The following is a 115,343-nucleotide window of genomic DNA, read 5'->3' on the forward strand; positions in this document are numbered from 1 at the left end:
GATGCACTTGTGAAAATGGCGAACAACGTAAAACTTGGAGCGGGTATGGAGCAAGGAACGGAAATGGGCCCACTCGTATCTAAGAAACAACAAGAGCGTGTGCTAAATTATATTGAGCAAGGAAAGAAAGAAGGTGCTACAGTTGCGGCTGGTGGCGAACGTGCGCTTGGAAAAGGTTATTTCGTTAAGCCGACTGTATTCACAGATGTTACAGACGATATGACAATCGTTAAGGAAGAAATATTTGGCCCAGTTGTTGTTGTACTTCCATTTGATTCGACAGAAGAAGTAATTGAACGAGCGAACAAATCATCTTACGGACTTGCTGCGGGTGTATGGACGCAAAATATCAAAACAGGTCATCAAGTGGCGAATAAATTAAAGGCAGGAACAGTGTGGATTAATGATTATAACTTAGAAAATGCAGCAGCACCGTTTGGTGGATATAAACAATCTGGTATTGGCCGCGAATTAGGTTCATATGCGCTTGATAATTATACAGAAGTGAAAAGTGTTTGGGTAAATATAAAGTAATAGGGAGTTTGACTAACAATAAATAAAGGGATGAAATAATGAAAGATGCGGACAACTAGAAAGTTTGATAATAGTTGTCCGTTTTCTTATATATAAAATTGCTTTTCAAAAGAATGATAAGGGGGATTTGGATGGAGAATTTAGTAGAATGGTTAGTAGGGCAAGTGTGGAGCATTGGTTTAGTTGTTTTTGCATTAGGGGCAGGCGTATATTTCACAATTGCAACACGCTTTTTGCAAATTCGTTATTTTAAAGAGATGATTAAACTATTATTTGAAGGAAAGAGTTCAGAGACGGGAATATCATCCTTTCAGGCATTTTGTTTGGCCTTATCAGGAAGAGTTGGAATTGGTAATATCGCAGGGGTAGCGACAGCAATCGCTTTCGGCGGACCTGGAGCTGTATTTTGGATGTGGGTAATGGCTTTGTTAGGGGCAGCGAGTGCATTTGTTGAATCAACATTATCTCAAGTATACAAAAGTAAAATAGGGAATGAATATCGCGGCGGTACACCATATTTCATTGAAAGAGGTTTGAAAATGAAATGGTTTGCAGTCATTGTAGCGGTAGTTGTAACACTTTCATATGGCGTATTATTACCAGGTATTCAATCTAGTAGTATCGCAGTTGGATTCGAAAACTCTAATGGTATTAGCAAATATATAACTGGTATATTATTAGTCATATTATTAGCTGCAATCATTTTTGGAGGCGTAAAGAGAATTGCTGGCGTTTCTCAAATGCTTGTCCCATTTATGGCAATTGGCTATGTAATTGTTACATGTATCGTATTAATTGCAAATGTAACGGAGATTCCAAGTATGTTTGCTTTAATTTTCTCAAGCGCATTTGGTGTAAATGAAATGTTTGGTGGAATTGTTGGTGCAGCTATTGCATGGGGCGTAAAACGCGCTGTATTTTCTAATGTTGCAGGTGTCGGAGAAGCGACGTATAGTTCGGCGGCTGCTGAAGTATCGCATCCTGCAAAACAAGGATTAGTTCAAGCGTTTTCCGTATATATCGATACAATTGTCGTATGTACAGCGACAGCTCTTATGATTTTAATAACAGGTATGTATAATGTTATACCTGAAGGGAAAACCGCTATTGTACAAAACATAAGAAATGTGGAAGCGGGTCCAATATATACACAACAAGCAGTTGAAACTGTGATGACAGGATTTGGTCCAATATTTATTTCAATTGCGATTTTCTTTTTTGCATTTACAACGTTACTCGCTTATTACTATATCGCTGAAACGACACTTACTTATTTAGATCGTCAATTGAAGTATGGCTGGTTAAAACCAGTTTTAAAACTTGGATTTTTAATTATGGTTTACATCGGTAGCGTTGAATCAGCGTCGCTTTTATGGAATCTTGGAGATTTAGGAATCGGTAGTATGGCATGGTTAAACTTAATCGCGATTCTACTATTAAGTAAAATCGCATTAAAAGTGTTAAAAGACTATGAAACGCAGAAAAAAGAAGGGAAAGATCCAGTATTTGATCCTAAAAATGTGGGGATTGAAGGATTAACATTTTGGGAAGAAAGAAGTAAAGAGATTGAAAGGAAAAGCTCTAAAGAAAAAGTAAAAGTGGATGATAGTTTGAAGTTGTAAAGTTACTTAATTAAAAAACTGAAAATTAAATCTTTTGTAGAGGGTGCTGTTACATTAATAATCGTTAGGTCTCAAAATTGCTAAATAATAAAGGAATCTCCTTAAAAAATATTTTAAGGAGATTTTTTATTAAGCTTATTGAAAAAGTTTTAATTGTTTCATATAGTCGATAGCTTTTGTTTTATTACTCTGTTTAGAAACATATTGTGACTCGCTTAAATCTCTATAATAATTGTTAAATAATTGTTCGGAAAGTGTACCGTTTGAAATAGCCTTTTTAACTGCGCAATGTGATTCGTTTGTATGTGTACAATTAGAAAACTTACATTGTCTTGATAATTTTATTATTTCTTCATATCCTAAATCTAAAGTTTCTTTAAAGTCTATTATTTCAAATTTCTTCTTAGTGATAAGTAATCCCTCCATAGTTAAATAGCTTTTTAGAATTGTGTATATAATTTTTTTCGTTCTTTAGCATGATTCACTTTAATATTCAATGCCTTCATAAATCGATTTCTCTACATCAGGAAGAACTGCGTATATGCTCTTACCGATTAAAGCTTCTAATTCTTTCTTAATTGTATAAAACCCTTTCCAATGTAAAGATGTATGGGACGTTGTACCATGACGTAAACCAACTGAAATTAATCTTCTTTCCAGCGTAGTAAAACCTTCCGCGTCAGCAAGAGCGTCACAAAGAGTAATTACTTTGTTGTATAAATCGTAGTTACAATGTTCATTCAATATTTCAACTAACTGGCTTCTCATATGGTCAGGAACGAGACTCCACTCCGCTGCGATATCTATATGTTCATTTTTGCATGGGAATGAGTGTGTAACACATATAACAGCGTTTCCTGTATACCCTAAATCATTCATATACATATAACCGTCGTAGGAATGAATGACCGATTTGGTAAAACCTTTGTATCTTCCGATATCATGCAAAAGGGCAGCATTATATGCTATATCAGCATCTAGATTATAGCCGTTTTTAATAAGTTCTATAATTATATTTTCAGTTGCATGAGCAACATGTATTGAATGTTCAAACCAAGGACCGGGGTTTTGTTCATATGCCCATTCGAGCAATTCTCTTGCGTATGTTCTATCTAATATATATTTCATATCGTTATCCTTTCCCTAAAAAATCATGTCTTAAAGAATTTCATCTTAGTATATCATTATTCCTGCTTTAAAAATTGGTATAATGTAACAAAAGGGGGGAAGTAATGCGAAATTTAGTAATTGAAGAAATTAAGCAAATAGAAAATGATACGGTAGAACTTTCGAAACTTTTGAAAACGGTTGTAGATGATGGGGCGTCAATTGGTTTTTTACCTCCACTGTTACAAAAAGACGCAACAAAGTATTGGCAAACAGTCATAGCGCCAGAAGTGATATTATATGTGGCTAAAATAAACAACGAAGTGGCAGGAAGTATTCAATTACAGTTAGTTACAAAGCCTAACGGAATTCATAGAGCCGAGATTTGCAAATTAATGACTCATCCAAACTTTAGACGTAACGGCATCGGACGATCGCTTATGAAGCAAGCTGAGGAACGAGCAAAGCAAGAAAACAGGTCTCTTTTAGTATTGGATACTAGAGAAGGAGACTCTTCCAATAGATTGTACAAATCATTAGACTACCAAGAAATTGGAACAATACCAGGGTATGCAATGTCTCCTAATGGAAAGTTAGATGCAACGGTTATTTATTATAAGATGATTTAGTATTTTTATTTAAAAAGAGGGATATTTTCAAACAGAAAATTTGTTATTAGGTCTAAGTATCGATTTGTAAAAAGATTGATAATCCCCACTATAATAGGGTGTTCTTTTCATTCATTAACTTCATATTGAATGCTCAATTTGAGGACTAATTTGTATAAGGTATTAACAGGTTTATAAGAGGTATTTTTTTAATAGGAATTTTGAAGTATTTTGGTGAATATTAAATGTTAATCTAAAAGGTGGAGGTTGCTGTAATGTTGAATTTGTTTCAATATAATTGGCAAGTTCGTGATGATTGGTTTACATGGTGCGAAGACATATCGGCCGAAGAACTAGTAAAGAAACGGGTCGGTGGGTTCGACAGTATACTACATACTCTATTTCACATTGTAGATGTGGAATATATGTGGATCTTAGGGTTGCGTGGTGAATCAGTGCCTGAGGAGCCATTATTTGAAGAGTATGCTAGCTTAAAAAAAGTGAAAAATCTTTCAGCTCAATACCACGGGAAAGTGAAGCCATTTGTGACCTCTTGGACAAATGAAATGGATTCTCGGAAACTTTCAAAAGCTGACTTCAATGAAGAGCCAATTAGCTCAAGAGACGCACAAATTAGGCGCCGAGTCATTGAATCTACACACGGAGAGTTAATACGTCATGTCATTGTCCACGAAATCCATCATATCGGCCAGTTATCTATATGGGCACGTGAAATCGGAAAGGAGCCAGTTTCCGCAAATCTGAGAGGGAGAGGGTTATTTGATAACTAGACTAACTTTGCTAATTTCGTAATTTATTTATAAACTTTATTTAATATACTAATTGAATTTGAGAAAGTTTTTAGAGGGTTCTTTTAGTAATACTCTTCCACTTATAATGAATGTAGAGAAGATGACTAGGCAACTATAGTTATTTTCGTTTCATTTTTGAGAAGGGGATGAAAGAATGAAAAAGACAAGTTTACAAAAGGTGAAGAAGGTTATATTAAGTGGCGGGATATTACTTACGGGATTATTAACATTTGGATTTTCAGAAAAGGCTTCAGCTCATGGATATGTAGAATCACCAGCGAGCCGATCTTATTTATGTAAGCAAGGGGTAAATGTAAATTGTGGACCGATTCAATATGAACCACAAAGTGTCGAAGGGATAGGTGGATTTCCGCAACTAGGACCTTCTGATGGACAAATTGCCGGGGCGGGGCATTTTCCTGCTTTAGATGTTCAAACTGTAGATAGGTGGAAGAAAGTTACGTTAAATGGTGGGACGAATACATTCAAGTGGAAACTAACGGCTCCTCATAGTACGAAAGAGTGGAAATATTATATTACGAAAAAAGGTTGGAATCCAAATAAACCTTTAACACGATCAGATTTAGATTTAGTGCCATTCTATGTTAAAAATGACGGTGGAGCTAGACCGGGGACAACAGTAACGCATGAAGCAAATGTACCAACGGATCGCAGTGGATACCATCTTATTTTAGCTGTTTGGGAAATTGCAGATACTGGAAATGCGTTTTATCAAGTTATAGATGTAAACCTTGTGAATAGTGGTTTAGCCTCAAATTTCGTATTTAACAATGTAGTACAAGTTCCTACACTATTTTAAATGAAACATACATTTCGATCATCTAATTCATTTTAGATGATCTTTTTTATGAAAATGATGAAAAATATAGAAGAAAGTGCAATTATTTATAAAAAATTCGGCTTTAAATATTGTCATATTTGCTTCTTTAAGATATCCTTTTCATGAAGAGGTGGAAAACATGGAAAAAGTACTAGTTTTCGGGCATAAAAACCCAGATACAGATGCAATTTGTTCTGCAATTGCTTATGCAGAATTGAAAAAAGAATTAGGAATGAATGCTGAGCCTATACGTTTAGGTGAAATCAGCGGTGAAACTCAATTTGCGTTAGATTATTTTAAAGTAGAAGGTCCGCGTTTTGTTGAGACAGTAGCAAGCGAAGTGGACAACGTTATTTTAGTTGACCATAACGAGCGTCAACAAAGTGCTAACGATATCGAATCAGTTCGTGTGTTAGAAGTTATTGACCATCACCGTATTGCTAACTTTGAAACAAGCGATCCTATATACTATCGTTGTGAGCCAGTTGGATGTACAGCTACAATCTTAAACAAAATGTACAAAGAAAATGGCGTTACAATTCGTAAAGAAGTTGCAGGTTTAATGTTATCTGCAATTATTTCAGATTCTTTACTATTCAAATCTCCAACTTGCACAGAACAAGACGTAGCAGCTGCTCGTGAATTAGCGGAAATCGCTGGTGTAGATGCTGATAGCTACGGCTTAGAAATGTTAAAAGCTGGTGCTGACTTAAGCGGAAAAACAATGGAGCAACTAATCTCTCTTGACGCTAAAGAATTCCAAATGGGTAATGCGAAAGTTGAAATCGCACAAGTAAACGCTGTTGATACAAACGACGTTCTAGTACACCAAGCGGAACTTGAAAAAGTAATCTCTGTAGTAGTAGAAGAAAAAGGTTTAGACCTATTCTTATTTGTTGTAACTGATATCTTAACTAACGATTCTGTCGGTCTTGCGATCGGTAAAGCAGCAAACGTTGTTGAGAAAGCATACAACGTATCACTAGAAAACAACACAGCTACTTTAAAAGGTGTTGTATCTCGTAAAAAACAAATCGTACCAGTATTAACAGAAGCATTCCAAGCTTAATCGTATTGCGTACAGATGAACAGAAAAGGACAAGTAGTCAGATTGGCTACTTGTCCTTTTTTATCTATAAAAAACAGAAAATTTAAACTTTAAAATTGGAGGATTGTTTATGTTTAATGATTTGGAGAGTAAATTACAGTCACTTTTAGAGCGAAATATTACGTCTGTTTCAGAGTTAGAGAGCTGGCTTTCGGAGGAACTGCGTTTAAACGCTGAAATAGAAGAGGAGTTAACGAATAATTTAATCGCTATGTATAGAGACACAAAAGATAGTAATATACGTGATGTACATATGTATAACCAAAATACAATTCAACCACTTTTAAAAAGGTACAATGCGAAATTTGACCAGAAATTTAGAGAATGTCAGTTTTCCGATTTATTAGATGAGCGGAAATATGGATTTATGAAAAAAGCAAGATTTGTGAAGAGTAAAATGTTTAATGAAAAGAACATTTCTCTCTTCATTAAAGAACAAGAGCTTATTACGAAGTATAGAGAAATAATGTCGAGCATATCTATTCATTGGGAAGGTGAGCAAAAGACGTATGCATACGTAAAAGCAAAGTTAGATAACCCAAATAGAGCTATTCGAGAAAAAGCTTGGTATGCTTTATGTGAAGCAAGAAGTGTAGTGAAACCAGAAGTGGATTGTATTATGAATGAACTTATACAGTTACGGAACCAGATAGCTTTAAATGCAGGGTTTAATAATTATAGTGAGTATGCTTTTAAACAAAAAAATAGAGATTACAGTATTGAAGACTGTTATAAGTTTCATGAGTCGATAGAAAGGTGTGTTGTACCAATTTGGAAACAGTTAGGTAGTCTTTTTAAAAAGAATCTTGATGTAAAAACGTATCGTCCTTGGGATCTTGCTCCTTGTAATTTGCAAAAAGCTTCATTTCAAAATGCCATTGATTTATTGGATGGGGTTGAAGAAATGTTACGGGTGACCGATTCATGTTTTCATAAGGAATTTACTCATATAAGGAAAGCGGGATTAATTGACGTACAAGAACGGAAAAATAAAGCACCAGGAGCTGCTTGTTTTACCTTACCTCATAGTAAAGACGTTTTTGTTTATTCTAATTTTAGTCCTTCATTTTATGCAATTAATGCACTAATACATGAAATGGGGCATGCATTGCATTTTGATAAACAATTTAACAATGAAAGTAGTATGCAGGAAAGATATCTTCGTGAAGAGGTGGCGGAACTTTATTCCCTTAGCCTGGAGTTACTGTTAATGAATAAGCTTAATATTTTTTATACGCAAGAGGATGATTATAAAGAAGTACAGCGAGTTCAATTATATCGTACTTTATCGTTATTAATATCGTCAGTTTCAGGAGATGTATTCCAGCACTGGCTTTATACAAGTCCAAACCATTCATCAGAAGAGCGTGATGAGAAATATGTTGAACTATGTAAAAGGTATCAACATTCATCAGTCGATATTGCAGGATTAGAGAATGAAATCGGTTCGAGTTGGTTAGAGACATTTCACTTTGTTCAGTTTCCTTTTTATAAAATTGAATATGCAATTGCGCAAATAGGAGCAATGCAATTGTTCCAAATTTATCGAGAGGATCCAGAACAAGCAATTGCTCTCTTTAAAGAGGGAGCGAGTTCAGATTGGAATTTACCTATACAGGAAATATATAGAAATACAGGTGTTGCGTTTGACTTTTCGGAAGAAAGGATACAAAGTTCTGCAAGGGCTATTTTAGATTTGATTAACGAATTAAAATAAGGATAGCGTTAGCTATCCTTATAATCGTTTATTCGTAAGATTTTTTCTTGTTTATATAAAATGTAATTATAGCAGTAATGAAGAAAATAGGTATCGCATACACTTGCCCAACAAATAACTTCCAGCCGACATAATTATAGCCTTCAGATGCTGGGATGATAACGGAAATAACGCAAACGATAAAATAGACTAATAGTGCAGGGATAATATTTTTCATTTTTATGAACCTCCTTTTTAATTTATACGTCTCGATATCACAATTTAGTTTTATTATTTTGAAAAAATGAAAAAATTTTATGGTATTATAATACTTGCAAAGAAAGTGATTCATAGTACATATATGGTAAAACATGTAATTTAAACTTTCGGAATTATTATATAGTATTTCGAGAGAAAAATGTACAAAATAACGAATTTTCCATACGGAAGTAAAGGGAGTAGAAATATATATGAAAAGACTATGTATAATTCCATGTGGAAAAAAGAAAATTTGGGATAAGTATTCAGATTACGGACCGATGGAAGCGAAAGATGTATATATTAGTCCGTTCGGAAAAGCGTGTCAGGCGTACGCAACTATGTTTTTCGAAAACTGGGTTATATTATCAGCGAAGCATGGATTTTTAAGACCAAATGATATTGTATTAGAAAATTATGATCTTGCATTTGATTCAAAAAGCGATGAGGTTATAAATATAGAGCAATTACAAAAACAGATGATAGATAAAAATTTACTACAGTTTGACGAAATCGTCTTACTAGCAGGGAAAAAGCATAAAAAAGTAGTGACAAAGTTATATCCAGAAGAAATGATTACATATCCGTTAGAAGGATGTAAAGGCATTGGATATATGTTACAGAGGTTGAAAGAGGCTGTGAAGGAAGGGGAGGAAATATAGGTATACTTTCAGTCATCTGGATCTTAAACTCTATTTATTTAGGGAGCTGAAACGTAAAATAGATTTTTTAGGCATCGCCAAAAAGGTGATGCTTTTTTGTTCGTGCCGCCATTCAAGTTAATGAAATTTAGAGAGTAGATAATCCGATTTATGACGCCCATCTTATTTTATATCGAAAATGAATTACTTCCACTTTTAGAAAATGCAGGATATATGGGTCTAATGGGTACAGTTAAGGTTTCAAGTAGGAATAGCAATAAGACAAGTTTTGAATATGATATTAAGAAAGGAGATGTTGATGAATAATGGCTAGATATAGTTTGCACGGAGGACACAATAGTAATGTTCAAGGTGCTAATTTCGGGAATCGGAAAGAACACATTTTGGATAGGCAAGTTAAAGATGCTGTGGCAGCTAAGTTAAGAGCTTTAGGGCACACGGTTTATGACGATACGGACGAGGTAGGGACAACTCAATCACAAAATTTAAATAATATCATTCGGAATAGTAATTCACATGCTGTGGATTTAGTTATTTCTTTTCATCTTAATGCAAGCGATGGAAATGGACAGGGTGTTGAGGTTCTGTATTATGATCAGAAAGACTTGGCGGCTAAAATCTCAGCTCAACTAGCAAAAGATATTGGATGGCGTGATCGAGGTGCGAAACAACGTACAGATTTAGCGGTATTAAATGGGACTAAAGCACCGGCTATTCTTATCGAATTAGGATTTATTGATAATGAATCCGATATGGCAAAATGGAATGTTGATAAAATCGCTAATTCTATTGTATTTGCTCTTACAGGACAAACTGGAGGAGGTGGTGCAGTGGATTTGCTCAAAGTGAAAACTGGTGGTGTAGGATTTAGTAATTTACAAGCTTTAGCTCAAGCGATGGTTGATGCAGGTATTGATGGACAAATTGTCGTTCAGAAAGACGGCATTGGTTACGCTATAACGAATGGCTTTCCGTCCGGAAATATCGATAAATTTACAGCTTGGCTAGATGCACGTAAGTGGTACTATGAGTATTTGAAATAAAACTAATGATTAGTGGGTTAAAAATAAAAGTTGTTTTATACTGTTTCAATGGTTCACGGTAATATAAAGTGAAAATATACTATATAACTACAAATGTGTAAAATAGTGCACCAAACCACCTATCAAAAAGGTGGTTTTAATTATATACTTTGGTTTTTTGAATAATCATATTTTAAATTCGGAATCATATTCTATTTTTCGATATATAAGTTGAATTTTAAATCATTATTAACTAATACAAAATCTCTACTGCCAATTAAAAAACTGATTTGATTGTTTAAGGGATAAGAGCAAAAAAACAAGCTGTGAATATAATAATAATAAAGGAGATGATGAATATTGGGTTACATTGTAGATGTTTCGAAATGGAATGGCAATATTAACTGGGATGTGGCAGCACTGCAATTAGATTTTGTAATTGCACGAGTGCAAGATGGTTCAAATTATGTAGATCCTTTATATAAAAATTATGTACAAGCAATGAAAGCAAAAAACATTCCGTTTGGTAATTATGCGTTCTGTCGTTTTGTTTCAGTAGAGGATGCACGGATAGAGGCGAGAGACTTTTGGGGCCGTGGTGATAAAAGTGCCACAGTTTGGGTAGCTGACGTAGAAGTAAAAACAATGAACGATATGAGAGTGGGTGCACAAGCCTTTATAGATGAATTACGTAGATTAGGAGCTAAGAAGGTTGGTTTATATATTGCTCACCATATGTATGTTCCATTTGGAATGGCAAATGTTAATTCTGATTTTGTATGGATTCCTCGTTATGGTGGTAACAAACCGGCGTATCCTTGTGATATGTGGCAATATACAGAAACAGGGAATGTAGCTGGTATCGGAACGTGTGATTTAAACGAGTTAATTGGAAATAAACCGTTATCTTGGTTTACAAATCAAACGGTTGAGCCAATAGAAAAACAAGAAGGGGTTGGAATTATAGTGAATAAATATAATAAAGTAGTTACTTATGAATTTGGTGTAAATTTAATTCCTGACATGATTCAAATGATGGATAAGCTTGGATATACTTCTAAAATAATATCTCGTGGAAATAATCAAGGACTTGTGTATTTCGAGACAGATTATCGTCAAGGGAACGAACTGGACAAAGCAACGGCTTGGTTAGATACGAAAGGAATTAAATATTTTTATACAAAAGAGTAGTTTGCTAAATAAAAATAAGAGCCGTCATGGGACGGTTTTTTATTGTTATGTAATCTTCTAACTCTACTTATAATACGTAGAAATAGACTAATAAACTAGTCTTTTATACTTTCAAACATAGAATATGATGAATTCTATTAAGGAGGGGGCGTATTTATGGGGAACACTTATCATTGTGGGCATTCCCGAGATTGTAATAAATTTTGGGGTAATTTAATGTTTGGGAGATGTAGATGTAAACGCAGAGATTTTCACGAATGTCGTTGCAAAGAAAAACCGGAATGTGAATGTGAAAAATGCCATTGTAGGCATGAACAGGAAGGGTATAGATAATAAAAAAGAGTACGTATCGCACTCTTTTTTTGGGGATTATATTCCATCTTGAACAGATTTTTTTACAATTACCCATGTGTCTTTCTTTTTAACCGTTATAGCTACATTAGTTCCATTAGATTCCTTATAAAAGATATATCCATTGTTTGAGTTTACATATGTTACTGGTTCACCTATGCAATCTCGTGAACAGGATTTGTTGACCAGTTCAATTAAGGATAGTTCGCTTGGATCGGTTTTACTTGCTTCTATAACGGTATCAAGGTTCGTTTTACGATAGCCTTGCAAGTTTATATGAAAAACCTGCTCTATTTCTCCTGTAATGCTAGTATTCATTACTTCTACTGAATTCTTTTTTTCTTGAAGAAAGCCGTTTTCATAAAGTAATTTTGTATATCCAATCCATGCTATTAACACTAGCATGAAAAACATACCCGTCATTTTAAGCATTCGAAGTCGTTTACTTATAATTGTTTCTGAGTATTTCATTCAGTCTAATCCTCCAATGTTTTTAATTTAAAATATGCTTGGATACATACTTTTAGAAGAGAATGAGAGTTAATGAATTTTCAATAAAAAAGAAAACATCCAGAGTTAGATGCTTTCTTTTTTTGTATTTTCCACTATCTGTTAGTTACTTGTTTCATAAGTGGTCGTATCTCTTTAACCGGTGGTTTCTTATCATAGGCATCAACGTAAGAAAAGTAGTAGTTTAAGTTTCTTAGAAGACCTTTTCCTATTTTTGCACTTAAGAAAGGAAATACTTGTCCAGTATAATCATCGAGAGATTTACAGTAATATTTTTCATCTAAATATATACTGTATTTACATGTTAGTTCTACTAAAGGATTACCTTCATCATCAAATACTTCTTTAGAATCAATAATATCTATTAGTGCAAATTTTTCATTTAGGTAAACTTTCTTTTTTTTCTCGTGTTTATTTGTGAGTATAAAAACGAGACCAATGGCGTTAATCAAACTATTTCCTCCTATAAAAAACGGATATTAATAAAATATATCGATATAAGCTAAATGTAAAGAGGAGAGGTGAAATATCATGGAGAGAAAGCTTAATAAGCCGATTTGTTTTTTGAAATCGGCTTATTTTTATCCCGCATTGACGAGAAGGAATAATCACAACTCGAAATTCAGCTTAAGTAGAGAAGTTAGGCGGGAGATCAACTGCTCGTAAAATCCTGATTGGTATGGGGATAGTAATCAGTGGAGATGTACAAAACCATCACTGGTTAACGTTTCAGTTTATTGAAATACTTGCGGGAATTGTTTTACGATTGCGTTTGTTATCATGTCGGCCATTTCTAATGCTTCTTTTTCAATTTTATCGTAAAGTTTTACTCCTGCTTCATAATCTTTATTTAGGAAGGCAAGTGCTTCTGCTTTCGTTAGTGCTAAATGTTCATAAAACATTTTTCTAAATTCTTCTTTATCTATATATGGGTTGATGCTGTTAAGAAATTCAGTAATTTCATCACCATTAGCGTACCATTTCTTCTCTATAGCGGCAGCTGCATTTTGATCACCAGCTTTTGCGGCTTTCACAAGATCGGCTGCAATTACTAAATGATCTTTAATTAATGCACTATATTTCTTTACTGCATCCTCGCCATAGAAGGGCTCAAGTGATAGTCCCATATGTGTTGCGTTTTGTAGAAGCCGTCCAACAGTAACGTTAACATCTGGTAAATTAAATACAATACTTATAATAGCCAATCTCGTCCAAGCGACGTGTTGTTCCCATAAAGAACGCATATACCCTTTTAAAAAATTCTCGTTTTTACTAATTCGGTAATTACGTATGGATAAATCATAGTTTACATAAGGGTTATGATAGGGGGAGTAATACGATTGCCAATAAGAATACATAAATAGTAACACTCCTTTGAACATGTATAACTCAAAGTATGATAAAGATTTATTTTTAGTTACGTGTCCTAGATTATTTTCAGGGAATTTGAAATGGAGAAATTCAATGAATGATGTTGTGGTATATATGAATAAAATGAATATAAAGTAAAAGAGGCTCTGCAAGGGAAGTTGCAGAGCCTCAAAAGGGTATTGCCGAGATGTCGGACTCGACTACGTAATATTATCATAAAATTCTTTTAAAAAAACCTGGTAAATGTGTCCAAATGAAAGTGGGACTTTAATAAAGTCAAAGGGACCTGCTTCCCGCGGCAGGCCCCATTAACTAGATAATGTCGATGAGCAAAAACTCATCTGGAGTACTTTTATAGTAACAAGTAAAATGCATTTTGTGTATTGAGAAAGAAGAATTGCATAATTATATGTGAACAATTTAAATCCCAAAAATTTATGATTATCATTAATTGTTAGGATTTAAATATGGTTATAAAATGGAGAAAAGAATTGGAAGTGAGATTGAAGTGCACAGAAGTATGTAATCATGAAAAAGACCTGCTAATATGAGCAGGTCAACTTAAGGGGTTTATCCAACAGATTATTATATATGAACAACTGAATTGTAGTAAGTCTATACGTTTCATATTGAGAAAACTTCTGTGAATGATATATTTTTTGCACATATATTAACGTCTAAAAAGTTGAGAAAGAAAATTAAAAAGCTTTTTATAAGAAAATAATGGCTGGTACTTATAGTATGATTCATATTTCCACGCATCATTATTAGAGAATTGGAGCTGTTTTGTTTTCGTTTCTGCCTTGATGGAACTCAAATTACGATGTTTCATATAGTAACCCCCTGAATTTATATGTATACGATTAGTAGTATTCAAGAAAGGGAAATAAAATGAATACTTAAATTGAAACCCTTTTTTTATGTGTACTGGATTTACGTTATAAATGTTGTAAAACATATAAAACCCTGATGCTAATTCATATTAAATAGGAGGAGAAACATAGAATAATGAAAAAACAATAAGCATTTATTCATCGCTTTCAAGTCGCATAAGTGATGATATAATAGAAGTAGATGAAAGATAAAGAAAAGCAGGTGAGTTTTTTTTGTTTACAAAAGCACAAGAACTTTTAGCGTCTTATTTCGGTTATTCGTCATTCCGGAGAGGGCAAGATGAGACAATTAAAAATGTATTAGAGGGGAAAGATACAGTTTGTATTATGCCTACGGGCGGAGGTAAGTCAATTTGTTATCAAATTCCCGCGTTAGTATTCGAAGGAACGACGTTAGTAATATCACCTTTGATTTCACTTATGAAAGATCAAGTAGATACACTATTACAAAACGGTATATCCGCTACGTATATTAACAGTTCTATTTCAATGACAGAAGCTAATCATAGAATTCAATTAGCGAAACAAGGACATTATAAGTTACTTTATGTCGCTCCTGAGCGTCTTGATTCAATGGAGTTTGTTGATCAACTGATAGATATGAAAATCCCTATGATTGCGATTGATGAAGCACACTGTATTTCGCAGTGGGGACATGATTTCCGCCCTAGTTATTTACATATAAACCGCATATTGGATTATCTTCCGGAAAAACCGCTCGTATTAGCATTAACGGCAACAGCAACACCGCAAGTACGTGATGATATTTGTAATACACTTGAAATTAATCAAGAAAATACAATTATGACAACGTTTGAACGTGAGAACTTATCGTTTTCTGTCATTAAAGGACAAGATCGAAATGCGTATTTGGCGGATTATATTCGTCAAAATCAAAAAGAGTCTGGGATTATATATGCAGCTACTAGAAAAGTAGTCGATCAATTATATGAAGATTTAATGAAGGCAGGAGTTTCTGTATCAAAATATCACGCTGGTATGAGTGATCATGATCGAAATGAGCAACAAGAACTCTTTTTACGAGATGAAGTAAGTGTAATGATAGCAACATCTGCATTCGGGATGGGTATAGATAAATCGAATATTCGTTACGTAATTCATTATCAGCTTCCAAAAAATATGGAAAGTTACTACCAAGAAGCAGGACGTGCTGGTCGTGACGGATTAGATAGTACATGTATATTGTTATATTCTTCTCAAGATGTACAAGTACAGCGTTTTTTAATTGATCAATCAACGGGAGAATCACGTTTTTCAAATGAACTTGAAAAATTGCAAAATATGACCGATTACTGTCATACAGAACAATGTTTACAATCATTCATTTTGCAATACTTTGGAGAAGAACCGAAAGAAGATTGTGGACGCTGTGGTAATTGTACAGACGACCGCGAGAGCATCGATGTGACAAGGGAATCACAAATGGTTTTATCATGCATGATTAGAACGAACCAAAGATTTGGAAAGCAAATGATTGCGCAAGTATTAACTGGTTCGAAAAATAAAAAAGTTATTGAATTTAACTTTCATACTTTACCAACGTATGGCCTGTTATCAAACCGTAGTGTAAAAGAGGTCAGTGAGTTTATTGAGTTTTTAATTTCAGACGAGTTAATTGCAGTTGAACATGGTACGTATCCGACATTAAAAGTAACAGAAAAAGGGAAAGAAGTATTACTTGGTAAAGAGAATGTTTTACGAAAAGAACGAGTAGAGACGAGACAAATTGTTCAAGACCATCCTTTATTTGAAGTACTTCGTGAAGTACGTAAAGAAATTGCACAAGGAGAAGGGGTACCTCCTTTCGTTATTTTCTCTGACCAAACATTAAAAGATATGTGTGTGAAAATGCCACAGAGTGATTCCGAACTGTTGACGGTAAAAGGTATTGGGGAACACAAACTTGTGAAGTATGGCTCGCACTTCTTACAAGCAGTTCAGCATTTTATTGAGGAAAATCCAAATTATGCTGAAACGATTAAGACAGAAGTTGTTTCAGAGCGTAAGAAGTCAGGAAAAGCTTCCGCAAATTCTCATCTAGAAACGTATGAAATGTATAAACAAGGCATTGATCTAGATGAAATTGCGAAAGAACGTGGCTTATCAAGACAAACAATCGAAAACCATTTAATTCGCTGCTATGAGGATGAAATGGAAGTAGATTGGCAAAGCTTTGTTCCAGCAGAGTATGAATCTCTTATTGAAACTGCCGTTCAAAATGCAGAGGGTGGTCTGAAATCTATTAAAGAACAGCTTCCGAATGAAGTGAGTTACTTTATGATCCGTTCTTATTTACAAATAAGAAAGTAGAGACATGTAAAGGGGATAAGGATTTATGTATCATGTTTTCGTGTATGGCACGTTAAGAATAGGACACACGAATGCTCATTATATGCAAGGTGCAATATGCATTGCAGATAGAGCTTGGACATATGGAAAATTATTTGATACGAACGAAGGATATCCAGCTATGATTTGTTCTTATGAAGAAAAGGTATATGGGGAAGTTTATAAAGTAAATGACGAGGTTTTACATAAGTTAGATGAACTTGAAGAATATACAGGTAATGCAGAGACTGATTTATATGATCGAATAACGCAAACGGTGTATGTTGGTAATAGGGAAATACATGCGTATGTATATATTGCTCAGGATAAAAAGATGTTAAAGAAAGTGATAGACTCTGGTGACTGGCTTATATATCAAAAAATATAATAAGGTAGTTATGAAAACTGGAAAGCAGATAATGACGAATTCATTATCTGCTTTTTATTGTATTTTTAGTAGGAAGTTGCAGCATAAAAACATTGAACGAGGAATTGTGAGAGTATTTTTAAATTCCGATTATTTAGATATTATGATATTATAAGTAATATATGGATAAAATTAGAATTTCACATATAAGCCTAAAGCAGAAAAACTATTATAGGGGGATAAATGATGAATGAATTAAATGTAAAAGAATTTTATAAAAAACAATTTGAATTACTAAGCTATGATATAAACAATGAAAATTGGTTACAGGAAGTTGCGAAGGAAGTAGAGGAACAAGTTGGATATCCATTTCAGACGATGTTAGAATTAGGGGCAGGAAATGGTGGATTTGCAAGGGCGATGTCTAAGTTGGATGTAAAAATGACTACTGTTGAGCTTGTACCGGAGTTAGTTATGTTTGCCAAAGAACATGCTATTAATGACATTGAGATGCATTGCGCCGATTTTTATAAAATTAGCTTTGAGGAAAAATTTGATGTTGTTAGTTATTTAGACGGATTTGGTGTAGGAACAGATGAGGAGCAATTGATTCTATTAAAAAGAATTAAAAATTGGATGAAGGATGATGGATGTGCACTCATTGATATTTATCAGCCATTATATTGGGAAAAAGCCAATGGACAAGAAATGCCGATAGGTTCTGCAATGCGAAAGTATGAATATGATACTGAAAATGCAAGAATGCTAGACCATTGGTGGGAAATAGACTCTTCAAATGATATCGTGACACAATCTTTACGCTGTTATACTGTAAATGAGATTAGTAATTTATGTGCAGAGGCTCGTTTAAGTATAGTTGGGATTTTCCCGGGAGGAGCATATGATTTTGAAGCCGGGAAATATAAAGAGCAAGCAACTTTAAATGAATGTTTATCATATCGAATAAAAGTAAAAAAGAGTAGGGATTAAATCCTTACTCTTTTTACTTTTATTGTGTGAATAATTGTCGTTTTTGTATATATCACTTTAATATATGTGTAGTCGTGTGATTTAGATGTTGCATATTCTTTTTAAATTAGAAAGGGAAAAAGTAAGTTTTTTCGGAAAATTTAAACTGAAACTATTGACTTTACGATTGAATTTTTAATACAATGGTACTTCGACTGAAAAATTAGAACGGACAGGAGGGAATCGTCGAAATGAGCAACATATTTGAAGGTGAGTTACAAAAAATGAAGGATACTTTACATACGATGGATGAGCAATTGGATAAGCTTGAAAAAATCCCAGTTTATTATGGAGAAGATTTTAAAGAGCAAATTCTTGAAAGTATGAGGGAATCAAATAGACAAAACTTACGTATTGGTGTGCAAGAGCCGTACTTTGGAAGGTTAGATTTTCAGGAAGATGGCAAGGAAGAAGTTATGCCGATTTATATCGGTAAAGTAGGGGTTTCGGATATGGATACGATGAAACCAATCATTATTGATTGGAGGGCGCCTGTCGCAAGTATGTTTTATTCATTTACCGGTGGAGAAGAATTAGCATTTTATCAATCGCCAGATGGATTAGTAGAGGGTGATGTGTATTTAAAGCGAAATATTTCCATTCGAAAAAGAGAACTTGAACGTGTTGTTGATACATATGTAAAAGGAAATGAAGATGTATCGCATGCCGATGATTTTCTTCTATATCGATTAGGTGAGAATAAAGATAATAAGTTAAAGGATATTGTTTCAACGATTCAATCGGAACAAAATGATATTATTCGAGCGGAAAGAAATTTACCATTACTGATTCAAGGGGTTGCAGGGAGCGGGAAGACAACAATTGCTTTACATCGCCTTGCTTTTTTAATTTATGAATACCGGGAACAACTAGAAGCAGAAAGAATGATCGTATTTGCGCCGAATAGCTTGTTTTTAGACTATATTTCGAGTGTGCTTCCGGAGCTAGGTGTAGGAAATATTAGTCAAACAACGTTTCAAAATTGGGCATTACGCATATTAGATGATTCGGTGAAACTGAAGCAGACAGAAGAGAAATTGAAAGAAGCATTTTCAATTAATCGTGATGAAAGTAAGGTAATGCTAGGTAAATTAAAGGGTACGTTGGAATTTAAGGCTTTTATTGAAGAGAGAATGATCCAATTTGAAAATGAGTTAGTTCCGACAAACGATTTTGAGGCGTGGGATAAAGCGATTATCCCAGTAGAAGACATTAAGAAATGGATGCAGGTTGAATATAAACATTATCCTTTACAGAAAAGAAGAGAACGTTTAGTAGGACGAATGAAGCGCTGGATTGAAATTGAACTAAAAAAATTCGGAGAAACAAACGAGAAAAAATTACTTAAAAAAGAAGCGACTAAGAGATTGAACGCATATATGAAGTTTTGGCCGAAAATGACTGCCCTTTCACTATATAGTTCGATATTAAAAAGTAAAGAAATACTCGAAGTATTACCTGAAGAACTTGTTCGAGAAACAGAAAAGAGTTGTCGTAAAAAAGAAATGTATGTAGAAGATTTACCAGCCTTAATTTACATACACCATTGCATAACGGGGATTGAAATTGGACAAAAATTTCATCATGTCGTTATCGATGAAGCGCAAGATTTTTCACCATTCCAAGTTTATGTATTAAAGGAAATTACACTAGGTAATTCTTTCACTATATTAGGTGATCTATCGCAAGCGATTTATGATTACCAAGGAATTGAAGATTGGAACGCTTTTAAGGAAGTATTCCAGGAAACAGGTTATTTTGAATTGACGAGAAGTTATCGTTCTACAAAAGAAATTATTGAATTCGCGAATGAAATAATTAAAAATGCAGAAATCCCAGTAGGACTCGCAACACCAGTCTTCCGTAGTGGAGAAGATGTGAAAGTGATTCATGCTGAAGATCAATTTACTGAAATTGTGAAGACGATAAAACATTTGCAGAATGCAGATGTGAAAACAATTGCGGTAATCGGAAGAACAGACGATGAATGCCGTGATATGTATGAGAAATTAACAAATGCAGGATTGACTGTAAACGTCATTGAAGCAAACCAAAGTAAATATGAAGGTGGTATATCAGTTGTACCTGTCTATTTAGCAAAAGGTTTAGAATTTGATGCGGTGCTTTTAATTGATGTGGATGAGGAACATTACAAAAACACAAAACACGATGCAAAGTTACTATATGTCGGATGTACGAGATCACTTCATGATTTATGGATTTTCCATAACGGAGAAGCGTCACCTTTAATTAAAGGATTAAAATAAGGTGAAATGATAATCAGTGGGGGCTTCATCCATCACTGATTATCAGCTCTCACTAATCGGGCTTTATTGCCCACAAATAGCGGGATGAAGATAAAAAGAGGGTTTTCTAGTAGTGTATGAAAATCCTCTTTTTTATATTGAAATGGTAGACGAATTAATGACTTGAGCTGTTGTTTAAATAATATACGATGCTCTTCTCTAATTTTTGGGTTTGTTCTTTTTCCCATATACGAACAGCATCTACTGGATTTTGTGTATGTTTTAACCAATCTAGAATTAAGTGTAGTTGTTCTTGCACTTGCAAAATGTTTTGCTCCTTTAAGTTTTTATTCTGAATTCTATCAATTAATTGAAGCATATAGGGAAGTCTTTCTATACATTCGCTTAAATCTCCGCAATAACCTGACGGGAATTCATGTGTACCAAACTCTAAAGTATCGATGTAATCAGAAACTAGGTATATCATGGCCTCTTGTTCTGTATCACCACCTAATTCAATTGCTTTTCGGAGAAATTTTTCTAAATCGTTATCTTTATTGCTAGAATCCATATAAATTCCTATCCATCTAAAAGGTCTTGAATCAAAGGGATTATTTTCTGTCCATCTATATAGAATGTCAATTAGAAAACTATTTAGTGGGAAAGTTAACACCTCATCTTTTTCGTTTGATACATCTAAAATAGTAAACAGAGAAATGGCAAACTCTTCTTGATCTTTTGATTCCCATTTCTTTGCATTTGAAATAAATGTCTCTAAATGTTTAAAAGCTAATTTTCGAAGTCCCGCTTCGAGCTGCTTACAGTAAGAAATAAAATCATGCCAATGCTCATTTGTATTCATATGTATAATAATGGTTTGTAATGCAGTGTGATGTTTACTCATTATAAGTCCCCAATCTATTAAGCATGTGTCGAAAATTTAGTATTATTATATCATTACATAAATTTAAAAAGGAGAGTAACTATGATTACAAAAGTAATTACAAAAAGGAATTGGGAAATCGCAAAAACAATTGGAGAAATTAATGAAGAGTCCCTTATTGAAGAGGGATTTATTCATTGTTCATTATTAGATCAAGCTTTAAAAGTTGCAGAAAAATATTTCAAGCATGAAGAAGATGTTTTATTACTTACAATTGATCCAGCCCTATTAAAAGTAGAAGTAAAATATGAACTTGCCTCAAACGGTGAAGAATATCCGCATGTTTACGGAGTAATTCATGTTGAGGCGGTTGTAGAAGTGATTTCATTTTCTAAAGAAAAAGGGTAATTTATATTACTTAAAGCAGTTTTACTTTAGTAATAGGCGATGGAGTTCGTTATAATCGCTATATATAGTGAATGGATCCTACTGTTAAACGATGTTTTTTGTTTATCAGTAGGATTTTGAATTTTTTCGGACAATCTAAAAAAGAGCACCTTTGAATAGTGCTCTTTAAGAGAAAAGTGAATTAGGGTTTTTTACTTCAAGATAATATATGAATGACTTATCATAATGTGACGATGAATCACAAAAGAGAGTTAGAGTGGGAAGAATTTAAGGTGGATTTTATTGGTCACGGGATCTAATCGATTGGTAATGTAGCGGTTCTAACAGGACTCAATATAGACTTTGAAGATGCAACGAAAAAAAGTGATTGTATGAAGCTGGACATTGAGGAGATATAAGGATAATACGATTATTTATTTTTTGAAAATATAGACTATAATATTGATAAATGGTATAATTTTCTTGTTATTGGGATTAAAATGAAAATATTTGAAAATAAAGGATAGGGTTGGTTTTAATGGGGGATTCTGATCACAAAGAAACGAAGGCAATATTAAAGTTATGGTTTATTTATATACCACTTGCATTTGGAGAATTTGTCTTTTCGAATATCAAAGATTATTTAAAAAAATAAAGGTTTTGCATTTGAAAAACAATTAACCTAATTAATTGTTTTTTTATATTTTTCTCTAACAAAACAAACAAAAATAGAGATATTTAACAAGATAAAGTTTATGAAGAAAATAACGGTGATTAGGTGCTGAAAACGGTGTGAAATCAACAGTACATAAAGAATAAAATGGGAGTCATTCAGTTATGGGAATTTGCCGTTTTAATAGCTTCCTATAGTGAGACGTAATGTTCACATCATATGTATACGATATGTGTAACTTAATATAGCATTACTGGAACTTTGAAATGAAGTTACGATATTTATAAATAAGAGGCATCTTTTTTATAAAAAAATTTTTTTCTATTGTTGGCTTATCAATAAAAAATGGGGATATTTTGAAGGGGGCAGTAATAAAACATAGAATACTTAATAAAGAACTTCAAAATTAGTGGTGAATGTTGTTACCTTTTAGAGTGTTATAGATATATAACTTAGCTAGAAAAGCACAAATCATATAGTTTGCGCTTTTTATTATCTATTTTTGTCACACTAATACTGTACGATACATAGTATAAATCACATACTGTATGACATATAGTAATGGAAATGAGGTGAGTGAATGGATACTTTATTAAATTCGTTAATTACTGAGTTAAGAAGAGGGACGTTAACATTAGCTGTTTTAAGTCAATTAAGAACGCCGCAGTACGGATATTCACTTGTCCAATTATTGGAGCAATCAGGGATTACAATTGATCAAAGTACTTTATATCCACTACTTCGCAGATTAGAAAAGCAGGAGCTAGTAACGAGTAGTTGGGATAAAACGGAGAGTAGACCTCGTAAGTATTATGTTTTAAGTGAATATGGATTAGAAATATTTTTGCAGTTAAAAAAGGAATGGATAAAGGATTCGAAAGAACTTTATAACTTATTAAAGGAGGAGGAAGAGAATGAATTTAATTGATCTCTATATCCAAGAGGTTGCGAAGAGATTACCTGAAAAAAATCGTGAAGATATTACACTTGAACTAAGGTCAACTATAGAGGATATGTTACCTGCTGATTATAATGTGGGAGACGTAAAGAGCGTTCTCGAAAAATTGGGGAGTCCGGTTTCATTGGCTAATGGTTATTTGGATAGACCGATGCATTTAATTGGACCACGTTATTTTGATGTATATACAACGTTGTTAAAAATGATTATACCAATCGCAGCTGTCATTACACTCATATCAATGGTTGCAGAAAATTTTATAGGCTATAGTGGTGATCAAGCGGTATTAAATGTTATTTTACAATCGATTGGTAAAGGTATTGGAGAAATTTTTGAAGTGGGCCTCCATGTATTTTTCTGGTTGACACTTGTGTTTGTTATTTTAGAAAGAACGGATAAAGACAAAGGTACGCAACCGTTGACGACAAGTTTTAAAAAATGGACTGCTGATGATTTGAAAAATATCTCGTATGTTCCAAAGAAAAAATCAATTTCAAGGTTTGAAGTTTTTGGAGGTTTAATGTGGACAGCAGTTTGGGCTACACTTTACTTTTATGCGAATCATCTGGTTGGCGTATATAATGGTACAGCAAATGGACTGAAGTTTGTCGCGCCAACTTTTAATCAAGATGTTTTACTGCAGTACTGGCCAATCGTTGTCATTATAATCGTTTTCGAAATAGGTATATCCCTTTATAAATTAGTGCAAGGACAATGGACGCAAAGATTGGCAATTGGAAATGCCATTCTTCAAATAGGCGGAACGATAGTATTCATTGTAATTGTAGTAAATCCACATTTATTTAACGAAGGGTTTATTACGTATATGGCAAATGTGTTTACTATTTCCCAAGAGGGATTTAAAACGTGGTTAGTTGGCGGTGGAATTGTAATTTACACATTATCTGCTGCAATAAATATATTTGATGGTTTTCGAAAAGCTAGTATTCGTATGTGGAAATGAATCAGAAATTTCGGTAAAATAAAGCTATTAAATAGATAGTGAAATAAGATAAACATTATGAAAGGAAGAAAATAATGATAAGGGAAGCAACTAAAAGAGATTTAGCATACATTTTAGATATTTATAACGATGCGATACGTTATACAACAGCTGTATATGCCTATAAACCTGTAACCCTTGAAAATAGAATAGATTGGTATGAACAAAAAAAGGCCGAAGGGTATCCAATTTTCGTATACGAATTAGAGAATAAAGTAGTAGGATTTGCGACATTCGGCCCATTTAGAGCGTGGCCTGCTTATAAATATTCAGTTGAACATTCTGTATATGTAGATAAGGCATATAGAAAAAATGGAATTGGATCTTCATTAATGAAAGAATTAATCACAATTGCGAGGGAAAGAGAGTATATGACCTTAATTGCTGGTATTGATGCAGAGAATGAGAAAAGTATTGCCTTGCATCAAAACTATGGATTTGCTCATGCAGGTACAATAAAAAAAGCTGGTTATAAGTTTAATAAATGGCTAGATTTAGCTTTTTATCAATTGGAGCTTAACGGGCCTGAAAATCCTATAGAAGAATAAATGTTTTTCGGTAGCAAGGATTAATTCATGCTACCTTTTTCTTATTTTAATAGCTGAAATGATCTGCTAAAAAGGTTTTTTATATTCGATATTGAATTATTAGAAAGTGATATAACGATGTGAAAAGAGGAATGGAAATGGAAACTGTCATTAATAAAATAAAAGAGATACAATCTAATTATGTGGGAATGGAAATTTATTCTACAAAAAACAATCGTATAGTTGCTTCATACAATAGTGAATTAAATATTCCGTTAGCATCAGCAGCAAAATTAGTCATTGGGTTTGTAGTAACGAAAATGGTGAAGGAAAATAAACATAATTGGAATGATATACTTCATCATATTACATTTAATCCAAATGAAGATAGCGCGCAACTATATCCGCATTTGCAAGGAAGAACCGCTTTGGTGCTTAGTAAAGCGGTAGAGGTGATGATAGCTTGTCACGACAGTTATTTGCACAGTCAGTTGTAATGCACTGTGGTGGATGGGATGCTGTGAAAATGTATGCAAAAACGTACTTTTCAAAAATTCATATACAAGAGAATGCTAGAGATGAGAAAAATGTTGGAGAATTAAATGAAGTTCTTGCACTTTTAATACAAATTTTTCAAGGTTATAAATCAGAACCAGAACTATGGGAACCAATTATTAGCGGCATGGTAAGACAGCAAGGAGAGTATGAAGAAATCCCATATCATCATTTAGCTCATATGACAGGTGGATTGCCTACAGCTACAATAAATATTGGTATAATAGGAATGTTTAACGAATTCCCGTTTCTTTATGTTATTGGGGGAAAAGATTTACCTAGTCGACGTGAAAATAATGAGGTAGATGAAGCTTTTGCAGTAGCTTTGGAATGCATATACAAAGAATATAGTGAAAGCGTGCTAGGGGTGAGCGATTGAAAAAAACTTAAAGACTTCAACAATCATTATTTTAATTATAACGATTATTGCTCTTGAAGTTGGAATCGCACTATATGATCACAATCTATCATTAGATACAATTTACTTTGCCGCGATCCTTATTTGTATTGTACTGCTTTTTGGCACACGTGTTTCTGAAGAGAAAGAAAGTACATCGAAACGAGGCCGAAGAAAAACAGCTCTTCTATTTTGGCCATCTATTATATTGTCTATCGCTTGTTTTGCAGTTATAAGTTACATAAGGATAGGCTATGTCTCTGTACCAGGGATAATTGGCTTTTCATGCTTTGTTACATATGGTGGATTCGTATGTATTAGTATTTTAAAGAGAAAAAATAAAATGTAGATTACTAAGCTGAAAGGAAGCAATGTATATGAAACATATAGAGAACGGTACACGTACTGAAGGAGAATATATTAAAAATAAAGTTATTCAATATAATATGTCCATCTTAACAGATGAGGCAAGACAACCGATGGAAGAAGTAAGCCTCGTAGTAAAAAATGAAGAAGGAAAAATTTTTGGTGGTGTAACAGGTACGATGTATTTTTATCACCTTCATATCGACTTTTTATGGGTTGATGAATCAGTTCGTCATGATGGTTATGGCAGTCAACTATTACATAAAATTGAAGGTATTGCAAAGGAAAAGGGGTGTAGATTAATATTGCTAGATTCATTTAGTTTCCAAGCACCAGAATTTTATAAAAAGCACGGTTACAGGGAGTATGGTGTCGTTGAAGATCACCCGAAAGGTCATAGTCAGCACTTTTTTGAAAAGAGATTATAAAGTGAAACTTTAATCAGTGGGGGTCTTACTGCCCGTTAAAGCGGGATAATAATACTATGTATACTGGTTGATAGGAGAAAGAATATGTACACGTATAAATTGCAACAAGAACAGCCAATCTGTGCAGAAAAAATAAAAAATCTTTATGGTTCTGTCGGTTGGTGGCCAGAAAGAAAAGAAGTCGATATTGAAAAAATGTTAAAGAATAGTATAGCCATTGGGGTATGGGAAGAAAATGAATTAATCGGATTTGCTAGAGTTGTTTCTGATGGTGTTTTTCGAGCATACATTGAAGATGTTGTCGTACATGAAAGTGTAAGGAATAAAGGAATTGGACAGAAGATGCTAACAATGTTACTTCGAGAAATATCTCATATTGATATTGTTAGTCTATTTTGCGGAGAGAAACTAATAAAGTTTTACGGTGAGCAGCAATTTCAAGCGACGAAGCAAATTGTGATGCATCGTAATCAAATCGGGAAAGAATAAGAGGTGCAAATTAAAATGAATACAACAAGAGCGTATTGTTTATCGAAAAGAAAAGTGACAGAAGATTCTCCAGATGGTTGGAGTGCAACATGTATGAGGCTTAATAATAAAATATTTGCGATAGTGAATCATGAAGAAGGTGAAAAAGCTGCCATTACATTGAAGTGTGATCCAGAAGTCGCATTAAGAATAAGAGACGATTATCCAGAAGTAATTATTCCAGGGTATCATATGAATAAAAAACATTGGAATACCGTGTATATACATAAGGGTATAGAACAGGAGCAAATTAATAAAATGATTGATTGGTCGTATGATTTAGTACTACAATCATTTTCAAAGAAAAAGCAGCAGGAGTTAATGGATTAATATGTATTAGGAGTGGGTGTAATGAAAAATTCGATTAAAGATACGTATGATAAATTAGCGAGTACATATAAAGAAAATCTAGATTTCGCAAATCCATATAATAGCTACTATGAAAGACCGGCGATGATGGAGATTATTCCAAAGGAACTAGAAGGAAAGAAGATATTAGATGCTGGATGTGCAGCTGGATGGTATACTTCTCAATTCGTAGGAAGAGGAGCAAACGTTACAGCAATTGACGTAAGTCCTGAAATGGTAAAAGCCGCAAAAGAAAATATAGGAGAAAAAGCAATGTTCCTTTGTCATGATCTGCAAGAAACATTGCCATTTGAAGATAATACGTACGATGTGATTGTAAGTTCGTTAACTCTTCATTACTTAGAAAATTGGAATCAAGTATTTCAAGAGTTTCGTCGCGTATTGAAGCCAGGTGGAGAACTTATATATTCTATTCATCATCCTTTTATGGATTTCACAAAGTTTACATGTGAAAGTTATTTTGAAACACAGTTATTAATAGATACTTGGGTTAAACCAAACATTACAATTGAAGTCGAATTTTTCAGAAGGTCACTACAAGACATAATAAATGAAACTACAAATTATTTTGTATTAGAAAAAGTAGTGGAACCGAAGGCCGTTGGGAAAATGAAAGAAGTAGATGAAAAATCATATTATTATCTAAATACGAATCCACATTTTCTTATCATTAAAGCAACTAATAAATAGCTAGTAAAATAATTTTATTTTACTAGCTATTTACAGTTTCACATTATATATTAGGAGATTTTAAAATGAATACGAAACGAAACAGATTATTATATGCACTGTTTACTATAGTTGTTATTATTTTAGGTCTTAGCTCAAGAAAATTTTCTTTTGCACTACCACATCTATTAAATGATTACTTAGGTGATGCTTTATGGGCATTAATGATTTTCACTGGATTTGGATTTGTGTTTCCTAAAATGACAACAAAGAAGTTGGCTTTTTTTAGTTTAATATTTTGCTATGGGATTGAAGTGAGCCAATTGTATCATGCAAATTGGATAGACAGCATTCGTGCAACGACTTTGGGCGGACTGGTGTTGGGATACGGGTTTTTGTGGAGTGATTTAGTGGCTTATACAATGGGTGTTGGAGTCGGAATGCTGTGTGAGTTTATATTACGGAAGAAATAATCGATTTTAAAAAGGAGACTGTTATGAAGAAAATAATATTAATCGGTTCTGGTGGTTCAGGAAAATCTACATTAGCAAAGCAATTAGGAACTAAACTAAACATTAAGGTGCATCATCTTGATGCACTATTTTGGAAACCGAATTGGGAAGGTGTTCCGAGAGAAGAACAAAGAACAGTTCAAAATAACTTAATTAAAGATGAGAAGTGGATTATTGATGGGAATTACGGCGGGACGATGGATATAAGACTAAATGCAGCTGACACAATTATCTTTCTTGATATTCATAGAACGATTTGCGTTTATCGTGCTTTTAAAAGAATTGTAAAATATCGAAATACAACGAGGCCGGATATGGGGGAAGGATGTGAAGAAAGGTTTGACTTGCAATTCTTCAAATGGATATGGGAGTATCCTAATAAGAAAAAACCTACCATTTTAAAAGGGTTAGATCAATTAAATGAAGATAAAAAGGTAATTATTTTGAAATCTCCAAATGAAGTGAAAAGATTTCTAAACGAAGTACGGTAAGTATACATATATACATGAAAAGTTAGGGTTGAAAAAGGAGAAATACGGAGGGATAGTGTTGAATAAATTCATTCGTTCGATTGATTCTTATATGGTGAAGATACCAGATGGAGAAGTAACATTAAGAGATGATCGTATAAAAAAAGAATGGCACGTTCATATTGAACCATTTCTTCTTGCAAAGTATGCTGTAACAATGGAACTATATGATGCTATTACAAATAGTACATTAAATATTATTGAAAATAATTATAAACCAGTTGTAAATATTTCATGGAATGATGCTATTGCGTTTTGTAATGTACTTTCAAAAAAAGCGGGATTAAAAGAATATTATTCTATTAGTGATGATGGTCAAATTGTGAGATGTAATTTAGATTCAAATGGCTACCGATTACCATATGAGGCAGAGTGGCAATATGCATGTAAAGCAGGTGCAACCGGATATACATATGGGAAACTTCATGATATAGCGTGGTATAATGAAAATTCAAATGGACAAATTCATGCCGTTGGCCAAAAAGAACCGAATGCATGGGGACTTTATGATATGCTAGGGAACGTTTGGGAATGGTGCTATGATTTGTATGATGAAAAAGTGTACGGATCATACCGCATTTTTCGTGGTGGTAGTTGGGCTGAAGCAGCGAGAGGTTGCGGCGCTACTTGTCGTCGTCGAAGCCATCCTACATTTCATATAGATGATCTCGGTTTTAGACTTGCTAGGTCAATTTAGTAGACACCATGATACGAACAACTAAGAAAAGAGTATGGAGAGAATCCGTACTTTTGCCAACATAGAAACGATTTAACGTAAGGAGTGTTTATAATGGCGCGTGTTTTATTTATTAACGCTGGATCAGAAGGACATATAAATCCAACTTTACAAGTTGTTGAAGAATTGATTTCTCGCGGTGAAGAGGTCGTTTATTTTTCAATAGAAGCTTTCAGGGAGCGGATTGAAAAGACAGGTGCTACTGTACGAACGATTGATGATCAAAAATTTATAAAAGCGTTTCTATCTGGAGGCAGAAATTATTTACAGGAAAGAATAAACGGCCTTCTACATACAGTGGATGTTGTAATACCAAGTGTTTTAGAACAAATTGAAGGGGAACACTTTGATTACATGATTCATGATTCCATGTTTGGCTGTGGGCATTTAATTGCTCAAATTCTAAATCTTCCAGCTATAAATTCATGCACATCTTTTGCGCAGGATGAAAAATCATTTGAGCAAATGTTAGGTCATCTGTCAAAAAATATCCCAGTAGAAATTCATGATAAAATACAGAATGATTTTCAAAACTTAACGAAGGGAATTGCTGAAAAATATGGTGTTGAAATAAAATCATCGTATGAAGTTTTCTGTAATCCTGCACCACTTACTATTGTGTATACAATTAAGGAGTTCCAGCCTTTTGGTGATACGTTTGATGAAACATATAAATTTGTAGGACCATCTATCTCTGCACAAGTAACAAACAGAGACTTTGATTTTACTTCAATTGAAGAAAAAAGCCCGATTTATATTTCATTAGGTACTGTTTTTAATGAAGCGCTTGATTTTTATAAACTTTGTATGAAGGCCTTTGAGAATAGTGAGCATACAATTGTTATGTCTATTGGTAATAAAACGAAAATAAGTGATCTAGGTGAAATTCCTAAAAACTTCATTGTGAAAAATTATGTGCCTCAAACCGAACTGCTTACTTATACGAAACTATTTATTACACACGGCGGGATGAACAGTACGCATGAAGGACTATATAACGGGGTTCCGCTCGTTGTAATACCGCAAAGTGCAGATCAGCCAGTAATCGCAAAACAAGTGGAGAGTCTTGGGGCAGGAGTAAAATTACAAATGCAAGGATTAACTGCGGATCAACTAAGTGAAAGTGTAGAAATAGTATTAAACAATCCGTCATTTAAAGAAGTCGCTTTGAATATGAAGGAGTCTTTCCGGAAATCAGGTGGATATAGGCAAGCAGCTGATGAAATCTTTAAGTTTGTTAGATTCAATATGAAACGAACTTGATAGCTGTGTGGAATTGGGTGTCAATATACTACAAAATAAAAAGCTTCCAAATAGGATGCTTTTTATTTTATGTTGTGATTCTTATTTTTAATATCTAGTATCGTTAATACCAAGGCACTGAGAGAGATTAGTGCAAGAATAAAACTTAACCAGTTAAATGTATTGTCCATAATAAATATTGAGGTAAAGATGATAGAAAAATATATAAACATTGAAATAAATAAGTATAAGTTTCGTTTTAAAGATTTTAAACTTTCTATTATTATCACCTCTGCTTTATTTAAGTGTTATGAAATTTATTGTACAAAAAAAAGAATCTGCACACTTGTAAATTCTTTTGGTGATGATTTTTTAAACTGCATTCTAATAATAAGATGTATTGAATTGCAAGAAATCAATTATTAAAGTAATGATAATCCTAATATCCATTCGTCAAAACGGGTAGATTCATGGATAGTAAGGGGGATTAAACGTATTGTCCTTTTTCAATCTGTTATTTTCGTTTATTAAAAATTCCACTTGCGTTTTGAAGTACGTTCGATTTCTTTTATTAGAGCAGGAAGGTCTTCAGTATACCGCTGTTCACTTACATCACTTCGCCCAGGTTCTTTTGGAATTACAATATAAATATTTTGGGAGAATATAATACAATGTGATGCATCTAATATCTTTACTGCTAATACCTTATTTCTCTTAAATGTCACCGTACTCTCACCAGAAGTTATATGTAAATAGTCTGTATCAATTCTAAGTGTAATGTTCCCAATGTTTTTTTGTTCTTTTTAATTATAAATTTATTGTGCAGTTTTGGAAGCCAAGTGTTAAATAGGAAATGAATCATAATCACAAAAAATATAAGGAATACAATGGTCAGTATATTAATAAGTATTATTTCAGATGAATTATATGTTTTTTTAGAGATTAAATAATCAACCGTCCATATAGTGATACACAAACATTGAGCCAACATTCCTAAATACCAATACCACTTTTTTAAAGCTTTATTAACTTCTATTCCATATGATTGTGTGGAAATAGAGTACATGATTTTCATGTTTAACCTCCTTTGACATCGCTATAAACGCCTGTGAAAGTATTTTCAAGAATGCTCAATCATTTTAAATATAGCATTTACTAATGAAAAACTAAACAGGATCATCCGCATTCAGTAAAAAGAAATTACATAGCAAAGTAATAGATAAATAAATTTAAATTTTATTTTAATATGTTATGACTTAGTTTTATGTGTTAGTAATGATTTCACTGTTTCTGCACCACTTCTGCACATTCTTAGATGATTTCTATGTCATGATATATCCATCAAGTAAAATATTTAACTTGATGGATATATTTTCACTACGGTGTATGCATAACTAACATATACATCGGTACATGCTTGTCTCTTGTTATTCTTTTACATCAAAGCCCACATTCCACTACAAAGTATAACAAGAAGGAGACATGAACATGAATAATCGATTTTTAAAACAACTACAAAATATGAAAATGAACAAGAAGAGTCTAGGGGCTGTAGCATTAACAGCTGGAATTATTGGTACGACACTTATTCCTCAAAATGCTTATGCACATGGTTTTGTTGAAAAGCCTGGTAGCCGTTCCGCTTTATGCAGTCCAACTTATGGTGCACTAAATGTAAACTGCGGAAGTGTTATGTATGAACCACAAAGTTTAGAAGCTCCAAAAGGGTTCCCGCAAAATGGCCCAGTTGATGGACAAATCGCTTCTGCAGGCGGAAAATTTGGTGGTACTTTGGATCAACAAACAGCAGATCGTTGGTTTAAAAATACAATCACTGGTGGGGAAAATACATTTACTTGGAAGTATACAGCGCCACATTTAACAAGTAAATGGCACTATTACATTACTAAAATAGGTTGGAATCCAAATAAGGAGCTAACAAGAGCAGATTTCGAGCCGATTGGAACTGTACAACATGATGGTTCTGCAGCTTCAAATAATGTAACTCATAAAATTAATGTACCTACTGATCGTAGTGGATATCATGTGATTTTAGCAGTATGGGATGTAGCGGATACTGCTAATGCATTCTATAATGTAATTGATGTTAATCTTATTAATGATGTGAAACCAGACACAGAAGCTCCAAGTATTCCAAATGGATTTCAGGCGCAAAAAGTAACAGCGAATAGTGTTGAACTAACATGGAACTCTTCTACGGATAATGTAGGGGTAAAAGAGTATCAAATCTTCCGTAACGGAGAGATGATTGACACAGTACCAGGAACTCATTTTATTGATAAGAAATTACAACCAAGTACAGAATACTCGTATACTGTAAAAGCAATTGATGCAGCTGGCAATGTTTCGAAAGAAAGTACAGCGCTTACAGTAAAAACAACAGTTGAGGCTCCTGATACAGAAGCACCGACACAACCAAAAGGATTACATAGCATGGGAACAACATCGTCAAGTGTGGATCTAATGTGGAGTCCATCTGACGATAATATTGGTGTAGACCATTACGATATTTATAGAGAAACAGAAGGATCAATGAAAAAAATTGCAACATCCAATACGACTTCTTATATGGATAAAAATTTACTCGCTAATACTACTTATAAATATGTAGTGAAAGCTGTTGATGTAGCTGGAAATGAATCTGTACAGAGTGACATTTTCACAATTACTACCAAAACTGAAAGCGCTTCATATGAAGCGTGGGATGCAAAGAAAGCATATAAAAAGGGAGACAGAGTTCTACACGAAGGAAAAGTATATGAAGCAGTCCAGAGTTATCAAGGAAATGGCGATCCAAACTGGATTTATGCATTATCATTATGGAAAACAGTGTAAGCTTTACCTAGGTATGAACTAAGAGATGATGGGCTTTGATGCAAAATGGAATCTTGAGAATTCACTTTTCTATTAATAAAAAAGGGTAGTATATGAATACATAAGATTCATATACTACCCTTTTTATTACGATAACACTTTTGTCATAAGTATATGTGGAATGCCATCTTCCATAAATATATCAGAAGAAGTTTCATAACCTAATTTTTTATAGAATCCTTCAGCTTGTGTTTGCCCGTGTAGTTTCACTTTTGTAGCTTGTTCGTTACGAGCAATTTCTTCTAATGTTTGAATGATGACTTTACCTAATCCATATTTACGATAGTCTTTTAAAATGCAAATGCGTTCTAATTTTCCAGTACCATCAATAAATCGTATACGCCCTGTACCTACAGGAAGCTCATTATAATAAACTAAAATATGTTTACATTGCTCTCCGATTTCATCGAACGAATCGAATTCATCTGCAAGAGGGACAGCTTGTTCTTTTACAAATACTTCTTTTCGAATGTGAAAGGCAGTTTCTAAATCTGTAAGTTCTGTTATGAGTTTGGATTGCAAAATGTTCAGTCCTTTCTAGTATGATGTGTTTTCATAGTATATCATAATAAAGCGCTATTAAGAGAAAAAGAACACACTAAAAAGCCAACTTTAAAAAGTCAGCTTTTATTATAATTCCTTTATTCCATTTTTAGTTCCGATAATTGCCTTACTCGTCATATTTATAAACAATCCTGTTTCAACTACACCAGTAATCATTTTTAATTGAATGTGTAAATGGGCAGGATTAGAAATATGATTAGGGAATATACAATCGATAATCATATTATTATTATCGGTTATAAAGGTTTCATTATTTTTTAAACGTAACGTTGTTTGACATCCTAAAGATTGAATTTTACTTTCGGTTTGTTTCCATGAAAAAGGGATGATTTCAACAGGTAATGGAAAAGCGCCTAAATGTGTAACGAGTTTTGATTCATCAGCAATAATTATGAGTTTTTTAGAAGAAGAGGCGACAATTTTCTCGCGAAGTAATGCACCGCCGCCACCTTTTATAAGTTGTAAATTAGAATCAATTTCATCAGCTCCATCGATTGTAAGATCGAGTGTATCGGTGTCATTTAAAGAAATTAACGGGATAGATAGTTGTTGTGCTAATGCTTCAGTTTCCTTAGATGTAGGTACAGCTTGAAATGATAAACCTTCTTGTACGCGTTCTCCTAACTTTTGTATCGTCCAATATACAGTAGAACCTGTACCAAGCCCAATCTTCATGCCATCTTTTACAAAGTTAGCAGCATATTCACCAGCGAGCTGTTTTAAATTCATCGCTTTACTCCGCCGGACGTGGCCCTGCATCAAGACCTGAATTTTCAACTGTAAGTACCGGACGAACGACTATATTTTTATGTACACGCATTTGACAAGATAATCGTAACTGATCTTCAATTCCTTTTTCCGCCATCGCATTTTTTTCATTTGCACTTGCTTCACAGAAATCACCTGCTATAATTTCTACTCTACAAGTTGTGCAACGTGCATTCCCACCGCAACGATGAAGAATGTTGACACCGCTATCTTCAATTGCTAATACTAACTTTGTTCCTTCTTTCACATCAAAAGTTCCCGCACCTTCAATTGTTAATTTTGGCAAATTTGTTCCTCCTCACGTAAAATTGTACATAACATATTTATGACCGCGAATTCTTGAACATAAACATTATTTTTTTATATGCCCGTAACTTTTTTAAATGTTGAATCGTTTATTAAGTAAGCGCTGAAAAGGAGTGGTTATTTTGTGCACAAAAGTAACTCATGTTTTAAAGAATCATATCGATATGAATCATTCAAATATAAACTTTTTAATTGAGCAATATGGAGAGTTAAAAAGGTACTGTACTTTTTTAACGAAAAACAAATGGGATGGGGAAGATCTCGCCCAAGAGACAATTTGTAAAGTGCTTCAAAAATATAGAAATAAAGATATTTGTATGACACTCGTCTATAAAATAGCTAGAAATCGTTGGTTAGATCAGATGAAGTCAAAGTCAGTTCATGAAAAACTAAGAGAACAAATCAATTTTGAAGAACCACATGAGACAATTGCAGATTTGCATGAAATAGTAGGGAAAGTATTATCATCATTAAATGTACAACAATCCGCAATTTTATTATTAAAAGATGTTTTTCAATATAGCATTGCTGACATTGCTAAAGTATGTTCTGTATCGGAAGGGGCAGTGAAAGCTTCTTTATTTCGGAGTAGAAATAGGCTGAAAACTGTAAGTGAAGAAGGGATTGAGATAGTCGAATTCACAGAGAATATTGAAGTTGTTGTAACATCTATTCGTGAGGAAAAACCGGAATTGTTAACCAAACTTCTTCCGGCAATAGATTTTACAAAGTTACCATCTAAACAGCCAGTCTTATTATTTAGTGCAAAAAAACCTTCTTCCTACAGTTGTATGTTTTTCGCCGCATAACAATTATTGGAGGGATTTAAAATGAATGCAATTCCATATGTTGTAGAACAAACGAAATTAGGAGAACGTTCCTATGATATATATTCAAGGTTATTAAAAGACCGCATTATTATGATCGGTTCAGAAATTAATGATCAAGTAGCGAGTAGTGTCGTAGCTCAATTATTATTTTTAGAAGCGGAAGATGCAGAGAAAGATATATTTTTATACATCAATAGCCCAGGCGGTTCAACGACAGCAGGTTTTGCAATATTAGATACGATGAATGTAATCAAACCAGATGTACAAACGCTATGTATGGGCTTTGCCGCATCATTCGGTGCATTGTTATTATTATCAGGAGCAAAAGGAAAACGGTTTGCGCTACCTAATAGTGAAATTATGATTCATCAACCGCTTGGTGGTGCACAAGGGCAGGCGACGGAAATTGAAATCACAGCAAAAAGAATACTAAAGTTAAAACATGATATTAATAAAATGATTGCAGAAAAGACAGGGCAACCGATTGAAAGGGTAGCGCATGATACTGAAAGAGATTATTTTATGACTGCAGCAGAAGCGAAGGAATATGGGATTGTAGATGATGTCGTTACAAAAAAATAGCAAAAAGAAGGCTAGAGCTTATAATACATTCTCTAGCCTTCTTTTTTAATCTTTCATCCATTCATCGACTAATGTTTGATTCTTTTCAATCCATTTTCGTGCAGCTTCTTCGGGATCTTTCGTTTTATTTAACATGACCATTAACGTTCCAAGTTGTTCATCGTTCATTTTCCATTTATCAAAGTATTTTACAATATCAGGATGATCTTTTTCGAAACCTTTACGAACAGAGTAATAAATGTCATCTTTTTCACCATATACTTTCTTAGGGTCTTTTAAATACTTTAAGTCAAATTCTGAAAAGCCCCAATGCGGATTCCAAAGCGTAACAGCGATTGGTTTCTTTTTCGTATATGCTTTTTTCAGCTCACTCATCATCGCAGCTTCTGAAGATTGGACAAGTTTTAGTTTTATATCATATTCTTTCATTGCTTTATTCGTTAAATTCATAAGACTACTACCGGGTTCGATACCGACAATTTTATTATCTAATTCATCTTTATGAGCATTTAGGTCTTCAATACTGTTAATGTTTTTCACATAAGAAGGGACAACTAAACCTAGTCCAGTCCCTTCATACCATTTTGATTTTAAAACAATGTCATCTTTATATCGATCATTTAGCGGTTTATCCGTAACGGGTAGCCATACTTCTAAATTAGCATCAACATCACCACGAGCGACTCCAGTCCAAATCGCAGCTTTTTCTAAATACATGAGCTCAACTGTGTAGCCTTTTTGTTCTAGTAATACTTTCCACATGTTCGCGGTTGCAATATTTTCTTTCCAACTTGTTACACCAAGTTTAATTTTTCCTTTCGAATTTGCATTTGTTGCATTACATGAAGTGAAAATCATAGTAATACATAATGTAAGGCATATAAGCCATATTTTCTTTCGCATCGAAAACCTCCTAAGTAACGTTTGCCTTATTAAATAAATGTATAAGTAAGCATTCTTATTATGAACGTAAACGAGAATTTTAAAGAAATCTTATGAATGTCATTTTTATGTAATATTTCTTTGTAAAATCGCAACACTATGTGAATAGATGGGTAGAAAAGGAGTAGTGACATGGATAATACAAAGGTGCGTGTTGAAAACGTAACAAAAGTATTCGGGAAACACCCGCAAAAAGCTCTTACCTTAATAAAAGAAGGAAAAAGTAAATCGGAAATTTTAAAAGAGACTGGAATGAATGTTGGCGTAAAAAAGGCAACGTTTGAAGTATATTCTGGCGAAATTTTTGTTATTATGGGTTTGTCTGGTAGCGGGAAATCTACATTAGTTCGTATGTTAAATCAATTGATTAAACCAACCGCAGGTCATATATACATAGATGGTGAAGACATCGCAACGATGGGAAAAGAAGAGTTACGGAGAGTAAGAAGAACAAAAATGAGCATGGTATTTCAGAAGTTCGCTCTATTTCCGCATCGTACGGTTATACAAAATGTTGCATATGGTTTAGAAATACAAGGAGTTCCAGTAGAAGAACGAGAGAAAAAAGCATTAGAATCGCTACAGTTAGTAGGACTCGATCATCATAAAGATAATTATCCAAGTCAACTTAGTGGTGGTATGCAGCAGCGCGTTGGAATCGCAAGGGCATTAACGAATAATCCAGATGTATTACTTATGGATGAGTCATTCAGTGCGTTAGATCCACTTATTCGAAAAGAAATGCAAGATGAATTGTTAGAGTTACAAGATAAAATGGAGAAAACGATTATCTTTATTACGCATGATTTAGATGAAGCACTTCGAATTGGAGATCGTATTGCATTAATGAAAGATGGAGAAATTGTCCAAATTGGAACGCCGGAAGAAATTATGATGAGCCCCGCTAATGAGTTTGTAGAAAAGTTTGTTGCGGATGTGAATTTAGGAAAAGTAATTACAGCGGAGTCTATTTTAAAACGACCAGAAACTTTATTAATCGATCGTGGACCTCGTGTAGCCCTTCAAATTATGAGGAATGCTGGTGTTTCTACTGTATATGTTGTAAACAAAAAGTATGAATTTTTAGGTATATTAACTGCGGATGATGCGAGTAAAGCAGTACAAAAACAGTGGCCGATTGCTGATTTATTACTTAATGATATTCCGCATGTATATTTAGATACTTTACTGGAAGAGACGTATGCAAAAATGGCAGAGATGAAATATCCGTTACCAGTAATCGATGAGAAGAAAAGGCTAAGAGGAATTATTAAACGTGAAAGTGTCATTCAAGCTCTTGCAGGAAACATTGAGGAAGAGGTGAAAGACGATGAATAGTATACCGCGTATTCCATTAGGGGAATGGGTCGACTCATTTGTGGCAAGTTTATATGAGCACTTTGAAGGGTTATTCCGAGGGTTCTCTTATATTATTGGCGGATTCGTTGATTTACTCACTAATTTTTTAACAATAATACCTGCCATATTGATGATTATTATCTTGTGTTTCCTCATTTGGTACACAACGAGGAAATTATCTTTAGTCATTTTTACGCTTATTGGATTATTATTTATTTTAAATATTAACTACTGGGCACAAACGATGCAAACATTAGCACTCGTACTTACGTCTGTTATTATTTCAATTATTGTCGGAATTCCAATTGGTATATTAGCATCTCAAAATGAACGCTTCTCAAAATTTTTAAAACCGACATTAGATTTTATGCAAACAATGCCGGCATTCGTATACCTTATTCCGGCGATTACATTTTTCGGAGTAGGTGTAGTACCTGGGATTATTGCATCAGTAATCTTTGCAATGCCACCGACAATTAGATTTACAGACTTAGGAATTAGACAAGTTCCAGAAGATTTAATTGAAGCAGCGAATGCATTTGGATCCACAGCATCACAAAAACTATTTAAAGTCCAATTACCACTCGCAACGGGAACAATCATGGCTGGAGTGAACCAAAGTATTATGCTTTCGTTATCAATGGTTGTAACAGCGTCACTTGTGGGAGCTCCAGGGCTTGGAGTTGATGTATACCGCTCTGTAACACAAGTTAATATCGGAATGGGATTTGAAGCTGGATTAGCTATCGTAGTAATCGCAATTATATTAGACCGAATTACACAAGGGTTCCATACGAAAAGAAAATAATAACCAAAAACACACTTTTATACTACAAAGTGTGTTTTTTATTGCATTCAGATTACATACGAACGATAACAGAACCTCCAGCCGGCGCACAAACTTGGTTTTGCTGTTGTTCCATGGATTTAATTAATTGATTATTTTCTTCAATTAATGAGATTAATTTAGCTAATTGACTTTCAAGACTTGCGATACGCTGCATCATATAGTGAGAATCATGATGCATTGTATTCCTTACAGGATGAGGGGAATAAACATATTGTTGATTTGAATTTGGATTCCAATGAGGATACATTTGAATCGCTCCTCCTTCAATAAATTACGAATCTTTCTTATAGTAAATGCCTATGTATATTTAATGGTGACTTGAAAATTTTTCATTATAAAAGGAGTATGTACAGAAAATGGAAAATATTATATATAAAGTTAAAGTGCATTTTTTGGAAATATTCAAGTGGGATAGTGAAAATATTAATAAATTCAATTGAATTTATGTTATTTAGAGAGAAATGATAGGAGGAGATGCAATTTTGGCTAAAAATAATAAAAGGAATGATGCCTTGGCAATAGGTGTCGGTATAGGGGTTGTAATCGGTGTATTTCAAGGGTACTTTACAAATAATTTAGTAATCGGAATTGTGATTGGGATTGTAATTGGGATTGCGTTTTTGAAGAAATAATGAGGTGTAAATTCATTTCAAAAATTGCTGTATAAAAAGATTGAATTTTCGGAATGTAAAACCTGTTTTTCCTTTATTTGTGATATTATATATAAAAAGGATGGTGATGGATATGTCAATAAACAATCAAGTAGAAAACAACTGCTTCATTTGCGAAAAACATAAGGGAAATATTAAAGTTCCAGGCGGTGCTATTTATGAAGATGATCTTATATATGTTGGACATGTCTATTGGGATGCAGAAGAAACATATCTTGGTTACGTAATGATTGATATAAAAAGGCATGTACCTGGCCTCGCTGAATTAACTGAAAATGAGGCGAAAGCATTCGGACTTATAACAAGTAGAGTAAGTAAAGCTCTAAAAGAAAGCGAAGGTGCAGAACATATTTACACTTTTGTTTCAGGGAATGGTGTACCACATATGCATATGCACATTATTCCGCGTTATCCGAATACACCAAAAGAGTTTTGGTCACCAACTGAAGTAGCGAACTGGACTGGTGCGCCATATGGTGATGAAGAGAAAATTAAAAAACTATGTGAAAGAATACGAAAGTATATGGTAAATAAGTATGCATACAACAAATAATACACAATATTCATGGGTTGGAAGTAGGGAAATGTGTTTAGACGAAATTTCGGTAAAGCAATATGGTGAAATCGTACTTGGTAAATATGGTGGCAATAAAAGTGCCGGAGCAAAAAAGAATGAAGACGGTGCTTTAGTTTGGTCGAATGGTGATTGGGAATTTGCGTTTATATTAGACGGACATAATAGTGCAGAAAGTGTGGATTTAGTAGTAAATACAATTAAAAAAGAATATGAGAATATAAAAGTGATTATGAAAGAGTCAATTGAAACTGTATTTCAATCTGTGGAAAATCATATACTTACGATTTTTCAATCCTCTTCATTTAAAGAAAAGTGCCAAAAGGTTAAAGGTGAAACAGCTTGCTTAATATGTGTAAGAAAAGAAAATTATATATGGTGGCTTTCCATAGGGGATTGCTTAATTTATGTATTTCATGAAGAGTTACATAAATTGGGACAATATACATTAAATCAACGTCATTTTTACGAATGGATTGGTAATGTGAATACATTTGAGTTACGCGTTCCATGCTATTCATCAGGAATTCGTGAATTACGTACTGGAAACAATCGAATTGTAATGGTTACAGACGGGGTATTAGAGTGCGGCGAACGTCGTTATGAAACGCCATTAAATCTGTATAACGATATGAATAGAAGTAATGTAGAACTTAAAGAAAATGTTCATAATGTTTTAGAACACGTTCATCAGCAATTAGGGCGAGATAGTGCGACGATTATTAGTTGGGACATAGAAAACAAAGAGAATGCTATATATCCGAGTGATCAGCCGGATAAAAGGTAAAGGAGGAGACATCACTGTTTTTAGTTAAAGTAATTCTATTAGTATTATGGATCATATTTGTAGTTATTTTGGAAAAAGTAGTGAGAAAAAAATTAAATATACCGAAACAAACTGACTGGAATAGTAAATATGTAAACAACTCTCATAAATGGGGTACTAGGGTTCTTATCATTACTTATATAATTGTTACAATGATATGTGCCACTTTAAATCCCATTTATATTAGTAATTTACCCATATTATTTTTAATAACTTTATACTGCTTTCAATCATATATGGAGTGGAAATATGATAAAGAATCGAGGGAATATGTCATTTCTTTAGGAACAGTTCCATTATTAATAATAACAGGAATTATGTTTAATCTCTTCTTTTATAGTTATTGGATTTAATCATATGTGGAATGAATGGGGAGACAAAATGAAAAATCCTAAATTACGTGCTGAAGTAATGATTGTAAACGACGGGCATTCGAAAGTACTAGTACAATGTGATGAGAACGAATCATTTTATCGTTTTCCAGGAGGCTCTATTGAATTTGGTGAAACGGCAAAAGAAGCGATAATACGAGAATTAATGGAAGAATATGATTTGAAGATTGATGTCCAAGAACTAGCCGTTGTAAATGAGCATATTTTCGAGTGGAACAACGAAAAAGGACATCATTGTACATTAATACATTGGGGAACGGTTGAAGAGATAATTACAAATGAAATAAGGCATAAAGAACATGAAGATATTATATTAATTTGGAAAAGTCTAGACGAATTACAGGAGAAACCAACATATCCTGAAGGAATTGTAAGTTATTTAGAAGAGAATAACCGAAATATAGTCCACTTTATGTCTAAAAATAAATAAAGTAATAGGAGGGATAACAATGGGAATCTCTACAATTTTAATTATTATTATTGGAGTTTGTATAGTGGGTTATTTTTTAGAACAGTTTTTAAGAAGAAAGTTAAATATGGAGAAGAGGGGACTCTTTGGATATAGGTATGTGAATAGTTTACACGTAAAATTGGAAATAGGACTAATTATTATGTATGTAATAGCTAGTTGTTATTATATGTTTAAATTTGAAAACTCTAAAATGGCTTATGCCATTTTCACTTATTTAGGGATAACAGTGATCTTAAGAGCATGGATGGAATGGAAGTATGATAGAAAATCGAAAGAATATATTCTCTCGATAATTGGATTGGTTACATATATATGTATGATTTCGATGTTATTTTACTTTGTTCCACCTGCTGTATAACACAATAATGTTTGATAGTATACATAATGAGATAACTAATGAATAAGAAACCATTTACTTATGCATAAATGGTTTCTTATTCTGTGTATGAAATTCAATCATTTATTTTAGCCAATATGGATGTAACAAAATTTGTTTTATCCTCTGCATATTGATGTTTATCATTGGGAGTAGCTTGTGAAAGTTGAGTCTTTAACTGTTCATACTGTATACGAGCAGTTTTATTGTCTATTAAGTAATCTCGAAATTGTAATTGTTCTATTAAATATTTATTCCCTTGTTCATACATATGAATTTGATGAGTTCGTGGCTCTCCTTTATTAAAATAGTACCTTTCAGGCAATACATCTTTTCTGTATTTATAATTTAATAGTTCCAACTTTTTGATACATTGTATGCCAACTGTATAATCTTCTAGTTCGATTGCAATATCAATAATAGGTTTTGCACTTAAATGTGGAATAGAAGTGCTTCCAATATGGTGAATTGCTAAAATATGTTCGCCAATTTGTTTCTCAATGAATTGTTTCTCTTTTACAAATTCAATTGCCCACTCTCCAGTCCACGGAACTAAAAATACTTTACCATAGGGTAAACCTAGCATTTGTTTAGCACCTCTTTCAAAATGGTTTTCAATAAAGGTAATTACATCTTCTTAAAGCTTCTCAAAACAAGATACTCCCACAATCTCCAAGGAAGAATCTTCTTCGCGAAAATCATAAATTTTACACCTTTTCCAATTGGATATCGTAATGTAGTACGCTTTGTTTCAGCAATTTCAACGATTTTATTGGCAACATCTATAGGATTACCAAATGTATCGTTACCGCTATTGATATGTTTTTGTATTTTATCCATATATTTGTTATAGGGAGAGGTAGTATCAACTTGGTTTTCAGCTAATTGTTTACCAACTTCCCATATGTTCGTGTTATAAGAACCTGGTTCAATTAAAGTAACATCTATTCCGAAAGGTTTTACTTCTAAGCGAAGGGATTCACTCCAGCCTTCTAATGCATATTTTGAAGATACATAAGGAGATAAACCAGGGAATCCAACTTGGCCGCTAATGCTGCTTATATTAATGATTTTTCCGCTTTTTTGTTCTCTCATATATGGTAAAACAAGCTGAGTGATTGATATTGCTCCAAAAAGGTTCGTTTCAAATTGTTTACGATATTCCTCTACTGAAATTTCTTCTACAAAACCTCCATTTGCATATCCTGCATTATTAATGAGAAGGTCTACTCTGTTTATTTCTTGTAAATATAATTGAAAGTTATGTATAGAGTTTTGATCGGTTACATCTAATTGTTGAATTTTTATGTTTTGCAGTAAGTTGAGTTTAGTAGCTTGAGATAGTAAGTTTCCTTGTTTTTCTAGGTTTCGCATTGTAGCAATGACTAAATAGTCTTTTTTCGCAAGTTCAAGCGTTGTTAATAGGCCGAATCCACTTGAGGATCCGGTAATAACCACGATTTTTTTATTCATTTTTTTCCCGCTTTCTTTTTCTTTTATCATAACGAGTTATAAAGGGAAAAGCTATTTATTGTATAAAGATATTTGTTATAATTGAAAAAGATTATCAATTAATTCGTTATTTGTATATAAAAGGAGTGTGGATTTCATGAGGGCTAATGGTTTTCATGATATTTTTCATAAATATTTTCATGGGTTACAAGTTGCAGAAGAGAGACATATGAATTTGCCAAAAATAATAGGTAAAGGTGAAGTACGAAGATGGAGCTCGTTTTCTGGAATGGAAATTGTGTTTTCAAACTTTCAATTCCATAATAATCATCACATCCAGTTTGCATCGGATGCAGCAATGGTGGAACTTAATTTTTGTTTACACGGATCAGGGGAAGTACAAGTTGGTCACTCTACAAATAAATTAATGGCTGGGAATAGCTATTTATATTTTATGAATGACTTTGAAGTTCTATTTGAATATGAAAAAGAAACTCCACTATATTCATTAGCAATTGGAATTCCTGTACAGTTGTTTAATCATTTTATGCTAAATTGTGCTATTGAAAAAAGTCATGATTTTCATACTATAATAGGAAATCTATCTTTTAAAAAGTTTCAAACCCCCATTGATGCCCTAACATCTAATCTTATTAAGAGAATGTTAGAGAATCCCCAAAAGGATCGTATTAATCAACTCGAAATAGAAAGTAAAGCGCTCGAATTGCTTTCTATATACTTTGGGAAAGTATTACTTAATGATCGTGACGCAAATAAAAGGAGTCAATTATCCAAAAAGGATTTGAATAAAATAAAACAAGCTGAAGAAATTTTACTTCAAAGAATGGAGTCACCTCCATCATTGTTAGAATTGGCTAAAATAGTAGGATTAAATGATTATAAATTAAAAATTGGTTTTAAAGAATTATTTGGCACGTCCACATTTGCATATTTAAGAGAACAGCGAATGGAAAGAGCAATGCTTTTATTACGTTCGGGTACTAGTAATGTGACCGAAACGGCAGTTGCTGTTGGATACAATAATATTAGTCATTTTTCAGAGTCATTTAAAAAGAAATATGGAATGAATCCTTCTGAAATTTTACGTATGTATTAAAAATCCGTTATACCGTAAACTCCTCCGCCATTGGGTAGTTGCTTTTTATCATAATCACTATAATTACAATCAACATCCAATTGGAAATAACTATTTATGGAGGAATTTAAATGAAAGCGCGGAATGAAAGTCATTTTTGGATATTTGTATTAATAGGGATGTTTCTTATTATAACAACAACGGGTTTCGCCCGTATGGCATATGGAATTATACTGCCATTTATGCAGGAAGGACTTCACTTGTCTACAGCTCAATCTGGCATATTAGGAACTATACTCTTTCTAGGATATTTATTAACGGTAGGAACATCTGGAATATTTACTATCCGTTTCGGCGCAAAATCAGTTTTATTAATAGGTAGTTGGCTAGTCGTTATAAGTGTAATGGGATTAGCATTTGTTTCTTCATTTTGGATAGTTGCTTTTTGTATGCTATGTGCTGGAGCTGGTAGTGCTCTTGTATATACACCACTCATGTCAATAACGGTAGGGTGGTTTCCAGACAAAAGGGGAACTGTAATGGGGCTGTTATTGAGCGGTGCAGGTATAGGTATGCTATTTAGTGGAATAATTGTTCCTTATGTAGTGCGCACATTTCCTGAGTATAGTTGGCGTGGTGCATGGTTTTTGTTTGGAGTTATTACATGTATCGTTGTATTCGCCGCTTCAGTTGTTTTGAAAAATCCTGAAGTTACTGAAGATGAGAAAAAAAGGAGTAATAAATCGTTTTTATGGAAAACGAAAGAACTATATATCATTGCATGGATGTATTTTACTGTTGGTGTTGTATATTTAATTCCAAATTTATATCAAACTAGTTTTATGATTGATAGTGGTATATCAGCATCAATTTCGGGAACTGTTTATGCGATTGCTGGCACCTTTTCAATCGTAGGAGCACCTGTCTGGGGATTTATTTCGGATCGGATTGGTATAAAGAAGAGTTTATGTAGTGCACTTTTATTAGCTGTTATAGGTGATATGGTTCCAATTATATTTGAAAATATAACTGGTTTTATCGTGTCAGCAATTATTTGGGGTTCTAGCCTCGGAGGAATCCTTTTGTTAATTCAAGTTGCTGCTTCAAAGCAAGTATCTCCGAAATATGTTTCAATGGCAATTAGTTTTATTTCTGTTTTCTATGCAGTTGGTCAAATGATTGGACCAGGACTTGCGGGCTGGGTTATTGAGCAAAGTGGTTATACAGCAGCTTATGGATTAGGTGCTTTCAGTTTCTTTATTTGCATATGTATGGGATTGCGTTTAAAAAGAGGAAATCTTACAAACTCAGCGTATTTAGAGAAGTGAGTCTTGTCATGAAATGAATCTTTTTAACAGGAGGGAAGAAAAATGGTCCATGTGAAAGACGTATTAGCAGATCAGTTATTAGCAAATGCGAATGATCCTAGTTGGTATATGCCATTTTCAGATGCAGTGAAGGATTTATCTGAGAGAGAAGCTTTCTGGAAACCGAATGAAGAGAGTAATAGTATAGCTGAAATTGTACAACATTTACTGTATTGGAATTCAACGTGGCAAACTAGGTACAAAGAATCAAATGTTAATGCGGTACCCGCTATTGGTGACAATAACAAAAGCTTTATGCTTTCAGATAATCAAACTTTCGAAGAGTTAAGAGAAAAATTATTAGAGAAATTGTTACAATGGCAAAATCTCATTAATGAAGACAAGGTTGAGAGTGATGTAGTTGGATTTCCTGTATCCGCGAAGTGGTGGGAAGTGCTAGGTAATGTAACTACTCATAATGCGTATCATATTGGTCAAATTATTTATATTCGGAAATTACAAAAAAGTTTTGATAGTGAATAAGGGAATGATCTCTAGTAAGGTGAACAAAAGTGGACAAAACGAGACAGCTGTCTCGTTTTGTCCACTTTTTTACTTTTAAAAAGAAGAGAAAGTCTATTAAATCAAGGGTTAGAATTTGGCACGCTACTTGCAATATAAAAGATGAACAAGAAAATAGGAGGGCTGGACATGTTAAAAACAACTGAAAGTAAAGGGAATGAAATTACGAAAGAACAAGCTCGTTGGATGTACGAAAAAATGTTGGAGATTCGTAAGTTTGAAGATAAGGTGCATGAATTGTTCGCGCAAGGCGTTCTGCCAGGTTTCGTTCATTTATACGCAGGTGAAGAAGCGGTAGCGGTTGGTGTATGTGCCCACTTAACGGATAGTGACAGTATTACAAGTACACATAGAGGTCATGGACATTGTATTGCAAAAGGTTGTGATTTAAATGGTATGATGGCTGAACTTTTCGGGAAAGCGACAGGATTATGTAAAGGTAAAGGCGGCTCAATGCATATTGCCGATTTAGATAAAGGAATGCTTGGTGCAAACGGCATTGTAGGTGGCGGTTTCCCACTTGCTTGCGGTTCGGCATTAACAGCTAAATATAAAGGAACGAAAGATGTAAGTGTTTGTTTCTTCGGTGACGGAGCAAATAATGAAGGAACATTTCATGAAGGCGTTAACTTAGCAGCGATTTGGAAGTTACCAGTTATTTTTATCGCAGAAAATAACGGTTACGGTGAAGCAACTAAATTTGAATATGCTTCAAGTTGTGATTCTATTGCTGATCGTGCAAAAGCTTATAATATTCCAGGTGTTCAAGTAGATGGAAAAGATCTACTTGCAGTATACAAAGCTGCTGCAGAAGCGGTGGAACGTGCGCGTAATGGTGATGGTCCAACAATTATTGAATGTATGACATATCGTAATTACGGTCATTTCGAAGGTGAAGCGCAAACATATAAAACATCAGAAGAAAAAGAAGAACATTTAAATGAAAAAGATGCAATTGTGAATTTCCGTAAGCATTTAATTCATGAAGGTTTATTAACGGAATCTGAACTTATTGATATGGAAAAAGCAGTAGATGATGCAGTACAAAGATCCATTGAATTTAGTGAAAATAGTCCATACCCAGACGATGAAGAATTATTAAAAGATGTATACGTTTCTTACAAATAAGAGGAGGGTGAAAAATTATGACTAGAACAGTAAGTATGTCAACTGCAATTAATGAAGCGATGAAAATCTCAATGCGTCGTGATGAAAATGTAATTTTAATAGGTGAAGATGTTGCAGGCGGTGCACAAGTTGATCATCTGCAAGATGATGAAGCTTGGGGTGGTGTTCTTGGTGTTACGAAAGGACTTGTACAAGAATTTGGCCGAAATCGTATATTGGATACACCAATTTCTGAAGCGGGTTATATGGGAGCTGCGATGGCAGCTGCAGCAACTGGGTTACGTCCGATAGCTGAATTAATGTTTAATGATTTTATCGGTAGTTGTCTTGATCAAGTATTAAACCAAGGTGCGAAATTCCGTTATATGTTTGGAGGTAAAGCAAAAGTACCCGTTACAGTACGTACGATGCATGGCGCTGGTTTTAGTGCAGCAGCTCAACATTCACAAAGTTTGTACGCATTATTTACGAGCATACCAGGTATTAAAGTTGTTGTTCCTTCCACACCGTATGATGCAAAAGGCTTATTATTAGCGGCAATTGAAGATGATGATCCAGTAATCTTCTTTGAGGATAAAACACTTTACAATATGAAAGGTGAAGTGCCAGAAGGATACTATACAATTCCATTAGGAAAAGCAGATATTAAACGGGAAGGTTCTGATGTAACAATTGTCGCAATCGGAAAGCAAGTTCATACAGCGCTTGTAGCTGCAAAGCAATTATCGAAAAAGGGGCTGGAAGTAGAAGTAATTGATCCACGATCTTTATCACCGCTTGATGAAGATACTATTTTATTATCTGTTGAAAAAACAAATCGTCTTATCGTCATTGACGAAGCAAACCCAAGATGTAGTATTGCGACGGATATTGCAGCAATTGTAGCGGATAAAGGGTTCGATTTATTAGATGCACCTATTAAACGAATTACAGCACCACATACACCAGTTCCGTTCTCACCACCACTTGAAAAACTATATTTACCAACGCCAGAGAAAGTAATTGAAACTGTATCAGAAATGATTGGAGACCAATCTTTATTACATGTGTAATGAAACGATGAGAAGGGAGAGAGAAACATGGCTGTAGAAGTTGTAATGCCGAAGTTAGGTATGGCGATGAAAGAAGGTATTATTACGAGCTGGAATATTAAAGCAGGCGATAATGTTGCAAAAGGAGAACTGATTGCTAGTATTAATTCGGAAAAAATTGAAACGGAAATTGAAGCACCAGCTGATGGTACTGTGCTTGATATAGCTGTAAGTGAAGATGAAGGAGTGCCACCTGGTACTGTAATTTGCTATATCGGTAAACCGAATGAAAAAGTAGAGATGCAGGAAAGCACATATGTTGTAGAAGAAAAAACATCTAATATAGAAGTACAAAATGTACAACATCAAGAACCATATGCGAAAGAAGTAGCGAAGCAAAGAGTCAAAATTTCACCTGTAGCGAAGAAAATTGCAACGTCGGAAAATCTGGATATCAAGGCATTAGTTGGTACAGGTCCTGGCGGAAGAATTACAAAGGCAGATGTATTAAAAGTACTTGAGGTAAGAGTAAACATTCTAGAAGTACCTAAACAAGAAGAAAGTACAGAGATTCCTGTTACTGGTATGCGTAAAGCAATCGCAAATCGTATGCACGCAAGTTTACAAAATAGCGCGCAATTAACGTTAACGATGAAAGTAGATGTTACAGATTTAGTTGCTTTACATAAAGAAATAGCGGAAGTTGTACAAAAACGATATAATAACAAACTAACAATTACTGATTTCGTTTCACGTGCTGTAGTATTAGCTCTTAGAGAGCATAAAGAGATGAACAGCGCTTTTATAAATGATGTAATCCATCAATTTGAGCATGTTCATTTAGGAATGGCAGTAGCATTAGAAAAAGGGTTAGTCGTTCCAGCTATTCGCTTTGCAAATAATTTATCTTTAGTAGAGTTATCTAAAGAGATTAAGAATGTGGCACAAAAGGCACGAGCAGGTAACTTAAGTAGTGATGATATGCAAGGAACGACATTTACAATTAGTAATTTAGGTAGCTTCGGTATCGAATATTTTACACCTGTATTAAATACACCTGAAACTGGCATTTTAGGTATTGGCGCAATTGAACATGTTCCTGTATATAAAGGGAAAAAATTGAAAAAAGGTAGTATGTTACCTTTAAGTTTAACATTCGATCATCGTGTACTAGACGGTGCACCAGCAGCTGCATTTTTACGCACAATTAAACGATATTTAGAAGAGCCTGTAACAATCCTTTTATAAAGAGAAGGTGAGAGAATGAGTAAATTAGTTGTTATTGGAGGCGGACCTGCTGGCTATGTAGCGGCAATTACCGCAGCTCAAAATGGGAAAGACGTCACTCTTATTGATGAAGCTGATCTTGGCGGAACTTGTTTAAATGTTGGATGCATGCCAACGAAATCATTGTTAGAAAGTGCTGAAGTACACGATATTGTGAAAAAAGCGAATGATTATGGAATTGCGCTTAACAAAGGAAGTATATCTATTGATTGGAAGCAAATACAGGCAAGGAAGTCACGAATCGTAACGCAGCTCGTACTAGGAATACGATATTTAATGAAGAAAAATAAAATTAAATTTATAAAAGGGAAAGCGAAATTTGAAACGGATCATCGTGTGCGAGTTACGCACGATGATAAGGAAGCTGTAGTAGATGGAGAACAGTTTATTATAGCGGCAGGTTCAGAACCAACTGAATTACCTTTTGCTCCATTTGACGGAAAGTGGATATTAAATAGTAGTCATGCGTTATCAATTAAAAATATACCCTCTTCATTATTAATCATTGGTGGGGGTGTTATAGGCTGTGAGTTTGCTAGCATTTATAGTAGGCTTGGAACGAAAGTAACAATTGTAGAAATGGCACCGCAATTACTACCTGGTGAAGATGAAGATATTGCAAGCATTTTGAAAGAGAAACTAGAAAATGATGGCGTAGAAATTTTTACAGGAGCAGCTTTAAAAGGATTAAATAATTATAAGAAGCAGGCTTCATTTGAATATGAAGGAAGTATCCAAGAAACCAATCCAGAATTTGTTCTCGTTTCTGTAGGTCGAAAACCACGTGTACAAGAGTTAGGATTAGAAAAAGCAGGAGTTCAATTTTCGAATAAAGGAATTACTGTGAATGAGCATATGCAAACGAATGTATCACATATTTACGCAGCGGGTGATGTGATTGGTGGAATCCAGCTTGCTCACGTTGCCTTCCATGAAGGAACGACAGCAGCATTACACGCAAGTGGAGAAGATGTGAAAGTAAATTATCACGCTGTGCCTCGTTGTATATACACAGCTCCAGAAATAGCTAGTGTCGGATTAAGTGAAAAGGGTGCAAGAGAACAATATGGTGATATTCTCATTGGAGAATTCCCATTTACAGCGAACGGAAAAGCTCTTATTTTAGGAGAACAAGCGGGTAAAGTAAAAGTCATTGTGGAACCTAAATACCAAGAAATTGTAGGGATTTCAATTATCGGTCCTCGTGCAACTGAACTTATTGGTCAAGGAACCGTAATGATTCATACAGAAGTTACCGCTGATATTATGAGAGATTATATTGCAGCGCATCCAACTTTATCTGAGGCGATTCATGAAGCGTTATTGCAAGCAGTAGGACATGCTGTACATGCTTAGATGGAAATATAATAAACCACTATTCTCTAAATAAATAAGAGAATAGTGGTTTGACTTTTAATAATATCTTATTATTTTTTAACTTCAATCGCTGAAGTAATATCGTTCCAATCAGCAGCTAAATTAGCAGTTTTACCGTACCAATCAGCATGTTTAAATACAACACCTTTTCCATATCCTTGTGTAGAAGTATGCTCCCAAAGTGTCGTTGAATAACTTGCAGAAGGTGATGCTGTACTTACAGAAGAAATTCTGTCGTTCCAGCTAGAAGGTAAGTTTTTAAAACCGCTGCTCCAGTAAATATATTCTCCACCTTTGTTTATATGTTCATAAAAATCAGTACTACCAGCACCGCTACCTAAAGGATTAATTTTATTTTTAAGTACTTTTTTATCCTTTTCAATATAAGCATCCAATGTTTTACGGCTAGTAAAACCATAAGCTAGCCAATCTCCATTTTCATTTTGCTCTGGTAATACCATAGTAATTTGGATGTCTTTCTTATCCTGATCACTTAATTTTGTAAGTGAATTAACATTCTGTTCATCCACTTTTAAATAATCAAAAGACTTAATTGTGTTACCTTTTTCTTCAGCACTTGCTACACCTAGTCCGCCAGTTAATGCAAAACCCGCTACTAATGTCCCTGCTACTAATTTCTTCAACATATAACCATCCCTTTTTGTTTAGATTTTTGTACAGGTGAATCTTGTACATGTAAAATGTATTCTAGTTTTTTAGTTTTGTAAATATTCTGAAGTTTTAGAAATAAAAGGCGGAATTTTTTCAGTTTTACATTTTTTCTTTAGAAAGAATGGTTATTGGAATGATATAATAAGTAGATATATTGTTTTTGTTGGATGTAAAGATGTTTTAGGAGAGGTGTCATTGAAATATTTTACAAGAGATTGGTATAAAGAAATGCAAGTTTCAGAATTTGTAAGTTTTATAGATTCTATAAAAGAATGGTCGGAAATGGATATAGAAAGTTTAAAGGAAGAAATTGAGGAAAGGAAAATAGATTTATTAAAATTCCTTCCTGAATCGATATACTCAATTATGCAAAATATCATAATTAATTCAGAATAACCGTCAGATGAATTAAAAAAACTATGCAAGAGTGGATAGAGGGTTATGAGAGAAGAGTGACTCATTTAGATCAATCATATATAGAACACTTTAATTTTATTAAGGAACAACTCCCATTAAACGTTATTCAGTTACATGAATTTTCACTGCATGACAGTAGGCTTAATATAGTAAAAAAGGAATCAGAAGATACTTTGTCTATAGTGTTGGATTGCAGTGGTACTTTTAGTGAATTTGATAAACTTCAAGTAACTTTTACAGGAGTAACAAAGTGTTCTATGCCGAAAAACTTTGAAGATGCTTGGTGGCTATATCATGAAATAGCTCTTGCTGAAGATGGTTTTGAACTGAGTGTTCTATTTGACTGTCCATTTAGAGAAGTGACGATTTGCGCATCAGATGTATTACTTGAGAAAAAATAATTTTGTATGGAGTATTACAAACGTTTGACATAACGAAAAATTAAAGTTATTATAGATATACGAAGTCTACAATAGGGGCTGTACTATGAAATATTCTAAAGCTACAAATTATGCTCTTCATACAATGCTTTTTCTGGCAAAAGCTACACCAAATAAGTTAGTTAGTGTTCATCAATTAGCAGAAATGCAAAATGTTTCACCAACGTACTTGTCTAAAATATTAACTAAGTTGACGAAGGAAGGGATGATACATTCATCATCTGGTCCAAAAGGTGGTTATTCGCTTGGTAATAAATGGGAAGATATTTCATTTTTAGATATTATACATGCAATTGAAGGCAAAACATCATTGTTTGACTGTTGTTTACATGATAAACCGGGATGTTTAATTAATGAAGCAATGCTTGCAGCAGAAAAGAAAATGGAAGAAGAGTTAAGAAATCAAAAAATCGTAGATCTTGCGAAAAAAATAAAAGTGGATTTTTAATCTGCTTTTATTTTTAAATTAATTGAGGATAAAAAGACTCTTTAATATCTTTAATTATAGTTAAATTAATTTATTCATGGAGGATATTTGCTTATGGAATATATAGACTGTGCAGTAATAGGTGCAGGACCGGCTGGACTTAATGCAAGTTTAATTTTAGGGAGAGCTCGTAAACAAATAGCGTTATTTGATAATAAAACGAATAGGAATCGTGTAACACAAAATTCTCACGGATTTATTACGCGGGACGGGGTTAAACCTGAAGAGTTCAAGGAAATAGGATTAAATGAATTGATGAAGTATCCATCAGTTCATTATTATGAAAAAACAGTTTTAATGATAACGAAACAATCCACCGGTTTATTTGAGGTTGTGACAAACGATCATACAACATATTTGGCAGAAAGAGTTTTATTAGCGACGGGTATACAGGAAGAATTCCCATCTATTCCTAATGTTCGAGAATACTATGGAAAAAGCTTATTTAGTTGTCCATATTGTGATGGGTGGGAATTAAAAGATCAACCTCTCATTATTATATCTGAAAACGAAGATTATACGTTGCATATGACAAAATTAGTTTATAACTGGTCTACCGATTTGGTAATCGCAACAAATGGTAATGAGCTAAGTCAAACTATTATGGATGAACTGTCTAATAAAAATATAACTGTCATTACAGAACCTATACGTGCACTACAAGGTGAAGGAGGATATTTAAATGAAGTAGAGTTTTATTCAGGTTTACGCATTGAAAGAGCTGGAGGATTTATAGTGCCTACTTTCTTTAGACCAAATCAATTTATAGAACAACTAGGTTGTGAGTTGCAAAGTAATGGAACTTTTGTAATAGATGATTTTGGGCGTACTTCAGAAAAAAATATTTACTTAACAGGAGAAACAATGACTCAAGGTCCATCCTCATTAATTATTGCTGCATCACATGGGAATAAAGCCGCAATAGCTATTAATAGTGATATTACAGAGGAGCGGTTCTAACTAGAAAATGATATGTAGAAGGAGAGAAGATGATGAATAATTTTTGGAATGATCGATATAAATCAGATGAATATTTTTATGGAGAAGAACCTAATACATTTATTAAAGAACAAGCATTTCGTTTAGTAAATCACAATAAAGTAATAGCTTTCGCAGAGGGAGAAGGTAGAAATGCTGTATTTCTAGCAAGACAAGGGCATAAAGTAACAGCTATTGATTATTCGGAAGATGGATTAGAAAAGACAAAAAAATTGGCAGAGAAGCATAACGTAAACGTGCATACAAAAAAAGTAGATTTATTAGCTGATAGTTTGCCAGTAAATGAATATGATGCGGCAATTATGGTATTTGGACATTTTCATAATGATCATAAAAAAATGATATTAGATAAAATGATGCAAACGATAAAGCCTGGTGGATTAATTATGTTTGAAGTTTACTCAAAAAAACAAATAAACTATGGTACTGGTGGACCAAAAGATGTTGATATGCTGTATGATCCAATTGATATCCTTACTTGGTGTGAAGAACATAAGGTAATTCATTTCTTTAATGGAGAACAAGAGCGAATTGAAGGGAAAGGGCACACTGGTTTAGCTAATGTTATTCAAGTTGTTATTAGCAAATCAATGTAAATGTGAATGAAAGTTAAATGTATGAATGTAAAAAGACCAGTCATGTAAGACTGGTCTTTCTATTTAGATACTAAATTATCAAGCTTCCAATATGTATTTGTTAACGGCGCAGCTTTGCTATCTATGTATAAATACATATTATTTAAATCTTTTGGTGAAGTTTTCATTTCAAATACAACGTCAGTAGTTAAAGAGAATTCGTGTGGAACATTTTTATAGTGCTCGTAACCTATCGGATGAGCTTCACCTTCATATTTCTGACCAGTTTTTTCATCTTGTATGAAATATTTAATTTCCGAAAGGTCAATAGTTTGTCCATCGTCTCGAACATTATTAATCATAACACGTGTAGTAAGGCGCCGCTCTTTGTCTATTTTTTCAAACTTTGCATTTTCAACTGTCGCTCTATAGTATTCGTTTTTAACTATTTCTCCATAGTGCATTGCATTCTTTTCGAGAGCGCTCTTTTCTTGTTTTTGTGAAGTATTGCTAGTACATCCTGTTAATATTCCTGTAAATAATAATGCTGTACAAGTTACTTTGATTAAAGAGTTCATAGTAATTCCTTTCTGTATTAAAAAGTAAAACATAGGAATAATTTTACAATAATAAGGAAAAAAATAGAAGCCTTTTAGTAAAATATGCAAATGTGCATTTATTCGGTGTTAAAGTTAACGAAATAGAAAGAGAGGAAAAACCTGCATAAAAACGGAAGGAAAAGGATTGAAAACATTGTGAAACGGAAGAAACGTGCATATAATTAACATAAAGTTTAAATTTCTGAATCTTCAATAATGGTGGTGACAACATGTTTACTGAAGAACGTCGAGAGAACATTTTAGAATTACTTAAGAAAGATGGAAGAGTAATTGCAAAGGATCTTGCGGCAAGGTTCGATATGTCTATCGATTCTATAAGAAGAGATTTGTCTATTATGGAGAAGGAAGGTTTATTAAAAAGAACTCATGGGGGTGCAATTGAACTTGCACGAGTGAGAAACTTAGCTGTGGAACCAGCTAAGCGTTATAGTGATAGTTCAATATATGAGGACACAATCGCAAAAGTTGCGGCATCTTATATACAAGAAGATGATTCAATTTTTATTGGTGGGGCTTCCATTCATTATGCACTGCTAAAATATTTCCCGGAAGTATCATGTACGGTTATTACGAATTCTATAGAAATAGCTGGTCATCTAAGAGATTATAAGAACATTGATACGTATTTAATTGGCGGAAAAGTAAAACCTTCAGGAAATATTACTGATACACTTGCCTCTGAATTGATAAGTAGATTTTCTATTGATCTTTATTTCTCTACAGGTGGAGGTATTTCATTAGAAGGTATAAGTACAGCAACACCTGAAGTTGCTTATTTTAGTAAAAGAGTAAGTGAAATTGCTAGAAGAAATATTTGTTTAGCTCCGCATAATAAACTTGGAATAGATTGTTTTATAAGAGGAGAGTCTCTAAAAGAAATTGACCTTATTATAACTGACGAAGAGGCTAGTAAAGAAACTGTTCAAGACTTTGAGAAACAAGGTAAACAAGTTGTAATAGCACCAGTATACTCATTTGAAAGGAGTTTGACATGATTATAAAAGAGCAAGAGTTTCATATAAGTGGATTAACTTATACAATTCGTTCTGCAGCTGAGAAAGATGCTGAGCAGTTATCGAAAATTAGAGTTCAAATTGATGGAGAAACTGAAAATATGGATAGGGACGCTGGAGAGGGATTTATAGATAATCTAGGGTTTCAAAAAATAATAAAAACAGATAGTGAAGAGACGAAGAATCTCTTTTTAGTTGCAGAAGTGCACAATCGAATCGTTGGATTTTCAAGATGTGAAGGGTCAAATTTTAAGAGATTATCTCATAAGGTGGAGTTTGGCGTTTGCATTTTAAAAGAGTTTTGGGGATATAGAATGGGTAATAGCCTATTACAACAATCTATTAAATGGGCTGATGAAAATGCAGTAAATAAAATATCTTTACAAGTATTAGAGACAAATGATAAAGCTATTCATCTTTATAAAAAATTAGGTTTTGAAGTAGAAGGCATTTTAAAAAATGACAAAAGACTATCGGATGGAAAGTATTATAATACGGTAGTGATGGGAAGGTTTACTGATACTTTTCATAAAAGAGGTGAAGAAGTATGTTTTACAGAAGGAAGTACTATGTAGTAAAAAATGAATTCATAGAAGTATTTAATGATCACTTCAATAACACGAACTTACCTAATCAGTTAAAGCATGGATCGCGACTAATAGGACGTTGGATGAAAGATAATAAGAATGGTACAACTGAAATATTCGCGATATGGGAATATAATAGTTATGAACAGTATAAAGAAATTGAATCGAAAATTAGAAGTGACGAGATGCATGTTAGTAGAATACATGATTGGTATGAAAAACATGGCGGGAAAGAGTATGTTTTACAGGAGTACATAGTAGAGATGAAAAATGAAGAGTTAGTATGTACTGTAAAGTAACAGAGGGGTGAGGGATAATAGAAATTAAAACAAAATTATATTTTAGTTTAGCATCCACTATTTTATTTGCAATAGCCGTGATTGTTTTCTTTATAAATGGTAATCCACAAAAGTGGTTTTGGTTATGTATTTTCTTTGCGTCCATTATACAAAATATAGTGCTACTAAAAAAGAATAAAGAAGTGCATTAGGATATTCAAATTATTAACATATTTGTGTCGTCTTGCTAGTTGTATTGAAAACGCTTTTATTCAGTTTTATAATAAAAGTATGTTTTATAAATCTCCAAAACAATTAAAAGGGAGATGATACAATGTTAGCTTCACCATTTTACTTACATACATGGAAAAAGTTTGTTAATGAAGGTGTTCTTGATTCAAATCGCATAAATCAAAGAATTTCAGAATCGTGGCATCGATGTAAACAGGCTAATGTTAATCCTTACATGAATAAAGGTCAGAAAGTTTTGTCTTCTAATATTTTTCAAGAACAAAAGAAAAAGAGTGAAATTTTCCTTGATATAGCATTACCTCAAATACAAAATATGAGAAAAACTATTGATGAACTACAAATGATGGCATTATTAATCGATCCAGATGGTTACGTTCTATCCTTAAGTGGAAATAAACAAACGTTAAAGCGAGCGAAACATATTAATTTTATTGAAGGTGTAAAATGGACGGAAGCAGCTGTTGGCACAAATGCAATTGGAACAGCGTTAGAAATTGAAGAGGCTATTATGATAAGTGGTACTGAACATTACTCCGTCGCATCACATAGCTGGAGTTGTGCGGCTGCTCCCATTCATAACGATGACGGGAAATTAATTGGTATTCTAGATTTCTCCTGTCCAATTGAATTTTCGCATCCATATATGCTCGGTATGGTAACTTCAATTGCACATGCGATTGAACGTGAATGTAGCATAAGAGTTCATCAAAATGAATTACACTTAATCCATCGTTTTTTAGATGTCATTGATAGTGATGAACAAGTAGTTATTTGTAATCATCGTGATGTTATCGTTTCTGCGAGTAAGAGCGTTCGGGAACGAGTAACTAATTGGTCAAGAATAAAACTTGAAGATTTAGTGCACCATGGATTGGAAACTAAATTAGAGATACCGGTATATAGTAATGATAGAATGATTGGGAAATGTATGTATTTAAAGGAAAACAAACAAAAGAATATCTATTCCACTTTCCCATGTATAAACGGAATTACTTTTCCAGGAGTGATTGGGACAAGCAAAGCATTTCAACACACATTAGAAGAAATTAAGCTTGTTTCACCGACTGATGTTAGTGTGTATGTATGTGGTGAGACAGGAGTAGGAAAGGAATATGTTGCGAGAGCGATTCATGAAAATAGTCCAAGAAAAGGCGGGCCCTTTATATCTGTTAACTGCGGTTCTTTGCCTAAAGAATTAATGGAAAGTGAATTGTTCGGTTATGCTGAAGGTGCGTTTACAGGTGCGCGACGTCAAGGATATAAAGGGAAATTTGAACAAGCGAATGGAGGAACATTGTTTTTAGATGAAATTGGTGAAGTACCACCAGAGATGCAAGTAGCATTATTGCGTGTTTTACAAGAACGTACGATAACTCCAATAGGAAGTTCAAAAGAGGTACCAGTAAATATTCGTATTATTACTGCCACACATAAAGATTTACTACGGTTAGTAGAAGAAGGGAAATTCCGTCAAGATTTATATTATCGTTTGCACGTTTATCCGTTATATGTTCCATCGTTACTAGAAAGAAAAGAGGATATCCCATATTTTATACAACACTTTTGCGAACGGAAGAATTGGAATGTTGTATTTCCGAAGAGTATTTGCAATCAATTTTCACAACATACATGGCCCGGAAATATTCGAGAATTAGTAAATGTATTAGAACGCATTTACATTTTGTCGCAAGGGCGGGAAATATGCGAAAAGCAAGTCGCTTTTTTGTTACAAACAATGATGGGAAATCAACAACAACTTGAGTTGCAAGTTGAAAATAAAACAGAACATACATTGAATTTTCGTGAAAAAATACAGCGTGATAGCATGATTGAAGCATTGCAAAAGACAAACGGAAATGTTTCATTAGCTGCAAAACTATTAGATGTACCCCGTAGTACATTTTATAAGCGAATGCAAAAATTTAAGCTATAAAGTAGATTTTTGTAATCTACTTTTTCTTTATGGGCTCACGTTCTGTCGGAATGTGCGCTTACCGGGGAAATAATTGAATTGTTAGAAGGGAAATTTCCTAATGGGGGTTAGTATGTGAAGTATATTGAAATTGGAATCGGGAATAGGTGGTTTGTTCGAACGGAAACTGAAAATAAAGATGGGACAGAATTTGAAGAACGAGGAATTATAAAACCTATTTATTTTGAGTCTTTATACGTACGTATTTGGTTTCGGAAAACGTGTTTTATTTTTGATACGAAAGAGGGTTTTAAGAAAGATAAGAAGAGAAGGATTGAATATAAATTTATTGTTGGAATTGTGAGTAGGATGACTGAAGAAAAAGTGCTCTAAAATACATAATTAAAATTGGATGGAAATTCTTTTTACTTATATGGAATACAATATTTTATTATTAGATGAACCGATTAACTTTTTAGATGTGTATGCAATTGAAGTGCTAGAACGCTTTATAACCGCATATGAAGGAACGATTATTTTCGTATCACATGATGAAACGTTTATTAATCGCGCTGCTCATATAGAGTATCGGATTCATGAAAAGAAGTTTGTGCAAATATAAATTATTAGTAAAGCCGCTAGGGAATCTTAGCGGCTTCTCTTTAAATGGGAGGGAGTTTCGTATGATCAGGATCTTAACGATTGTAATTGCAATAATTGTAATGGGGTTTTCTATTTATAGTTGGAATGATGATTCGAAACAAAGTATGCTGATTTTACAATTACTTATCGGATTTATGTTGACTGGGATAGGGTTACAACATATGAAGAAAGATGTAAACGGAAATAGACATATGGGTATTCTTCTTTTACTTGTATCTCTTTTTTGTATTATTGTTTCGTTAGTAAAATATTTGAAATGAATTGTTTGTTTAAATGTTTTAACCGATTAGTGCCTTTTATTTTTCTTCTCTCTAATAAGTCTTTAATAAAACTTCAAATAACACTTGTATTTCACTATGTAAAATATGACATAATGATTTAGACGTTATAGAAAAAGAAATATATAGGTTATTTGAGGGGAGAAGCTTAATGAGTTTTGCATTAGAAGTAGTAATTAACGCACCAATTGAAATGGTATTTGACTATATAGATAAAGAGGAAAAAATAAAAGAATGGAATACATTTATAGTTGAAAACCGTTATCCTAAAAATATTGATATAGATAACCCTTGTGTAGGAGATAAGTATATTTCTGTTCAAAAAATTGGAAAGAAAACATTTGAAGTTGAAGCAGAAATATTAGATTATGATGCACCACATCTTATTTCAGTTGGCAGTGAAATGAAACAAGGTTATGGAGCAACAACTTATATGTTAGAAGAATCTGATGAAGGTACAGTACTTACACTTATTTCAGAATTTGAACCAAGTAATTTTTACTATAAGATTGTTCATAAGTTAACAGAATGGGTATCACGCGAAATGTATGGAGAAGAACTTGAACGCTTAGCAGAATGTGTAGAAACTGCTTATCATAAAAAAGGTTAAAAATAAAAGTGGTACTCGATTTATTGAGTACCACTTTTACTATTTGAAGACTTTTCATTAAAAATCTCAATAGCTCTTTCATATATTTCTTTATCAATACAAAACTTTTTTGTTATCCAATAAGTAAGTTCAGAAGTGCTAAGGATATGTTCCATTTTCTCATCTGCGAAATATTGCTTTAATACATTCCCATTAATAGAAGTTGGGACACTGTCAACATAACCGAAAATCTGAATCTTTTTTAATACAGGAGATGTACGCCAATCATTAGACTTTGTAATTTGTTTTTTCATACTTGTTAATTGTATCGGTTCTGTAATTAAAGTTTTTACTGGACCAGGATCTCTAGTAATATGAATTTCCTTATTTGATACTTGATAAGTAAAAGTTTCTCTTACATTACTTACTTGAAACGATTCATAAAGTGGGTAAGCCTGAAATAAAGGTGCACGGTAACCAACATCAACATAGTAAGGTTGCTCTAAATGAACGCGTAAGCATAAATGCCCTGGATCCATATACATATAATGTACATCAAAACCAAGATTTGATAATAACCAATGGAATCCAATTGAGTGCGTCCAACAAGTACCCCCGAGACCTTTTGTTGTAATACGGTTTATGTATGTCTCAATGTAAGGAAAATAATCCTCTGTTTCATTACCTTTTTCCCAGTCAATTATTTTAGTAAGCGTTTCCCACTTTACCTTTTCTTGATGAGCTTTAATAAGCTCATTTAAAAACTTTAAGCTAGTAGGCTGTTTTGTCGTACCTAAAAATGATAGAAAGCTATTTACTAGTTGTACTTGGGTCATTTTCTTATCCTTTCTATATAGAAATTGCTATTGGTATTATTATACAATAGATGTCAGAAAATACAGTTGTTTATTATTGGAGTGGGAGAGAATTATATGTCGATGTCGCTATATTATAAAAAAATCCGTGAGCAATTAGGACATGAACTAATATTCATGCCGAGTGTAGCTGCTATTATAAAAAATGAGCATGGGGATATTTTATTTCAATATCCTGGAGGGGAATACTGGAGTTTGCCAGCTGGAGCAATTGAGCCTGGAGAGACACCAGAAGAAGCAGTAGTTCGGGAAGTTTGGGAAGAAACAGGATTGAAAATACGAGTGAAAAAGCTAAAAGGGGTATTTGGAGGGGAAGAGTACCGTCATACATATTTGAATGGAGATGAAGTAGAATATATTATTGTTGTATTTGAGTGTGAAGTTAGCGGTGGCGAGTTGAAATCGATAGATGGTGAATCGTTAAAGCTAAAATATTTCCCTTTATCTGAAAAGCCTCCTTTAGCATTGCCATACCCAGATAAAATATTTTTATAGATGTAAAATAGCACACCTTACTTATTGAAGGTGTGCTATTTATATAACCCTGTCGTATACATCTCAGTTAACGTATACACAATTTCCTCTAAGTTAATCTTTTTATCATTTTGCGTAATAGTCCAAAGAAACGATTCATTCATCGCGAACCAACCGCGTGCTACAATCTCTTTATTTAAATTAGGTTGTGCTAATCCACTTTCTTGAGAGTATGTAATATCCTGTTTAATGCTTTTTATAAAACGTTCCCGAATCTCATCCCATTTTTGATGTATTTCTCTTGATAATCCTATTGCTTCTTCTACAACTTGCAAAATAGCGCGTTCTTCATCTGCTAATTGCAGGAATGCTCTAACTTGATTTTGGATCATTATACGTGCTTCTTCTTTTGTTTGTGGAGAAAAAGAGCGCTCAGCGATATTATAAAAACGATTCATAACATCTTCCATTAAACTAATTAGGAGATCATCTTTGTTTTTGAAGTATACATATGCTGTTCCGTAACCGGTTTCTGCATGTTTAATAATTTGTGTAATTGTCGTTTTTTGAAATCCGTTATTTATAAAAATAGTGTAACCAGAGTGTAATAGTTTCTTCTTCGTTTCTAAGGAGCGGTGTTTTCTTGATGAAAGAGTAGAGTTTTTCAAAGAATCACCTCTTTATACTGAAATGTCTGAAAATATAACTGTATTGTAAAAGAAGTTCATATATAAAGTCAACTGACATAATATCATTGACGTTATATCAATTAAGGTGATATATTTCAATTAGTTAGAATAAAAAGAAAATTAAGAGAAGGTGACACCATGTATAAAGAACCATTTCAACCAACTTATGAGTATGCGCTTGAATGTGATAAACATGATGAACTGAAAGATTTTCAAACTGAATTCTATAAAAAAGAAGGTACTATATATTTAGATGGAAACTCATTAGGGCTACTTTCAAAAAGAGCAGAGAAATCATTACTTACGTTGCTAGATTCTTGGAAAGAATATGGCATTGACGGCTGGACAGAAGGTGAGCACCCGTGGTTTTTTCTTTCAGAGAAATTAGGTAAACTTACAGCCCCTCTTATTGGAGCTTTACCCGAAGAAACTATTGTAACGGGTTCTACGACTACGAATATACACCAAGTTATTGCGACGTTTTATGAACCAAAAGGAATACGTACAAAAATACTTGCGGATGAATTAACTTTCCCGTCAGATATTTATGCACTTCAAAGTCAAATTCGTCTAAAAGGATTAGATCCAGAGGAGCATCTAGTAAGAGTGAAAAGCCGAGACGGTAGAACACTTTCTGAAGAAGATATTATTCATGCGATGGAAGATGATATCGCTTTAATTTTATTACCTTCTGTTTTATATAGAAGTGGTCAAATTCTGGATATGAAACGTTTAACAACGGAAGCTCATAAACGCGGCATTCATATCGGATTTGATTTATGCCATTCAATAGGATCTATTCCGCATCATTTCAAAGAGTGGGATGTCGATTTTGCTGTTTGGTGCAATTATAAATATTTAAATGCAGGACCGGGTGGTGTTGCAGGACTTTATGTAAATAATAAACATTTTAATAGACTGCCAGGATTATCTGGATGGTTTAGTTCTAAAAAAGATAAGCAGTTTGATATGGAGCATACATTAACCGCGGCTGATCATGTAGGTGCTTATCAAATTGGTACACCTCACGTATTAAGTACAGCACCATTAATTGGTTCTCTTGAAATTTTCAAAGATGCTGGTATTGAACGTTTACGCGAGAAGTCTTTACATATTACGAGATACATGTTGAATTTAATTGATCATGAATTAAAAGATTTCGAATTTACAATTGGAAATCCATTAGAGGATGAAAGTCGAGGCGGGCACATTTATTTAGAGCATGCAGAAGCAGCACGTATATGTAAAGCGCTAAAGGCAAATGGAGTAATTCCAGATTTTAGAGCGCCAAATGGGGTGAGACTTGCGCCGGTCGCTTTATATAACACATACGAAGAAGTGTGGAAATCTGTTCAAATTTTAAAGAAAATCATGAAAGATGAAGAATATAAGCAGTTTGACAATAAGCGAGAGGTTGTGGCATAAGCATGAAAACTTCAGAGTGGATAGATATTTCGCAACCGCTAAATAATGATATTGCAACGTGGCCAGGAGACACACCGTTCTCGTATGAAGTTTCATGGTCAAAAGAAGAAAGTGGCTCGGTAAATGTCGGAAAGTTAACGATGAGTATTCATACAGGCACTCATATTGATGCACCATTTCATTTTGATAATGATGGAAAGAAAGTATTGGATTTAGATGTTCAAGTTTATGTTGGCCCAGCACGGATTATTGACGTTTCTAATCTTGAAAGCATCGGGAAAAAGGAATTAGAAAGCTTTCATTTAGAAGGTGTAGAACGATTATTATTACGTACATCTTCACATGGAAAAGCTGAAGAATTTCCAAATGTGATCCCTCATTTACGTGCAGACATAGCGTCGTTTCTTTCAGAGAAAGGTATTCGTTTAATCGGAGTAGATGTACCATCAGTTGATCCGCTAGATGATAAAGAATTAGCAGCGCATCATCAATTATTTAAACATGGAATTCATATTTTAGAAAATGTCGTACTAGATCATGTAACAGACGGTGATTATGAACTAATTGCATTACCACTTGCATTAACTGATGCAGATGGAAGTCCGGTTCGAGCCGTTATTAGACCAATATAAGTAGAATCATATAAAAGGGGCGTTTGGCTAATATGAAAGAAAATGAAAAGGTAATTATGGAAAAAGGGATTCATACGGATTTTAAAGAGAATATGACTTACGGGGAGTATTTACAATTAGATAGTTTACTATCTTCTCAAAAAAGATTATCGGATCATCATGATGAAATGTTATTTATCGTTATTCATCAAGCAAGCGAACTTTGGATGAAACTCATTTTACATGAACTTAATGCAGCAATTGAATCGATTAAGCAAGATAAATTACAACCAGCTTTTAAAATGTTAGCACGCGTATCAAAAATTCAATCGCAAATCATCCAATCTTGGGATATTCTCGCGACATTAACACCATCAGAATATATTGAGTTTCGTGATTCACTTGGTCAAGCTTCAGGATTTCAATCGTATCAATATCGTATGATTGAGTATGCACTTGGCTATAAGACACCGCACGCATTAAAAATTTATGAAAAGGATCCAGAATTACATGCGAGACTTCATAAAGCGCTACATGCACCAAGTCTATATGATGTCGCGATTCAAGCATTAGTAAAAGAAGGATTCCCTATTCATAAAGATGTGTTAAACCGTGATATTACGCAACCTTATGAAGAAGATGCAACAGTAGAAGCGGCGTGGTTAGAAGTGTATGCGGATGTGAAAAAATATTGGAATTTATATCAGCTTGCTGAAAAGTTAATTGATATTGAAGACTGGCTACAACAATGGCGTTTCCGTCATATGAAAACAGTAGAACGGATTATCGGACATAAAATGGGAACAGGTGGATCTTCTGGTGTTTCTTATTTAAAACGAGTACTTGATCAACGATTCTTCCCAGAGCTTTGGAATGTTCGTACGAAATTATAAAAATAAACCTGTCAGTTCATTATGGCTGACAGGTTTATTTTTATTTGAACACAATTATGTTTAAAATGAAGGAACAAGATATAATAAATGAAGTAACTATTTAAATGGAGGTAAAGTTTTTGGATTTCAAGCAACTAGAAAATAAATTCGAAAAGAAAAAAGTGAATACATTTCTTGTTTATCAAAAAGGTGAATTAATAACGGAGTATTATAAAACACCCGAATGTGCAAATAACTTATATAAAATAAATTCGATTACAAAAAGCATCGTATCTTTATTAATTGGTATTGCAATTGATAAGGGCTATATAAACGATATACATACACCGATTAGAGAGTGGATTGAAAATGTACCTGGGGAAAAACATGGTTTGACACTTTATCACTTATTAACAATGACTACCGGTGAGGATTGGAAAGAGTTTGGGAATGGAGTTGTGTTCCCGAATGATTTTGTAGAATCAGAAAACTGGATGCAGTACATATTAGAACAACCAATAATTGAAGAACCCGCTACAAAAATGAATTATAATTCAGGTTCTTCTCATTTACTGAGCTATATTATTCAAGAAACTACTGGAATGTCGACAGAGCGGTTTGCAAAGAAATATTTATTTGATCCATTAGAAATTACCGAATACGAGTGGCAACAAGATCCGCAAGGTATATATGTCGGCGGCTTCGGTATGAAAATGAAATCTACCGATTTATTAAAATTAGGAAAATTATGTTTACAAAATGGATATTGGAACGAGAACGAAATTGTATCAGCAAAATGGTTAGAAGAGTCAAGTAGGGCTCTATTTGAAACATATGAACATGTCGGTGCATATGGATATCACTGGTGGGTATTACATAACGAAAGATTTCACATACCGTATTGTATATATTTTGCTATGGGATACGGCGGACAATACATCGTTATCATTCCTCAGTTAGAACTAGTAGCTATTATAAGTAGTCATATGCCGAAACGGGGGCTCGTTCCACTGAAGTTATTTATTGAGCATGTACAAGAGAATTATAAGTTTATATAAGAAGAGGAGAGAATGTATGAGAGGTGTAAAAACATTATCTTTATTAGACTATGTTTAAGTCTTTTAGCATGTAGCGCCCTTATTACGCAATTTATAATAAGGGCACAAGTGAAACCGTTCAATCCAGTTAACTTTTTTAGTTTCTTCACCATCGAAAGTAATATTTTAGTTGCATGTCTTCTCCTTTTAAGTAGTATCGGAACCGCTACATTTGGTCGATTAGAACAGTTTAGTATACTTCGTGGTGCGGCAACCGTATACATACTTACGACAGGACTCATTTATTTTTTGTTATTAAGAGGATTAGAAGAGTCACTTCAAACGGCAATACCATGGGTAAATACTGTGCTACATTATATCATGCCGATTGCAATGCTTTTAGATTGGGTTTTAAATCCACCTGTTAAGAAAATTACTTGGAAACATGCTGCGAGCTGGCTCTTATTCCCCTTTTTTACGTTGTATATAGCTTAATACGTGGTCCAATCGTAAATTGGTACCCATATCCTTTTTTAGATCCGAGAATAGGAGGATATGGTAGAGTACTTTTATATAGTATAGGGATAACTGCTGTAATTGGAGCTATTTGTATATTGGTAAGGTTTTTAGGGAATCGAAAATTCAGGAAAGAATTTTAGAAATGCAAGAAACCCCACTGTTTCTGTTTTTAACAGTGGGGTTTTCATTTTATCTACTCGTCTTCTGAAACGACAACTTTATAAATTTCTCCGTCTTCGTTTCAAATTCTACATCAACAAAAACACCATATTCTTTTCCATCTTCACGTAACCACAATTTAAATTTTTCAACAGTTATTTGAACTGTTTTTGGTTTTCTACCTATATGTAGATAGTCAATAATTTCTGCTTTTGGGTATTGTTCTTTCGTCTTTTCTACGGCAAGTTTACCCCATTTAGCATAAGGCGGCTGTGCATGAACAGTTGATGAATATATAGATACACTTGAACATGTTGTTATGAAAAGAAATACGAGTGCGATACGTTTTAATAATGGCTTCATAATGAACTCCTTTTATCCTTTTTCTATATTGTTTACATATTCTTTCGGCGATATAAGTTTGGATTTTTTTGTCTTCTTTACATAAAAGCGATGGTTTTACAAAACATAACCAAGAAATCATTTTCGTAATTAAGGAGGGAAAACTATGCGTCAAAAAGCTATTTTTAAAATAGCAATTTTGCTTGTATTCTTGGGCCTTTCTTTGATGGTCAGTAGTATACAACTAAAGAATGTAGAAGCTTTTTCTAATCAAGTCATTCAAAGAGGAGCATCTGGAGAAGATGTCATTGAATTGCAATCTCGTTTGAAATATAACGGATTTTATACAGGAAAAGTAGATGGTGTTTTTGGATGGGGTACATACTGGGCGCTTCGAAATTTTCAAGAGAAATTCGGACTACCTGTTGATGGTTTGGCGGGTGCTAAAACGAAGCAAATGCTCGTAAAGGCAACGAAGTATGATAAATCAACTGCTAATAAAGGAACGACAACGAATAAAGGAAATAGTGGTGGAACTGCACAAGAAAATAAACCACCTCAAAATAAAGGGACAAATGTTCCGAACGGTTATTCTCAAAATGATATTCAGCTCATGGCAAACGCAGTATACGGGGAATCACGTGGTGAACCGTATTTAGGACAAGTGGCAGTGGCCGCCGTTATTTTGAATCGTGTTACAAGTGCATCATTCCCAAATACTGTTTCTGGTGTAATCTTTGAGCCTAGAGCATTTACAGCCGTAGCCGATGGACAAATATATTTAACACCAAATGAAACAGCAAAAAAAGCGGTTTTAGATGCGATTAACGGATGGGATCCAACAGGAAATGCTTTATATTATTTCAATCCAGATACTGCGACTAGTAAATGGATATGGACTCGTCCACAAATTAAAAAAATCGGTAAACATATTTTCTGTAAATAGAGCGGAGGTGGGACAATGTTACGAGGTATTATCATTGTATTATTAACAGTCGGTGTAGTAGGAACAGGCTACTGGGGCTATAAAGAGCACCAAGAGAAAAATGCGGTTTTAATTCGAGCGGAAAATAGTTATCAACGTGCATTCCATGATTTAGCATACGAAGTCGATTTATTACACGATAAAATTGGCACAACACTTGCGATGAATTCACGCTCATCTTTATCACCCGCATTAGCAGATGTATGGCGTTTAACATCTGAAGCTCGCTCAGATGTGGGGCAACTTCCTTTAACATTAATGCCATTTAATAAAACGGAAGAATTTTTAGCGAATATCGGTGATTTTAGTTACCGTGCAGCCATTCGTGATTTAGAAAAAGAGCCGTTAAATGAGCAAGAATATAAAACACTGCAAACTTTATATTCAAATGCAGGAAATATACAAGATGAACTAAGAAAAGTACAACATCTTGTTTTGAAAAATAATTTACGCTGGATGGATGTAGAAATGGCACTTGCATCAAATCGCGACCCAGCAGATAACACAATTATTGATGGATTGAAAACTGTAGAGAAAAACGTAACATCATATTCTTCCACAAATTTTGGACCGACCTTTACAAGTGCGCAAAAAAAGAATAAAGGTGGATTTGAAGCAACTGGAAAAGCAATTACTAAGGATGAAGCGGCAAAAATCGCAAAATCATTTTTAAATTTAAAAGGAAATGAACAAGTAGATGTTGAGAAAAGCGGAAAAGGTGCAAAAGAGTCGTTCTATAGTGTGAAAATTAAAGATTCAGCAACGAACAATGAGTTCTATATGGATATTACCGGAAAAGGCGGATATCCAATTTGGGTTATGAATAATCGAGAAATTAAAGAACAGAAAGTTAGTTTAAACGATGCAGGTAGTAAAGGATTGAAATTCTTAAAGGACCATAAGTTTAATAATATGGAGCTTTATGATAGCTCTCAATATGATAATGTTGGTGTATTTACGTATGTAGTAAATGAGAATGGCGTACGTATTTATCCAGAAGCAATCCAAATGAAAATCGCTTTAGATGATGGATCAATCGTTGGATTTTCCGCAAAGGAATATTTATCGTCCCATCAAAAACGAACAATTCCATCTGCAAAGCTAACGGCAGCAGAAGCAAGAAAGAAAATCAATCCGGATGTAAAAGTAATGGAAGAACGTAAAGCTGTAGTAGTCAATGATTTGCATAATGAAGTACTTTGCTATGAATTTGTTGGTACTTTAGGAAAAGATACGTACCAAATTTTCATTAATGCTAATAGCGGGGCCGAGGAAAAGGTAAAGAAAATGCAAGCTGTTGAAAAAATTTATGATTAAACCTTAATAGTGAAGTGGTGAAAATAATGAAAACTCTAATATATATATTGATGCTTTGCTTCGTTATAACGGGATGCAGCATTGGAAAAAAAGACAATCCAAACGAAAAGCCGGAACAAAAAAATGTTTCAATGAAAAATGTTAACTATACGAATAAATCAAATAAGCCAAATAAACCAAATGAAAAAGCAGCAGATCATTTAGCATCTTTAGCAGCAAGTATACCAGGTGTGAATGATGCAACAGCGGTAGTTGTTGGGAAATATGCTATTGTAGGCATTGACGTAAAAGCAAAACTTGATCGAACTCGTGTTGAATCAATTAAATACTCTGTTGCGGAAAGCTTAAAAAATGACCCTGACGGTGCTAATGCAGTCGTTGTAGCTGATGTTGATACGTATGAACGCCTCAAACAAATTGGAAAGCAAATTAAAAAAGGAAAAACAGGTGAAGGTATACTAGATGAATTAGCAGCTATTGTGGGCCGAGTAATGCCACAAGTTCCAAATGATATGATTGAAAATAGAGAAACGAATCCAATTAAAGAAAATGATAAACAATTACCAAAAGATGAAGAACAAGAGCTAAGAAAAGAACAGGATGATCAATCAAATAATCATTTGAAGAAATGAAATGAACCTCGTACTTAATTGTACGAGGTTTCTTCAATGCAATATTAAATATTCAGTTTATTTTTAAGGGAATATATGGTTTAATTATGATGGGAGGGACATCTGTTATGATGAAAAAAAGCGCATTTATATTATTTAGTTTATGCTTAGGTTTCAGTATGACAGCTTGTGAGCAGAGAAAAGAAGTGAAAAAGCAAACAGCAACTTCTTCTACTGTGGTGGAAAGGCAGCAGAAAGACTCTATCAATATAAATCATTTTTCGAACATAAATGAAGGAATGACTTATACAGAAGTGAAAGATTTAATTGGTTTTGAAGGGGCTTTACTTATAGAAGAAGGGGTAGAACATTCTACACAAACAAAACAAATTTTTGCTTGGAAAGGAAACGATCCAAATTCATTTGTTGAAATTACTTTTTTAGATGGAAGAGTGCATTCAAAAGCACAGCAAGGTATAAGTTAATAAGCTAAAAATGGGAGAGTTTAGCATGAACATACACACAGGGGAAATTCAATTAGTTCCGTATAAGGAGAAATATAAAGAAGTTATACAAACATTTACTTTACCAAGTGAACAAGTTAAGTTTACATCAGATCCAAGTGCATTACTGGAGAAAGCAAAAAGTGATCGTACAAAAAATGTGATTGTTATTTTAGATTACAAGGGGGTACCGGTGGGTCTTTTCGCATTGCAAACAGGAGATAGAGTACAGGAGTTCACAGATAATGAGGATGCTTTACTTTTAACGTTATTTTCTATTGATCACAATAGACAAAGAAAGGGATACGCCAAAAAGTCATTGTTATTATTAGAAGAGTTTGTAAAACGTTATTTTCCAATAAAAAATGAAGTTGTACTTGCTGTGAATGAAAAAAATATTCCTGCACAAAATTTATATGGAAAAGTCGGATTCCAAGATAAAGGATTTAGAAGAATGGGACCAATTGGTCAACAAATAATAATGCATTTGCCTATAATGAAATGATAAGATGGAAAACTTACTCTTGAATATTCATGTAGTAAGTTTTTTTTATTTTGTGCTATGTTAGTAAAAACGAAAGTAGGTATCCCAAAAAAGATCAAGGTTTCAACATATATAGTTGAAAGGTCAATGCATATGCGAGGAGTAATTATATGACAATTTATATTGCATTACTAAGGGGAATCAATGTAGGTGGACATAAAGTAATCAAAATGGCAGATTTGAAAGGAGTGTTTGAATCCATAGGATTAAAACAAGTAAAAACATATATTCAAAGCGGTAATATCGTGTTTGAATCTGAGGAAGATAAAAACACTCTAAAAGTAAAAATTGAATTTGAAATTAAAAAGGAATTTAATTTTGATGTTCCAGTCATACTTAGAACAAAAGAAGAATTTATAAATACTATAAAATATTCCCCTTATAAGGCCGATGCTTTGTTAGAAGGAGAAAGTATACACGTTGCCTTTTTAGCTCATCCATTTTCTGAAGATGAGAGGAAGCAGTTACTTATGTACAAAAGTGAACTTGAAGATTGCTATGTAGATAAGAAGGTTGTATATTTGTTTTTCAAAAATAGCATTCGGAATTCTAGATTAATGAACCAGTTTCAAAAGTTACATACACCAGCTACAGTCAGGAATTGGCGGACTGTGAATAAATTAAAGGCAATTGTAGAGGATATGTAAATATAAAAAGATGAGGTTTTCTATATGTAGAAAACCCCATCTTTTATTTATATTGTTTTGCAACTATAAGTTCGACAATAGGATAAATAAAGAATGAAGAACAAAGTGCGATGAACAGTGGAAGGTTTTTAACTCCATCTAAATTAGCCCCCATAGAAAATCCTTCGGTGAAGATTAAAATAAGGAACATTACAACTACAAGCACAAAATACGCAATTTTAAAACTTTTATATGTAATTTGTTGGCCCATTTCATCTTGACTTTCTTCTGATACACCGTGGGGATCTCCCCATGTAAGATGATTAATTAAATTACCAAGTATTAAAGAACCAGCGAAAATCGTACCGCCCAAAATAGAACCTTCAGTTATGTATTTATATGCGCCATGTACTAGTATTGCAATTAATGCTAAAACAATGAATATAAAAATAGTTTTTTTAGTATTCAATAAATAATTGCACCTCCATAAGTGTAAAAAACTATTTACACTTATAGTATAAAAGTAGGGAAGTTTTGTGTCAAACATTTTTTACATGTGGCGCGTATTTATGTAATATCTTGTTTTTATAATGAGTAAAAAATTACAATACATTTGAATGTAAAAGAATGGGCTCGCATATATTTGGAAGGGATGTCAGATTAATTTAGGGGGTAGTTATGTCTATACTTTTAAAAGCTGGTGCAGATGCAGGAAACAACGGTTTGAAGTTAATGGTGAAAGGGCAAGACCCTATTTTTATTCCGAGTATTTATTCTTTATATATAGGTGAGCCTACAGGACTCTTAGATGAGGTAGATGTTTCATTGTCTGAATTAGAAAACCATATTGATGTGACTATAAGTTCGCCATCTTTAATGCTAAATAATGTACGGTACATCGTTGGAGAAAAAGTCATTCAAGATCAATTAAAAGGTACTGAGGTAGAGAAGAAATCGAATAAGTCAACGGATGAGTTAATGGTTATTACAATACTATCAGGTTTAGCGGTAAGCGCTATGCGTCAAAGTCCAACTTCTAGCCATATTAATATTCGTTATGATTTATCTGTCGCTCTTCCTATGCAGCTTATTACACAAGAAATAGCTGCTGAAAATGCAAAACGTTATATGGGAAATCATAAGGTTATTTTCCATTATCCGAACGGACGCGATGTGACAATTAATGTTTCAATTGAGTTTTGTAAATGCCTGCCTGAGGGTGCTTCTGGGACGTGGGGCATTGTATACGATGAAGAAGGAAATGTTGTGAAACATAAAATAGAATGTGAGCAAAATCAAGTTTCTGAAATTGATTTTGTAGATAAAACTCTACTTTCTTTTGATATTGGTGCAGGGACGACAGAAGAAGTTGTTTCATTAGGGGTAAATTTCCGTCCGCAACTAAGTAAAGGTTTATCTTATGGTGTAAAAGAAACATTACTACAAATTATTACGAGATGGAACCGGAAGTATCCAACTAAGACGATTGATAGCATTACAGAGTTCAATCAAATTTATTTAAATGATAAGCATCCGAGAAATACCTTATTAGTTGAGGAATCACAGCCGGCACTATTAGGTTTAGCAGCGCGTGTCGCAACAGATATTATAAATAAAATTGATGATATGAAAGACGATCCATACGTGTTTATTTATGGCGGGGGCGCAGTAATTATTAAAAACAGTTTAAAAATGATTTTAAAACAAAAAGGACGACTAAAAAATGTAATCTTTGTAGATAATCCGCTATTTACAAATGCACGGGGATTATTAGTTTATACTTGTTCGCCAAAATATAGAGAGCATAAGCAAAAAGAGTTAGGATTTACAAACTTAACGATAAGTTAGTTGGTGGAAGTATGCGATCTAGGCGATATAAACGTGGTGATCGAGTAAAAATAAGTATTCATAAATCAGTATCACCTGAAATGCTTGCATGGCTGAATAAACAATCAAATCCAACTAATTTCTTTTTCTTTGCTGCGCAGCAACTATTTAAACAAGTAGGAGATATTGACGTTTCAAAAGCTTTACCAAGCAGCCATGTTTTCTCGTTATATGTGGAGCCTTCATCCTTATTAAAAGTCGAAGTAAACCCTTTTAAAAACATGCCACTAGAAACAAATACATCCACCGAAAATGCAAAAAAAAAATTATGGGAATCTGTTGATCAATTAGATTGTCCATTTTTTTAAACATAGAAAAATATAGGAAGTCCCATCACTATACATACGAATACAGTGATGGGTTTTTGTTTGTAAATAGAAGGGGCACAATACAATTTGTGCCCCTTCTTTTAATTATTTGTTTGTCTAAATTTCAGATGTATGTTTAGAAACGGTATTAATTATGCTTTCCCAGTCATTTGGATGATTTTCATGACCTGCCCCTTTTAGAGTTAATAGTACTGAGTTTGGAATTTCATCAATTAGTGCGAGACCATGTTCAAGTGGGAGTGCTGTATCGTCTGTTCCGTGAATAACTAATGTAGATGCTTGTATGGAGTGGAGTACACCTTCATATGCATCATCACCTTGAAGTAAAGCATGATTAAACATACTTAATAAATTGTTTGCGCGTTTTATTTCTTGTTTTACTTGTGTGTAAACTCTATTTTCATCAAAAATTCGTTCTGATCCACATAATAGACGAGATCCTGAAACTAAATACTCTGCCACATCGTGTTTATTTGTCCAATCTATACTTGTGCCATTTGCATGATGTGTTAAAATTCTTTCATCCATTGGGGGTAAATCACGAGTATTGTTATCAGATCCTATTACACTAGTCGCTAGTAAAGTTAGCGTCAAAATTCTATCAGGATATTTTACAGCTGCAATTTGAGCAATCATACCACCTAATGACATACCAAAAAGATGGGCTTTATCAATATGATAAGCGTCTAATACCCCGATTGCATCTTCAGCCATATCTGTAACTGAATAATTTGAAGTGCCAGGTTCATATGTAACAGAGCGTCCAACATCACGATTATCAAAGCGGATAACAAATTTCCCTGTGTTTGCCAACTGTTCACAAAATTCTTCATCCCAATATATCATTGAACAAGTAGCTCCCATAATTAATAAAATAGCGGGATCATTAGAGTTACCAAAGCTTTCTGTACATATATCAATACCGTTTATTTTAAATATCTTTTCATTCATAGAGTTCTCTCCATTTCTTTTGAATTTAATTAAAAATACAATTTTGAATGATTCTAAGGTGTGTGTAAGATTCATTTTGGAATTCACAATGATTCATGCATAATTACCCCCAAAAATAAGTTTATGATAATTCAAGGCAAAAAATTTTGAGAAATAATTGTATGTTATTAAAATAAACAGCAAGGAGGAGAGGAAATGAAAGCAATTGTTATTGATCAATACGGTAGTGTCGAAGAATTAAAAGAAAGACAAGTTTTAAAACCGGTTGTTAAGAAAAACGAGGTATTAATACGCATTCATGCAACATCTGTTAATCCAGTTGATTGGAAAATAAGAAAAGGTGACTTACAAGAACAGTTACGCTTTTCATTTCCAATCACTTTAGGTTTAGATGTAGCTGGAGTTATTGAAGCAATTGGAGAAGATGTAGCGTATTTCAAAATTGGAGATAAAGTATTTACGAAACCTGAAAATATTGGGCAGGGCTCTTATGCTGAATTCATTGCAGTACAATCAGATTTAGTATCACATATGCCTAACAATATGAACTACGAAGAAGCAGCTTCTATTCCTCTTGCAGGACTTACAGCCTGGCAAAGTCTTGTAGATTACGCAAAAATAAAAGAAAATGACCGCGTATTCATTCATGCTGGAGCTGGTGGAGTTGGCAGTATGGCAATCCAAATTGCAAAATCATTTGGGGCTTTTGTAGCAACAACTGCAAGCAGTAAAAACAAAGAATTTTTACAGTCTGTAGGAGCGGATCTCGTTATTGATTATAAAAAAGATAAATTTGAAGAACTAGTATCAGATTTTGATATTGTACTAGATACGATAGGTGGCGAAGTGCAAGAAAAAAGTTTTCGAATTATTAAACCTGGTGGTGTTCTAGTTTCGATTGTTCATGAACCACTACATAAAGTAGAAGGAATAAAATCAGGATTTTTATGGTTAAAACCAAGCGGAAGACAATTAGAAGAATTATCAGCTTTGATTGTACAAGAAAAAATCAAAGCAATCATAAGTAAAGTTGTGCCATTTAATGAAGCAGGAGTTCGAGAAGCTCATATTTTGAGTGAAGGACAACATGTTAGAGGAAAGATTATAATTAAAGTGAAATGATAATGAAGATTATAATTTATAGAATGACTAGATTTGAATAACGAAAAAACGCAACAACGCAACAATAAATAATATCCCATACTACACATTTTCATTTTCGGATATTATTTATTGTTGGCCATTGTGATAGTACTTCTAACCTATACTGTTTCGTATTGTATCATGTAATTTCTCTAATCCAATCGCCATATCTTTCTCGTTTAACATTGAATAGCTAATTCTTAATTGGTTATCATTTGTTTCGTAATTTAATAGACAAGCTGTTCCTGGTAAAAAAGAGACATCTACTTCATTTGCTTTTTGTAATAAAGTAAATGGATCTATAGAATCAGGAAGTGTTACCCATAAATTAAAGCCACCATTTGGCATGTTAAAGCTTATTTCTTTTAATGGCGATAATATGTCTATTGTTAAATCACGTCTCATTTGTAAAGCTGTACGTAATTTTTCTAAATGATTTTTCATACGTTCTGCACGTATGAAAGGGAGGAGTGCTTTTTGCGTTAATAAAGGGCTACCGATATCCATCGAACCCTTCACTGCATATAACCATTCAAAAATAGGACCTTCGGCTATAAGTGCTGCGATACGCAGTCCTGGTGCTAATGTTTTACTAAATCCCTTTAAATATATAACATGACCATTCTTATCAAAACTTTTGATTGGGGGTGGTACGAAAGTATCCTCAAAATATATTTCTCCGAAAGAATCATCTTCAATGATAAAAAATTGATGGAGCTCCGCTAGTTCAATAATTTCCATTCTTCGTTCTTTACTCATTACTGTACCCGTCGGGTTTTGAAAAGTAGGATTCACATATAACAAAACAGGACTCTTTCTTTGGCAAACGTCATCGATTAAATCTGAGCGAATGCCGTTGTTATCAAGACTAATAGGTATAATCTGAACGCCTTTATTAAGAAAAACATCAAGTGCTGCGCCATAACAAGGACTCTCTACTAGTACAATATCTCCAGCTTTTAATAATGTTTGAGCAATTAAATCAATTCCTTGCTGGGCACCACTTGTAATTAATAATTGAGATGGATCTATCGTTAATTGTTGATGTTCTTTTAGATAGTTGCTTATTTCCATTCTTAGTTCAATATCACCTTGCACAGGCCCATAAGTTGCTAACAACATCGGATTTTTATCCAGCAATTTGTGCATTTCATCTGCCAAAAATGGATTTGGTAATAGACGAGGGTACAGAATCGCTTGTGAAAAATCATAATATTTACGGTGCGTATTCATTGCATATTGAGAGCGTGTAACATTAATAGATTTCGATTGTTGCCATTTATACGGTATTGGTTTGAAATCTTTCTTTACACGTTTATATATGTAAGCACCTTTTCCTTGTTCGATGCGTATATACCCTTTCGTTTCTAACTGTTTATACGCTTTACGAACAGTTAATACATTGATTTGTAAATCTGTGGCCATACAACGTAAAGAAGGAAGGGATTCGCCATGTGAAAGCATGCCGCTTTGTACTCGTTCAACAATTTGCATATATATTTGTTGATAATACGGTATGTTTGATTCTTTACGTAGCACAATCTTCATAGTTTCACCTAGTTTTCTTTTTAATTTAATTAAATCGAAAAACATATAGGGAATCAACTACAAGTTGAGGTAACTGTTATATGTGCCGATACACTGTTATACACCATACCCTCTATACTCATGTTAAGAGTGAAAAAGGAGGAAGCAAAATGGTCATTTTTAATTACATTTTAGTATGTATTATTTTCGGAACAACATTTTTAACGATAAAAATTGGAATTGAAGCAGGAGCACCACCATTGTTTTCAGCAGGAATTCGCTTCTTTTTAGCGGGTATAATCCTTATGATTATTTTTAAGTTAAAGCGAAAAGAAATTATGCCACATATATTTTCAAAACGGATTATGTATGCTGGTTTTTGTTTAACATTCATGACATTCGCAAGTTTGTACTGGTCAGAACAATATATTTCTTCAGGATTAGCTGCTGTTCTTTCTGCTACGGGACCAATGATGATTTTGTTAATACAAGCAAAGAGGAATAAGACAAAATTACAAAAGGAGCAACTCGTTGCTTTAGTTATTGCACTAATAGGTGTTATATTTGTTTCTTTACCAGGAATGCATCAAAAAGTGAGTTTTATATGGAGTATTGCTTGTATTGTTTTAGTAATAGGAGAGTTATTTTACGGAATAGGTTCTATTCGTTCGAAAGAAATACTTTCAGATTTATCAAATGTATCACCATTTCTTATTAACGGTATTCAAATGTTTTATGGAGGAATTTTACTACTAATCGCATCTATTATTTTAGAACAACCAAATGTAACTGTATTAACTTCATGGAGTGTACAATGGCCTATTTTATATCTCATATTTATTGGATCAATTGGTGGACACGGGTTATATTACTGGCTCTTATCAAAAACAAATCCAGTATTTCCATCAACATGGTTATATGTATCACCATTAATTGCAATAATTGTGGGATATATCATTTTAGGAGAACCTTTAAATCCTACAATGGGAATTGGAGCTTGTTTCATATTGATTGGTGTATTTTTAGCCAATCGTACAACAATTGGCGCTTATTTTAAGCAAGGGAAGTTATTGAAGAAAGAGCTTTAAATAGAAACGACTGACGTATTTTAAGAACTTAAATAAATAAGTGATACAAAAAACATGCTATGACAAATTTGTAGCATGTTTTTCTTACTGGATAAGTTACCATAATTTCCTTGCAAAAACAACGAACGGTGTACTTTACGAACAGTGTTCGTTATGTTATAAATAGAACAAGTAATTCAAAAACATGTAAGGTGTGATTAATGATGGAAAGAACGAACAATACGAAAAAAAGAATTGCGATTATAGGGGCTGGACCAGGAGGATTAACATTAGCTCGTATATTACAACAGCATGGTTTAAAAAGTGTTGTGTATGAAAGAGAAACATCACCAATGAGTCGTCAGCAAGGAGGTTCATTAGATATTCATAATGATACTGGTCAAGAAGCGCTAAAAGAAGCAGGGTTGTTAGAGAAATTTTATGAATCTGCTAGATATGAGGGAGAAGATTTTCGCTTATTTGATAAAAGTGGAAAAATATATTTAGATGAAGAAGCAGATTCAACTGGCGGGAATCGTCCTGAAATTGATCGTGGTGAGTTGCGTGAGTTGCTGTTAAACTCTGTTGATTCAGAATGTATACATTGGGGATATAATTTAATAAAAACTGTTTCTCTAGAAAACGGTATGCATAAACTTTATTTTGAAAATGGACATGAAGATATTGTTGATTTAGTTGTAGCGGCAGATGGGGCTTTTTCACGAATTCGCCCACTTGTCACCGATTCTATACCGCAATATACTGGAATTAGTATGATTGAATTGAATTTGCAAAATGTCACGGAAAATCATCCGGAAATGGCGAAATTTAATCGACGTGGCAAAGTTTTTGCACTTTCGGATCATCAAGGTATTTTGGCACAGTTAAATGGAGATGACAGCATTCGAGTATACTTAAGTTTTAGAACTAATAAAGAATGGCTTGATAATTGTGGGATTACATTTGAAAATTTAGAAGAAGCAAAGAGTCAACTTCTACAATATTTTGAGGACTGGGATGAAACACTTAAAAATTATATTAGATGTGCAGATGGGGCGATTTTTCCTAGACGAATTTATATGTTACCTGTGGGGTTAACTTGGAATAGTACGCCTGGTGTCACTTTAATTGGTGATGCTGCTCACTTAATGTCTCCATTTGCTGGGGAAGGTGTGAACCTAGCTATGCGTGATGCAGCAGAACTTGCACTAGCTATTGTAAAATATGACGATTTGAACGAAGCGATCAAAAATTATGAAGGGAAAATGTACGATTATTCTTCACAGTCTGCCGCTATCTCAAATGATAACCTTGAAATTTGCTTTTCAGAAGATGCTGCTGTTAAAATGTACAATCTTATGAATCAACTTCATAAACAACAATAAAAATGAATGGAATTAAGGAGACCTATGGAAGAAAAAACAAATACAACGAATAGCCGTCGTTCACGGCCAGCAAAAGAACCATTGAGTAAAGAAATTATTGTGAAAACTGCATATAACCTCCTGGAATCTGAAGGGATATCAGGTCTTAGTATGAGGAAAATTGCAAAAGTGCTAGATACAGGACCATCCTCTTTATATGTTTATGTTAAAAATGCTGATGAATTAAGAGCGTTTGTATTAGATTATGGTCTAGGAAAGATTGAAGAAATAGATGTCAAAAATGAGACATGGAAAAAAGCATTATTTGAACTTATATATTCATATTTCAGAATTTTGTTCAATTCCCCTGGAATGGCGGAATTGGCTTTAATGACAATTCCAATTGGACCAAATTCGTTAGCTCTTACCGAACAGATTTTGCGCCAATTACAAGTAGGAGGAGTGAATGCGAAATCATCAGCATGGGGAGTAGATATTCTACTGTTATATGCTGCTTCAGTCGCATATGAACAAACAGCACGTAAAGAAAAGGGAACTACACTTGACGCAATTCGCGCTTCGTATGAAACATTAGATGTAGTAAAGTATCCGATGATTGTAAGCTTAAAAGATGATATGTTGTCTGGTGGAGAAGAAAGGTTCCGCTGGGGATTAGAAGTTGTACTTCAAGGTATTTTACATGCGCAATAATATGGATCTTAACATCGAGAATCAATGGCGATATTTATATGAAATAAAAACACACTAGGTCTTTAAACCATAGTGTGTTTTTATAATTAATTCACTTTTTTAATAAAACCTTTATAATGACGTTTTACAAGCTGACTTTCTAACGTCTTCATAGTTTCTAGCGCTACACCAACAATGATAAGTAAGCTTGTACCACCAATTTGAGCAGAAGGTGGTAATGTAGCAATTTTTGTGAATACGAGCGGTAATATGGAAATTGCACCTAAGAAAATTGCACCGATAAATGTTAAACGGTATAAAATTTTAGTTACATATTGTTCAGTTGCTTTACCAGGACGAATACCAGGAACATATCCGTTTTGCTTTTTCAAATTCTCAGCCATTTGTTCAGGATTCACTTGAATAAATGCGTAGAAGTATGTGAAAGCAACGATAAGACCGACATAAAGTGTCATTCCAATTGGATGTGCGAAATCTAGATTTGCAACTAACCATTTTGATGCGCTTGAATCAGGGAAGAGCTGCGCGATTGTACGCGGCGTCATTAAAAATGCAGAAGCAAAGATAACTGGAATAACACCAGCACTATTTACTTTAAGAGGTAAATGAGTGTTTTTTGCTCCTTGATATTGATTGTTTCCTGAAACAGCTTTTGCATATTGGATCGGTATTTTACGTACAGCTTGTTGAATGTAAATAACGCCAACAACTATCGCTAAAATTACGAGTCCAATTAAAACAATTTTTATGATGTGCATGAATAGTTGGTCGCCAGCATTTTGAAATTGTTGTAAATAAATTTGATTTGCAACATTTGGAATCGCGGCAACAAGACCTGCGAAAATAATCATCGAAATACCATTACCGACGCCGTTAGCGGTAATTTGTTCGCCTAACCAAAGTAAAAATGCAGTACCTGCAGTTAAAACTGTCGCAATAAATAAGTATGTAGTCCAGCTTTGATCTGTTATTAATTGTCCACCTGCTATATTATTAAAGCCATAAGACATTCCGATGGCCTGTATGAATGCGAGAATGATTGTAAAGTATCGAGTGAATTGAGCTGATTTCTTACGGCCCATTTCTCCTTGCTTTGCCCATTCCGAAAATTTAGGTATAACATCCATTTGAAGTAATTGTACTATGATAGAAGCTGTAATATATGGTGTAATACCTACAGCAAAGATTGAGAAGTGTTGCAGTGCTCCTCCGCCAAATACGTTTAACATACCTAAAACGTTAGCTTGATCTTGTACTTTTAATACCTCTGCGTTAGTATGAGGAACTGGAATAAACGTGCCAATTCGAAAAACGATTAACATCGCTAGTGTAAAAAGGATTTTCCTTCTTATCTCAGCTACTCTCATGAAATTTGAAATTGTACGAAACATTATGTCGCCTCCTATATTTTTATCAGTAAAAAACTGATTATTATACCCTATGAAGTAACCACAAACCTCCTTCCGCACTAAATTCATTTGACAAATGGATTTTCATACACTTTGTAGTTTTCACGGATATAAAAATATAAGGTGTTATATAAGCGACCTATACACTTTTCGTAATCATTCAATACCCATAATATATCGAATAAATTAACAAATGTACATACATACGCATGAAAAATGAATAAATAGGGTGATTTTTTACATTTATGTAATGTTCGATTGAATAAGACAACGCTTATTAAAAATATATAGTGCTACTACGAATGCATCGTTTAATGATGTTTGACAGGTTGATTCGGTCCGTTGACATTTCGGAATCAGAAGATTATAGAAATCTAAGAAAATAGTTGTTGCAGTATATAGAAGGTGTTAAACAGCAAGTCAAAAGCGCATGCATTTTATTCTCTTTATTTTTGTAGCAGAACCACCTTCAAAATTATTTTTTGTAGTTGAAGTTTCCCGAATAATAAGTTACATTTTTAAAGTTCAAACAACTTTACGAAAGTACAAAAAGGGGAGAAATATTATTATTATGCAAAGAATGAAATGGAAGAACTATGTATGTTACTTTGTAATTCTATTACTGCTCGGAACAGCAGTAATAGTCAAACCACCTATCTCTAAGGCTGAGGAATCTGAAGTTAATATTACATTGTTAGGTACTGCAGATATTCATGGTAGATTTATGCCGTGGGATTATGCACTTGATGGAGCAAATATGAGTGGAAGTTTGACGCAGCTTTATACGGTTATAAAGAAGGTCCGTCAAGAAAATCCAAATACCATATTAGTAGATGCCGGGGATACAATTCAAGGAAACTCAGTAGAATTATTCAACGATAAGCCACAATCGCCAATGATGGTAGCGATGAATACAATGGGATATGACGCCTGGGCATTTGGAAATCATGAATTCAACTTTGGATTAGATACATTGAAAAAAGTTAGTGAGCAATATAAGGGAAAAACGTTAGCAGGTAATATTTATAAGGAAAATGGAGAGCGCTTTCTTCCTGCATATACAATTGTAGAAAAAGGTGGAATTAGAGTTGGGATTATTGGTATGAATACACCAATGATTAGTGATTTTGAAAAAGGGACAGATCACTTAGATGGTTTAGTGGTGAAAAATCCGGTAGAAGAGACGAAAAAGGCAATTAAGGAATTAGAAGGTAAAGTAGATGTAATGGTAGGAGTTATGCATATGGGATTAGAAAATGAGAATGGTATCCCTGGTACTGGTGTTCAAGATATTGCAAATGCTTGTCCGGAACTAAGCGCTATTTTTGCGGCTCACATGCATAAACTTGTAAAAAAAGAAGTTGTAAATGGCGTAATTATTACAGAGCCAGATAAATATGGAACACATATTTCACGTATTGATCTTACTTTTACAAAGCAAGATGGGAAGTTAGTTTTAAAAGATAAAACTGCTACCGCTATACCTGTAAAAAATGCTGATGGAACAACGATATTATCTGATCCTACACTTGAAGAAACACTAACACCTTTTCACGAATACGCGAGAGGAGATGCAAATGTTGTAGTCGCTCAATTAAAGGGTAGAAATCTTGTTCCTGAAAATGAAATAAAGGGTATTCCAAGTGTTCAGATTCAAGAAACACCTTTATCAGATTTCTTTCATGAAGTCATGCTCTATTACAGTAAAGCGGATGTAGTAGCCCATCAAATTGATAATGATTATGCCCGTTTGGATATTGGGCCTATAAAGAAGAAAGATATTGCGTATAATTATCAATATGCTTTGGGAGAAATTACAGTATATAAGATAACCGGAAAAGATTTAAAAGATTATATGGAGTGGGCAGCAGGATATTTTAACTCATCTCGTGCCGGAGATGTAACCGTTAGCTTTGATAAAACCCGCCGTGCATCTAAATACAGTACGAACGATTTCTTTGGAGGCGTAAAATACGAAATTGACTTAACAAAACCATATGGAAGTAGAATTACAAATTTACGCTCTATTCGTACAAACAAACCAATCAAAATGAGCGATGTTATGACGCTGGGAATGAATGCATATAGAATGGAGGCTCTTCAGGCAAAAGGGGGCGCTTTAGAGGGACGTAAATTTGAACAAACTTGGTCATCTAAACAAGAAAATGCATTCGGAGAAACAGGTGGAACCATTCGTAACCTCGCTATTACATATTTAAAAGAGGTAAAGAACGGTGTATACACGCCAAAAGTTATGCGTAATTGGAAAATTACTGGTGTAGATATACATTCTTCAGAGCATAAGGCCGTAGTTGATCTTGTGAATAAAGGGATTTTAGAAATTCCAAAAACAGAAGACGGAAAATACACAAATATAGCATCTATAAATACGAAAGACTCAATTTCAAAAGAAGAGATTATATTACTCTCACAAAAAGCAAATATTAATCCAAATCAGTTTAATCATGTAAAGACAAAAGGTGAATTCTACAAAAAACTTAGTAGGATTACTAGAAAAATATAAAATATAAAGTTTCTTATAGTAATTGTTATTTTAATAGCATGAAACCCACTCTTAAAAAAGTAAAGAGTGGGTTTTTATGTTGTTATTTAGATGTAAGTGTACTTTTATTAGAATGAAATATAGATAATTAGCAACTAATCAATTGGATGAGCGCCTTAGGGAGCTCTTTTTTTATTGAAATTAATGCATTTATATGAGTTGTTCTTTATTTATAGCATCATCCTTAATTTATGTAATTTTGCATAATGTTACATAAATTGTGTATTTTCTCTTTTTTCCGACAGTAATAGACAGTATACTTTGTACAAGCTTTCTATTTCAAAAATTATACGAGGTGAAATAATGAAAAACAAAAAGACATTAACTAAGGTAGCATTAACAACAGGATTAGCTTTAACAGCTGTGGCACCATATGGGGTAGGTCATGCAGAAGAAACAGATCAACTACAAGTTCAAATTCAGGAGGAATCGTTCCGTTCAGGTGAACTTACACAACCGTCACAAAAGGCACCAGAAAATGTAGTAAAGGATGCACTTAAGGAGAAAGCAGAACAAGCTCTGTCTCAAAAACAAGTCAATGGAGAAGCAGGAGTAGATTATAAAGTCCTTCAAAAACGTGGTTCGTATGATGGAACTACACTTGTACGTATGCAGCAAACATACGAAGGGAAAGAAGTATATGGACATCAATTAACTGCACACGTAGATAATAAGGGTGTTATTAAAAGTGTTTCAGGCGATAGCGCGCAAAATTTAAAACAAGAAGAATTGAAAAAACCTATTAATCTATCAAAAGATGAAGCAAAACAATATATTTATACGAAATACGGGAACGATATCAAGTTTATTTCTGAGCCAGAAGTTAAAGAGGTTATTTTTGTTGATGAAAATAATGGACAAGCTAGCAATGCATACCAAGTTACCTTTGAAGCTGCAACACCAAACTATATATCGGGTACTTATTTAGTAAATGCACAAAATGGTGATATGTTAAAAAATATGGTAAAAGAATCTAACTTAAAAGCAAGTGAAAAACTAGTTGGAGCCTTAAAGAAAAGTAAACAAAGCAGTCTTACATCATTAACTGGAACAGGAAAAGATGATTTAGGTATTTCTCGTTCATTTGGTATCTCTAAACAAAGTAATGGCAAATATGCTCTTGCTGATTATACAAGAGGGCAAGGAATTGAAACATATGATGTGAATTACAAAGATATTACTAAAGAAGAAAGCTATTATCCTGGTACATTAGCAACTAGTACTTCGGCAACATTTAACGATCCAAAAGCAGTAAGTGCTCATTACTTAGCAACAAAAGTATTTGATTTTTATAAAGATAAATACAAGCGTAATAGCTTTGATAATAAGGGGCAAAAGGTAGTTTCAGTTGTACACGCTTGGGATTCTGAAGAGACGAATGATCCGAAAAATTGGCAGAATGCGTTAAGTGCTAATAATGGAAGTATGCTTGTATATGGCGATCCTATCGTTAAAGCATATGATGTAGCTGGACATGAATTTACGCATGCTGTTACTTCTAGTGAATCTAATCTTGAATATTACGGTGAATCTGGTGCGATTAATGAGGCGCTATCTGATATTATGGGAACATCTATTGAGAAATACGTAAATAATGGAAGCTTTAACTGGACAATGGGAGAACAAACTGGATCTGTTTTCCGTGATATGGAAAACCCAGCTTCTGTTCCATCTTCACTTGGAGTACCTTATCCAGATGATTATAGTGAATTTAACGATTTTAATGGATGGGATCAAGGCGGTGTTCATTTTAATTCAAGCATTATTAATAAAGTTGCATATCTCATTGCAAAAGGCGGAACTCATAACGGAGTAACTGTTAAAGGAATTGGTGAAGATAAAATGTTTGATATTTTCTATTATGCAAATACAGATGAGTTAAACATGACTTCTAATTTCAAAGAATTGAGATCAGCATGTATTCGAGTGGCAACTAATAAATATGGTGCGAATACAACTGAAGTTCAAGCAGTTCAAAAGGCATTTGATGCAGCAAAAATTAAGTAATTTAGAAATATAGTCCTCATTCATATATTAATACATTATGAAAAACAGCTAATGACATTTTAATGATATTAGCTGTTTTTTTTACGTAGCAATGTAGTATTGAAAATACACTTACTAAGCAATAATTAGGCGCTCTACCTTTAAGAAGTTGCGACAAATATATAAGGTTTAAAGTATATAAAAACAGAAAATTAATAATATATTGACCTCTCGATAGAAAGTCTATAAAATGAAAGCGATAACAAACGATTGCTTTAAAATGATTTCCCTGATCTTTTAGTATTTACAAATATATGAAGGCATAGGAAAATCTATTTTTTTAACTATTAATGCAAACGCTTTCGTATCAAAAGGTCATTGAAATACATACGTGAAAATAGTCAATATGGAGGTGAAATTAAAGAGATTTCTAGATTAATTTAAGTAGTGTTATGTAGTGTAAGCATAATAAATCGCTAGTAATATTTGAAGAAAGGGTGTATGTGGTGCAAATTACAAAAAGATTAATTAATAAATCATTCTTATTACTTACTATAATCGTTATGTTATCATCTGTTTTCTCCTTTCAGAGTGTGAAGGCAATTTCAAATTCGAAAACAACTGAAATTATCATTCATTACAAAGAAAAGCTTGGAAATACAAAAGACTGGAATCTTTGGTTATGGGGAGAAAATGCGAATGGTGCATCTTATGAATTTACTGGTGAAGATGAATTTGGAAAATACGCTAAGATAAAAATAGACGGCGACTATAATCGTGTAGGATTTATAGTTCGAACAAATGAATGGGAAAAAGATGGTGGGGATCGTTGGATTGAAAATATAAAGGACGGTCGTGCTGAAGTATGGATTCTTTCGGGTGATGAAAAAGTATATAACTCTAAGCCTTCTTCCGATCTCTCAATTCAAAAAGCAACTATTGAAAGTTTCCATGAAATTACTGTAACGACTAATGTCCCGTTTAATATTAGGGAAAAGAAAATTGAAATTGAAGGCATTAAAATTAAGAATATTAGTCCTTATGATTTAAACAGTGGAGACATTACTAATAAGGTTAAAATAATTACGGAACAGAAAATGGATTTAAAACAAACATACAAAGTTAAAGTAGAAAACTTAGCTAATACGAATACTGAAATTGGTAAAGTCATTCGTAGTGAGGAATTTGATAATTTATTTTATTATAGTGGTAATGATTTAGGGAATATATATACCCCGCAACATACAAAGTTCCGTGTATGGGCCCCTACTGCAAGTGAAGCGAAGTTGGTTACATATAAAAAATGGAGCGATAAAATAGGTACTGAAATAAACATGCAGCAAGGTGAAAAAGGAACTTGGACTGCAGAACTAAAGGGGAACCAAAAAGGGCTCTTTTATACGTATAAAGTCAAAATTGGTGATAAGTGGACTGAAGCAGTTGATCCGTATGCACGTGCTGCTTCTGTAAATGGAGATAAAGGTGCAGTTATTGATTTAGAAGAAACAAATCCGAAAAAATGGAAAGTAAACAAAAAGCCAAAATTTAAAAATCCGGAAGATGCTATTATTTATGAATTGCATGTACGTGATCTTTCCATCCAACCTGAAAGTGGCATTAAGCAGAAAGGGAAATATTTAGGTGTAACAGAAAAAGGAACAAGAGGGCCTGAAGGTGTGAAAACAGGACTTGATCATATAAAGGATCTTGGTGTTACACACGTTCAGTTTTTACCGATATTTGATTATGCTTCAGTAAATGAAGAGACTTTAAATGAACCACAATATAACTGGGGATATGACCCGAAAAATTTCAACGTTCCAGAAGGCTCCTATTCTACAAATCCTTATGAACCGACTGTTCGAATAACTGAATTAAAGCAAATGGTTCAAACACTGCATGATAATAATCTTCGTGTGGTGATGGATGTAGTATATAACCATATGTATAATGCTGCTGAATCTAATTTTCATAAGTTAGTTCCAGGTTATTATTATCGTTACAATGAAGATGGAACATTTGCAAATGGAACCGGTGTAGGAAATGATACTGCTTCAGAAAGAAAAATGATGAGGAAGTTTATGATTGATTCTGTAGCATACTGGGCAAAAGAATACAATTTAGATGGATTCCGTTTTGATTTAATGGGTATTCATGATTATGAAACAATGAATGAAATACGTAAAGCTGTTAATCAAATTGACCCTTCTATTATACTGCATGGAGAAGGCTGGGATTTAAATACACCTCTTGCAGCTGAGTTGAAAGCAAATCAAAAAAATGCGGAGAAAATGAAAGGGATTGCACATTTTAACGATGATATACGTGATGGATTGAAAGGTAGTGTATTTGAGGAGAAAGAAAATGGATTTGTAAATGGAAAGGAAAATATGGAAGACCGTATTAAAAAAGGTATTACGGCAGGTATTGACTACGATACAAATTCGTCTACCTATAAAGATCCAGAACAGGTACTAACTTATGTGGAAGCACATGACAATCATACATTATGGGATAAACTTGAGTTGACTAATTCAGGTGATAACGAAGAAGTGCGAAAACAAATGCACAAGTTGTCTTCTTCGATTTTATTAACATCACAAGGTATTCCGTTCTTACATGCAGGACAAGAGTTTATGCGTACGAAATATGGTGATCATAATAGTTACAAATCTCCAGATTCAATTAACCAGATGGATTGGTTGCGCCGTGCTTCATTTAATAATGAAGTAGATTATATGAAAGGCTTAATAGATTTACGGAAGAAGTACTCAGCTTTTCGAATGACAACTGTAGAGCAAATAAAAACACATGTATCATTTATTGATGCTCCGAAAAATACGGTAGCTTATACAATAGAGGGGAATAAAAACGAATACTTTATGGTGGCTCACAATGCAAATAGAGAAGCGGTTGAAATAGCACTTCCATCGCAAGGTCCTTGGAAAGTACTAGTAGACGGGAAGCAGGCGGGAAGTAAACCACTTTATGTTGTCCATGACAATAAAATTAAAGTTCCTGCATTAAGTTCATTTGTTTTAAAATCAGAAAAACCGATTAAATAAAAGCAAATAATGTGAAAGTGTATACTGAATTAAGTAAATTAAATAAGGTTTGTACATGTAAAAAGCGAAGTGACGGTTATTATCACTTCGTTTTTAAAGTTAAATCAATATAATTTCACATACTGTAATTAAATTACAATTTAATTAACAACAATAACTAAAAGGAGAAGAACTTATCAAGGTTCTTCTCCTTTTTAACGTGTAATTAGGGTATCCGTAATTGTAGGTATAGGTGGGGTAAATTAATAGACGAATAATTTACCCTTAAATTTATAACAGAATAAATAAAGATTTTTATATGTAACATTGCATATAGAGGTGCCACCGGTGAAAATGATGAGTAATGCTTTTCCATATGGCGAGTTTATTTCATTTTCCAATCGTGGAAGGTTAAGTGTGACGACGATTTACATGTGTGATTGGCTAAAAATGAAACATTACAAGTATAAGATTCTATACTTAGTAATCTCACAATTTAAGACCTGTCATTGGATAAATGTGGGGAGTTCAATCGATTCTGAATAAAATTAATAGTATCAGCGGCAATTTTTTTACGTTTAAGAACTATCCCGGCATGCCCACATGTATAAATATATCGTGTAGGTCTTTCCCAAGATTCCCACAAATAGTCCGTATCCTCAGAGTGCACATATAAATCCTGTTTACCTGAAATTAATAAAATATTTTCTTTTTTTACTTTTGGTAATGCTTGACTCGGTTCAGTGATTTTCCAATAATCTATTAAATCATCATACGTTACACCATGATGTTCCAAGTCTTCTCTAATAAATTTACCTGGAGTTGTATTCCAAATTGAATAAGAGAGTCGATTCGCGTAGAAAATGGATGCTAACACATCAATTTCCGCTTCAACAAGAGAGGTTAAGTTAGTAATAAATCCACCTAAGCTGATTCCTATTAGAATCAGGGGACCATTTTTATTTGCTTTAATCCATTTGATCAAAGCTCGTAAATCCGCTACCGCTTGTCTAGTTGCTTGTACTGTTCGTTCAATATTTGCACTTACCATGTACTCTCCACTGAATAGGGATTGATTGGGTTTTCTTTCAAAGTGATATGGGAGAGTGAAATAATACATATTCCACTTCAGGCTGGTCATATGGTCGTGGAATATTTTTTTTACACGTTCGTTAGAATCCATTCTCCAACCGTGAACAAAGATAACATGAGGTGCATCTTCATTTTTATGTAAGAATAATTCCCCAGTTACAGAATCGTTGCGTGAATCACCAGATTGAACCGAGCTTTTATATTTGAATTGTCCAACTATGTATTTCTTTTCCTGTTTTGAATGTTTAAAGTTAAAATGAATATCAGATGGTTTTACTTTATAAAAAGATTCTATGTCCTTTATATTTAATGAAGTGTTAGAAAGGGAAGTATACTGAAACTCTACACTTCTTTTCTTATGTAAATCATACAAGGCGTACCGATCAATGAGTTTTGAAAAAATCAAATTAACCTCCTCCAAAATACTTATTGTTTAAAACATGGACAAAATTTATGTTAAAAATTAATTATAAAATATTCTCTTTTCCTAATAGTAGATGATAAATTTGTATATCATATTATAAAGCTTGCAATAAAATAAAACTATAAATAATTTATACTAAAATCTAAAAAGCAAGTTAATATTCTCTTATATAAATGAGAATATTAACTTGCTTATTTTAAAGTGACGTGATTTGTATGAGATATATTAAACCATTAAAAACCCCTATAGATATCCAAATAGGGTTCTCTATATTTATTGTATAGAAATTACACAGTAAATATTTTTTGTGCTACATACATTAAATTAATCTTAACCTTATAACCTTCACTCTATAAATTCCTTAAACGGAATAACTCCTTATCAATATTCAAGAACGAATGCGTTTTTGAATTTATGTTCTAGCTTTTCTTGAACAGGTAAATGAATAACTACACATAAACTCCTTATATCTCTAGTTAAACTACCGATGAGCTCCATATAAACTCTAGATAACCTATATAGAATACAAGGTATCAAGGAGGTAAGAAAAAATGAATTTTATGAAACGAGCAATTCTCAGTATGAAAAAAAGGATAGGAACATCGTTAATTTTGATGGCAGTTTTTCTAATTGTTACAAATTTGGTTCTTTCAGGTTTCACAATCCAAAATGCATCAAAAAAAGCAGCGGATGCTGCAAGAAAAAAACTTGGTGCAGATGTTACTTTAGGTCTTGATTTTGACAAATTAGGTCAAAAAGCTAAGGAAACTGGAGAAATGCCAAATCCGCCGCAGCTAAATTCAAAAGAAACAGATCAATTAGCGAATTCAAAATATGTAAAAGACTATAATTACATAGGCAGCACTTTCGGAATTTCTGATGGACTTAAACTAGTAGGAGCTTCAGAAGGAGAAGAAGGAGGGAAAGGTAAATTGGGAATGGCGGCTGTACGAGGCGGTTCAAGCTCAGGTACAGAAATGGATATGAATGCTTCTTTTATAATTGAGGGAGTTCGCAAGACAGCATTACAAGAAAGCTTTAAAAACGGAAAAAGTAAAATCATTGATGGAAAACCAATTACAGAGAAAATGAAAGATCAGAATGTTGCTTTAATGGAAAAACGATTAGCGGAATTAAACAATTTGAAAGTAGGAGACAAAGTTAAAGTGCAATCCGGGGATAAGAAGGAAACCCTTGATGTTGAGATTATTGGTATTTACGAAACGAATGAGCAAGCAATGGGTCAACAGGCTCCGCCTATAATGGATCCTGCTAATAAACTATATATGCCGCATTCAACTATGAAAAAATTAGAAGTAGATCCAGGTATAAGTAGTGTTCAAGTCGTGTATTTCTTGAATGATCCACAATATATTGATGCATTTAAAAAAGAAGCAAAAAAATCTAATATTGATTTTAATTATTATAAATTAGATGCGCATGATTCATTGTACAAGCAAATGATTGGTCCTATCGAAAATATCTCTTCGACTTCTCAAATGATTATTTATATTGTATCGATTGCAGGTTCGATCATTTTAGGATTAATCATTATGCTATCAATTAAAGGTCGTCGTAAGGAAATGGGGATTCTATTGTCCATTGGAGAGAAAAAGTGGAAACTGATGGCGCAATTCGTAGTAGAAGTAGTCTGTGTCGCCATTTTAGCATTTGGATTATCCGTAACAACGGGAACTAAAGTTTCTCAATTCATAGGGGATAATTTACTTTCGAATGAAATTGCTACAGCAAGCGAAGAAACAGACACCCCGCAAAATGGTACTGTAATGATGTCTGGACCTGGTGGTACTCTACAAAATCAAAAAGAAGATCCAATTGATAAGATTGATGTAAGTGTAACAGGAGAAGATGTAGGGAAAATGGGTGGAATTGGACTAGCTATTGCTATAATAGCCACGCTTCTTCCGGCATTATCTATTCTACGCTTAAACCCAAAACAAATTCTTTTAAAAGATGAATAAGGAGGCTCGATATGGAAACGATTTTACAATTTAAAAACTTAGATTATTATTATGAAAGTAATGGAAAAAATGTAGCGATACTAGATAATGTTAATTTTTCTTTTCAAAAAGGGCATTTCTACACGATTTTAGGGCCATCTGGATCTGGTAAAACCACAACTCTAAGCTTAGGTTGCGGACTAGATATCCCCAAAAATGGCTATGTGCTGTATAATGGCAAGGATATTAGAAAAATTGGTTTGGATCGATATCGTAATCAATATGTATCTGTCATTTTCCAGTCTTATAACTTGATTACCTATATGACTGCTCTTCAAAATGTCTTAACAGCAATGGAAATTACAGGTGTTAAAGTACAAAATAAAACGGCAAGGGCTTTAGAATTATTAAAGAAGGTAGGGCTTACAGAAGTAGAAGTGAAACGTAACGTTCTGCAACTAAGTGGCGGGCAACAACAGCGTGTAGCAATTGCTCGAGCGTTATCTTGTAATGTTGATTTACTAATTGCTGATGAGCCGACAGGAAACCTTGACGAAGAAACGGCAATGGATATTATAGAACTGTTTCAAGAACTTGCACATAAAGAGAATAAATGCATTATTGTTGTGACGCATTCACAGGAAGTTGCAAAAAAATCAGATCGTGCAGTCTATTTAAGTAAGAAGAAGTTGGTCGTAAATGAAATCTAATTTAAACATCGTGGTTTTTAATTCACATAATTTTCAAAATCAATTTCTTTCTAAAGCTTATATTTGATTTATAATAAAATCAAGCCATAATCAAAATGGTCTCCCTGTATTGAATGTTAAGATAGTTTGTTGTTCCTTTTTTAACAATATTTGAAAAAGAACTTGTAGAATATTCTACAAGTTCTTTTTGTTATGATCGGTTACCTATATCATTGAGGAATTACATATAAAAAACGGGACTGTACCTAGATATATGATCTAAATACTGTCCCGTTTAACTGTATTTGTATAGTTATTGCAGAATTAAACCTACAATCATAATTAAACTAAATACTATCATCCAACCAAACGCACAATAGCCAAAAATTCTAATCCATTTAGGTAATTGATTCATGTTAATTTTATTTGTGGGAACTCCTTGCATAGACAACATCATTTTTTGATCTCTATCCCTATTATTTTGTTGTTCGTACATAATATCATCACCTTTCCAGAACTATTGTGTTTATAGTATACCAGCCTGAAGAAAATTATGTACAGAATAAAAGGGGATAGCTTATATATTATATGGTGAATTTTATAAATAAAGACGTTTAATTGCCCATAGCTCTAATCGCTAACCTTTTATAAATACTGAAAAAGAGCCCTACATAAATAGGACTCTTTTTCTTCAAGTATTAACTTGCTGGATATGCATCAGAACCAAGATAACGTTCTTTTATAATTTGAAGATGATGAAGTTCATGACCAGCAATGATGTATGCTAATGCACGAACTGTAACTTCAGAATTGTTCGCATTTCCTCTTTGTAACCAAGCTTCTTTATCTAAGCTTCTAAGTAAATACAAGGTAGATTGGCGAACAACTATTAAATTCTCAAGAAGATCTTGCATAGATTGCTTATCAAAAGCAGCTCTAAGAACATACATATCATCGTTATAGCCTGGAAGTTCTGTTGTCTCGCCTCGAGCAATAGATAGCAATCGATATGCCATAATACGTTCTGTATCTGCTATATGACCGATTACTTCTTTTATACTCCATTTAGTAGAAGCATACCGGAAAAGTCCCTCACTATCAGAAACTTCCTTTAATACAAGGTTCGTTTCCTTCATTTGTTGTTCTAGAATATGTATGATATTTCCGTCTGATACTAAGTTGATATACGTTGCATAATAGGGGTTATATTCACTTACCTTTGGTCTTATTTGCATACGAATCATCCTTTATATTTAATCTTTACATACAGCTTATCATAAAAGAATTCTAAATTAATCTGAAAAATGGGGGTGAATATACATTTTTCATCCTTCTTTTCAGTTTCATAGATTAAATGCATCCCAAATAAGGGAATCTAATTTGCCGCTAATCGGAATTTCGCTTTGTTTGCTGTATAGTAGGAAGATAATATTTAAGTTGGATACAGTGGATTGGGCGATCCTTAATTGTTGTCACTACTTATGACGATCGCCATTAAAAAAATAGTACACGTTATAAAACGAGCAGCCAGTCAATTCGTTCCTAATAAGTCTATACTTACTACAAAAACAAACAAACTCGTCCTATTTAGAGGAGAGTTTGTTTTGGTGTTTAGATAATGGAATGCTCATGCAAAATTGAACACTATGTTCCATATTTTTTATAGAATACTTTATATCTAGTGTTTCAAGAATTTGTTTAACAATATATAGCCCCAAACCACTTCCTCCAGTATTTCGATTCCTTGATTTTTCAATTCGATAAAATGGTTTGAAAATTTGTTGTATATCTTCATCTTTAATATTGACACCTGTATTTATAATTTGCATTTCGATTTGACCTTGTTTAGAATCCTCACTTAACTTTATATAGACTTTTTCATTATGTGGTGAATACATAACCGCATTATGGATAATATTTTTACATGCTTTTTCTAAAAGGGCATAATCTGTATAAACAGAAAGGGAAGAATCAATTTTTTTTATTATGTCGATGTTTTTTTGAGAAGCAAAAAATTCGAGATCTTTTGTGATTGTACCAATTAACTTTGAAAGATTAACTTCTTCTACTTTTAGTTTGAAGGTGTGTTGTTCTAATTTTGATACGCTTAAAATTTCACGAACTAATTGTTCCATACTTTCAATAATTTGATGATTTTTCTTTAAATATTGATCCCGATTTTGATAAGGACCAATATTGTATATCATTCCTTCTAAGTAGCCTTTCATTACAGTAAGAGGAGATTTTAATTCATGTGCTACAATCGCAAAAAACTCTCTGCGTTTTGTTTCTATTTCTCTTTCTTTTTCAATATCATTTTTTAATTGTTCATTTGCTTTCTTTAAATCAAACATTGCTTGTTGTAAGTTAATAGACATGTCATTCAAACTATTAGATAATTCTCCTAACTCATCTGTAGAGCGAACCTCAATTTTTTCGGAGAAATCTAAATTAGCCATCTTTTGTGCACCTTCATTAATATAAATAAGTGGCTTTGTAATAAACCTAGAATAGAAATAAGCACTCCCTACACCAATTATGAGTACAATGATACTAATATAGGGAAGGAAACGTACTAAAACCTGTGAAGCTTCATCAATCGGCTGAAATGTAGCGAACACTACAAGAGTTAAACTACCATCTTGGAATTGAATTGGTTTCGTAACGTTATATGAATTGCTAAGGGTACCTGCATTCTCTAATCTTGTTGCTTTAGTAACCACTGTGGTTTGCCTACCACTTTGAATAAAAGAAAATGAAGGGGAATAAATAATTATTCCGTCTTTATTTTGAAGCGAAAGCATCGCATTATTTTTTTTTGCGTATTCATCAAAAAGTGGTATCGCATCTTGAAACGTAAGATCTTTAGACTTTTCAATTATTTCTTTTATCCCTGTTTGAAGTTGATCTGTTTTGTATTGCTCATAGAACGTAGGGAGAAAGAAGTATAAAGTTAAATAAATCAATACTGCAAAGGATAATAAAATGAGAGATGTAGTCATAAAGAGTTTATAAGTAATTTGCTTCATTTTCATAAGTTTCACAATACTATTCATCAATTTTATAACCAATACCCTTTATTGTTTTAATATAAGGGATAGCTAATTTTTTGCGTAGGTTTTTAATATGTGTATCAATTATTCGTGTTTCTCCAAAATAATCGTAGCCCCAAACCTTTTCAACGATATTTTCTCTTGTGAGTACTTTTCTCTCATTTTGAAATAGTAGTTGTAGAATTTCAAACTCTTTTGTCGTTAATATAATTTCGACGTCATTTACATACACTCTATATGCATCCGCATCGATACGTACTTCTTTAAATATCAAATGATTATTTACATTTTTATCATAACTTCTTCTAAGTACAGCTTCGACTCGTCTAATCAAAACATGAAATGAAAAGGGTTTTGTTATATAATCATCGATTCCAAGATCGAATCCTTTCATTTGATCTTCCTCTTCTTCCAACGCAGTTAGCATAATAATTGGTACGTTTGAATGACTTCGAATCATTTTAGAAACTTCAAACCCATTAAGATTGGGCATCATGACATCTAGAAGAATTAAATCAAATGATTGCTTATTAAATTGTGTCATACCCTCTAGTCCATCTGAAGCGACTACCACTGTATAATGCTGTGTCATTAAAAATTGTTTAATTAATTCCTGAATTTCTTGATCGTCCTCTACCACGAGAATATGATAGTTTTTCATAATATCACCTCTGGTAGTCATTATAGCCGTACTATCTGGAGTTTATGTGGAGATACAGTAGGAAACTTCATAGGATGTTTAACGTATTAGCTCCATTTACTTTGTTATGGAGAAATAATTGTATGCTTGAAAAAAACTTACCGTATGAAAAGATGTACGATTAATATGTACGAAGAACCAATGTATAATAATGTAAAATATATATGATTTCTTAAACTGTGTGAAAATATACTTTTGCTTCTTTACCAGAAGAGGGAAAAGAATTTCAATATAGAAGAAGTTACCGTAACACTAAAGTATGTACCACAAACTTTAGATTTCTTTTGTCTAGTTTCTGTTTAATCTTTAATCACTACATAACAGTGCTCTTGCTAAACCAAAAGTTTAAAGGTACGAACTTGGAGAGATGTACATAATGCTAGAATGATTTGAGGAGTTATAAAGCTATGCTGTTTGATTTAGATGATACGTTACTTGATAGGGATAAGGCAGTAGATAAATTGTTTTTATTTGTTTTAGAGAAGTGTTATGGGGATGTTAATGATGTAGTTAAAAACAATATGTTACAGAAATTCAAAGAATACGATAAAAGGGAATACGGCATTGGTGATAAAACGACAGTTTTGGAGTCTTTATTTGATGAATTTCCACCGAAATATCGATTACCAAAGGATTATATTCAAGATTTTTGGAATCATAATTTCCCTAAATGTTTTTCTATAAACCAAAATACTATTAATTTCTTAAATAGTATCAAGATGCATATTAAAGTTGGTATTATTACAAACGGCTCAACGCAGAGGCAAAAAGCTAAAATATTTAACACGAATTTAAAAAGATATTTTGAAACAATCATTTTTTCTGAAGAAGCAGGATGTAATAAACCTGACAAGCGTATTTTTGAATTAGCATTAAATGAGTTTAATATGGAACCAGAAGATGTGCTCTTTGTTGGAGATGACTTAGAAAAGGATATCGCTGGTTGTCAAAATGCGAATATAAAGGGAGTATGGTTTAACCCTCAGAAGACTAAGAATAATACCGAAATACAACCGTATGCCGAAATTAGTACTTTTGATAGTTTATTATGTTATTGTGGAGACATAAATTTTCAAAAATAGTTAAAAGATAGATCATCCTTAATTTCATTGACCGTATGAAAATATTTAAAACAATGTAAATTTACAACAACATAGGGAGAAAATTAAGCAAGGACAAATCATTTATGTGTATTAATGAAGAGTTGCAAAACATGTTTAATAAATGCCTTAAACATTGTAAAGGAGTGAGACTATGGAAATAAAGAAAATAGTAACCAGTGGAATAAATATAGCAGTCATAAAAAACGATACAGTAGTGATATCAGATGTTCAATCTGCATTGGATCTTATGGCAACAGTTCAATATGAAGTAGATTCAAAGCATATTATCATCCATAAATCATTAATAAGTGAAGATTTCTTTAACCTAAAAACACGTCTTGCGGGTGATATACTTCAAAAGTTTATAAACTACAAAGTAAAGATTGCTATCATTGGGGATTTCGCTATTTACACTAGTAAAAGCTTAAAAGACTTCATTTATGAATGTAATAAAGGGAATGACATTTTTTACTTAGCAACTGAGCAACAAGCTATTGAAAAATTAAGTAAATTAAAGTGATAATCATATCCTACTAAATTCCTCTTTTTCACGTCGTTCATGACTATATGCAACCTATACGATATATAAGAACTGATGTTTGTGATAAACTAAAAGATGAATAAAGGGGGAGTTTTCTTGCACAATTTAAATAATATAATCCAAAATTTAAACAATATAGTTTACAAACCTAACAACTTAATGATTACGAATCTAAAAGAAGAAAAGCAAAACTCAGAGTATGCAGGTGGAATGTTTTACTTAAATAACAAAAGCGTTCGTTTTAGGGTATCAAAAATTACGCCTAATAAAGTTGGGCAATTTGTTTCTTTTTGGGAGAAAGATGAAAATATGCGAAATAAAGCTTTCTCTTATGACGCTGCTCCTGATTTATTAGTTATCACTTGTATTAACGAGAATAAACTAGGACAATTTATTTTTCCTAAAGAGATTCTTCTTAAAGAAAAAATATTGAGAACGCAAAGTCAAACAGGGAAAATGGCAATGAGAATTTATCCTGTTTGGGATACCACTGTTAGCAATCAAGCTAAAAAGAGCCAAATGTGGCAACTTCAATATTTTGTTGATTTAAGTGATATTAATAATTTGCCTATAGATAAACTATTAAATTTATATTCGTAGCTTTTGGTTTGCTCCAAAAAGAAGTAATTACAGAAAAGCATTTGTAATGATGCCTCCTATTTTAATTCTCACATTAAGTTACCTCATTGATTATAATTTTTGTACCGGTACAGTTAAATGAAATGTACGTTGTTACAGTGCCCCTTAAAATTTACAATCAGCATATATTATTTAAACTTATAAATTTTTAAGGGGTGCTGAATATGACGAGTCTACAACATAAGCTTTTTACACGGTTGAGCCTTGAAAATCGTGCTGAAGTAACGTTTGAAGAATTAAATACAATACTCTTTGCATTTGCACATACTATACCATTTGAGAATTTAGATGTTATAGCAGGCAATGCAAAAGTAATTTCCAAAGAAAACTTACAAGAGAAAATCTTAATGAACTGTCGTGGTGGCCTATGTTATGAATTAAATACTCTTTTTTACTATTTTTTAAAAGGCTGTGGCTATGATGTACAACTGGCACTAGGTACGGTTTATAAAAATGATAGAAATGCATGGGCACTTAAGGATGGCCATATAACAATTATTTTAACTTATGATAATGTACAGTATTTAATTGATGTAGGTATAGCTTCGTTAGTACCTCTTGTTCCTGTACCTTTTACTGGTGAGTCTGTTGCTTCAAAAAATGGATCGTACCGGGTGAGACGAAAAGATACGAGTAAAGGAAATTATGTTTTAGAAAGAATAGATACTGATGGAGAATGGAAAGTTTGTCATGCTTTTTATAAACATATTATTGATGAGATAGTAGTAAATGATGTTCAAAGAAGAGTGGTAGAAGATGAGAAGTCTATTTTTAATAAAGGACCAATTGCAGTGAAATTGACGGACTCTGGCCATGTCTCTTTAACGAATAATAGTGTAACTGAAATTATTTATGGAGCAAAAACTAAGCGTGAGGTTACAGAAGAGCAATACAGAGAGCTTTTATATACTTTATTTTCTATTAAGTTATGAATAAACAAATAGCCGGTTCTTATTCAGAATCGGCTATTTTTATTGTTTTTGGTGTAAATGGTTTTGATCTAATATGTTTCGGAAACTGCGGTATAGTTAATGTTTTTAATGTTTCCTCAGCTTCTTCATATGTATGAAAAACTGGTTCTTTTCCATCATCCCCTTGTAAAACTAGCCCTTCATCTCGGATTACATATGGCATAAAACCACTCCTTTTAGTAAAAAATCATGTTCTTTTGTAAAAGAATGATACGATTTAAAGTTTGATTTTCTTAATACATATAATACACTAGAACAGTACGAAAAAGTATGTACAATGAATTTTGAATGTAAAGGAAGATTATTATGTCAGTTATTGATAAATTGAAACTTAATAAGTATACAAATATGGTCGTTATTAACGAACCAAGTGATTATGAGATTTTTACAGGTAAAGAAACCGCATTTTCAAAAGAACACGATGCTATTTTTATTTTTGTAGAAACGCTTGATGAAATGGTAAAACAAACGAATTTTATTATTAGTAATGAAGAATTACTAATTGAAAAAGGTTACGTGTTCTTCGCATATCCGAAAAAAGGTAATTCTCGTTATAGTACTTTTATTCACCGTGATGAGATGTTTCCGGCATTAAGCGTTGGGGAAGATGGATATGTGGGAGAAAGCGAAATTAAATTTGCTCGAATGGTAAGTATGGATGATGTCTTTACTGTTATAGGTTTAAAACGTGAAAAGAAAAAAGCAACGAAAACACCTGCTATGAGTCAATGTGTTGCCGATTATGCAGATCGAATTAAAGATGTTGAAGCATTATTAGCTAATCATCCAAATGAACTTAAGTTTTATCAAAGTTTAACGCCTGGATATCAGAAAGATTGGGCACGTAATCTTTTTTCTGTAAAACAAGAAAAAACACGTGAAAAACGTCTAGAGAAAATGATAGAAATCCTTTCACAAGGCTATAAAACAATTGAATTATTCCGTAAGAAGAAAAAATAATGATTAGGAAAGTCACAATGCTACAACAATTAATTGTGATGAGTACATTGAAAAAAGTATTCCTTCCATTATACTAAGGAATGTTCTTATATTTATATAATTAGCAAAAGAGAAAAGGTGTTTGAAATGAAATCATATATTGTAGTTGGATCTGGAATTTTAGGAGCGTCTACTGCTTATCATCTTGCTAAGGCTGGTGCGAATGTTACTATCGTGGATCGTCAACAATTAGGGCAAGCAACTGATGCAGGAGCAGGTATTGTATGTCCATGGCTATCACAGCGTCGTAATAAAGCGTGGTATAAAATCGTTAAAGGCGGTGCACGTTACTATTCTTCGTTAATTCAGCAATTAGAAGAAGACGGTGAAACGGATACAGGATACAACCGTGTAGGTGCAATTAGTTTACATACTGATGAGAAAAAGTTAGATCAAATGGAAGAGCGAGCTTATAAACGACGTGAAGATGCACCAGAGATTGGTGAAATCACTCGCTTATCAGCTGAAGAAACGAAAAAATTATTCCCAGCATTATCAGAGGAATATAGTTCGGTTCATATTAGTGGTGCTGCACGAGTAAATGGAAGATTATTACGTAACGCATTAATAAGTGCTGCGAAAAAACATGGTGCAACTTTTATAAAAGGTGATGCAGTATTAGTACGTGAAGGGAATCATATTACGGGAGTTACAGTAAACGATAAAACAATTTTAGCAGAAAAGGTTATTATAACTGCAGGCGCATGGGCGAACGAAATCTTGAACCCATTAGGAATTAATTTCTTAGTTACGTTCCAAAAAGGACAAATTGTTCATCTGCAAATAGAAAATACAGCCACAGAAAATATGCCAGTTGTTATGCCACCAAACGATCAATATATTTTAACGTTTGACAATGGTCATGTCGTAATTGGTGCGACACATGAGAATGATACTGGTTTCGATCATCGTGTAACAGTAGGTGGTTTACATGAAGTATTCCATAAGGCATTAGCAATTGCACCTGGCTTAGAAAATGCTACAATGCTTGAAACGAGAGTTGGATTCAGACCATTCACGCCAGGATTCTTACCTGTTATCGGACCACTACCTAACTTTGAAGGAATTCTCGTTGCGAATGGATTAGGAGCTTCGGGTTTAACAGCTGGTCCATACCTAGGAGCGGAACTTGCTAAACTAGCGCTCGGACAGCCGATTGAATTAGATTTAAATGATTATGACGTTGCTGGCGCAATTGAATAACATGGGGCATTGCTAACATTTAGGAAAAACCATGCTATACACATTCGACAGGGAATAATCAGTTTTTCCTCAGTTAAGAGTAAGCCTGTTTATGAAAAATAAAATTCTTTAAAAATAGAGGGCCGACATTATAAATCTGCATTAATAATGTAGAATTGTGATGTCGGCTCTTTATTCATATTGATTTAAAACTTATTTTCGAGAAGAGGTTAAGTAATGAGAGCACCCTATCAAGTATTGATATTTCCTTATATAAAAACTGACGATTCTATTCAATATGCCATTTTTAACCGAAGTGATTATAGTTATTGGCAAGGAATAGCTGGTGGCGGAGAAGACGGTGAGATTCCTATTGAATCAGCAAAACGGGAAGCGTTTGAAGAGGCTGGTATTACAAGAGAATGTCCATATATACAATTAGATTCTGTGTCTTCACTACCAGTAGAGGATGTAGTTGGAGGATTCCTTTGGGGAGAAGAGGTTTATGTAATAAAAGAATTTTCTTTTGGAGTTAAAGTCCCTACAAAAAACATATTATTATCTAAAGAATACTTCAATTATAAATGGTTATGTTTTGAGGAAGCAGTAATGTTTTTGAAATGGGATAGCAACAAAACAGCATTGTGGGAATTAAACAAAAGATTATTAAAACAATAAAAGTGTTAGCTAACAAAGATAGTAGCGGAACAAGAATTGAACCATTAACAAACCCTTGCTACGCTTCTAAACAATGTTTTAGATTATAAAAGATTTAGCATGGGAAATGAATTAAGAGAACTTGCACTAAGAAAAGCCCTATACAGTTGACTCTGAAAAAATGAAAATAGTTAGAAATATTTTTATGTCTTACGGTTTTTGGCTATGAATAACGGAATAAATATTAAGTATTCAACAGTTCAAATAAAACGAGGTAGCTTTTTGTTTTAAGAAGAAAGATGACTCGTTTTATGCTAAAATTCGCTTAGTGTATATTTTCGTTAAAATGTGGGTGGACCCCCTTTTAGCAAAACCGGAGTGGGAATGATGAGTATAAATAGTTTTGTGAGATTGATAAAGGACGAATTATTAAAAGAGGTAAGCATAAGAAGTGAGGATGAATTCGAGCCTGTAGTAGTTAAAGATATTCCTAGACTTTGGAAGTGTTTAGGAACAGGTAATTATGCCGCAGTATTCATGCACAGAGAATACAAAGATTGGGTAGTGAAAGTTTACGTGCGAGAAGGAGAAGGAATTGAAAAAGAGTCAGAAGTATACCGAAGAATTGGAGATCATCCTTCTTATTCAAAGCTTATATATAAAGGAGAAAATTTCATAGTATTGAAATGTTTAAAAGAAATTACCTTATACGATGCTATTCATAAGGGGATTAAAATTCCTAAGCAGGTAATACTTGATATCAATGAGGCTTTAGAGTATGCGAGGGAACAAGGATTAACTCCTTGTGATGTTCACGGGAAAAATGTGATGATGGAAAAAGGAAGGGGATATGTAGTCGATGTATCTGATTTCTTAAAAACAAAAGAAGATAGTAAGTGGAAAGACCTAGAAAAGGCATATTTCACCTTTTATTTTCCTTTCATTTATAAATTGCCTTTCCCTGTTAAAATACCGTATTTTATGTTAAACATTGTTAGACGTTCGTACAGAAAATATAAGAAGTTTAAAAAGAAATTCAAATTGTAAAAGGACCACATACTTACCTTTAGACTAGATAAGTGAACCAATATGTACGGTACTAATTTTATAATTTCATGTAGTATCCAATTGAACAAATGGGTGTCCCGCTACATCGCCATAAACTTAAGAAATGCATTGTTCCCAAAAACGAGTTGAATTCACATAAATTACTGTAGAAAAATTAAAATTTTTGTTTAGGGGCTACTTCAAGACCTTAGCTTGCTAGGTATGTGGTGCTACCCAAAAATAAAAAGATTAGGAGTGAATCCTAATCTTTTTATTTATACATATTATTGTTAGTTATATCACTATCAATTCCAAAACGGGATATCTTGAATAAATGAAACCGTCAAAATTAGTGTTGATGCGGAACCAGCAGTTACTAAAGTTACTATTTTTCGTCCATTCTGTTCTTTTGAAGGTTTTATAAGTTCTGTAATTAATACAATCCATATTATGATAGAGACTATTGAAATAATATTTATAGACATATGTAACACATCCCTTCTTGTTTTCACATAAATATTTCTTCTTTTATAAAATAAAAGCAATCCAACAAGAAAATATGTACAGCATTACAAATCAATATTTCCCTGTTAAACCCCCTTTTTTAAATAGAAATACGACTGATAAAACGATAACAACAGCCTTCAAACTGCCCCAATATGGATAAATAGCATGATCTGTTAGACTAGCATGTTGAAAAATGTTCTCTAAACCGAAAATCCCTATAATGACTGCTAAAAGAAAAGCGGCTTTTCCAATAGTCGTATGGCGATGGAGGGTAAATAAATAGATTGCGAAAATTAGTGGTAAGATGATTTGTAGTACGATTGTCATAGTTCGTCCCCCAGATTATTTATAATTATATTATATACAAAATTGTAATAAAAAGGAATGTGATTTATTTGATACTAACAGAACTACTCTAATCATATTCTTCTATAAAAAAGAGAAAAAAGGAGTGTACAGTTAGTTGACAAAAGTTAAAGTTAGTTTACGACCCATTGTTCATAACGTAAATTTACCAACTGTATTGAAAACAAGTATACTTCCAGGCGATTCAACTGAAAGACTATTTATTGCAACCCAATTAGGAGAGATTTTTCACATAGGAGATGGAGTTATAAAGACATTTTTAGATATTCGTCAACGAATTATCAAATTAGGTACATTTGAAGAAGGTGTTTCTAGTAGTGGGTATGATGAACGAGGATTACTCGGACTAGCATTTCATCCACAATTTTATCAAAATGGGTTATTTTATCTTCATTATTCAGTAGCTGGAACTCAAGGGCCAGGTGCACTTTCTGAACAATTTAAACCGAATCCTTGTGACCCTAAAACGTTAAACTTAAAGTGGGTTAATAGAAATACGCAATATGATCACATTGATACAGTTGAAGAATGGACTTTACAATCTAATGATCAAGCTCAAAAGCGACGAACATTACTGAATGTAAGAAGACCATTTTTTAATCATAACGGAGTCAATAGTTTAAACTTTTCACCTGAGACTGGAAAACTTGTTTTTACAAATGGAGATGGTGGATCAGGCTATGATCCATTTAATTTAAGCCAAGATGATTTAGAAATAGCAGGTAAAATAATTGAAATAGATGTAAGTAAAAATACATTTATAAATAATCCTCCAGTAGTTACACGCTTTAATGAACTTCCTTTATCTATACAAGAAACACTTACAGTAATCGCAAAAGGAGTACGTAATATAACGGGTATTTCATTTCAACGGTTTTATAATCAATATGTGAAATATGCTGGAAATGTCGGACAGGATATTGTAGAGTCTATTTTTTCATTTGTTCAATATAAACCTATACCGGTTACAGAACTTGTTCAAATGCATTTTATGAGGCTCACTCTCAATCAAGAGGGGTTTATCAATTTTGGTTGGAGAGGATGGGAAGGGGATTTACCTACTTCTTTTATACGGCATTGTTCCGAAAATCAGACTTTGGATGAGAGAACAATGGCTTATTATGATGAAACAATACAAATTTCAGCGAGGCGTATTCTGCCGCTACTTAGTTATTTTCATAAAGATTCCAGACCCGATAAGTTTGGAGGAACTTCACTTACAGGAGTTCAGCCATATATGGGAAATACAATTCCAAATTTGACAGGGAGTGTTGTTTTTACTGACCTCGCCAAGAAAGAAGAATCTCAGTCTCCAATTAAGGGTGTTTTAGCCTATACTAGGGCAGGTACAGACGGTAAACATGCTGACTTTCATACTATTGAAACCAATTATGATTTTGGTACGCAAGCAGCTTATTATATGAGTCTAGGAACAAATTTGGATCAAACAAGATTATATTTAGGGGTTTACGGTTCTATGAAAGTAACTGATTTTAATAAAGGTACCATTTTTGAAATTATTCCTTAATACAATATAAATTCTCAGTCTAAAAAGATAAGGTATTTATTCTGTTTCCAAAACGCGCGACTTAACTTGTCCCCTAAAAATCTTCAATGTATAAGCATCTATTGTATAGTCATTCATTACTAGCAGAAAGTAACTCATAAACCATAAGTGTATGAATAATATAGAAAGTAATGAATGAGGTATCTTTAGGGGGTATTTTAATGAATCGGTTTGTACGTTATTGGTATCAACTGATGATAGAGTATGATACGAACTTTGTTCATAAAAGAAAATTTTCTCTAGCAAATAAGTTAGTGATTACAGCATTAATGAGTGCATTGGCCACCATGTTTCAAGCAGCGGGGAACTTAATTCCTGGTATAGGGTTATTCATTAGTCCTTTTGCGACGTTACCAATTTTTTTTGCTATTTGCTACTCTATTCGTGAGGGGGTACTTTCTTATATTCTTACTATTTTCCTATTATTTATTATTGAGCCGAGTGAACTAATTGTGTTTCCCTTTACTACAGGCTTATTAGGTATAGCTTTAGGACTTTCCTTTATACAATTCAAGAGGAGAATTTGGGTGGTTTCCTTTTCTGCGATTTGTCTACTTATAGGAATTATGATTGTTCTAGATATTTTCCGTTTTCCAGTACTTGGTCCTACTATTCATACAACTATGGATATAAAAATTAGTTTATCAATATTTATACTGAGCTTTTTATACTGTTGGATCTATGCAGGGCTTTGTAGAATAATGTTGAATAGAGTAAATAAAGTATGGTTTTAACAATTGCATAGAATGGAGATTTAAATCATGTATAACGTTGGAATTAGAAGACCGAATTCGGATGATTTAGAGGAACTTCACTTGTTTTTCCGTATAGTTATTACGAATACATATAAAGACGAAGGATTATCACAATTATTGGATGACATAGAAAATGAAATTAACTCAAAAAAGCAATATTTGAAAAGTGATTTTGATAGTAATGGAGAAAATCGTTACTTTTTGTTAGCAATAGATACAAGTAACGATAAAATCATTGGGACAATTGAAATCGGTCCGGCAAGTACATTGATTACTAGTTGTACAGGTGGTGCGCTTAAGAATTTGTATGAAATAGGAACTATATTCATACTTCCGGAGTATCAAAGAAAAGGTATAGGGAGTTTATTACTGCATACAATGTTTCTTACATTACAAAGCAGAGGAATAACAGAATATTGTTTAGATAGTGGATACAAAAATGCGCAAAGTATATGGACAAAAAAGTTTGGAAAACCTAGCTATGTATTGAAAGATTACTGGGGAGAATCCAGTGATCATATGATTTGGAAGAACAGTTTACATGATACACCTATAATATTTGAATTATAAAATGAAATATACCTCTGAACATAGCTTTTCTCACTTATGTATGCTATTATTTATCTTTATAATAAAAGAGGACGTGAATGAACTTGATTAAAATTAATATTCCTGAAGCTGATGTTTCAATTACTGAACGTAAACAAGTTATTAAAGGAGACGAGCCAATCATTACTCCAATTAATGGATTTATCGATTTCCACTTGTTCCCTAGAGATAAAGGCGGCATTTTTATGTTTTACAATATTAATGACGAACTGCTTTTCGTAGGTAAAGCTCGTAAAATTAGACAACGTATTAAAAAGCATTTTGAAGATAATGTTTCACCAATTAAAAATCACCGTGATGAAGTATACCGCATTGATGCATGTATCGTAGAAGACCCAACAGAAAGAGAAATTTACGAAACATATATCATTAATGAATACAAAGCGAAATATAACGTTGATAAAGTATTCTACAAATAATCAACATTAACAAAAAACAATCCTAGGTAATATGCCAGGATTGTTTTTTCGTTTAGCTTCATTCTTCATATTTTTCCCCTTTCTTTAAATGATTCGCAGCAATAAAACAGATTACACCTATACATATAAGTACAATACCAAGCGTTTTATGTTTTCCCTCAAAGAAAGGAATATCTGAAATCACATTTGTCATACATAACCCTAAAAACACAAGGATAGGTCCCACCCAAAGTAATACATTACCGAATTTTGTGTGCTTCCACATATTAACCCTCCTTAATACTCTTTACATATATATCCATAAAATAAAAGTAAATTCATAGAGAAATATAGTTTTTTTCATATCGAAAATTTAACCTTCATATATTGGTACAAGCAAACGAGAAAGGGGACCATCATGAATTGGTTAGAAGCTTTTATATTAGGAATTATACAAGGTTTAACAGAGTTTTTGCCGATCAGTAGTACAGGACATCTTTATTTAGGAAGACATTTGTTTCAATTAGATGAAGCGGGATTGTTTTTAGATACGATGCTGCATATTGGAACTTTACTCGCGGTGTTTATTTATTACAAAAAAGAATTTATATATTTAATTAAAAATCCATTTTCAAAGCTAATGTTATTACTTATCGTCGGGACAATACCTGCTGTTGTAATTGGCTTATTATTTAAAGACTTCTTTGAAGATATTTCAAAAACAGGAATCACGATTGGTTGGGAGTTTTTAGTGACGGGATTCTTTCTCTACATGGCAGATAAACAAAAGAATGGTCGTAAAAAAATGGATGACATAACATATAAAGACGCATTAATTATCGGCTCATTTCAAGCAGCAGCTATTTTTCCGGCGATTTCTCGTTCTGGTATGACAATTGTCGCTGCATTATGGAGAAAATTAGACCGTGAAACGGCTGCTTACTTTTCTTTTTTACTGTCGACACCAGCAATCGTCGGAGCTATCATTTTGCAATTTGTAGATGTTTTTCAAGGGAAAGCAGAATCTATTTCTAATACATCTTTAATTGTCGGAACGTTATCAGCAGCATTTTTTGGATACATAGCTGTTTCATGGATGATTCAATATTTAAAACGTCATTCATTAAAAGTATTCGCGTATTACGTATGGGGTTTAGGTATTTTAATTTTAACGTTGCAATTTACTAATGTATTTTAATTTAGAATTTATTCGTTTAGATCCTGTTTCATTTAAATACGACAGGATCTCTTTTCATTAAGGGGGGGAAATATGTTTAATAAGGCTATTGTTATTGGCGGAAGTATGGCAGGGAAACTTGCAGCGAAAGCATTATCAAGTTTTTTTAAAGAAGTAATCATTATAGAAGCCGATGAAGAATGGGATGGAAAAGATTCGAGGAAAAGAGTTCCACAAGGCAATCATCCTCATGTGTTATTAAAAGGCGGAGAAAAAGCAATTGAGGAATTGTTTCCTACTATTACGAATGAGTTAATAGCAGCAGGCAGCATCGAAAATAACTTTACGCATGATTTGAAATGGCATCAATTTGGTTTATGGAAACAATCATTCATAGGAGATGTGCATATGATTCAGCAAAGTCGTTCAATGCTCGAATCACATATTCAAAAACGAATTGAACAAGTTTCAAATATTACTATTAAATATGAAACAGTGGTTGAAGGGTTAGTAGTAAATGAAAAGCTTAATAAAGTGTACGGAGTAAAAACGAAATGTTTACATACAGGAAATAAAGAAGAGATCCATGCAGATATTGTTGTTGATGCGAGTGGATTTGGTTCAAAAAGTATAGAGTGGTTACGAGCATACAATGTTGACGTGCAAGAAGAAAAAGTACGTATTGATTTATTTTACGCAACTAGAATGTTTAAACTCAAAGAAAATGAGAAATTAGACTACTGTAATATGCTGATGTCTCCAAGTTTTCCAGAAAATCCTTATGGTGTTCTTGTTCAAAAGATTGAAGATAATCGTTATTTCGTTACTTTCAGTGGATATGCAAATGAGAAAGCACCACAAACTGATGATGAGTTTTATGATTTTGCTGAAAATCTATTAATTTCTAATGTTACAGATTTTCTAAACAAAGCTAAGGGGATTACTGATATAAAGATATACAAAATTCCTTATCAAGTACGTCGACGATTTGATTTAGTGAATAATTTACCAGAAGGATTGTTAGTAGTTGGAGATGCACAATGTCGTTTTGATCCCGTTTTCGGCCAAGGGGTTTCAGTCGCAGCTATGGAGGCACACCAATTGCAATTACTTCTGCAAGGTAAAAAACAGCTTGATAAAACATTTACACAACAATTTTATAAAAAAGCTACTAACATCATACAAACTCCTTGGGAAATGACAACAACGGAAATATCACGTCATCCTCAGCTCAAGAGAGAGTTAACGATGAAACAGTATGTCCAGCTATGGTATACAAAACAAATATACCGACTTTCAGCAAGTGATTCTAACGTTTATATTCGACTAGTAAGAGTGATGAATTTAATTCGTAGTCCATTTCATCTTTTTCATCCGAAAGTACTACTAGCTGTATTACTTAATCGAAAGAAATAGCAGGAATATAATTGATTAAAAAAGAATGTATAACAGTTAGTAAATCAAGAAGGAGAATACGGGATGGAAATATACATAGAGCAATTAAAGAAACAAGATGCTAAGGATTTATTTACGTTTGAACTTACGAATAAATCTTTTTTTGAAACAATGGTACCAAATCGCGGCTCGATATATTTTGAATTTGAATATTTTCAAAAACTACTAGACGATTTATTAATAGAACAGGCGGATGGAGATTCTTATTTTTATTTAATTCGTAATGAAGAAAAAGAAATTGTGGGACGAATAAATTTAGTAGATATAGATACAGAAACTCGAAGCAGTTCGCTAGGGTATCGGGTCGGAGAAAAATTTACTAAAAAAGGAGTTGCAACAGCAGCAGTAAAATTAATTTTAGCCGTAGCGAAAAACAATGAAATTAATGAGGTTCATGCTAAAACAACTACTAATAATCTTGCATCACAAATTGTACTAGAAAAAAGCGGATTTTCTTCTTATCAAAACGAAGCAGATACAACATCTGTAGAATTAAATGGGGAACATGTGAAGTTTGTACATTATATTTGGAGAAATACTTCACGCTTATAATAAGGGGGACTTATTCATGAATGATTTACGTTATCCAATTGGCCAGTTTACATACAAACGTCCTATAACTGAAGAAATGATTGATACATGGATTCAAGAAATCGAGGATTTACCCAATAATTTAGCAAAGGCAATTAAAGATTTAGATCAGAAGCAGTTAGACACACCGTATCGCGTTGGGGGATGGACTGTCCGCCAAGTTGTTCATCACGTTGTTGATAGCCATATGAATAGCTACATACGCTTTAAATTAGCACTGACAGAAAAGAATCCAACTATTAAGCCGTATAAAGAAGAAAAGTGGGCAGAGTTACCCGATTCAAAATTACCGGTAGATGTTTCACTAGTAATGCTAGATTCATTACATAAAAGATGGGTTAACCTTTTATATTCTCTAGAAGTTGAAGATTTAGAAAAGACATTTAATCACCCTGAAACTGGTGAAACAAAACTTGCTGCTGCGATAGGACTATACGCATGGCATGGTCGTCACCATACCGCTCATATTTCTTCTTTAAGAAAGCGTCTAAATTGGTAACA

Annotated in this window: 129 protein-coding genes and 3 pseudogenes (2 of these 132 cut by a window edge); 98 read left to right on the forward strand and 34 right to left on the reverse strand. The window is 33.4% G+C overall.

From position 1 onward, the window contains the following. Both COK05_RS17020 and COK05_RS17025 read left to right on the forward strand, forming a co-directional pair. Positions 1-534, forward strand: the end of a protein-coding gene (locus COK05_RS17020) for an aldehyde dehydrogenase family protein (RefSeq protein WP_098613505.1). 951 nt of this gene lie to the left of the window's left edge; the window shows 534 of its 1,485 coding nt (coding positions 952-1,485); the start codon falls outside the window, past its left edge; its stop codon occupies positions 532-534. A 131-nt stretch (positions 535-665) separates the two neighbouring features. Next, on the forward strand, positions 666-2,156 hold the full coding sequence (locus COK05_RS17025) for an alanine/glycine:cation symporter family protein (protein WP_098613506.1): 1,491 nt from the start codon (positions 666-668) through the stop codon (positions 2,154-2,156). A gap of 135 nt (positions 2,157-2,291) precedes the next feature. On the opposite strand, the gene COK05_RS17030 is transcribed toward COK05_RS17025, so the two are convergent. Both COK05_RS17030 and COK05_RS17035 read right to left on the reverse strand, forming a co-directional pair. Next, the gene (locus COK05_RS17030; RefSeq protein WP_098613507.1) at positions 2,292-2,582 is read right to left on the reverse strand and encodes a hypothetical protein; all 291 of its coding nucleotides are present in this window, start codon (positions 2,580-2,582) and stop codon (positions 2,292-2,294) included. A gap of 60 nt (positions 2,583-2,642) precedes the next feature. Beyond that, positions 2,643-3,284 carry an HD domain-containing protein gene (locus COK05_RS17035; protein WP_098613508.1) on the reverse strand — a complete coding sequence of 214 codons (642 nt, stop codon included), beginning with the start codon at positions 3,282-3,284 and terminating at the stop codon, positions 2,643-2,645. 104 nt (positions 3,285-3,388) lie between these two features. On the opposite strand from COK05_RS17035, the gene COK05_RS17040 reads away from it, so the two are divergent. The 5 genes from COK05_RS17040 to COK05_RS17060 all read left to right on the forward strand — a co-directional run bounded on the left by COK05_RS17040 (position 3,389) and on the right by COK05_RS17060 (position 8,349). Further along, positions 3,389-3,892, forward strand: a complete 504-nt coding sequence (locus COK05_RS17040; protein ID WP_098613509.1) for a GNAT family N-acetyltransferase — start codon at positions 3,389-3,391, stop codon at positions 3,890-3,892. A 254-nt stretch (positions 3,893-4,146) separates the two neighbouring features. Next, positions 4,147-4,662, forward strand: coding sequence for a DinB family protein (locus tag COK05_RS17045; RefSeq protein ID WP_098613510.1), 516 nt, complete (start codon positions 4,147-4,149; stop codon positions 4,660-4,662). Positions 4,663-4,837: 175 nt separating this feature from the next. Then, a complete protein-coding gene (locus COK05_RS17050; protein WP_098613511.1) occupies positions 4,838-5,503 on the forward strand; it encodes a lytic polysaccharide monooxygenase in 666 nt (221 codons plus the stop codon). Positions 5,504-5,663: 160 nt separating this feature from the next. After that, a complete protein-coding gene (gene ppaC, locus COK05_RS17055; protein WP_098613512.1) occupies positions 5,664-6,593 on the forward strand; it encodes a manganese-dependent inorganic pyrophosphatase in 930 nt (309 codons plus the stop codon). 109 nt (positions 6,594-6,702) lie between these two features. Then, positions 6,703-8,349, forward strand: coding sequence for a M3 family oligoendopeptidase (locus COK05_RS17060; RefSeq protein WP_098613513.1), 1,647 nt, complete (start codon positions 6,703-6,705; stop codon positions 8,347-8,349). 28 nt (positions 8,350-8,377) lie between these two features. Here the strand turns inward: COK05_RS17060 and COK05_RS17065 are convergent, their stop codons facing one another. After that, on the reverse strand, positions 8,378-8,566 hold the full coding sequence (locus tag COK05_RS17065) for a DUF4017 family protein (protein ID WP_000789485.1): 189 nt from the start codon (positions 8,564-8,566) through the stop codon (positions 8,378-8,380). A 232-nt stretch (positions 8,567-8,798) separates the two neighbouring features. Between COK05_RS17065 and COK05_RS17070 the strand changes: the two genes are divergently transcribed. The 3 genes from COK05_RS17070 to COK05_RS17080 all read left to right on the forward strand — a co-directional run bounded on the left by COK05_RS17070 (position 8,799) and on the right by COK05_RS17080 (position 11,461). Then, positions 8,799-9,248, forward strand: a complete 450-nt coding sequence (locus tag COK05_RS17070; RefSeq protein ID WP_098613514.1) for a DUF6884 domain-containing protein — start codon at positions 8,799-8,801, stop codon at positions 9,246-9,248. A gap of 305 nt (positions 9,249-9,553) precedes the next feature. After that, positions 9,554-10,291: an N-acetylmuramoyl-L-alanine amidase gene (locus COK05_RS17075; RefSeq protein WP_098613515.1), complete on the forward strand. Its 738-nt coding sequence runs from the start codon at positions 9,554-9,556 to the stop codon at positions 10,289-10,291. 339 nt (positions 10,292-10,630) lie between these two features. After that, positions 10,631-11,461: a GH25 family lysozyme gene (locus COK05_RS17080; RefSeq protein ID WP_098613516.1), complete on the forward strand. Its 831-nt coding sequence runs from the start codon at positions 10,631-10,633 to the stop codon at positions 11,459-11,461. 369 nt (positions 11,462-11,830) lie between these two features. On the opposite strand, the gene COK05_RS17085 is transcribed toward COK05_RS17080, so the two are convergent. The 4 genes from COK05_RS17085 to COK05_RS31385 form a co-directional block, all read right to left on the reverse strand. Then, a complete protein-coding gene (locus tag COK05_RS17085) occupies positions 11,831-12,283 on the reverse strand; it encodes a hypothetical protein (protein ID WP_098613517.1) in 453 nt (150 codons plus the stop codon). 134 nt (positions 12,284-12,417) lie between these two features. Continuing rightward, positions 12,418-12,774, reverse strand: a complete 357-nt coding sequence (locus COK05_RS17090) for a hypothetical protein (RefSeq protein WP_000606231.1) — start codon at positions 12,772-12,774, stop codon at positions 12,418-12,420. 282 nt (positions 12,775-13,056) lie between these two features. Then, complete coding sequence (locus tag COK05_RS17095; protein ID WP_141539140.1) at positions 13,057-13,680, reverse strand: acetylglutamate kinase; 624 nt, start codon at positions 13,678-13,680, stop codon at positions 13,057-13,059. Positions 13,681-14,363: 683 nt separating this feature from the next. Then, positions 14,364-14,525, reverse strand: a complete 162-nt coding sequence (locus COK05_RS31385; protein ID WP_176539452.1) for a hypothetical protein — start codon at positions 14,523-14,525, stop codon at positions 14,364-14,366. Positions 14,526-14,799: 274 nt separating this feature from the next. On the opposite strand from COK05_RS31385, the gene recQ reads away from it, so the two are divergent. The 4 genes from recQ (at position 14,800) to COK05_RS17125 (ending at position 20,598) form a co-directional block, all read left to right on the forward strand. Continuing rightward, on the forward strand, positions 14,800-16,917 hold the full coding sequence (gene recQ, locus COK05_RS17105; protein ID WP_098613519.1) for a DNA helicase RecQ: 2,118 nt from the start codon (positions 14,800-14,802) through the stop codon (positions 16,915-16,917). Positions 16,918-16,942: 25 nt separating this feature from the next. After that, complete coding sequence (locus COK05_RS17110) at positions 16,943-17,323, forward strand: gamma-glutamylcyclotransferase family protein (protein ID WP_098613520.1); 381 nt, start codon at positions 16,943-16,945, stop codon at positions 17,321-17,323. A gap of 225 nt (positions 17,324-17,548) precedes the next feature. Continuing rightward, positions 17,549-18,292, forward strand: coding sequence for a class I SAM-dependent methyltransferase (locus COK05_RS17120; protein WP_098613522.1), 744 nt, complete (start codon positions 17,549-17,551; stop codon positions 18,290-18,292). 230 nt (positions 18,293-18,522) lie between these two features. Beyond that, the gene (locus COK05_RS17125; RefSeq protein ID WP_098613523.1) at positions 18,523-20,598 is read left to right on the forward strand and encodes a HelD family protein; all 2,076 of its coding nucleotides are present in this window, start codon (positions 18,523-18,525) and stop codon (positions 20,596-20,598) included. A gap of 154 nt (positions 20,599-20,752) precedes the next feature. On the opposite strand, the gene COK05_RS17130 is transcribed toward COK05_RS17125, so the two are convergent. Further along, positions 20,753-21,481, reverse strand: a complete 729-nt coding sequence (locus COK05_RS17130; RefSeq protein WP_098613524.1) for a hypothetical protein — start codon at positions 21,479-21,481, stop codon at positions 20,753-20,755. Between the two features lie 81 nt (positions 21,482-21,562). Here COK05_RS17130 and COK05_RS17135 point away from each other — a divergent pair, with 81 nt between their 5' ends. The 14 genes and pseudogenes from COK05_RS17135 (at position 21,563) to COK05_RS17200 (ending at position 31,361) form a co-directional block, all read left to right on the forward strand. Next, positions 21,563-21,868 carry a DUF952 domain-containing protein gene (locus tag COK05_RS17135; RefSeq protein ID WP_098613525.1) on the forward strand — a complete coding sequence of 102 codons (306 nt, stop codon included), beginning with the start codon at positions 21,563-21,565 and terminating at the stop codon, positions 21,866-21,868. A 1,232-nt stretch (positions 21,869-23,100) separates the two neighbouring features. Further along, positions 23,101-23,448: a PadR family transcriptional regulator gene (locus COK05_RS17140; protein WP_000380295.1), complete on the forward strand. Its 348-nt coding sequence runs from the start codon at positions 23,101-23,103 to the stop codon at positions 23,446-23,448. Beyond that, on the forward strand, positions 23,435-24,442 hold the full coding sequence (locus tag COK05_RS17145; protein ID WP_098613526.1) for an HAAS signaling domain-containing protein: 1,008 nt from the start codon (positions 23,435-23,437) through the stop codon (positions 24,440-24,442). The genes COK05_RS17140 and COK05_RS17145 overlap by 14 nt, the downstream gene beginning before the upstream one ends. Positions 24,443-24,516: 74 nt before the next feature. Continuing rightward, on the forward strand, positions 24,517-25,029 hold the full coding sequence (locus tag COK05_RS17150) for a GNAT family N-acetyltransferase (RefSeq protein ID WP_098613527.1): 513 nt from the start codon (positions 24,517-24,519) through the stop codon (positions 25,027-25,029). A 137-nt stretch (positions 25,030-25,166) separates the two neighbouring features. After that, positions 25,167-25,942 (forward strand): annotated as a pseudogene (locus COK05_RS17155) (serine hydrolase). Next, the gene (locus COK05_RS17160) at positions 25,938-26,309 is read left to right on the forward strand and encodes a hypothetical protein (protein ID WP_098613528.1); all 372 of its coding nucleotides are present in this window, start codon (positions 25,938-25,940) and stop codon (positions 26,307-26,309) included. The pseudogene COK05_RS17155 and the gene COK05_RS17160 overlap by 5 nt, the downstream one beginning before the upstream one ends. Before the next feature lie 28 nt (positions 26,310-26,337). Next, positions 26,338-26,754, forward strand: coding sequence for a GNAT family N-acetyltransferase (locus COK05_RS17165; RefSeq protein ID WP_097966354.1), 417 nt, complete (start codon positions 26,338-26,340; stop codon positions 26,752-26,754). Between the two features lie 84 nt (positions 26,755-26,838). Beyond that, positions 26,839-27,243: a GNAT family N-acetyltransferase gene (locus tag COK05_RS17170; protein WP_098613529.1), complete on the forward strand. Its 405-nt coding sequence runs from the start codon at positions 26,839-26,841 to the stop codon at positions 27,241-27,243. Between the two features lie 15 nt (positions 27,244-27,258). After that, on the forward strand, positions 27,259-27,612 hold the full coding sequence (locus COK05_RS17175; RefSeq protein WP_098613530.1) for an MmcQ/YjbR family DNA-binding protein: 354 nt from the start codon (positions 27,259-27,261) through the stop codon (positions 27,610-27,612). Between the two features lie 21 nt (positions 27,613-27,633). Beyond that, a complete protein-coding gene (locus COK05_RS17180; protein ID WP_098613531.1) occupies positions 27,634-28,341 on the forward strand; it encodes a class I SAM-dependent methyltransferase in 708 nt (235 codons plus the stop codon). 65 nt (positions 28,342-28,406) lie between these two features. After that, positions 28,407-28,793, forward strand: coding sequence for a DUF2809 domain-containing protein (locus COK05_RS17185; RefSeq protein WP_098613532.1), 387 nt, complete (start codon positions 28,407-28,409; stop codon positions 28,791-28,793). 23 nt (positions 28,794-28,816) lie between these two features. After that, a complete protein-coding gene (locus tag COK05_RS17190) occupies positions 28,817-29,323 on the forward strand; it encodes a DNA topology modulation protein (protein WP_098613533.1) in 507 nt (168 codons plus the stop codon). 58 nt (positions 29,324-29,381) lie between these two features. Beyond that, positions 29,382-30,059, forward strand: a complete 678-nt coding sequence (locus COK05_RS17195; RefSeq protein ID WP_141539141.1) for a formylglycine-generating enzyme family protein — start codon at positions 29,382-29,384, stop codon at positions 30,057-30,059. A gap of 93 nt (positions 30,060-30,152) precedes the next feature. After that, entirely contained in the window at positions 30,153-31,361 is a 1,209-nt protein-coding gene (locus COK05_RS17200; protein ID WP_098613535.1) for a macrolide family glycosyltransferase, read from the forward strand. 506 nt (positions 31,362-31,867) lie between these two features. Here COK05_RS17200 and COK05_RS17210 read toward each other — a convergent pair. After that, positions 31,868-32,065, reverse strand: coding sequence for a hypothetical protein (locus COK05_RS17210; RefSeq protein WP_098613536.1), 198 nt, complete (start codon positions 32,063-32,065; stop codon positions 31,868-31,870). A 763-nt stretch (positions 32,066-32,828) separates the two neighbouring features. Here COK05_RS17210 and COK05_RS17220 point away from each other — a divergent pair. Then, on the forward strand, positions 32,829-34,196 hold the full coding sequence (locus tag COK05_RS17220; protein ID WP_098613538.1) for a lytic polysaccharide monooxygenase: 1,368 nt from the start codon (positions 32,829-32,831) through the stop codon (positions 34,194-34,196). A gap of 126 nt (positions 34,197-34,322) precedes the next feature. Here the strand turns inward: COK05_RS17220 and COK05_RS17225 are convergent, their stop codons facing one another. The 3 genes from COK05_RS17225 to COK05_RS17235 all read right to left on the reverse strand — a co-directional run bounded on the left by COK05_RS17225 (position 34,323) and on the right by COK05_RS17235 (position 35,853). Next, positions 34,323-34,757, reverse strand: a complete 435-nt coding sequence (locus COK05_RS17225) for a GNAT family N-acetyltransferase (protein ID WP_098613539.1) — start codon at positions 34,755-34,757, stop codon at positions 34,323-34,325. Positions 34,758-34,865: 108 nt separating this feature from the next. Next, the gene (gene rpiA, locus COK05_RS17230; RefSeq protein WP_098613540.1) at positions 34,866-35,528 is read right to left on the reverse strand and encodes a ribose 5-phosphate isomerase A; all 663 of its coding nucleotides are present in this window, start codon (positions 35,526-35,528) and stop codon (positions 34,866-34,868) included. Positions 35,529-35,532: 4 nt separating this feature from the next. After that, positions 35,533-35,853: a 2Fe-2S iron-sulfur cluster-binding protein gene (locus COK05_RS17235; RefSeq protein ID WP_098613541.1), complete on the reverse strand. Its 321-nt coding sequence runs from the start codon at positions 35,851-35,853 to the stop codon at positions 35,533-35,535. 142 nt (positions 35,854-35,995) lie between these two features. On the opposite strand from COK05_RS17235, the gene COK05_RS17240 reads away from it, so the two are divergent. Next, positions 35,996-36,682 carry an RNA polymerase subunit sigma-70 gene (locus tag COK05_RS17240; protein ID WP_098613542.1) on the forward strand — a complete coding sequence of 229 codons (687 nt, stop codon included), beginning with the start codon at positions 35,996-35,998 and terminating at the stop codon, positions 36,680-36,682. 21 nt (positions 36,683-36,703) lie between these two features. Next, complete coding sequence (gene clpP, locus COK05_RS17245; RefSeq protein ID WP_098613543.1) at positions 36,704-37,285, forward strand: ATP-dependent Clp endopeptidase proteolytic subunit ClpP; 582 nt, start codon at positions 36,704-36,706, stop codon at positions 37,283-37,285. A 45-nt stretch (positions 37,286-37,330) separates the two neighbouring features. Here the strand turns inward: clpP and COK05_RS17250 are convergent, their stop codons facing one another. Then, on the reverse strand, positions 37,331-38,188 hold the full coding sequence (locus COK05_RS17250; RefSeq protein ID WP_098613544.1) for a glycine betaine ABC transporter substrate-binding protein: 858 nt from the start codon (positions 38,186-38,188) through the stop codon (positions 37,331-37,333). A 171-nt stretch (positions 38,189-38,359) separates the two neighbouring features. Between COK05_RS17250 and COK05_RS17255 the strand changes: the two genes are divergently transcribed. Together COK05_RS17255 and COK05_RS17260 are read left to right on the forward strand one after the other, a co-directional pair. Next, positions 38,360-39,565, forward strand: coding sequence for a quaternary amine ABC transporter ATP-binding protein (locus COK05_RS17255; protein ID WP_098613545.1), 1,206 nt, complete (start codon positions 38,360-38,362; stop codon positions 39,563-39,565). Next, a complete protein-coding gene (locus COK05_RS17260; protein WP_001084760.1) occupies positions 39,558-40,394 on the forward strand; it encodes an ABC transporter permease in 837 nt (278 codons plus the stop codon). Before COK05_RS17255 ends, COK05_RS17260 begins: the two co-directional genes overlap by 8 nt. A gap of 52 nt (positions 40,395-40,446) precedes the next feature. Here the strand turns inward: COK05_RS17260 and COK05_RS31055 are convergent, their stop codons facing one another. Beyond that, complete coding sequence (locus tag COK05_RS31055; RefSeq protein WP_141539142.1) at positions 40,447-40,683, reverse strand: hypothetical protein; 237 nt, start codon at positions 40,681-40,683, stop codon at positions 40,447-40,449. A gap of 214 nt (positions 40,684-40,897) precedes the next feature. Between COK05_RS31055 and COK05_RS17270 the strand changes: the two genes are divergently transcribed. The 6 genes from COK05_RS17270 (at position 40,898) to COK05_RS17295 (ending at position 43,729) form a co-directional block, all read left to right on the forward strand. After that, entirely contained in the window at positions 40,898-41,068 is a 171-nt protein-coding gene (locus COK05_RS17270) for a septum formation initiator (protein ID WP_098613546.1), read from the forward strand. A 91-nt stretch (positions 41,069-41,159) separates the two neighbouring features. Further along, positions 41,160-41,660 (forward strand): HIT family protein, encoded by a 501-nt coding sequence (locus COK05_RS17275; RefSeq protein ID WP_141539154.1) that lies wholly within the window; start codon positions 41,160-41,162, stop codon positions 41,658-41,660. Then, entirely contained in the window at positions 41,644-42,468 is an 825-nt protein-coding gene (locus COK05_RS17280; RefSeq protein WP_098613547.1) for a PP2C family serine/threonine-protein phosphatase, read from the forward strand. Before COK05_RS17275 ends, COK05_RS17280 begins: the two co-directional genes overlap by 17 nt. Positions 42,469-42,536: 68 nt before the next feature. Continuing rightward, positions 42,537-42,860 carry a DUF4181 domain-containing protein gene (locus COK05_RS17285; RefSeq protein WP_098613548.1) on the forward strand — a complete coding sequence of 108 codons (324 nt, stop codon included), beginning with the start codon at positions 42,537-42,539 and terminating at the stop codon, positions 42,858-42,860. A gap of 28 nt (positions 42,861-42,888) precedes the next feature. Continuing rightward, a complete protein-coding gene (locus COK05_RS17290) occupies positions 42,889-43,329 on the forward strand; it encodes an NUDIX domain-containing protein (protein WP_098613549.1) in 441 nt (146 codons plus the stop codon). Between the two features lie 19 nt (positions 43,330-43,348). Continuing rightward, on the forward strand, positions 43,349-43,729 hold the full coding sequence (locus COK05_RS17295; RefSeq protein ID WP_098613550.1) for a DUF4181 domain-containing protein: 381 nt from the start codon (positions 43,349-43,351) through the stop codon (positions 43,727-43,729). A 94-nt stretch (positions 43,730-43,823) separates the two neighbouring features. Here the strand turns inward: COK05_RS17295 and COK05_RS17300 are convergent, their stop codons facing one another. Both COK05_RS17300 and COK05_RS17305 read right to left on the reverse strand, forming a co-directional pair. After that, positions 43,824-44,333: a GrpB family protein gene (locus COK05_RS17300; RefSeq protein ID WP_098613551.1), complete on the reverse strand. Its 510-nt coding sequence runs from the start codon at positions 44,331-44,333 to the stop codon at positions 43,824-43,826. 41 nt (positions 44,334-44,374) lie between these two features. After that, entirely contained in the window at positions 44,375-45,220 is an 846-nt protein-coding gene (locus COK05_RS17305; protein ID WP_218010109.1) for an oxidoreductase, read from the reverse strand. A 136-nt stretch (positions 45,221-45,356) separates the two neighbouring features. Here COK05_RS17305 and COK05_RS17310 point away from each other — a divergent pair, with 136 nt between their 5' ends. The 7 genes from COK05_RS17310 (at position 45,357) to lpdA (ending at position 52,986) form a co-directional block, all read left to right on the forward strand. Then, complete coding sequence (locus COK05_RS17310) at positions 45,357-46,316, forward strand: helix-turn-helix transcriptional regulator (RefSeq protein ID WP_098613553.1); 960 nt, start codon at positions 45,357-45,359, stop codon at positions 46,314-46,316. Between the two features lie 110 nt (positions 46,317-46,426). Then, positions 46,427-47,623: an MFS transporter gene (locus COK05_RS17315; RefSeq protein ID WP_098613554.1), complete on the forward strand. Its 1,197-nt coding sequence runs from the start codon at positions 46,427-46,429 to the stop codon at positions 47,621-47,623. A 42-nt stretch (positions 47,624-47,665) separates the two neighbouring features. Further along, positions 47,666-48,145, forward strand: coding sequence for a DinB family protein (locus COK05_RS17320; RefSeq protein WP_000233795.1), 480 nt, complete (start codon positions 47,666-47,668; stop codon positions 48,143-48,145). Between the two features lie 168 nt (positions 48,146-48,313). Continuing rightward, positions 48,314-49,312 (forward strand): acetoin:2,6-dichlorophenolindophenol oxidoreductase subunit alpha, encoded by a 999-nt coding sequence (gene acoA, locus COK05_RS17325; protein ID WP_098613555.1) that lies wholly within the window; start codon positions 48,314-48,316, stop codon positions 49,310-49,312. 17 nt (positions 49,313-49,329) lie between these two features. Next, positions 49,330-50,364, forward strand: coding sequence for an acetoin:2,6-dichlorophenolindophenol oxidoreductase subunit beta (acoB, locus tag COK05_RS17330; protein WP_098613556.1), 1,035 nt, complete (start codon positions 49,330-49,332; stop codon positions 50,362-50,364). Between the two features lie 27 nt (positions 50,365-50,391). Beyond that, positions 50,392-51,591 (forward strand): dihydrolipoamide acetyltransferase family protein, encoded by a 1,200-nt coding sequence (locus tag COK05_RS17335; protein WP_098613557.1) that lies wholly within the window; start codon positions 50,392-50,394, stop codon positions 51,589-51,591. A 15-nt stretch (positions 51,592-51,606) separates the two neighbouring features. Next, positions 51,607-52,986, forward strand: a complete 1,380-nt coding sequence (gene lpdA / locus COK05_RS17340) for a dihydrolipoyl dehydrogenase (RefSeq protein ID WP_098613558.1) — start codon at positions 51,607-51,609, stop codon at positions 52,984-52,986. Between the two features lie 71 nt (positions 52,987-53,057). Here lpdA and COK05_RS17345 read toward each other — a convergent pair whose 3' ends face one another. Continuing rightward, positions 53,058-53,654 carry a hypothetical protein gene (locus tag COK05_RS17345; RefSeq protein ID WP_098613559.1) on the reverse strand — a complete coding sequence of 199 codons (597 nt, stop codon included), beginning with the start codon at positions 53,652-53,654 and terminating at the stop codon, positions 53,058-53,060. Positions 53,655-53,874: 220 nt separating this feature from the next. Here COK05_RS17345 and COK05_RS17350 point away from each other — a divergent pair. From COK05_RS17350 to COK05_RS17365, 4 genes and pseudogenes are all read left to right on the forward strand, one after another. After that, positions 53,875-54,497 (forward strand): annotated as a pseudogene (locus COK05_RS17350) (DUF4085 family protein). A gap of 85 nt (positions 54,498-54,582) precedes the next feature. Next, on the forward strand, positions 54,583-54,984 hold the full coding sequence (locus tag COK05_RS17355) for an Rrf2 family transcriptional regulator (RefSeq protein ID WP_098613560.1): 402 nt from the start codon (positions 54,583-54,585) through the stop codon (positions 54,982-54,984). Positions 54,985-55,077: 93 nt separating this feature from the next. Continuing rightward, positions 55,078-55,983: an NAD(P)/FAD-dependent oxidoreductase gene (locus COK05_RS17360; protein ID WP_098613561.1), complete on the forward strand. Its 906-nt coding sequence runs from the start codon at positions 55,078-55,080 to the stop codon at positions 55,981-55,983. 29 nt (positions 55,984-56,012) lie between these two features. Next, a complete protein-coding gene (locus COK05_RS17365) occupies positions 56,013-56,618 on the forward strand; it encodes a class I SAM-dependent methyltransferase (protein ID WP_141539143.1) in 606 nt (201 codons plus the stop codon). Between the two features lie 59 nt (positions 56,619-56,677). Here COK05_RS17365 and COK05_RS17370 read toward each other — a convergent pair whose 3' ends face one another. After that, on the reverse strand, positions 56,678-57,175 hold the full coding sequence (locus tag COK05_RS17370; RefSeq protein ID WP_098613563.1) for a hypothetical protein: 498 nt from the start codon (positions 57,173-57,175) through the stop codon (positions 56,678-56,680). A 251-nt stretch (positions 57,176-57,426) separates the two neighbouring features. Between COK05_RS17370 and COK05_RS17380 the strand changes: the two genes are divergently transcribed. The 8 genes from COK05_RS17380 to COK05_RS17420 all read left to right on the forward strand — a co-directional run bounded on the left by COK05_RS17380 (position 57,427) and on the right by COK05_RS17420 (position 62,810). Further along, positions 57,427-58,212, forward strand: coding sequence for a DeoR/GlpR family DNA-binding transcription regulator (locus COK05_RS17380; protein WP_098613565.1), 786 nt, complete (start codon positions 57,427-57,429; stop codon positions 58,210-58,212). After that, positions 58,209-58,805, forward strand: coding sequence for a GNAT family N-acetyltransferase (locus tag COK05_RS17385; protein WP_098613566.1), 597 nt, complete (start codon positions 58,209-58,211; stop codon positions 58,803-58,805). The genes COK05_RS17380 and COK05_RS17385 overlap by 4 nt, the downstream gene beginning before the upstream one ends. Then, complete coding sequence (locus COK05_RS17390; protein ID WP_098613567.1) at positions 58,778-59,116, forward strand: NIPSNAP family protein; 339 nt, start codon at positions 58,778-58,780, stop codon at positions 59,114-59,116. Before COK05_RS17385 ends, COK05_RS17390 begins: the two co-directional genes overlap by 28 nt. Before the next feature lie 313 nt (positions 59,117-59,429). Continuing rightward, complete coding sequence (locus COK05_RS17400; RefSeq protein WP_098613568.1) at positions 59,430-61,280, forward strand: sigma-54-dependent Fis family transcriptional regulator; 1,851 nt, start codon at positions 59,430-59,432, stop codon at positions 61,278-61,280. Positions 61,281-61,394: 114 nt separating this feature from the next. After that, entirely contained in the window at positions 61,395-61,652 is a 258-nt protein-coding gene (locus COK05_RS17405; RefSeq protein ID WP_098613569.1) for a DUF3977 family protein, read from the forward strand. A gap of 40 nt (positions 61,653-61,692) precedes the next feature. Next, positions 61,693-61,881, forward strand: a complete 189-nt coding sequence (locus COK05_RS17410) for a hypothetical protein (protein WP_176539453.1) — start codon at positions 61,693-61,695, stop codon at positions 61,879-61,881. A gap of 61 nt (positions 61,882-61,942) precedes the next feature. After that, entirely contained in the window at positions 61,943-62,182 is a 240-nt protein-coding gene (locus COK05_RS17415) for a DUF3953 domain-containing protein (protein WP_098613570.1), read from the forward strand. A 169-nt stretch (positions 62,183-62,351) separates the two neighbouring features. After that, positions 62,352-62,810, forward strand: a complete 459-nt coding sequence (locus tag COK05_RS17420; RefSeq protein WP_098613571.1) for an SRPBCC family protein — start codon at positions 62,352-62,354, stop codon at positions 62,808-62,810. Between the two features lie 20 nt (positions 62,811-62,830). On the opposite strand, the gene COK05_RS17425 is transcribed toward COK05_RS17420, so the two are convergent. Beyond that, a complete protein-coding gene (locus COK05_RS17425) occupies positions 62,831-63,625 on the reverse strand; it encodes an arylamine N-acetyltransferase (protein ID WP_098613572.1) in 795 nt (264 codons plus the stop codon). A 96-nt stretch (positions 63,626-63,721) separates the two neighbouring features. Here COK05_RS17425 and COK05_RS17435 point away from each other — a divergent pair, with 96 nt between their 5' ends. Beyond that, entirely contained in the window at positions 63,722-64,159 is a 438-nt protein-coding gene (locus tag COK05_RS17435) for an NUDIX hydrolase (protein WP_098613573.1), read from the forward strand. A 35-nt stretch (positions 64,160-64,194) separates the two neighbouring features. Here the strand turns inward: COK05_RS17435 and COK05_RS17440 are convergent, their stop codons facing one another. Further along, entirely contained in the window at positions 64,195-64,806 is a 612-nt protein-coding gene (locus tag COK05_RS17440) for a TetR/AcrR family transcriptional regulator (protein WP_098613574.1), read from the reverse strand. 159 nt (positions 64,807-64,965) lie between these two features. On the opposite strand from COK05_RS17440, the gene kynU reads away from it, so the two are divergent. From kynU to COK05_RS17465, 5 genes and pseudogenes are all read left to right on the forward strand, one after another. Beyond that, complete coding sequence (kynU, locus tag COK05_RS17445; RefSeq protein ID WP_098613575.1) at positions 64,966-66,252, forward strand: kynureninase; 1,287 nt, start codon at positions 64,966-64,968, stop codon at positions 66,250-66,252. Between the two features lie 2 nt (positions 66,253-66,254). Further along, the gene (gene kynB / locus COK05_RS17450) at positions 66,255-66,884 is read left to right on the forward strand and encodes an arylformamidase (RefSeq protein ID WP_098613576.1); all 630 of its coding nucleotides are present in this window, start codon (positions 66,255-66,257) and stop codon (positions 66,882-66,884) included. A gap of 32 nt (positions 66,885-66,916) precedes the next feature. Beyond that, positions 66,917-67,756 carry a tryptophan 2,3-dioxygenase gene (gene kynA / locus COK05_RS17455; RefSeq protein ID WP_098613577.1) on the forward strand — a complete coding sequence of 280 codons (840 nt, stop codon included), beginning with the start codon at positions 66,917-66,919 and terminating at the stop codon, positions 67,754-67,756. A gap of 119 nt (positions 67,757-67,875) precedes the next feature. Beyond that, positions 67,876-68,793, forward strand: coding sequence for a serine hydrolase domain-containing protein (locus COK05_RS17460; RefSeq protein ID WP_098613578.1), 918 nt, complete (start codon positions 67,876-67,878; stop codon positions 68,791-68,793). Between the two features lie 12 nt (positions 68,794-68,805). Further along, positions 68,806-69,332 (forward strand): annotated as a pseudogene (locus tag COK05_RS17465) (Pr6Pr family membrane protein); the annotation flags it as partial. Positions 69,333-69,480: 148 nt separating this feature from the next. Here the strand turns inward: COK05_RS17465 and COK05_RS17470 are convergent. After that, positions 69,481-69,813: a YqzG/YhdC family protein gene (locus tag COK05_RS17470; RefSeq protein ID WP_098613579.1), complete on the reverse strand. Its 333-nt coding sequence runs from the start codon at positions 69,811-69,813 to the stop codon at positions 69,481-69,483. 145 nt (positions 69,814-69,958) lie between these two features. Between COK05_RS17470 and sleB the strand changes: the two genes are divergently transcribed. The 6 genes from sleB (at position 69,959) to COK05_RS17500 (ending at position 74,399) form a co-directional block, all read left to right on the forward strand. Continuing rightward, positions 69,959-70,738, forward strand: coding sequence for a spore cortex-lytic enzyme (gene sleB / locus COK05_RS17475; RefSeq protein WP_098613580.1), 780 nt, complete (start codon positions 69,959-69,961; stop codon positions 70,736-70,738). A 15-nt stretch (positions 70,739-70,753) separates the two neighbouring features. Next, the gene (gene ypeB / locus COK05_RS17480) at positions 70,754-72,094 is read left to right on the forward strand and encodes a germination protein YpeB (protein ID WP_098613581.1); all 1,341 of its coding nucleotides are present in this window, start codon (positions 70,754-70,756) and stop codon (positions 72,092-72,094) included. Positions 72,095-72,120: 26 nt separating this feature from the next. Then, entirely contained in the window at positions 72,121-72,726 is a 606-nt protein-coding gene (locus COK05_RS17485) for a YhcN/YlaJ family sporulation lipoprotein (RefSeq protein WP_098613582.1), read from the forward strand. 107 nt (positions 72,727-72,833) lie between these two features. Further along, the gene (locus COK05_RS17490) at positions 72,834-73,190 is read left to right on the forward strand and encodes a hypothetical protein (protein ID WP_098613583.1); all 357 of its coding nucleotides are present in this window, start codon (positions 72,834-72,836) and stop codon (positions 73,188-73,190) included. Positions 73,191-73,200: 10 nt separating this feature from the next. Continuing rightward, positions 73,201-73,713 (forward strand): GNAT family N-acetyltransferase, encoded by a 513-nt coding sequence (locus COK05_RS17495; RefSeq protein ID WP_141539145.1) that lies wholly within the window; start codon positions 73,201-73,203, stop codon positions 73,711-73,713. Between the two features lie 149 nt (positions 73,714-73,862). Next, positions 73,863-74,399, forward strand: coding sequence for a DUF1697 domain-containing protein (locus COK05_RS17500; RefSeq protein WP_098613585.1), 537 nt, complete (start codon positions 73,863-73,865; stop codon positions 74,397-74,399). Between the two features lie 43 nt (positions 74,400-74,442). Here COK05_RS17500 and COK05_RS17505 read toward each other — a convergent pair whose 3' ends face one another. Continuing rightward, positions 74,443-74,847, reverse strand: a complete 405-nt coding sequence (locus COK05_RS17505; RefSeq protein WP_098613586.1) for a hypothetical protein — start codon at positions 74,845-74,847, stop codon at positions 74,443-74,445. Between the two features lie 209 nt (positions 74,848-75,056). Between COK05_RS17505 and COK05_RS17510 the strand changes: the two genes are divergently transcribed. Both COK05_RS17510 and COK05_RS17515 read left to right on the forward strand, forming a co-directional pair. Further along, on the forward strand, positions 75,057-76,226 hold the full coding sequence (locus COK05_RS17510; RefSeq protein WP_098613587.1) for a ParM/StbA family protein: 1,170 nt from the start codon (positions 75,057-75,059) through the stop codon (positions 76,224-76,226). Between the two features lie 11 nt (positions 76,227-76,237). After that, positions 76,238-76,573, forward strand: a complete 336-nt coding sequence (locus COK05_RS17515; RefSeq protein ID WP_098613588.1) for a hypothetical protein — start codon at positions 76,238-76,240, stop codon at positions 76,571-76,573. 117 nt (positions 76,574-76,690) lie between these two features. Here COK05_RS17515 and COK05_RS17520 read toward each other — a convergent pair whose 3' ends face one another. Beyond that, positions 76,691-77,545, reverse strand: coding sequence for an alpha/beta fold hydrolase (locus COK05_RS17520; RefSeq protein ID WP_098613589.1), 855 nt, complete (start codon positions 77,543-77,545; stop codon positions 76,691-76,693). Between the two features lie 195 nt (positions 77,546-77,740). Between COK05_RS17520 and COK05_RS17525 the strand changes: the two genes are divergently transcribed. Continuing rightward, a complete protein-coding gene (locus COK05_RS17525; RefSeq protein WP_098613590.1) occupies positions 77,741-78,667 on the forward strand; it encodes an NADP-dependent oxidoreductase in 927 nt (308 codons plus the stop codon). 135 nt (positions 78,668-78,802) lie between these two features. Here COK05_RS17525 and pdxR read toward each other — a convergent pair whose 3' ends face one another. After that, the gene (gene pdxR, locus COK05_RS17530; RefSeq protein ID WP_098613591.1) at positions 78,803-80,236 is read right to left on the reverse strand and encodes a MocR-like pyridoxine biosynthesis transcription factor PdxR; all 1,434 of its coding nucleotides are present in this window, start codon (positions 80,234-80,236) and stop codon (positions 78,803-78,805) included. A 149-nt stretch (positions 80,237-80,385) separates the two neighbouring features. On the opposite strand from pdxR, the gene COK05_RS17535 reads away from it, so the two are divergent. From COK05_RS17535 to COK05_RS17545, 3 genes are all read left to right on the forward strand, one after another. Further along, entirely contained in the window at positions 80,386-81,303 is a 918-nt protein-coding gene (locus COK05_RS17535; protein ID WP_098613592.1) for a DMT family transporter, read from the forward strand. Positions 81,304-81,503: 200 nt separating this feature from the next. Continuing rightward, a complete protein-coding gene (locus COK05_RS17540; RefSeq protein ID WP_098613593.1) occupies positions 81,504-82,667 on the forward strand; it encodes an FAD-dependent oxidoreductase in 1,164 nt (387 codons plus the stop codon). A 24-nt stretch (positions 82,668-82,691) separates the two neighbouring features. Further along, positions 82,692-83,357, forward strand: coding sequence for a TetR/AcrR family transcriptional regulator (locus COK05_RS17545; RefSeq protein ID WP_098613594.1), 666 nt, complete (start codon positions 82,692-82,694; stop codon positions 83,355-83,357). Positions 83,358-83,443: 86 nt separating this feature from the next. Here COK05_RS17545 and secY read toward each other — a convergent pair whose 3' ends face one another. Next, positions 83,444-84,748, reverse strand: a complete 1,305-nt coding sequence (secY, locus tag COK05_RS17550; RefSeq protein WP_098613595.1) for a preprotein translocase subunit SecY — start codon at positions 84,746-84,748, stop codon at positions 83,444-83,446. Positions 84,749-85,337: 589 nt separating this feature from the next. On the opposite strand from secY, the gene COK05_RS17555 reads away from it, so the two are divergent. The 3 genes from COK05_RS17555 (at position 85,338) to pulA (ending at position 92,380) form a co-directional block, all read left to right on the forward strand. Continuing rightward, a complete protein-coding gene (locus COK05_RS17555; RefSeq protein WP_098613713.1) occupies positions 85,338-87,290 on the forward strand; it encodes a bifunctional metallophosphatase/5'-nucleotidase in 1,953 nt (650 codons plus the stop codon). A gap of 342 nt (positions 87,291-87,632) precedes the next feature. Then, a complete protein-coding gene (locus COK05_RS17560) occupies positions 87,633-89,336 on the forward strand; it encodes a M4 family metallopeptidase (RefSeq protein ID WP_098613596.1) in 1,704 nt (567 codons plus the stop codon). Positions 89,337-89,821: 485 nt separating this feature from the next. Beyond that, positions 89,822-92,380 carry a type I pullulanase gene (gene pulA / locus COK05_RS17565; RefSeq protein ID WP_098613597.1) on the forward strand — a complete coding sequence of 853 codons (2,559 nt, stop codon included), beginning with the start codon at positions 89,822-89,824 and terminating at the stop codon, positions 92,378-92,380. Positions 92,381-92,855: 475 nt separating this feature from the next. Here pulA and COK05_RS17570 read toward each other — a convergent pair whose 3' ends face one another. Then, positions 92,856-93,857: an alpha/beta hydrolase gene (locus tag COK05_RS17570; RefSeq protein ID WP_098613598.1), complete on the reverse strand. Its 1,002-nt coding sequence runs from the start codon at positions 93,855-93,857 to the stop codon at positions 92,856-92,858. 569 nt (positions 93,858-94,426) lie between these two features. On the opposite strand from COK05_RS17570, the gene COK05_RS17575 reads away from it, so the two are divergent. Beyond that, positions 94,427-95,857 (forward strand): ABC transporter permease, encoded by a 1,431-nt coding sequence (locus COK05_RS17575; protein WP_098613599.1) that lies wholly within the window; start codon positions 94,427-94,429, stop codon positions 95,855-95,857. Between the two features lie 11 nt (positions 95,858-95,868). Further along, positions 95,869-96,546, forward strand: coding sequence for an ABC transporter ATP-binding protein (locus COK05_RS17580; protein WP_098613600.1), 678 nt, complete (start codon positions 95,869-95,871; stop codon positions 96,544-96,546). 292 nt (positions 96,547-96,838) lie between these two features. On the opposite strand, the gene COK05_RS17585 is transcribed toward COK05_RS17580, so the two are convergent. The 4 genes from COK05_RS17585 to COK05_RS17600 all read right to left on the reverse strand — a co-directional run bounded on the left by COK05_RS17585 (position 96,839) and on the right by COK05_RS17600 (position 100,239). Continuing rightward, positions 96,839-97,021 carry a hypothetical protein gene (locus tag COK05_RS17585; protein ID WP_088096562.1) on the reverse strand — a complete coding sequence of 61 codons (183 nt, stop codon included), beginning with the start codon at positions 97,019-97,021 and terminating at the stop codon, positions 96,839-96,841. Between the two features lie 202 nt (positions 97,022-97,223). Then, the gene (locus COK05_RS17590) at positions 97,224-97,760 is read right to left on the reverse strand and encodes a DinB family protein (RefSeq protein WP_098613601.1); all 537 of its coding nucleotides are present in this window, start codon (positions 97,758-97,760) and stop codon (positions 97,224-97,226) included. A 348-nt stretch (positions 97,761-98,108) separates the two neighbouring features. Continuing rightward, on the reverse strand, positions 98,109-99,581 hold the full coding sequence (locus COK05_RS17595) for a sensor histidine kinase (protein ID WP_098613602.1): 1,473 nt from the start codon (positions 99,579-99,581) through the stop codon (positions 98,109-98,111). Beyond that, entirely contained in the window at positions 99,574-100,239 is a 666-nt protein-coding gene (locus tag COK05_RS17600; protein ID WP_098613603.1) for a response regulator transcription factor, read from the reverse strand. The genes COK05_RS17595 and COK05_RS17600 overlap by 8 nt, the downstream gene beginning before the upstream one ends. 446 nt (positions 100,240-100,685) lie before the next feature. Here COK05_RS17600 and COK05_RS17605 point away from each other — a divergent pair, with 446 nt between their 5' ends. The 4 genes from COK05_RS17605 to COK05_RS17620 all read left to right on the forward strand — a co-directional run bounded on the left by COK05_RS17605 (position 100,686) and on the right by COK05_RS17620 (position 103,493). Further along, positions 100,686-101,360 (forward strand): HAD family hydrolase, encoded by a 675-nt coding sequence (locus tag COK05_RS17605; RefSeq protein ID WP_141539146.1) that lies wholly within the window; start codon positions 100,686-100,688, stop codon positions 101,358-101,360. A 172-nt stretch (positions 101,361-101,532) separates the two neighbouring features. Then, a complete protein-coding gene (locus tag COK05_RS17610) occupies positions 101,533-101,901 on the forward strand; it encodes a DUF4180 domain-containing protein (protein WP_098613605.1) in 369 nt (122 codons plus the stop codon). 96 nt (positions 101,902-101,997) lie between these two features. Next, on the forward strand, positions 101,998-102,522 hold the full coding sequence (locus COK05_RS17615) for a MepB family protein (RefSeq protein WP_098613606.1): 525 nt from the start codon (positions 101,998-102,000) through the stop codon (positions 102,520-102,522). A gap of 203 nt (positions 102,523-102,725) precedes the next feature. Continuing rightward, on the forward strand, positions 102,726-103,493 hold the full coding sequence (locus COK05_RS17620) for an arylamine N-acetyltransferase family protein (protein ID WP_098613607.1): 768 nt from the start codon (positions 102,726-102,728) through the stop codon (positions 103,491-103,493). A 19-nt stretch (positions 103,494-103,512) separates the two neighbouring features. Here the strand turns inward: COK05_RS17620 and COK05_RS17625 are convergent, their stop codons facing one another. Beyond that, complete coding sequence (locus tag COK05_RS17625; protein ID WP_098613608.1) at positions 103,513-103,695, reverse strand: hypothetical protein; 183 nt, start codon at positions 103,693-103,695, stop codon at positions 103,513-103,515. 143 nt (positions 103,696-103,838) lie between these two features. Here COK05_RS17625 and COK05_RS17630 point away from each other — a divergent pair, with 143 nt between their 5' ends. From COK05_RS17630 to COK05_RS17645, 4 genes are all read left to right on the forward strand, one after another. After that, complete coding sequence (locus COK05_RS17630) at positions 103,839-104,492, forward strand: YdeI/OmpD-associated family protein (RefSeq protein WP_098613609.1); 654 nt, start codon at positions 103,839-103,841, stop codon at positions 104,490-104,492. Between the two features lie 126 nt (positions 104,493-104,618). Further along, positions 104,619-105,734, forward strand: coding sequence for an NAD(P)/FAD-dependent oxidoreductase (locus COK05_RS17635; RefSeq protein WP_098613714.1), 1,116 nt, complete (start codon positions 104,619-104,621; stop codon positions 105,732-105,734). Positions 105,735-105,950: 216 nt separating this feature from the next. Further along, positions 105,951-106,391, forward strand: a complete 441-nt coding sequence (locus COK05_RS17640; RefSeq protein ID WP_098613610.1) for an NUDIX hydrolase — start codon at positions 105,951-105,953, stop codon at positions 106,389-106,391. A gap of 357 nt (positions 106,392-106,748) precedes the next feature. Continuing rightward, positions 106,749-107,417 (forward strand): serine/threonine protein kinase, encoded by a 669-nt coding sequence (locus COK05_RS17645; RefSeq protein WP_141539148.1) that lies wholly within the window; start codon positions 106,749-106,751, stop codon positions 107,415-107,417. A gap of 305 nt (positions 107,418-107,722) precedes the next feature. Here the strand turns inward: COK05_RS17645 and COK05_RS17650 are convergent, their stop codons facing one another. After that, a complete protein-coding gene (locus tag COK05_RS17650) occupies positions 107,723-107,902 on the reverse strand; it encodes a hypothetical protein (protein ID WP_098613612.1) in 180 nt (59 codons plus the stop codon). A gap of 91 nt (positions 107,903-107,993) precedes the next feature. Continuing rightward, positions 107,994-108,251, reverse strand: a complete 258-nt coding sequence (locus tag COK05_RS17655; protein ID WP_098613613.1) for a hypothetical protein — start codon at positions 108,249-108,251, stop codon at positions 107,994-107,996. A 136-nt stretch (positions 108,252-108,387) separates the two neighbouring features. On the opposite strand from COK05_RS17655, the gene COK05_RS17660 reads away from it, so the two are divergent. From COK05_RS17660 to COK05_RS17675, 4 genes are all read left to right on the forward strand, one after another. After that, positions 108,388-109,818, forward strand: a complete 1,431-nt coding sequence (locus COK05_RS17660; protein ID WP_098613614.1) for a PQQ-dependent sugar dehydrogenase — start codon at positions 108,388-108,390, stop codon at positions 109,816-109,818. A gap of 200 nt (positions 109,819-110,018) precedes the next feature. After that, positions 110,019-110,591 carry a hypothetical protein gene (locus COK05_RS17665; RefSeq protein WP_098613615.1) on the forward strand — a complete coding sequence of 191 codons (573 nt, stop codon included), beginning with the start codon at positions 110,019-110,021 and terminating at the stop codon, positions 110,589-110,591. Positions 110,592-110,618: 27 nt separating this feature from the next. Next, positions 110,619-111,182, forward strand: coding sequence for a GNAT family N-acetyltransferase (locus COK05_RS17670; RefSeq protein ID WP_098613616.1), 564 nt, complete (start codon positions 110,619-110,621; stop codon positions 111,180-111,182). A 77-nt stretch (positions 111,183-111,259) separates the two neighbouring features. After that, positions 111,260-111,640 (forward strand): nucleotide excision repair endonuclease, encoded by a 381-nt coding sequence (locus COK05_RS17675; RefSeq protein WP_001048941.1) that lies wholly within the window; start codon positions 111,260-111,262, stop codon positions 111,638-111,640. Between the two features lie 58 nt (positions 111,641-111,698). Here the strand turns inward: COK05_RS17675 and COK05_RS17680 are convergent, their stop codons facing one another. After that, positions 111,699-111,905: a hypothetical protein gene (locus COK05_RS17680; RefSeq protein ID WP_098613617.1), complete on the reverse strand. Its 207-nt coding sequence runs from the start codon at positions 111,903-111,905 to the stop codon at positions 111,699-111,701. 132 nt (positions 111,906-112,037) lie between these two features. On the opposite strand from COK05_RS17680, the gene COK05_RS17685 reads away from it, so the two are divergent. From COK05_RS17685 to COK05_RS17705, 5 genes are all read left to right on the forward strand, one after another. Continuing rightward, on the forward strand, positions 112,038-112,817 hold the full coding sequence (locus COK05_RS17685) for an undecaprenyl-diphosphate phosphatase (protein WP_098613618.1): 780 nt from the start codon (positions 112,038-112,040) through the stop codon (positions 112,815-112,817). A gap of 72 nt (positions 112,818-112,889) precedes the next feature. After that, positions 112,890-114,212 carry an NAD(P)/FAD-dependent oxidoreductase gene (locus tag COK05_RS17690; protein ID WP_098613619.1) on the forward strand — a complete coding sequence of 441 codons (1,323 nt, stop codon included), beginning with the start codon at positions 112,890-112,892 and terminating at the stop codon, positions 114,210-114,212. Positions 114,213-114,275: 63 nt separating this feature from the next. Further along, positions 114,276-114,803, forward strand: a complete 528-nt coding sequence (locus COK05_RS17695) for a GNAT family N-acetyltransferase (protein WP_098613620.1) — start codon at positions 114,276-114,278, stop codon at positions 114,801-114,803. Positions 114,804-114,819: 16 nt separating this feature from the next. Next, positions 114,820-115,341: a YfiT family bacillithiol transferase gene (locus tag COK05_RS17700; RefSeq protein ID WP_098613621.1), complete on the forward strand. Its 522-nt coding sequence runs from the start codon at positions 114,820-114,822 to the stop codon at positions 115,339-115,341. A gap of 1 nt (position 115,342) precedes the next feature. After that, position 115,343: a 1-nt sliver of a GNAT family N-acetyltransferase gene (locus tag COK05_RS17705; RefSeq protein WP_098613622.1), read on the forward strand. Its footprint extends 473 nt past the window's final position; only 1 of the gene's 474 nt is visible here; its start codon straddles the right edge of the window (only 1 of its three bases is visible, at position 115,343); its stop codon lies beyond the right edge, outside the window.

The organism is Bacillus cereus (assembly GCF_002567495.1).
Lineage (GTDB): Bacteria > Bacillota > Bacilli > Bacillales > Bacillaceae_G > Bacillus_A > Bacillus_A cereus_AQ.

Excerpts from the sequence above, each read along its gene's own strand:
- COK05_RS17025 (WP_098613506.1), top strand. The coding sequence starts at position 666 with ATGGAGAATTTAGTAGAATGGTTAGTAGGGCAAGTGTGGAGCATTGGT.
- COK05_RS17030 (WP_098613507.1), bottom strand. The coding sequence starts at position 2,582 with ATGGAGGGATTACTTATCACTAAGAAGAAATTTGAAATAATAGACTTT.
- COK05_RS17035 (WP_098613508.1), bottom strand. The coding sequence starts at position 3,284 with ATGAAATATATATTAGATAGAACATACGCAAGAGAATTGCTCGAATGG.
- COK05_RS17040 (WP_098613509.1), top strand. The coding sequence starts at position 3,389 with ATGCGAAATTTAGTAATTGAAGAAATTAAGCAAATAGAAAATGATACG.
- COK05_RS17045 (WP_098613510.1), top strand. The coding sequence starts at position 4,147 with ATGTTGAATTTGTTTCAATATAATTGGCAAGTTCGTGATGATTGGTTT.
- COK05_RS17050 (WP_098613511.1), top strand. The coding sequence starts at position 4,838 with ATGAAAAAGACAAGTTTACAAAAGGTGAAGAAGGTTATATTAAGTGGC.
- ppaC (WP_098613512.1), top strand. The coding sequence starts at position 5,664 with ATGGAAAAAGTACTAGTTTTCGGGCATAAAAACCCAGATACAGATGCA.
- COK05_RS17060 (WP_098613513.1), top strand. The coding sequence starts at position 6,703 with ATGTTTAATGATTTGGAGAGTAAATTACAGTCACTTTTAGAGCGAAAT.
- COK05_RS17065 (WP_000789485.1), bottom strand. The coding sequence starts at position 8,566 with ATGAAAAATATTATCCCTGCACTATTAGTCTATTTTATCGTTTGCGTT.
- COK05_RS17070 (WP_098613514.1), top strand. The coding sequence starts at position 8,799 with ATGAAAAGACTATGTATAATTCCATGTGGAAAAAAGAAAATTTGGGAT.
- COK05_RS17075 (WP_098613515.1), top strand. The coding sequence starts at position 9,554 with ATGGCTAGATATAGTTTGCACGGAGGACACAATAGTAATGTTCAAGGT.
- COK05_RS17085 (WP_098613517.1), bottom strand. The coding sequence starts at position 12,283 with ATGAAATACTCAGAAACAATTATAAGTAAACGACTTCGAATGCTTAAA.
- COK05_RS17095 (WP_141539140.1), bottom strand. The coding sequence starts at position 13,680 with ATGTATTCTTATTGGCAATCGTATTACTCCCCCTATCATAACCCTTAT.
- COK05_RS31385 (WP_176539452.1), bottom strand. The coding sequence starts at position 14,525 with ATGAAACATCGTAATTTGAGTTCCATCAAGGCAGAAACGAAAACAAAA.
- COK05_RS17110 (WP_098613520.1), top strand. The coding sequence starts at position 16,943 with ATGTATCATGTTTTCGTGTATGGCACGTTAAGAATAGGACACACGAAT.
- COK05_RS17120 (WP_098613522.1), top strand. The coding sequence starts at position 17,549 with ATGAATGAATTAAATGTAAAAGAATTTTATAAAAAACAATTTGAATTA.
- COK05_RS17125 (WP_098613523.1), top strand. The coding sequence starts at position 18,523 with ATGAGCAACATATTTGAAGGTGAGTTACAAAAAATGAAGGATACTTTA.
- COK05_RS17130 (WP_098613524.1), bottom strand. The coding sequence starts at position 21,481 with ATGAGTAAACATCACACTGCATTACAAACCATTATTATACATATGAAT.
- COK05_RS17135 (WP_098613525.1), top strand. The coding sequence starts at position 21,563 with ATGATTACAAAAGTAATTACAAAAAGGAATTGGGAAATCGCAAAAACA.
- COK05_RS17140 (WP_000380295.1), top strand. The coding sequence starts at position 23,101 with ATGGATACTTTATTAAATTCGTTAATTACTGAGTTAAGAAGAGGGACG.
- COK05_RS17145 (WP_098613526.1), top strand. The coding sequence starts at position 23,435 with ATGAATTTAATTGATCTCTATATCCAAGAGGTTGCGAAGAGATTACCT.
- COK05_RS17150 (WP_098613527.1), top strand. The coding sequence starts at position 24,517 with ATGATAAGGGAAGCAACTAAAAGAGATTTAGCATACATTTTAGATATT.
- COK05_RS17165 (WP_097966354.1), top strand. The coding sequence starts at position 26,338 with ATGAAACATATAGAGAACGGTACACGTACTGAAGGAGAATATATTAAA.
- COK05_RS17170 (WP_098613529.1), top strand. The coding sequence starts at position 26,839 with ATGTACACGTATAAATTGCAACAAGAACAGCCAATCTGTGCAGAAAAA.
- COK05_RS17175 (WP_098613530.1), top strand. The coding sequence starts at position 27,259 with ATGAATACAACAAGAGCGTATTGTTTATCGAAAAGAAAAGTGACAGAA.
- COK05_RS17180 (WP_098613531.1), top strand. The coding sequence starts at position 27,634 with ATGAAAAATTCGATTAAAGATACGTATGATAAATTAGCGAGTACATAT.
- COK05_RS17185 (WP_098613532.1), top strand. The coding sequence starts at position 28,407 with ATGAATACGAAACGAAACAGATTATTATATGCACTGTTTACTATAGTT.
- COK05_RS17190 (WP_098613533.1), top strand. The coding sequence starts at position 28,817 with ATGAAGAAAATAATATTAATCGGTTCTGGTGGTTCAGGAAAATCTACA.
- COK05_RS17200 (WP_098613535.1), top strand. The coding sequence starts at position 30,153 with ATGGCGCGTGTTTTATTTATTAACGCTGGATCAGAAGGACATATAAAT.
- COK05_RS17220 (WP_098613538.1), top strand. The coding sequence starts at position 32,829 with ATGAATAATCGATTTTTAAAACAACTACAAAATATGAAAATGAACAAG.
- rpiA (WP_098613540.1), bottom strand. The coding sequence starts at position 35,528 with ATGAATTTAAAACAGCTCGCTGGTGAATATGCTGCTAACTTTGTAAAA.
- clpP (WP_098613543.1), top strand. The coding sequence starts at position 36,704 with ATGAATGCAATTCCATATGTTGTAGAACAAACGAAATTAGGAGAACGT.
- COK05_RS17250 (WP_098613544.1), bottom strand. The coding sequence starts at position 38,188 with ATGCGAAAGAAAATATGGCTTATATGCCTTACATTATGTATTACTATG.
- COK05_RS17255 (WP_098613545.1), top strand. The coding sequence starts at position 38,360 with ATGGATAATACAAAGGTGCGTGTTGAAAACGTAACAAAAGTATTCGGG.
- COK05_RS17260 (WP_001084760.1), top strand. The coding sequence starts at position 39,558 with ATGAATAGTATACCGCGTATTCCATTAGGGGAATGGGTCGACTCATTT.
- COK05_RS31055 (WP_141539142.1), bottom strand. The coding sequence starts at position 40,683 with ATGTATCCTCATTGGAATCCAAATTCAAATCAACAATATGTTTATTCC.
- COK05_RS17270 (WP_098613546.1), top strand. The coding sequence starts at position 40,898 with ATGATAGGAGGAGATGCAATTTTGGCTAAAAATAATAAAAGGAATGAT.
- COK05_RS17280 (WP_098613547.1), top strand. The coding sequence starts at position 41,644 with ATGCATACAACAAATAATACACAATATTCATGGGTTGGAAGTAGGGAA.
- COK05_RS17290 (WP_098613549.1), top strand. The coding sequence starts at position 42,889 with ATGAAAAATCCTAAATTACGTGCTGAAGTAATGATTGTAAACGACGGG.
- COK05_RS17295 (WP_098613550.1), top strand. The coding sequence starts at position 43,349 with ATGGGAATCTCTACAATTTTAATTATTATTATTGGAGTTTGTATAGTG.
- COK05_RS17300 (WP_098613551.1), bottom strand. The coding sequence starts at position 44,333 with ATGCTAGGTTTACCCTATGGTAAAGTATTTTTAGTTCCGTGGACTGGA.
- COK05_RS17305 (WP_218010109.1), bottom strand. The coding sequence starts at position 45,220 with ATGAATAAAAAAATCGTGGTTATTACCGGATCCTCAAGTGGATTCGGC.
- COK05_RS17310 (WP_098613553.1), top strand. The coding sequence starts at position 45,357 with ATGAGGGCTAATGGTTTTCATGATATTTTTCATAAATATTTTCATGGG.
- COK05_RS17315 (WP_098613554.1), top strand. The coding sequence starts at position 46,427 with ATGAAAGCGCGGAATGAAAGTCATTTTTGGATATTTGTATTAATAGGG.
- COK05_RS17320 (WP_000233795.1), top strand. The coding sequence starts at position 47,666 with ATGGTCCATGTGAAAGACGTATTAGCAGATCAGTTATTAGCAAATGCG.
- acoA (WP_098613555.1), top strand. The coding sequence starts at position 48,314 with ATGTTAAAAACAACTGAAAGTAAAGGGAATGAAATTACGAAAGAACAA.
- acoB (WP_098613556.1), top strand. The coding sequence starts at position 49,330 with ATGACTAGAACAGTAAGTATGTCAACTGCAATTAATGAAGCGATGAAA.
- COK05_RS17335 (WP_098613557.1), top strand. The coding sequence starts at position 50,392 with ATGGCTGTAGAAGTTGTAATGCCGAAGTTAGGTATGGCGATGAAAGAA.
- lpdA (WP_098613558.1), top strand. The coding sequence starts at position 51,607 with ATGAGTAAATTAGTTGTTATTGGAGGCGGACCTGCTGGCTATGTAGCG.
- COK05_RS17345 (WP_098613559.1), bottom strand. The coding sequence starts at position 53,654 with ATGTTGAAGAAATTAGTAGCAGGGACATTAGTAGCGGGTTTTGCATTA.
- COK05_RS17355 (WP_098613560.1), top strand. The coding sequence starts at position 54,583 with ATGAAATATTCTAAAGCTACAAATTATGCTCTTCATACAATGCTTTTT.
- COK05_RS17360 (WP_098613561.1), top strand. The coding sequence starts at position 55,078 with ATGGAATATATAGACTGTGCAGTAATAGGTGCAGGACCGGCTGGACTT.
- COK05_RS17365 (WP_141539143.1), top strand. The coding sequence starts at position 56,013 with ATGATGAATAATTTTTGGAATGATCGATATAAATCAGATGAATATTTT.
- COK05_RS17370 (WP_098613563.1), bottom strand. The coding sequence starts at position 57,175 with ATGAACTCTTTAATCAAAGTAACTTGTACAGCATTATTATTTACAGGA.
- COK05_RS17380 (WP_098613565.1), top strand. The coding sequence starts at position 57,427 with ATGTTTACTGAAGAACGTCGAGAGAACATTTTAGAATTACTTAAGAAA.
- COK05_RS17385 (WP_098613566.1), top strand. The coding sequence starts at position 58,209 with ATGATTATAAAAGAGCAAGAGTTTCATATAAGTGGATTAACTTATACA.
- COK05_RS17390 (WP_098613567.1), top strand. The coding sequence starts at position 58,778 with ATGTTTTACAGAAGGAAGTACTATGTAGTAAAAAATGAATTCATAGAA.
- COK05_RS17400 (WP_098613568.1), top strand. The coding sequence starts at position 59,430 with ATGTTAGCTTCACCATTTTACTTACATACATGGAAAAAGTTTGTTAAT.
- COK05_RS17410 (WP_176539453.1), top strand. The coding sequence starts at position 61,693 with ATGGAATACAATATTTTATTATTAGATGAACCGATTAACTTTTTAGAT.
- COK05_RS17415 (WP_098613570.1), top strand. The coding sequence starts at position 61,943 with ATGATCAGGATCTTAACGATTGTAATTGCAATAATTGTAATGGGGTTT.
- COK05_RS17420 (WP_098613571.1), top strand. The coding sequence starts at position 62,352 with ATGAGTTTTGCATTAGAAGTAGTAATTAACGCACCAATTGAAATGGTA.
- COK05_RS17425 (WP_098613572.1), bottom strand. The coding sequence starts at position 63,625 with ATGACCCAAGTACAACTAGTAAATAGCTTTCTATCATTTTTAGGTACG.
- COK05_RS17435 (WP_098613573.1), top strand. The coding sequence starts at position 63,722 with ATGTCGATGTCGCTATATTATAAAAAAATCCGTGAGCAATTAGGACAT.
- kynU (WP_098613575.1), top strand. The coding sequence starts at position 64,966 with ATGTATAAAGAACCATTTCAACCAACTTATGAGTATGCGCTTGAATGT.
- kynB (WP_098613576.1), top strand. The coding sequence starts at position 66,255 with ATGAAAACTTCAGAGTGGATAGATATTTCGCAACCGCTAAATAATGAT.
- kynA (WP_098613577.1), top strand. The coding sequence starts at position 66,917 with ATGAAAGAAAATGAAAAGGTAATTATGGAAAAAGGGATTCATACGGAT.
- COK05_RS17470 (WP_098613579.1), bottom strand. The coding sequence starts at position 69,813 with ATGAAGCCATTATTAAAACGTATCGCACTCGTATTTCTTTTCATAACA.
- sleB (WP_098613580.1), top strand. The coding sequence starts at position 69,959 with ATGCGTCAAAAAGCTATTTTTAAAATAGCAATTTTGCTTGTATTCTTG.
- ypeB (WP_098613581.1), top strand. The coding sequence starts at position 70,754 with ATGTTACGAGGTATTATCATTGTATTATTAACAGTCGGTGTAGTAGGA.
- COK05_RS17485 (WP_098613582.1), top strand. The coding sequence starts at position 72,121 with ATGAAAACTCTAATATATATATTGATGCTTTGCTTCGTTATAACGGGA.
- COK05_RS17490 (WP_098613583.1), top strand. The coding sequence starts at position 72,834 with ATGATGAAAAAAAGCGCATTTATATTATTTAGTTTATGCTTAGGTTTC.
- COK05_RS17495 (WP_141539145.1), top strand. The coding sequence starts at position 73,201 with ATGGGAGAGTTTAGCATGAACATACACACAGGGGAAATTCAATTAGTT.
- COK05_RS17500 (WP_098613585.1), top strand. The coding sequence starts at position 73,863 with ATGACAATTTATATTGCATTACTAAGGGGAATCAATGTAGGTGGACAT.
- COK05_RS17510 (WP_098613587.1), top strand. The coding sequence starts at position 75,057 with ATGTCTATACTTTTAAAAGCTGGTGCAGATGCAGGAAACAACGGTTTG.
- COK05_RS17515 (WP_098613588.1), top strand. The coding sequence starts at position 76,238 with ATGCGATCTAGGCGATATAAACGTGGTGATCGAGTAAAAATAAGTATT.
- COK05_RS17520 (WP_098613589.1), bottom strand. The coding sequence starts at position 77,545 with ATGAATGAAAAGATATTTAAAATAAACGGTATTGATATATGTACAGAA.
- COK05_RS17525 (WP_098613590.1), top strand. The coding sequence starts at position 77,741 with ATGAAAGCAATTGTTATTGATCAATACGGTAGTGTCGAAGAATTAAAA.
- pdxR (WP_098613591.1), bottom strand. The coding sequence starts at position 80,236 with ATGAAGATTGTGCTACGTAAAGAATCAAACATACCGTATTATCAACAA.
- COK05_RS17535 (WP_098613592.1), top strand. The coding sequence starts at position 80,386 with ATGGTCATTTTTAATTACATTTTAGTATGTATTATTTTCGGAACAACA.
- COK05_RS17540 (WP_098613593.1), top strand. The coding sequence starts at position 81,504 with ATGATGGAAAGAACGAACAATACGAAAAAAAGAATTGCGATTATAGGG.
- COK05_RS17545 (WP_098613594.1), top strand. The coding sequence starts at position 82,692 with ATGGAAGAAAAAACAAATACAACGAATAGCCGTCGTTCACGGCCAGCA.
- secY (WP_098613595.1), bottom strand. The coding sequence starts at position 84,748 with ATGTTTCGTACAATTTCAAATTTCATGAGAGTAGCTGAGATAAGAAGG.
- COK05_RS17555 (WP_098613713.1), top strand. The coding sequence starts at position 85,338 with ATGCAAAGAATGAAATGGAAGAACTATGTATGTTACTTTGTAATTCTA.
- COK05_RS17560 (WP_098613596.1), top strand. The coding sequence starts at position 87,633 with ATGAAAAACAAAAAGACATTAACTAAGGTAGCATTAACAACAGGATTA.
- COK05_RS17575 (WP_098613599.1), top strand. The coding sequence starts at position 94,427 with ATGAATTTTATGAAACGAGCAATTCTCAGTATGAAAAAAAGGATAGGA.
- COK05_RS17580 (WP_098613600.1), top strand. The coding sequence starts at position 95,869 with ATGGAAACGATTTTACAATTTAAAAACTTAGATTATTATTATGAAAGT.
- COK05_RS17585 (WP_088096562.1), bottom strand. The coding sequence starts at position 97,021 with ATGTACGAACAACAAAATAATAGGGATAGAGATCAAAAAATGATGTTG.
- COK05_RS17590 (WP_098613601.1), bottom strand. The coding sequence starts at position 97,760 with ATGCAAATAAGACCAAAGGTAAGTGAATATAACCCCTATTATGCAACG.
- COK05_RS17595 (WP_098613602.1), bottom strand. The coding sequence starts at position 99,581 with ATGAATAGTATTGTGAAACTTATGAAAATGAAGCAAATTACTTATAAA.
- COK05_RS17600 (WP_098613603.1), bottom strand. The coding sequence starts at position 100,239 with ATGAAAAACTATCATATTCTCGTGGTAGAGGACGATCAAGAAATTCAG.
- COK05_RS17605 (WP_141539146.1), top strand. The coding sequence starts at position 100,686 with ATGCTGTTTGATTTAGATGATACGTTACTTGATAGGGATAAGGCAGTA.
- COK05_RS17610 (WP_098613605.1), top strand. The coding sequence starts at position 101,533 with ATGGAAATAAAGAAAATAGTAACCAGTGGAATAAATATAGCAGTCATA.
- COK05_RS17615 (WP_098613606.1), top strand. The coding sequence starts at position 101,998 with ATGAATAAAGGGGGAGTTTTCTTGCACAATTTAAATAATATAATCCAA.
- COK05_RS17620 (WP_098613607.1), top strand. The coding sequence starts at position 102,726 with ATGACGAGTCTACAACATAAGCTTTTTACACGGTTGAGCCTTGAAAAT.
- COK05_RS17625 (WP_098613608.1), bottom strand. The coding sequence starts at position 103,695 with ATGCCATATGTAATCCGAGATGAAGGGCTAGTTTTACAAGGGGATGAT.
- COK05_RS17630 (WP_098613609.1), top strand. The coding sequence starts at position 103,839 with ATGTCAGTTATTGATAAATTGAAACTTAATAAGTATACAAATATGGTC.
- COK05_RS17635 (WP_098613714.1), top strand. The coding sequence starts at position 104,619 with ATGAAATCATATATTGTAGTTGGATCTGGAATTTTAGGAGCGTCTACT.
- COK05_RS17640 (WP_098613610.1), top strand. The coding sequence starts at position 105,951 with ATGAGAGCACCCTATCAAGTATTGATATTTCCTTATATAAAAACTGAC.
- COK05_RS17650 (WP_098613612.1), bottom strand. The coding sequence starts at position 107,902 with ATGTCTATAAATATTATTTCAATAGTCTCTATCATAATATGGATTGTA.
- COK05_RS17655 (WP_098613613.1), bottom strand. The coding sequence starts at position 108,251 with ATGACAATCGTACTACAAATCATCTTACCACTAATTTTCGCAATCTAT.
- COK05_RS17665 (WP_098613615.1), top strand. The coding sequence starts at position 110,019 with ATGAATCGGTTTGTACGTTATTGGTATCAACTGATGATAGAGTATGAT.
- COK05_RS17670 (WP_098613616.1), top strand. The coding sequence starts at position 110,619 with ATGTATAACGTTGGAATTAGAAGACCGAATTCGGATGATTTAGAGGAA.
- COK05_RS17675 (WP_001048941.1), top strand. The coding sequence starts at position 111,260 with ATGAACTTGATTAAAATTAATATTCCTGAAGCTGATGTTTCAATTACT.
- COK05_RS17680 (WP_098613617.1), bottom strand. The coding sequence starts at position 111,905 with ATGTGGAAGCACACAAAATTCGGTAATGTATTACTTTGGGTGGGACCT.
- COK05_RS17685 (WP_098613618.1), top strand. The coding sequence starts at position 112,038 with ATGAATTGGTTAGAAGCTTTTATATTAGGAATTATACAAGGTTTAACA.
- COK05_RS17690 (WP_098613619.1), top strand. The coding sequence starts at position 112,890 with ATGTTTAATAAGGCTATTGTTATTGGCGGAAGTATGGCAGGGAAACTT.
- COK05_RS17695 (WP_098613620.1), top strand. The coding sequence starts at position 114,276 with ATGGAAATATACATAGAGCAATTAAAGAAACAAGATGCTAAGGATTTA.
- COK05_RS17700 (WP_098613621.1), top strand. The coding sequence starts at position 114,820 with ATGAATGATTTACGTTATCCAATTGGCCAGTTTACATACAAACGTCCT.